At 61.8% G+C, this 113,970-nt stretch carries 101 protein-coding genes, 7 tRNA genes and 2 pseudogenes (2 of these 110 cut by a window edge); 74 read left to right on the top strand and 36 right to left on the bottom strand.

The features are described 5' to 3' along the window. The 5 genes from JVX98_RS14410 to JVX98_RS14390 form a co-directional block, all read left to right on the top strand. On the top strand, positions 1-694 hold the 3' portion of the coding sequence (locus tag JVX98_RS14410; RefSeq protein WP_205239037.1) for a ferric reductase-like transmembrane domain-containing protein. It extends 566 nt beyond the left edge of the window; the window shows 694 of its 1,260 coding nt (coding positions 567-1,260); its start codon lies off the left edge, out of view; it ends in the stop codon at positions 692-694. A gap of 110 nt (positions 695-804) precedes the next feature. After that, positions 805-3,969, top strand: a complete 3,165-nt coding sequence (locus JVX98_RS14405) for a c-type cytochrome (RefSeq protein WP_205239036.1) — start codon at positions 805-807, stop codon at positions 3,967-3,969. Positions 3,970-3,979: 10 nt separating this feature from the next. After that, complete coding sequence (locus tag JVX98_RS14400) at positions 3,980-4,879, top strand: OmpA family protein (RefSeq protein ID WP_205239035.1); 900 nt, start codon at positions 3,980-3,982, stop codon at positions 4,877-4,879. After that, the gene (locus JVX98_RS14395) at positions 4,876-6,429 is read left to right on the top strand and encodes a caspase family protein (protein WP_205239034.1); all 1,554 of its coding nucleotides are present in this window, start codon (positions 4,876-4,878) and stop codon (positions 6,427-6,429) included. Before JVX98_RS14400 ends, JVX98_RS14395 begins: the two co-directional genes overlap by 4 nt. Further along, the gene (locus tag JVX98_RS14390; protein WP_205239033.1) at positions 6,426-7,955 is read left to right on the top strand and encodes a caspase family protein; all 1,530 of its coding nucleotides are present in this window, start codon (positions 6,426-6,428) and stop codon (positions 7,953-7,955) included. Before JVX98_RS14395 ends, JVX98_RS14390 begins: the two co-directional genes overlap by 4 nt. Positions 7,956-8,027: 72 nt before the next feature. Here JVX98_RS14390 and JVX98_RS14385 read toward each other — a convergent pair whose 3' ends face one another. From JVX98_RS14385 to JVX98_RS14370, 4 genes are all read right to left on the bottom strand, one after another. After that, positions 8,028-8,804, bottom strand: coding sequence for an amino acid ABC transporter ATP-binding protein (locus JVX98_RS14385; protein ID WP_064816988.1), 777 nt, complete (start codon positions 8,802-8,804; stop codon positions 8,028-8,030). 17 nt (positions 8,805-8,821) lie between these two features. Next, positions 8,822-9,979 carry an amino acid ABC transporter permease gene (locus tag JVX98_RS14380; protein ID WP_034796753.1) on the bottom strand — a complete coding sequence of 386 codons (1,158 nt, stop codon included), beginning with the start codon at positions 9,977-9,979 and terminating at the stop codon, positions 8,822-8,824. Between the two features lie 4 nt (positions 9,980-9,983). Continuing rightward, positions 9,984-11,177 (bottom strand): amino acid ABC transporter permease, encoded by a 1,194-nt coding sequence (locus JVX98_RS14375; RefSeq protein WP_034796751.1) that lies wholly within the window; start codon positions 11,175-11,177, stop codon positions 9,984-9,986. Between the two features lie 92 nt (positions 11,178-11,269). Further along, positions 11,270-12,295 carry an amino acid ABC transporter substrate-binding protein gene (locus tag JVX98_RS14370; RefSeq protein WP_034796750.1) on the bottom strand — a complete coding sequence of 342 codons (1,026 nt, stop codon included), beginning with the start codon at positions 12,293-12,295 and terminating at the stop codon, positions 11,270-11,272. Positions 12,296-12,635: 340 nt separating this feature from the next. On the opposite strand from JVX98_RS14370, the gene JVX98_RS14365 reads away from it, so the two are divergent. Beyond that, entirely contained in the window at positions 12,636-13,826 is a 1,191-nt protein-coding gene (locus JVX98_RS14365; protein WP_192446029.1) for a cystathionine beta-lyase, read from the top strand. A gap of 99 nt (positions 13,827-13,925) precedes the next feature. Here JVX98_RS14365 and JVX98_RS14360 read toward each other — a convergent pair whose 3' ends face one another. Both JVX98_RS14360 and JVX98_RS14355 read right to left on the bottom strand, forming a co-directional pair. Continuing rightward, positions 13,926-15,092, bottom strand: coding sequence for an FAD-dependent monooxygenase (locus JVX98_RS14360; RefSeq protein ID WP_205239032.1), 1,167 nt, complete (start codon positions 15,090-15,092; stop codon positions 13,926-13,928). A gap of 9 nt (positions 15,093-15,101) precedes the next feature. Next, positions 15,102-15,347, bottom strand: coding sequence for a zinc-finger domain-containing protein (locus JVX98_RS14355; protein WP_205239031.1), 246 nt, complete (start codon positions 15,345-15,347; stop codon positions 15,102-15,104). Between the two features lie 174 nt (positions 15,348-15,521). Between JVX98_RS14355 and JVX98_RS14350 the strand changes: the two genes are divergently transcribed. The 8 genes from JVX98_RS14350 (at position 15,522) to JVX98_RS14315 (ending at position 22,549) form a co-directional block, all read left to right on the top strand. Continuing rightward, on the top strand, positions 15,522-16,307 hold the full coding sequence (locus tag JVX98_RS14350) for an alpha/beta fold hydrolase (protein ID WP_205239030.1): 786 nt from the start codon (positions 15,522-15,524) through the stop codon (positions 16,305-16,307). Between the two features lie 88 nt (positions 16,308-16,395). Next, entirely contained in the window at positions 16,396-17,223 is an 828-nt protein-coding gene (gene cysE / locus JVX98_RS14345) for a serine O-acetyltransferase (RefSeq protein ID WP_205239029.1), read from the top strand. A 99-nt stretch (positions 17,224-17,322) separates the two neighbouring features. Continuing rightward, positions 17,323-17,526, top strand: coding sequence for a DUF3126 family protein (locus JVX98_RS14340; protein ID WP_034796738.1), 204 nt, complete (start codon positions 17,323-17,325; stop codon positions 17,524-17,526). A gap of 279 nt (positions 17,527-17,805) precedes the next feature. Then, on the top strand, positions 17,806-18,162 hold the full coding sequence (locus tag JVX98_RS14335) for a phasin family protein (protein ID WP_034796735.1): 357 nt from the start codon (positions 17,806-17,808) through the stop codon (positions 18,160-18,162). Positions 18,163-18,400: 238 nt separating this feature from the next. After that, entirely contained in the window at positions 18,401-18,754 is a 354-nt protein-coding gene (clpS, locus tag JVX98_RS14330) for an ATP-dependent Clp protease adapter ClpS (protein WP_043622145.1), read from the top strand. A gap of 9 nt (positions 18,755-18,763) precedes the next feature. Next, a complete protein-coding gene (gene clpA, locus JVX98_RS14325) occupies positions 18,764-21,280 on the top strand; it encodes an ATP-dependent Clp protease ATP-binding subunit ClpA (protein ID WP_205239028.1) in 2,517 nt (838 codons plus the stop codon). A 190-nt stretch (positions 21,281-21,470) separates the two neighbouring features. Beyond that, the gene (locus tag JVX98_RS14320) at positions 21,471-22,208 is read left to right on the top strand and encodes an AzlC family ABC transporter permease (RefSeq protein ID WP_205239027.1); all 738 of its coding nucleotides are present in this window, start codon (positions 21,471-21,473) and stop codon (positions 22,206-22,208) included. Beyond that, the gene (locus tag JVX98_RS14315) at positions 22,205-22,549 is read left to right on the top strand and encodes an AzlD domain-containing protein (RefSeq protein ID WP_192446036.1); all 345 of its coding nucleotides are present in this window, start codon (positions 22,205-22,207) and stop codon (positions 22,547-22,549) included. The genes JVX98_RS14320 and JVX98_RS14315 overlap by 4 nt, the downstream gene beginning before the upstream one ends. Positions 22,550-22,635: 86 nt before the next feature. Here the strand turns inward: JVX98_RS14315 and JVX98_RS14310 are convergent, their stop codons facing one another. The 4 genes from JVX98_RS14310 to JVX98_RS14295 are packed head-to-tail and all read right to left on the bottom strand — an operon-like array spanning position 22,636 to position 25,494. Then, entirely contained in the window at positions 22,636-23,052 is a 417-nt protein-coding gene (locus JVX98_RS14310) for an HIT family protein (protein ID WP_043622157.1), read from the bottom strand. A 43-nt stretch (positions 23,053-23,095) separates the two neighbouring features. Further along, positions 23,096-24,283, bottom strand: a complete 1,188-nt coding sequence (locus JVX98_RS14305) for a GNAT family N-acetyltransferase (RefSeq protein ID WP_192447139.1) — start codon at positions 24,281-24,283, stop codon at positions 23,096-23,098. A 4-nt stretch (positions 24,284-24,287) separates the two neighbouring features. Beyond that, positions 24,288-25,013: a glycerophosphodiester phosphodiesterase gene (locus tag JVX98_RS14300; RefSeq protein ID WP_205239026.1), complete on the bottom strand. Its 726-nt coding sequence runs from the start codon at positions 25,011-25,013 to the stop codon at positions 24,288-24,290. Between the two features lie 13 nt (positions 25,014-25,026). Next, on the bottom strand, positions 25,027-25,494 hold the full coding sequence (locus tag JVX98_RS14295; RefSeq protein WP_205239025.1) for a RidA family protein: 468 nt from the start codon (positions 25,492-25,494) through the stop codon (positions 25,027-25,029). Positions 25,495-25,638: 144 nt separating this feature from the next. On the opposite strand from JVX98_RS14295, the gene JVX98_RS14290 reads away from it, so the two are divergent. The 8 genes from JVX98_RS14290 (at position 25,639) to rseP (ending at position 32,901) form a co-directional block, all read left to right on the top strand. Beyond that, complete coding sequence (locus JVX98_RS14290) at positions 25,639-26,466, top strand: cell envelope integrity EipB family protein (RefSeq protein WP_192446038.1); 828 nt, start codon at positions 25,639-25,641, stop codon at positions 26,464-26,466. 182 nt (positions 26,467-26,648) lie between these two features. Continuing rightward, positions 26,649-27,416, top strand: coding sequence for a 30S ribosomal protein S2 (rpsB, locus tag JVX98_RS14285; RefSeq protein ID WP_043622167.1), 768 nt, complete (start codon positions 26,649-26,651; stop codon positions 27,414-27,416). A gap of 253 nt (positions 27,417-27,669) precedes the next feature. Then, positions 27,670-28,593, top strand: coding sequence for a translation elongation factor Ts (gene tsf / locus JVX98_RS14280; RefSeq protein WP_205239024.1), 924 nt, complete (start codon positions 27,670-27,672; stop codon positions 28,591-28,593). A 192-nt stretch (positions 28,594-28,785) separates the two neighbouring features. Beyond that, a complete protein-coding gene (pyrH, locus tag JVX98_RS14275) occupies positions 28,786-29,508 on the top strand; it encodes a UMP kinase (RefSeq protein ID WP_043622205.1) in 723 nt (240 codons plus the stop codon). A gap of 53 nt (positions 29,509-29,561) precedes the next feature. Then, positions 29,562-30,122: a ribosome recycling factor gene (gene frr, locus JVX98_RS14270; RefSeq protein WP_034796704.1), complete on the top strand. Its 561-nt coding sequence runs from the start codon at positions 29,562-29,564 to the stop codon at positions 30,120-30,122. A gap of 37 nt (positions 30,123-30,159) precedes the next feature. Further along, positions 30,160-30,903, top strand: coding sequence for an isoprenyl transferase (locus JVX98_RS14265; protein WP_192446039.1), 744 nt, complete (start codon positions 30,160-30,162; stop codon positions 30,901-30,903). After that, a complete protein-coding gene (locus tag JVX98_RS14260; RefSeq protein WP_192446040.1) occupies positions 30,903-31,736 on the top strand; it encodes a phosphatidate cytidylyltransferase in 834 nt (277 codons plus the stop codon). Before JVX98_RS14265 ends, JVX98_RS14260 begins: the two co-directional genes overlap by 1 nt. Positions 31,737-31,767: 31 nt before the next feature. After that, the gene (rseP, locus tag JVX98_RS14255; protein WP_205239023.1) at positions 31,768-32,901 is read left to right on the top strand and encodes an RIP metalloprotease RseP; all 1,134 of its coding nucleotides are present in this window, start codon (positions 31,768-31,770) and stop codon (positions 32,899-32,901) included. Positions 32,902-32,985: 84 nt separating this feature from the next. Here the strand turns inward: rseP and JVX98_RS14250 are convergent, their stop codons facing one another. After that, positions 32,986-33,210 (bottom strand): hypothetical protein, encoded by a 225-nt coding sequence (locus tag JVX98_RS14250; protein ID WP_192447221.1) that lies wholly within the window; start codon positions 33,208-33,210, stop codon positions 32,986-32,988. On the opposite strand from JVX98_RS14250, the gene bamA reads away from it, so the two are divergent. Genes bamA through lpxB form a run of 6 tightly spaced genes read left to right on the top strand, consistent with a single transcriptional unit; the run spans position 33,152 to position 39,933 of the window. After that, positions 33,152-35,485, top strand: coding sequence for an outer membrane protein assembly factor BamA (gene bamA / locus JVX98_RS14245; RefSeq protein ID WP_205239022.1), 2,334 nt, complete (start codon positions 33,152-33,154; stop codon positions 35,483-35,485). The genes JVX98_RS14250 and bamA overlap by 59 nt on opposite strands. 46 nt (positions 35,486-35,531) lie before the next feature. After that, positions 35,532-36,599, top strand: a complete 1,068-nt coding sequence (gene lpxD / locus JVX98_RS14240) for a UDP-3-O-(3-hydroxymyristoyl)glucosamine N-acyltransferase (protein ID WP_205239021.1) — start codon at positions 35,532-35,534, stop codon at positions 36,597-36,599. Continuing rightward, a complete protein-coding gene (gene fabZ, locus JVX98_RS14235) occupies positions 36,592-37,056 on the top strand; it encodes a 3-hydroxyacyl-ACP dehydratase FabZ (RefSeq protein WP_034796695.1) in 465 nt (154 codons plus the stop codon). Before lpxD ends, fabZ begins: the two co-directional genes overlap by 8 nt. Beyond that, positions 37,053-37,868: an acyl-ACP--UDP-N-acetylglucosamine O-acyltransferase gene (gene lpxA / locus JVX98_RS14230; RefSeq protein WP_192447140.1), complete on the top strand. Its 816-nt coding sequence runs from the start codon at positions 37,053-37,055 to the stop codon at positions 37,866-37,868. The genes fabZ and lpxA overlap by 4 nt, the downstream gene beginning before the upstream one ends. 5 nt (positions 37,869-37,873) lie before the next feature. Next, the gene (locus JVX98_RS14225) at positions 37,874-38,761 is read left to right on the top strand and encodes an LpxI family protein (RefSeq protein ID WP_205239020.1); all 888 of its coding nucleotides are present in this window, start codon (positions 37,874-37,876) and stop codon (positions 38,759-38,761) included. Next, on the top strand, positions 38,758-39,933 hold the full coding sequence (lpxB, locus tag JVX98_RS14220) for a lipid-A-disaccharide synthase (protein WP_205239019.1): 1,176 nt from the start codon (positions 38,758-38,760) through the stop codon (positions 39,931-39,933). Before JVX98_RS14225 ends, lpxB begins: the two co-directional genes overlap by 4 nt. A gap of 200 nt (positions 39,934-40,133) precedes the next feature. Here lpxB and gltA read toward each other — a convergent pair whose 3' ends face one another. Further along, the gene (gltA, locus tag JVX98_RS14215; protein WP_034796688.1) at positions 40,134-41,423 is read right to left on the bottom strand and encodes a citrate synthase; all 1,290 of its coding nucleotides are present in this window, start codon (positions 41,421-41,423) and stop codon (positions 40,134-40,136) included. Between the two features lie 315 nt (positions 41,424-41,738). On the opposite strand from gltA, the gene JVX98_RS14210 reads away from it, so the two are divergent. The 9 genes from JVX98_RS14210 (at position 41,739) to exoR (ending at position 55,462) form a co-directional block, all read left to right on the top strand. Further along, the gene (locus JVX98_RS14210) at positions 41,739-44,213 is read left to right on the top strand and encodes a ComEC/Rec2 family competence protein (RefSeq protein ID WP_246765028.1); all 2,475 of its coding nucleotides are present in this window, start codon (positions 41,739-41,741) and stop codon (positions 44,211-44,213) included. A 183-nt stretch (positions 44,214-44,396) separates the two neighbouring features. Continuing rightward, positions 44,397-45,479, top strand: a complete 1,083-nt coding sequence (exbB, locus tag JVX98_RS14205; RefSeq protein ID WP_246765027.1) for a tonB-system energizer ExbB — start codon at positions 44,397-44,399, stop codon at positions 45,477-45,479. A gap of 3 nt (positions 45,480-45,482) precedes the next feature. Then, complete coding sequence (gene exbD / locus JVX98_RS14200) at positions 45,483-45,908, top strand: TonB system transport protein ExbD (protein ID WP_034796684.1); 426 nt, start codon at positions 45,483-45,485, stop codon at positions 45,906-45,908. Between the two features lie 205 nt (positions 45,909-46,113). Continuing rightward, complete coding sequence (locus JVX98_RS14195; RefSeq protein ID WP_043611551.1) at positions 46,114-46,779, top strand: protein-L-isoaspartate O-methyltransferase; 666 nt, start codon at positions 46,114-46,116, stop codon at positions 46,777-46,779. Positions 46,780-47,067: 288 nt separating this feature from the next. Next, entirely contained in the window at positions 47,068-48,435 is a 1,368-nt protein-coding gene (locus JVX98_RS14190; RefSeq protein WP_192446047.1) for a TolC family outer membrane protein, read from the top strand. A 208-nt stretch (positions 48,436-48,643) separates the two neighbouring features. Next, positions 48,644-49,453, top strand: coding sequence for a PopZ family protein (locus tag JVX98_RS14185; protein WP_205239018.1), 810 nt, complete (start codon positions 48,644-48,646; stop codon positions 49,451-49,453). A 121-nt stretch (positions 49,454-49,574) separates the two neighbouring features. Further along, a complete protein-coding gene (locus JVX98_RS14180) occupies positions 49,575-52,415 on the top strand; it encodes a valine--tRNA ligase (protein WP_205239017.1) in 2,841 nt (946 codons plus the stop codon). Positions 52,416-52,910: 495 nt separating this feature from the next. Further along, positions 52,911-54,188, top strand: coding sequence for an outer membrane protein transport protein (locus JVX98_RS14175; RefSeq protein ID WP_205239016.1), 1,278 nt, complete (start codon positions 52,911-52,913; stop codon positions 54,186-54,188). A gap of 467 nt (positions 54,189-54,655) precedes the next feature. Next, on the top strand, positions 54,656-55,462 hold the full coding sequence (gene exoR, locus JVX98_RS14170; protein ID WP_043611562.1) for an exopolysaccharide production regulator ExoR: 807 nt from the start codon (positions 54,656-54,658) through the stop codon (positions 55,460-55,462). Positions 55,463-55,538: 76 nt separating this feature from the next. Here the strand turns inward: exoR and xth are convergent, their stop codons facing one another. Next, entirely contained in the window at positions 55,539-56,336 is a 798-nt protein-coding gene (xth, locus tag JVX98_RS14165) for an exodeoxyribonuclease III (protein WP_205239015.1), read from the bottom strand. Positions 56,337-56,543: 207 nt separating this feature from the next. Here xth and JVX98_RS14160 point away from each other — a divergent pair, with 207 nt between their 5' ends. Then, positions 56,544-58,007, top strand: coding sequence for a phosphatidylserine/phosphatidylglycerophosphate/cardiolipin synthase family protein (locus tag JVX98_RS14160; protein WP_205239014.1), 1,464 nt, complete (start codon positions 56,544-56,546; stop codon positions 58,005-58,007). 59 nt (positions 58,008-58,066) lie between these two features. On the opposite strand, the gene erpA is transcribed toward JVX98_RS14160, so the two are convergent. Next, the gene (gene erpA / locus JVX98_RS14155) at positions 58,067-58,399 is read right to left on the bottom strand and encodes an iron-sulfur cluster insertion protein ErpA (protein ID WP_043611569.1); all 333 of its coding nucleotides are present in this window, start codon (positions 58,397-58,399) and stop codon (positions 58,067-58,069) included. A gap of 212 nt (positions 58,400-58,611) precedes the next feature. Between erpA and JVX98_RS14150 the strand changes: the two genes are divergently transcribed. After that, positions 58,612-59,829, top strand: coding sequence for a deoxyguanosinetriphosphate triphosphohydrolase (locus tag JVX98_RS14150; protein ID WP_192446053.1), 1,218 nt, complete (start codon positions 58,612-58,614; stop codon positions 59,827-59,829). A gap of 96 nt (positions 59,830-59,925) precedes the next feature. Next, positions 59,926-61,686, top strand: a complete 1,761-nt coding sequence (gene argS / locus JVX98_RS14145; protein WP_205239013.1) for an arginine--tRNA ligase — start codon at positions 59,926-59,928, stop codon at positions 61,684-61,686. Between the two features lie 6 nt (positions 61,687-61,692). Here argS and JVX98_RS32360 read toward each other — a convergent pair whose 3' ends face one another. Then, complete coding sequence (locus JVX98_RS32360) at positions 61,693-62,688, bottom strand: hypothetical protein (RefSeq protein WP_246765026.1); 996 nt, start codon at positions 62,686-62,688, stop codon at positions 61,693-61,695. Positions 62,689-62,718: 30 nt separating this feature from the next. Here JVX98_RS32360 and JVX98_RS14140 point away from each other — a divergent pair, with 30 nt between their 5' ends. From JVX98_RS14140 to JVX98_RS14080, 13 genes are all read left to right on the top strand, one after another. Then, positions 62,719-64,710: an SPOR domain-containing protein gene (locus tag JVX98_RS14140; protein WP_246765025.1), complete on the top strand. Its 1,992-nt coding sequence runs from the start codon at positions 62,719-62,721 to the stop codon at positions 64,708-64,710. A 155-nt stretch (positions 64,711-64,865) separates the two neighbouring features. Next, complete coding sequence (gene nagZ / locus JVX98_RS14135; protein WP_205239011.1) at positions 64,866-65,882, top strand: beta-N-acetylhexosaminidase; 1,017 nt, start codon at positions 64,866-64,868, stop codon at positions 65,880-65,882. 101 nt (positions 65,883-65,983) lie between these two features. Continuing rightward, complete coding sequence (locus JVX98_RS14130; protein ID WP_205239010.1) at positions 65,984-66,802, top strand: ScpA family protein; 819 nt, start codon at positions 65,984-65,986, stop codon at positions 66,800-66,802. Next, entirely contained in the window at positions 66,795-67,523 is a 729-nt protein-coding gene (gene scpB, locus JVX98_RS14125; protein WP_192446057.1) for an SMC-Scp complex subunit ScpB, read from the top strand. The genes JVX98_RS14130 and scpB overlap by 8 nt, the downstream gene beginning before the upstream one ends. An 82-nt stretch (positions 67,524-67,605) precedes the next feature. After that, entirely contained in the window at positions 67,606-68,718 is a 1,113-nt protein-coding gene (locus tag JVX98_RS14120) for an ABC transporter ATP-binding protein (RefSeq protein WP_205239009.1), read from the top strand. A gap of 91 nt (positions 68,719-68,809) precedes the next feature. Next, positions 68,810-69,016 (top strand): twin-arginine translocase TatA/TatE family subunit, encoded by a 207-nt coding sequence (locus JVX98_RS14115; RefSeq protein ID WP_192446059.1) that lies wholly within the window; start codon positions 68,810-68,812, stop codon positions 69,014-69,016. A gap of 74 nt (positions 69,017-69,090) precedes the next feature. Continuing rightward, complete coding sequence (gene tatB / locus JVX98_RS14110) at positions 69,091-69,813, top strand: Sec-independent protein translocase protein TatB (RefSeq protein ID WP_205239008.1); 723 nt, start codon at positions 69,091-69,093, stop codon at positions 69,811-69,813. Then, a complete protein-coding gene (gene tatC, locus JVX98_RS14105; RefSeq protein WP_205239007.1) occupies positions 69,810-70,652 on the top strand; it encodes a twin-arginine translocase subunit TatC in 843 nt (280 codons plus the stop codon). The genes tatB and tatC overlap by 4 nt, the downstream gene beginning before the upstream one ends. Before the next feature lie 46 nt (positions 70,653-70,698). Then, positions 70,699-71,982 (top strand): serine--tRNA ligase, encoded by a 1,284-nt coding sequence (gene serS, locus JVX98_RS14100; RefSeq protein ID WP_192446061.1) that lies wholly within the window; start codon positions 70,699-70,701, stop codon positions 71,980-71,982. 26 nt (positions 71,983-72,008) lie between these two features. Further along, positions 72,009-72,779: a 5'/3'-nucleotidase SurE gene (gene surE, locus JVX98_RS14095; protein ID WP_192446062.1), complete on the top strand. Its 771-nt coding sequence runs from the start codon at positions 72,009-72,011 to the stop codon at positions 72,777-72,779. After that, entirely contained in the window at positions 72,776-73,429 is a 654-nt protein-coding gene (locus JVX98_RS14090) for a protein-L-isoaspartate(D-aspartate) O-methyltransferase (RefSeq protein WP_205239006.1), read from the top strand. The genes surE and JVX98_RS14090 overlap by 4 nt, the downstream gene beginning before the upstream one ends. 194 nt (positions 73,430-73,623) lie before the next feature. After that, positions 73,624-74,268 (top strand): biotin biosynthesis protein BioC, encoded by a 645-nt coding sequence (locus JVX98_RS14085; RefSeq protein WP_192446064.1) that lies wholly within the window; start codon positions 73,624-73,626, stop codon positions 74,266-74,268. A 188-nt stretch (positions 74,269-74,456) separates the two neighbouring features. Continuing rightward, complete coding sequence (locus tag JVX98_RS14080; protein WP_205239005.1) at positions 74,457-76,010, top strand: peptidoglycan DD-metalloendopeptidase family protein; 1,554 nt, start codon at positions 74,457-74,459, stop codon at positions 76,008-76,010. 118 nt (positions 76,011-76,128) lie between these two features. On the opposite strand, the gene JVX98_RS14075 is transcribed toward JVX98_RS14080, so the two are convergent. Then, entirely contained in the window at positions 76,129-76,998 is an 870-nt protein-coding gene (locus tag JVX98_RS14075) for an ATP-binding protein (protein ID WP_192446066.1), read from the bottom strand. A gap of 302 nt (positions 76,999-77,300) precedes the next feature. Between JVX98_RS14075 and yajC the strand changes: the two genes are divergently transcribed. From yajC to JVX98_RS14050, 6 genes and pseudogenes are all read left to right on the top strand, one after another. Continuing rightward, positions 77,301-77,636 carry a preprotein translocase subunit YajC gene (gene yajC, locus JVX98_RS14070; protein ID WP_034796611.1) on the top strand — a complete coding sequence of 112 codons (336 nt, stop codon included), beginning with the start codon at positions 77,301-77,303 and terminating at the stop codon, positions 77,634-77,636. 45 nt (positions 77,637-77,681) lie between these two features. Beyond that, the gene (secD, locus tag JVX98_RS32695; protein ID WP_371826547.1) at positions 77,682-79,232 is read left to right on the top strand and encodes a protein translocase subunit SecD; all 1,551 of its coding nucleotides are present in this window, start codon (positions 77,682-77,684) and stop codon (positions 79,230-79,232) included. 354 nt (positions 79,233-79,586) lie between these two features. Beyond that, positions 79,587-80,276, top strand: a pseudogene (gene secF, locus JVX98_RS32690) (protein translocase subunit SecF); the annotation flags it as partial. A gap of 1 nt (position 80,277) precedes the next feature. Then, the gene (locus JVX98_RS14060; protein ID WP_205239450.1) at positions 80,278-80,664 is read left to right on the top strand and encodes an Mth938-like domain-containing protein; all 387 of its coding nucleotides are present in this window, start codon (positions 80,278-80,280) and stop codon (positions 80,662-80,664) included. Positions 80,665-80,684: 20 nt separating this feature from the next. Continuing rightward, positions 80,685-81,527, top strand: coding sequence for a phytoene/squalene synthase family protein (locus JVX98_RS14055; RefSeq protein WP_205239004.1), 843 nt, complete (start codon positions 80,685-80,687; stop codon positions 81,525-81,527). Positions 81,528-81,667: 140 nt separating this feature from the next. Further along, a complete protein-coding gene (locus JVX98_RS14050; protein WP_192446069.1) occupies positions 81,668-82,135 on the top strand; it encodes a hypothetical protein in 468 nt (155 codons plus the stop codon). A gap of 88 nt (positions 82,136-82,223) precedes the next feature. Here JVX98_RS14050 and trmFO read toward each other — a convergent pair whose 3' ends face one another. The 3 genes from trmFO to JVX98_RS14035 all read right to left on the bottom strand — a co-directional run bounded on the left by trmFO (position 82,224) and on the right by JVX98_RS14035 (position 84,460). Continuing rightward, a complete protein-coding gene (trmFO, locus tag JVX98_RS14045) occupies positions 82,224-83,642 on the bottom strand; it encodes a methylenetetrahydrofolate--tRNA-(uracil(54)-C(5))-methyltransferase (FADH(2)-oxidizing) TrmFO (protein WP_205239003.1) in 1,419 nt (472 codons plus the stop codon). A gap of 100 nt (positions 83,643-83,742) precedes the next feature. Continuing rightward, the gene (locus JVX98_RS14040) at positions 83,743-83,886 is read right to left on the bottom strand and encodes a DUF1127 domain-containing protein (protein ID WP_064816989.1); all 144 of its coding nucleotides are present in this window, start codon (positions 83,884-83,886) and stop codon (positions 83,743-83,745) included. A gap of 430 nt (positions 83,887-84,316) precedes the next feature. Continuing rightward, a complete protein-coding gene (locus JVX98_RS14035; RefSeq protein WP_065376908.1) occupies positions 84,317-84,460 on the bottom strand; it encodes a DUF1127 domain-containing protein in 144 nt (47 codons plus the stop codon). Between the two features lie 934 nt (positions 84,461-85,394). On the opposite strand from JVX98_RS14035, the gene JVX98_RS14030 reads away from it, so the two are divergent. From JVX98_RS14030 to tig, 4 genes are all read left to right on the top strand, one after another. Beyond that, positions 85,395-86,504, top strand: coding sequence for a DUF2157 domain-containing protein (locus tag JVX98_RS14030; protein WP_205239002.1), 1,110 nt, complete (start codon positions 85,395-85,397; stop codon positions 86,502-86,504). Then, positions 86,501-87,082, top strand: coding sequence for a GDYXXLXY domain-containing protein (locus tag JVX98_RS14025; protein ID WP_205239001.1), 582 nt, complete (start codon positions 86,501-86,503; stop codon positions 87,080-87,082). Before JVX98_RS14030 ends, JVX98_RS14025 begins: the two co-directional genes overlap by 4 nt. Positions 87,083-87,267: 185 nt before the next feature. Next, a tRNA-Leu gene (locus JVX98_RS14020) sits at positions 87,268-87,352 on the top strand. A 179-nt stretch (positions 87,353-87,531) separates the two neighbouring features. Further along, the gene (tig, locus tag JVX98_RS14015; RefSeq protein WP_205239000.1) at positions 87,532-89,010 is read left to right on the top strand and encodes a trigger factor; all 1,479 of its coding nucleotides are present in this window, start codon (positions 87,532-87,534) and stop codon (positions 89,008-89,010) included. 133 nt (positions 89,011-89,143) lie between these two features. On the opposite strand, the gene JVX98_RS14010 is transcribed toward tig, so the two are convergent. Together JVX98_RS14010 and sthA are read right to left on the bottom strand one after the other, a co-directional pair. Further along, on the bottom strand, positions 89,144-89,947 hold the full coding sequence (locus JVX98_RS14010) for an endonuclease/exonuclease/phosphatase family protein (RefSeq protein WP_205238999.1): 804 nt from the start codon (positions 89,945-89,947) through the stop codon (positions 89,144-89,146). 186 nt (positions 89,948-90,133) lie between these two features. Continuing rightward, positions 90,134-91,549, bottom strand: a complete 1,416-nt coding sequence (gene sthA, locus JVX98_RS14005) for a Si-specific NAD(P)(+) transhydrogenase (protein ID WP_205238998.1) — start codon at positions 91,547-91,549, stop codon at positions 90,134-90,136. Between the two features lie 257 nt (positions 91,550-91,806). Here sthA and JVX98_RS14000 point away from each other — a divergent pair, with 257 nt between their 5' ends. Both JVX98_RS14000 and JVX98_RS13995 read left to right on the top strand, forming a co-directional pair. After that, complete coding sequence (locus JVX98_RS14000) at positions 91,807-92,796, top strand: magnesium and cobalt transport protein CorA (protein WP_246765024.1); 990 nt, start codon at positions 91,807-91,809, stop codon at positions 92,794-92,796. 51 nt (positions 92,797-92,847) lie between these two features. Next, on the top strand, positions 92,848-94,026 hold the full coding sequence (locus tag JVX98_RS13995) for a putative zinc-binding metallopeptidase (protein WP_205238996.1): 1,179 nt from the start codon (positions 92,848-92,850) through the stop codon (positions 94,024-94,026). 84 nt (positions 94,027-94,110) lie between these two features. Here the strand turns inward: JVX98_RS13995 and radC are convergent, their stop codons facing one another. Genes radC through phaC form a run of 4 tightly spaced genes read right to left on the bottom strand, consistent with a single transcriptional unit; the run spans position 94,111 to position 98,345 of the window. Further along, a complete protein-coding gene (radC, locus tag JVX98_RS13990; RefSeq protein ID WP_205238995.1) occupies positions 94,111-94,899 on the bottom strand; it encodes a DNA repair protein RadC in 789 nt (262 codons plus the stop codon). Beyond that, positions 94,896-95,735: a type I methionyl aminopeptidase gene (gene map / locus JVX98_RS13985; RefSeq protein ID WP_192446079.1), complete on the bottom strand. Its 840-nt coding sequence runs from the start codon at positions 95,733-95,735 to the stop codon at positions 94,896-94,898. Before map ends, radC begins: the two co-directional genes overlap by 4 nt. Before the next feature lie 30 nt (positions 95,736-95,765). Beyond that, entirely contained in the window at positions 95,766-96,485 is a 720-nt protein-coding gene (gene sfsA / locus JVX98_RS13980) for a DNA/RNA nuclease SfsA (RefSeq protein WP_205238994.1), read from the bottom strand. A gap of 21 nt (positions 96,486-96,506) precedes the next feature. After that, positions 96,507-98,345, bottom strand: a complete 1,839-nt coding sequence (gene phaC / locus JVX98_RS13975) for a poly(3-hydroxyalkanoate) polymerase subunit PhaC (RefSeq protein WP_205238993.1) — start codon at positions 98,343-98,345, stop codon at positions 96,507-96,509. Between the two features lie 109 nt (positions 98,346-98,454). On the opposite strand from phaC, the gene JVX98_RS13970 reads away from it, so the two are divergent. From JVX98_RS13970 to recJ, 4 genes are all read left to right on the top strand, one after another. Then, positions 98,455-98,763, top strand: a complete 309-nt coding sequence (locus JVX98_RS13970) for a hypothetical protein (RefSeq protein WP_043611643.1) — start codon at positions 98,455-98,457, stop codon at positions 98,761-98,763. Between the two features lie 126 nt (positions 98,764-98,889). Beyond that, a complete protein-coding gene (locus JVX98_RS13965; RefSeq protein WP_034796568.1) occupies positions 98,890-100,107 on the top strand; it encodes an LL-diaminopimelate aminotransferase in 1,218 nt (405 codons plus the stop codon). Between the two features lie 88 nt (positions 100,108-100,195). Next, positions 100,196-101,518: a homoserine dehydrogenase gene (locus JVX98_RS13960; RefSeq protein ID WP_043611645.1), complete on the top strand. Its 1,323-nt coding sequence runs from the start codon at positions 100,196-100,198 to the stop codon at positions 101,516-101,518. Between the two features lie 237 nt (positions 101,519-101,755). Further along, complete coding sequence (gene recJ, locus JVX98_RS13955; RefSeq protein ID WP_205238992.1) at positions 101,756-103,558, top strand: single-stranded-DNA-specific exonuclease RecJ; 1,803 nt, start codon at positions 101,756-101,758, stop codon at positions 103,556-103,558. Between the two features lie 47 nt (positions 103,559-103,605). On the opposite strand, the pseudogene JVX98_RS13950 reads toward recJ, so the two are convergent. The 7 genes and pseudogenes from JVX98_RS13950 to JVX98_RS13920 form a co-directional block, all read right to left on the bottom strand. Further along, positions 103,606-103,935: pseudogene (locus JVX98_RS13950) on the bottom strand (GNAT family N-acetyltransferase); the annotation flags it as partial. A gap of 257 nt (positions 103,936-104,192) precedes the next feature. Further along, positions 104,193-104,267 (bottom strand) — tRNA-Glu (locus tag JVX98_RS13945). Positions 104,268-104,392: 125 nt separating this feature from the next. Further along, positions 104,393-104,467 (bottom strand) — tRNA-Glu (locus JVX98_RS13940). A 200-nt stretch (positions 104,468-104,667) separates the two neighbouring features. Continuing rightward, positions 104,668-104,742: transfer RNA gene (locus JVX98_RS13935), tRNA-Glu, on the bottom strand. Positions 104,743-104,940: 198 nt separating this feature from the next. Continuing rightward, a tRNA-Glu gene (locus JVX98_RS13930) sits at positions 104,941-105,015 on the bottom strand. A gap of 136 nt (positions 105,016-105,151) precedes the next feature. Next, positions 105,152-106,495 carry a YcbK family protein gene (locus tag JVX98_RS13925; protein ID WP_246765023.1) on the bottom strand — a complete coding sequence of 448 codons (1,344 nt, stop codon included), beginning with the start codon at positions 106,493-106,495 and terminating at the stop codon, positions 105,152-105,154. A 397-nt stretch (positions 106,496-106,892) separates the two neighbouring features. Continuing rightward, positions 106,893-107,333: a VOC family protein gene (locus JVX98_RS13920; protein WP_043623639.1), complete on the bottom strand. Its 441-nt coding sequence runs from the start codon at positions 107,331-107,333 to the stop codon at positions 106,893-106,895. A 196-nt stretch (positions 107,334-107,529) separates the two neighbouring features. On the opposite strand from JVX98_RS13920, the gene JVX98_RS13915 reads away from it, so the two are divergent. The 3 genes from JVX98_RS13915 (at position 107,530) to JVX98_RS13905 (ending at position 109,410) form a co-directional block, all read left to right on the top strand. Continuing rightward, positions 107,530-108,108 carry a cold-shock protein gene (locus JVX98_RS13915; RefSeq protein WP_043623636.1) on the top strand — a complete coding sequence of 193 codons (579 nt, stop codon included), beginning with the start codon at positions 107,530-107,532 and terminating at the stop codon, positions 108,106-108,108. Then, entirely contained in the window at positions 108,108-108,593 is a 486-nt protein-coding gene (locus JVX98_RS13910; RefSeq protein WP_205238990.1) for a DUF192 domain-containing protein, read from the top strand. Before JVX98_RS13915 ends, JVX98_RS13910 begins: the two co-directional genes overlap by 1 nt. A 163-nt stretch (positions 108,594-108,756) precedes the next feature. After that, entirely contained in the window at positions 108,757-109,410 is a 654-nt protein-coding gene (locus JVX98_RS13905; protein WP_192447145.1) for an outer membrane protein, read from the top strand. A gap of 62 nt (positions 109,411-109,472) precedes the next feature. Here JVX98_RS13905 and JVX98_RS13900 read toward each other — a convergent pair whose 3' ends face one another. The 3 genes from JVX98_RS13900 to JVX98_RS13890 form a co-directional block, all read right to left on the bottom strand. After that, positions 109,473-110,102 (bottom strand): DUF1062 domain-containing protein, encoded by a 630-nt coding sequence (locus JVX98_RS13900; protein WP_205238989.1) that lies wholly within the window; start codon positions 110,100-110,102, stop codon positions 109,473-109,475. A 490-nt stretch (positions 110,103-110,592) separates the two neighbouring features. After that, complete coding sequence (locus tag JVX98_RS13895) at positions 110,593-111,774, bottom strand: GGDEF domain-containing protein (protein WP_205238988.1); 1,182 nt, start codon at positions 111,772-111,774, stop codon at positions 110,593-110,595. Between the two features lie 233 nt (positions 111,775-112,007). Then, positions 112,008-112,084, bottom strand: a tRNA-Pro gene (locus JVX98_RS13890). 175 nt (positions 112,085-112,259) lie between these two features. On the opposite strand from JVX98_RS13890, the gene JVX98_RS13885 reads away from it, so the two are divergent. Both JVX98_RS13885 and JVX98_RS13880 read left to right on the top strand, forming a co-directional pair. Then, a complete protein-coding gene (locus JVX98_RS13885; RefSeq protein ID WP_205238987.1) occupies positions 112,260-112,616 on the top strand; it encodes an ETC complex I subunit in 357 nt (118 codons plus the stop codon). Between the two features lie 37 nt (positions 112,617-112,653). Beyond that, positions 112,654-112,730: transfer RNA gene (locus JVX98_RS13880), tRNA-Arg, on the top strand. 810 nt (positions 112,731-113,540) lie between these two features. Here the strand turns inward: JVX98_RS13880 and JVX98_RS13875 are convergent. After that, positions 113,541-113,970 carry the 3' end of an ImmA/IrrE family metallo-endopeptidase gene (locus JVX98_RS13875; RefSeq protein WP_205238986.1) on the bottom strand. 860 nt of this gene lie beyond the right edge of the window, so the window shows 430 of its 1,290 coding nt (coding positions 861-1,290); its start codon lies off the right edge, out of view; the stop codon is at positions 113,541-113,543.

The raw sequence follows: 113,970 nt of genomic DNA, 5'->3' as shown, positions 1-113,970 counted from the left end.
CCAGCTGCTGCCCTGGCTGCGAACCCGCCGCTACGAGGTCTTCGATGTCGCCCGCGAGGACGGGGCGACGGTGATTGCGGCGCGGCCGCTGCGGCGTGCCCTGCGCGCCAAGCCCGGGCAGTTCGGTTTTCTGCGGGTGCTGAAGCCAGGGCTGCGTGAGCCGCATCCGTTCACGATTGCCGGTATCGAACCTGACGGCATCGTGCGCTTCGCGATCAAGCCGCTTGGCGATTACACCCAGGCCCTGCGCGACAGTATCGCTGTCGGTGACCGGCTGAAGCTCGAGGGCGGTTATGGCCGCTTCAACCACCGCCGTGGCGGCAAGAAGCAGATCTGGCTCGCCGGCGGCATCGGCGTCACGCCGTTCCTGGCGATGGCGCGGCATCTGACGGGCCAAGAAGGGCAGGACATCCACATGGTCTATTGCGTGCGCGATCGGCGCGAGGCGATCGGCCTGGAAACCTTCGAGGGGCAGGCCGGAAAGCTCGGCAACTTCACGTTTGTCCTGCACGACAGCTCCGTGGACGGGCGCTTGGACGCGGCCAAGCTTGCGAGCGGCAGCGCGATCGATCCGGCGGACGCCGATCTCTGGTTCTGCGGTCCGCCACCCCTCAGGGAGGCGATCGTCAAGGGCCTGAAAGATCTCGGCAAGCGGCCGAAGCGGGTTGAATTCGAGCAATTTCAGTTTCGATAGTGCAGCAGATTTCAGTAGCGATTCTATTGTTTTAGGGAGTGGGTTTCATGCGCGGTCTGCAGAGAAAGCGAGAAGGCGCCTCGTTCTTGTCCGGGTTTATCCGTGGATCTTTGGCCGCTTCATTCGCGGCGCTGGTCGCCGTCTCGCTCTGTCCCGCTAGCGCCTCGGCGCGCGATGCCTTCGCGGAAGATGCCTTCTCCACCTACAAGGCCAATGTCGACAACGGCAAGTACATGTTCAACGCCGCAGGCTGCGGCGCCTGCCACGGCTCCGGCGACAACACCGAACTGCTATCGGGCGGCATGGAGATGAAGACGGCGATCGGCACCTTCTATGCGCCGAACATATCGCCACACGCCAATGGCATCGGCGGCTGGACCAACGCGCAGTTTTTGAACGCCGTGCTGGTCGGTCTCGACCGGGAGGGCAACAACCTCTATCCGGTCATGCCCTACACCTCCTATGGCGGCATGAAGCCGGAGGATGCGCTCGACATCAAGGCCTACATCGAGACGTTGCCCCAGGCGGATGCGGCGTCCAAGGAGCATGAGATAGCCTTCCCCTTCAGTCGCCAGACGACGATCACGCTCTGGAAGCGCAGTCACTTCACGGTGCCGGCCTACCAGCCGCGCGAGGAGACGCAAGCCGAGCGCGGTCGCTATCTGGTCGAGAATGTCGGCGGCTGCGGCGATTGCCACACGCCGCGCACCACGACCTACGGGCTCGACCTGGAGCGCGCCTATGAGGGGGAAAAGGATTTGAGCGGCGCGGTCGCGCCCGACATCAGCAAGGCGAAGATGGCCGGTCTTGCCTCGCCCGACGTTTTCACCAAGGGCTTGATCGAGGAAGGCAAGAAGCTCTCGGGCGCGCCGATCAGCGATCCGGTGATGCGGCGTATCGCCAAGGGGCTGGGCGTTCTTTCGGACGACGATCGCCGTGCGATCTATGCCTTCCTTGCCGATCGCGAGGTAAAGGCGCCGGCGCCGGTGGCGCAATCGGTCACGGCCGTCTGCAAGGAGAGCACGGCGACCGAAGCGCTGGGCGGCGGCAATGCGGCGCTTGCGCAACAGGCCGATGCCTTCATCGGCAGATATTGCCGCAATTGCCACGGACCGGGCGAGAGTTCGCAAGGGAGCTACCCGGCAGGCGACCTCGCTTCGATTGCCGCCGACGCAAACTTCGTGACCCCCGGTGACGCCTCGAAGTCACGGCTCTACGCGACTGTCGTCAGCGGCCGCATGCCGCTCGGCAAGCGGCCCTCTGCCGAGGAGATCAAGGTCCTGGAGGACTGGATCAACGCTCTGAACGAAAAGAGCCTGCCGCAGACGGTCGCCGCGAAACCGGCGCGCGCCCGTCCGATGTTGGGTTATGGCCAGTTCGTCGACGCGGCGCTGAAGGACATCGAGACGGTCAGCGCCCTCGACCGCCCTTACATGCGCTACTTCTCCTATCGCGACCAGTACAACGGCATGATGGGCTGCGAGGACGACCAGACATTCATGAAACGGATGGACGTGCTTGCCGGCGGCTTCAAGAAGCTTCTGAATTCGCTTTCCTACGGGCCGAAACTGGTGTTGCCGACAGAGGTCGACGGCACCAACGGCTTGCTGGTGCGCGTCGATCTGCGCGAACTGCAATGGGATACGGCGGACTATGACTTCCTGATCAAGCGCTACTTCTATGGGATCGATCCCGACAGCGACGCGTCGCTTTCGGCGCTCTCCAAGAAAACGGCGACGCAACTGCCGATCATGCGGGTCGACTGGTTCATGAGCAACGGCGCGCGGCCGGAGATCTACAACCGTCTGATGAAGTTGCCGACCCAGATCGCCGAACTCGAAAGGCGCTTCAAGATCGACGTCGCCGGCAACATTCGCAGGCACGACGTGCTGCGGGCCGGGTTTGCCGACGGATCGTCCGGGGTTTCCGACCACAACCGCATGCTCGAGCGGCACGACAGGCCGTTCGGCGGCTACTACTGGAAGTCCTATGATTTTGGCGGCGACGTCGGCAAGCAGGTGCTGAAGCGTTTCCCGCACGGGCCGAGGGAGTTGGCGCCGCTCGATGCGGGCCTCGTGCCGTTCGAGCATGACGGTGGCGAGATGATCTTCTCGTTGCCGAACGGCCTGCAGGGCTACTACCTCTCGACATCAGCTGGAAAGCAGCTCGACGTCGGGCCGACGACGATCGTGTCGTTCCGTAAGCGACCGATCGGCAAGGGTGTCGAGATCATCAATGCGCGGTCCTGCGTCGATTGCCACGCCGACGGTATCCTTTCGAAGCGTGATCAGTTGCGCGAGCAGATCGAGACATCGACGCTCTTCAGCAAGGACCAGCAGGATGTACTGCTTGCGATGTATGTGAAGCAGGAGGAACTGGACGAAACCTATCGCAGGGACCGGGAGCGCTTCGTCAACGCGCTGAAGGTGCTCGGCGTCACCGAGCCAACGCCCGATGGTGGCCTCCAGAGCAAGCACGCGCCGGGCGAGGCCGAGATCATCACCTACTTCGCCGACAAGTACGAGGACGAACTCGATTTCGATGCCCTGGCGGCCGAGTTCGACATGACGCCTAAGCAATTCTCCGAGGCGATCAAGCGGGTTACGAACACCGATGTCCTGCGCCTCGGGATCGACTGGGTGACGACGCTGGAAGCCGGCGGCACCATTCCGCGCAACGAGGTCGAGCAGCAATATGCGTTGCTGATGGCGCCGCTCACCCAGCGGCGTCCGCTCGACACGACGGCGATCAACGTTGCCGGTTCCGAGCCGATGGCGGACGCCAGGCCGCAGTCGATCGCCGCCGCCGTGCCGGACTATCGCAAGGACGATGCGGGGGCTGACCACAAGCTCGAACTGGCACTGAACGTGAAGTCGACGACAGCGAAGGTCGGCGACGAGCTTTCCTTCGAACTCACTGCCAACCAGGCCTGCGAACTGCAGATCCTCTATGTCGAGGAGAACGGCAATGTCGAGGTCATCCCCGACGTCATGATCGGCAACACCACGCTTAAGCCGGGCGAGCGGCGCCTGATCCCGCAGCCGGGCACAGGCACGCTCACCTTCGACACGCCGGCGCCGGCCGAAACGATGCTGGCCTTCTGTCGCGCCGGCGGCCTCGGAGACCAGAGGCTGACGGTGGAAAAGGCACGGCAGTATGTCGCGACGTCGCGGTTGCCGCCGACGCGGGGGCTGGCGATCAACCTGGCCAAGCGGGCGCAGGGCGATGCCGGTGCCAGCAGTGTTCAGATGGTGACGTTCGAGATCAAGGATTGATGGGCGAGCCATGGTTCAGCTACGGGCATTTCTCCTCGCTTCGGCCGCTTTGGCGGTCTTCACCGCGCCGGCCATGGCCTGCGACGGCCTTCGTCTGGCTTCGGAGGCGTTGAACCGCGCCGACGAGGCCGGCACCAAGGTGGCGGCCGATCCCATAAACATGAAGGGCTGCTCGGCGACCGAGATCGCGCTGACCCGGCGCGTCGTGGCGCTCGCAACCTTCAACCGCATTGCAGCGGCGGTGGGGTACGGCGCCAAGCTTGAGACCTTCGAAGCGGAGCTGACGGCCGCAAGCCGCGACGCCGGCGGCCCCTGGCAGATCCTCGACGCACTGGGCGACATCAAGCGCGAGCGCAAGGATTACGCCGCCGCGGCGACAGCCTATCAGCAGGCACTGGAGGATGCGGCAAGCGAGGAGCTGACGCCCGATTGGATGGCGCCGGACAAGGCCTATATCGAGCGGCTGGATCGCCTGGCCTCGGAAATGCGGCTCGCCGCAACCAAGCCGGTCAAGCTCGCCGCGCGCGGCGCCTGCAGGTTTTCCTATCGCGGCGTCTCGATCCGGAAGAAGGCGACGCCGGTGCGCTATGTCTTCGGCACGGCCGAGTTCACGCCTGAAGGTCTCGAGTCGGCCAAGGATCTGTTCGAATGCCTGAAGTCGGCAAAGCCGCCCGCAATCACCCTGATCGGTCACACCGACCCGGTCGGCACGCCAGAAGCGAACATGGTCTTGTCGATCGCCCGTGCCGAGGCCCTGGCGCATTACCTTGTCGATGCAGGCTATCCCGGCACCTGGACCGTTGTCGGCAAGGGCGAGGAGGAGCCGTTCAAGCCGGACGATCCGAGTGCCTATGACGAGATGATGCTGAACCAGCTCGACCGGCGGGTGGAAGTGGATGTGGGCAAGTGAAGGGGCTGCGCGAAATCCTGTTGGCGACAGGCTTGATCGCCTTGCCTGCATCCGTCGCCACCGCGGCGACCTCGGCGCTTGTTGTCGGCGTCGATGTCTATCCGCACGAAGTGAGCCTCGACGGCGCGGTCAAGGATGCGCTCGATGTGGCGCAGGCGCTGAAGGCGGCTGACGTCGGCCCGATCCGCCAGTTCGTCAATGAGCAGGCAACGAAGGCGGCCATACGCTCCGCCTGGATCGATTTGGTCGCGGGTGCGACGCGCGGCGATACGATCGTCTTCACCTATGCCGGGCACGGTGCGCAGATGCCGGAGCTGGTCGCCGGCAGCGAGGAAGACGGGCTCGACGAATTTCTGGAATTGCCGGGCTTCGACCGGGCACGTGCCGAGGAGACGGCGAGCGAAATCATCGTCGACAACGAACTCAGCGCCTGGTTCGCGGAGGCGGAAGCCAAGGGCATTCACGTGCTGTTCGTCTCCGACAGCTGCTATTCCGGCGGCATGAACCGCTCGATCTCCGGCAAGACGCGGCTGGCGCCGATGGTGCGCGCCAAGGTGCCGCCGCCGTCGAAGGAGGCGCTGTCCGGCGCCAAGGTGAGGGATGTGGAGCTGTCGCAGGTGACGATCCTCGCCGCATCGCTCGAAAGCCAGCCGACGCCGGAGGTGGTGATCGGCGGCGAGCCGCGCGGCGCCCTGAGCTGGAGCTTTGCCCGTGCATTGGAAGGCGCCGCCGATCGCGACGGTGACGGTCGGATTTCGCGGGTCGAACTCGAAGACTATGTGTTTTCCAACGTCAAGCTGCAATCGGAAGCCTTGCAGGTGCCGAACTTCACGCCACAGTTGGCGCGCTCCGACAAGGAGATCGTGCTGTCCCTGCCGCGCAGCGCCAAGTTCGGCGTGGCGCCAACAGCGAGTGGCACGAAGCAGACGCTGAAGTCGCCACGCGAAACCGGATGGACGGGTACGCTGCCATTGCGCGTCGTCGGTGAGATGCCTGATCTTGCCAATATCGGCGGCGATGGCATGCCCTATCGGTGGGAGGCAGCATCCGGGGTCTTCTATACGCCGAACGGAGACGTCGCCGCCGAACATGTCGCGCCCGAAAGGCTCCAGGGCGTGGTCGACAAATTCGTCCTGGTGGATTTTCTGAAGGCGCTGGCGGCGCAGAGCCCGGGGGCCGTTTCGCTAAAACCCGTCAAGGACATCTATTTTGCCGGCGACCGCCTGAATGTGGAGGCGCCGCAGGGCGGCTATGCCAACATGCTGGTCTTCAACCTCGCCAACACAGGTGAAGCGCAGCTGCTCGACGTGCAGATTGCCGGAAGCGAAAGCCATGCCTTCAAGCTGCGTGACCTGGAAGTGGTCAAACCCTTCGGCGCGGACCATCTGGTCGCCATCGCGACCAATGCGCCTGTCGATGCGATCGCGGCCGCCTTCGCCAATTCGAACCTCGATGCTGCGGCGTTGCTGCGCTTGCTCGAAACGCGCCTGGAGGGGAGCGAAAGTACGATTGCCGTTCAACCGCTTTACACGAGAGGTCAGGGCCAATGAGCGCGAGCCTGAGATCGTGGGTGTTGTTCTTCCATATCCTTGCGTGTTTCACGCTGCTCACCGCTCCTGCCGTCGCCGGCGATCGGGCATTGCTGATCGGGGTCGGCAACTATCAGAACCTGCCGGCGGAGTTTTCGCTGCCGGGGCCGGCAAACGACCTCATCGCGATGCAAAAGCTGCTTACGGAACGGCTCGGCTTCGACAGTACGTCGATCCGCGTGCTGAAGGACGGGCAGGCGACCAGAGCGGAAATCCTGTCATCCATGAACGGCTGGCTTGTCGATGCGACCAAGCCCGGCGATCGCGTCTATCTCTATTTTTCAGGCCACGGCCTGCAGGTGACGGATGCGGATGGCGATGAGGCGGATGGGCTGGATGAAGCGATTGCGCCTGCCGACATCGCTGCCGGCGAAACGGATTGGAAAGGCGCTGTCCTCGACGACGAGATCGATGCGGTGCTGGAGCGCCTGAAGGGGCGCGCGGTGACGGTCGTGATCGATGCCTGTCACTCCGGCACGATCTCCCGGTCGCTGTCCGAGGACATTGCGAAACCTATCGACGGCGCCCGCTTTCTCCCGCGTCCCGATGCCAAGCCGGTCGAGCAGGCGCTGACCCGCGGCCTTCGGATCGATCTTGCCCTCGTCGACAAGACGAAGCTCGTGGAAGCCGGGGTGACCGCCTGGAGCGCGGCGGCGCCCTATCAGGTCGCCTGGGACGATGCCCGGCTTCCGACTGCGGATCGGCATGGTGTTTTCACAGCAGCCTTCGTCGCCGGCCAGACCGGCAACGCTGCCGATGCCAATGGCAACGGATTGACGAGCAACGCCGAGCTTCTGGAGTATGTAAAGGCGCAATCTGCGTCCTACTGCGCCTCGCAGGAAGAATGCGGCAATCTCGACCCGCAACTGGACGGCAAGCCCGAGGCGCTCGGCGACAGCGCGATGGTGCCGGAAAAGCGCGATGCGGATGGCAACGGGCAGGGCGCGGACCAGAACGCGAACACCCCGGATGCGGCGGTGCCGGTCTATCAGGCGGTCAACGCCATCGATGCCATCGGTGATATCATCGGCAAGAGCGAAGCCGCCGATGTCATGCTCTCGATCGATAGGCCGACCACCATGAAGGCCGGTGAGGTCTTCAAACTGACGGTCAACAGCCGCACGGCCGGCAATCTCCTGCTTTTCGATGTCAGCGGCCAGGGCAAGGCAACACAGATATTTCCCAACGAGTTTGCGCAAAAGATCACGACGCTGGCGCCGGGCGTGCCGCTGACCTTGCCGGATGAATATTACGGCTTCGATTTCGAGGCATCGGGTGAGGGGGACGGCATTTTCGTTGCGCTTGTCGTCAGCGATGCGGTCGACCTGAGCGATCTTGCGCCAATGTCGCGGGGCCTCAAGGTGGAGGTCGATGCGCGCGAGACCTTGAGCGAGATCGTCGCGCGGCTGCAGAAGAACTGGACCGAGGATCTCGACACGCGCGGCATCCACTGGTCGGTTGGCACCCTGCGCTATCGCGTCGAGTAGGATCGAGAACGGCTAGGACGAAAAAACCCGCCTCGATGAGGCGGGCTTCTTTTCGTGTCGTCTCGGCCGATCCTAGTGCAGGATCTGGCTGAGGAAAAGCTTGGTGCGCTCGTGCTGCGGATTGTCGAAGAACTCGGCCGGCGAGTTCTGCTCGACGATCTGGCCCTGGTCCATGAAGATTACGCGGTTGGCCACCTGGCGTGCGAAGCCCATTTCGTGGGTCACGCACAGCATGGTCATGCCTTCTTCGGCGAGCGACACCATGGTGTCGAGCACTTCCTTGACCATTTCCGGGTCGAGCGCCGAGGTCGGCTCATCGAAGAGCAGGATCTTCGGCTTCATGCACAGCGAACGGGCGATCGCCACGCGCTGCTGCTGGCCGCCCGAAAGCTGGCCCGGATACTTGTTGGCCTGTTCGGGGATTTTGACGCGCTTCAGGAAGTGCATCGCGATTTCTTCGGCCTGCTTCTTCGGCATCTTGCGCACCCAGATCGGCGCAAGCGTGCAGTTTTCGAGGATCGTCAGGTGCGGGAAGAGGTTGAAGTGCTGGAATACCATGCCGACTTCGCGGCGCACTTCGTCGATCTTCTTCAGATCGTTGGTGAGCTCGATGCCGTCGACGACGATCTTGCCCTTCTGGTGCTCTTCGAGGCGATTGATGCAGCGGATCATCGTCGACTTGCCGGAGCCCGACGGGCCGGCAATGACGATGCGCTCGCCCTTCATAACCTTCAGGTTGATGTCACGAAGGACGTGGAAGTCCCCGTACCACTTGTTCATTCCAGTGATTTCGACCGCAACATCCGTTGCGGAAACAGTCATTTTGGAAGCAGTGGCTGCGTTTGCCATGCGATCCTCCCCTCATTTTATCGTTTATGGGCCGTGTCGAGCACGCGTTCCATGAAACCTGAATAGCGCGACATACCAAAGCAGAAAAGCCAGAATATGAAGCCAGCGAAAATTAGCCCTGAGATCGGCGTCACCGAAGAGGCCCAGTTGGCGTCCGTGAAGTTGAAGCGGACGATGCCGAGCAGGTCGAACATGCCGATGATCGACACCAGTGACGTGTCCTTGAAGAGGCCGATGAAGGTGTTGACGATGCCCGGAATCACGAGCTTCAGCGCCTGTGGCAGCACGATGAGGTTCATCTTCTGCCAGAAGCTGAGACCGAGGGAATCCGCGCCCTCATACTGCCCCTTCGGGATAGCCTGGAGGCCGCCGCGCACCACTTCGGCCATGTAGGCCGAGGCGAAGAACGACACGCCGATCAGTGCACGCAGGAACTTGTCGAAGGTGACGCCCTGCGGCAGGAACAGTGGCAGCATGACGCTCGCCATGAAGAGCACGGTGATCAGTGGGATGCCGCGCACCAGTTCGATGAAGGCGGTGCAGAGCATCTTGATCACAGGCATATGCGATCGCCGCCCCAGTGCCAGAAGAATGCCGAGTGGCAACGACACGGCAATACCGACGAACGAAAGGATGAGCGTCACCATCAGACCGCCCCAGAGCGGCGTCTCGACGTAGGTCAGTCCGAACCAGCCGCCGGGAAGCAGGATCAAGGAAATGATCGGCAGCACGGCGAAGAGCAGGATGGCGTTGATGCCCTTGAAGGGAGCCTTCGGGATCAACATCGGAATGAGGAAAAGCACGAAGAGGATGCCGACCAGCGTCGGTCTCCAACGCTCATCTAGCGGGTAGCGGCCGTAGGCGAATTGGTCGAGTTTTGCGTTGACGAAGGCCCAGCACGCACCGCTCCAGCCATCCGGCTGCGAGCCTCCTTGAGCAACCGTGGCGCAAACGCCACGGCCGCCGCCGGTCCAGGCGGCGTCGATGAAGAGCCACTGGATGGCCGGAGGCACGAGCCACGCAAGCGCAAGCAGGCTGACGATGGTGAGCACCGCATCCTTTGGCGTCGCGAACAGGTTTTCGCGCAGCCAATGGACGATGCCACCTTCGGCGACCGGCGGGGCGGACCCTTCGATCATTGAGGTACGGACAAAAGTTGCCTGGTGTGTGTTCATGATCTTATCTCTCCACCAGGGCCATGCGGGCATTGAACCAGTTCATGAACAGCGACGTCGCAAGGCTCAGCGACAAGTAGACGACGATCCAGATCGTGACGATCTCGATCGATTGTCCTGTCTGGTTGAGGATTGTGCCACCGACGGCGACAAGATCCGCGTAACCGATCGCAACGGCGAGCGACGAGTTCTTGGTAAGGTTCAAATACTGGCTGGTGAGCGGCGGAATGATGATCCGGAGCGCTTGCGGAACCACCACCAGTCGTGTCGTCAGGCCGGGGCGTACACCGAGCGCGTGCGCGGCTTCCGTCTGCCCCTTGGATACGCCGCGGATGCCGGCACGCACGATCTCGGCTATGAAGGCGGCCGTGTAGAACGAGAGCGCCAGGAACAGCGACAGGAACTCCGGTCCGATGACCGAGCCGCCGGTGAGGTTGAATTTGCCGGCGACGGGGACGTCGAAGGTGATAGGCGATCCCGTGGCAAGGAAGACCAACAACGGCAGACCGATGATCAGGCCGAGCGACGCCCAAAGAACCGGGAAACGCTGTCCGGTGGCCTCCTGCTTCTTGCGCGCATAGCGTGACAGGAGGAAGCTGGCGACGATCGCGAGGACAAAGGCTAGAACCGTGTACAGCGAACCGTCGCCAAAGATCGGCTTGGGAAAGGCAAGGCCGCGGTTGTTGAGGAACATGTTGAGCGGCAGTGCTGCCGATTCACGCGGCTGCGGCAGGATCGCCAGGACGCCGCTGTACCAGAAGAAGATGACCAGCAGCGGCGGGATGTTGCGGAAGATCTCGACATAGGCGAGCGACAGCTTGGCGATCAGCCAGTTGTGCGACAGGCGGCCGATCCCGACTGCAAAGCCGATGATGGTGGCGGTGAAAATACCGCAGACGGCGACCAGCAATGTGTTGAGCAGGCCGACGACAAGTGCGCGCTGATAGGTGGAATCGCTGGTATAGGCGATCAGTGACTGCCCGACGTCAAAACCGGCGCGTCCATTGAGGAAGCCGTAACCGGAAGCGATGTTCGCCCGTTTGAGATTCTCGATCGTGTTGTCGGCCACCCAATAGACGAAGGCCCCGAGTAGGACGACGGTAATAACCTGATAAAAGATGCCGCGGACCTGCGGGTCGTTGATGATCGACCCCGACGGTTTCGATTTTTCAGGCGTAGTTGTGACGCCAATCGCCATGCAATGCCTCTTTCCCCTTTTCACCCTTTTGGGTGTTTTTATCGTTGGGATGGGGAAGCAGTTGTCCGCTTCCCCGGTATTTTCGGTTCGCTTTAGCGGACCGGAGGAGCGTACTGGATGCCGCCCTTGTTCCACAGCGCGTTGAGGCCGCGCTCGATCTTGAGCGGGCTGCCGGCGCCGATGTTGCGGTCGAAGACTTCGCCGTAGTTTCCGACGGCCTTGATCACGTTCACGGCCCATTCGTTGGTGAGGCCGAGGTCGGTGCCGATCTTCGAGTCAGCTTCGACGCCGAGGAAGCGCTGAACGTCCGGGTTGGTGGACTTCTTCATTTCTTCGACGTTGGCCTGGGTGACGCCGAACTCTTCAGCCTGGATCAGCGCGTAGTGAACCCAGCTGACGATATCGAACCACTGGTCGTCACCCTGGCGCACGGCCGGGCCGAGCGGCTCCTTCGAGATGATTTCCGGCAGGATCATGTGATCGTCCGGCTTCGACAGCGTCAGACGCAGCGAATAAAGGCCGGACTGGTCGGTCGTGTAGACGTCGCAACGGCCGGCGTCATAGGCGGCGTTGACTTCTTCAAGCTTTTCGAAAACGACCGGATTGTACTGCAGGTTGTTCGACTTGAAGTAGTCGGCGAGATTGAGTTCGGTGGTGGTGCCCGTCTGCACGCAGACAGCGGCGCCCGAAAGCTCCAGCGCAGATTTGACGTTCAGGCCCTTGCGAACCATGAAGCCCTGGCCGTCATAGTAGTTGACCGGGCGGAAGTTGAAGCCGAGCGCGGTGTCGCGGTTGATCGTCCAGGTGGTGTTACGGGCAAGGACGTCGACTTCGCCCGACTGCAGCGCCGGGAAGCGTTCCTTGGCGGAGGTCGGGGTGTACTTCACCTTGCTGCCATCCGCGAAGATCGCGGCGGCGATTGCCTTGCAGTAGTCTACGTCGAAACCGCTCCAGTTGCCCGAAGCATCCGGCGCTGCGAAGCCGGCGAGACCGGTGTTCACGCCGCACTGGACAAAGCCCTTGGCTTTGACGTCATCAAGAGTAGCGCCCGAAGCCGCCTGTGTGCCAATCCCCATGACAGCAGCGCCAACGAGAGCTGTCAGAATTCTTTTTGCCATTTTTAGAACCTTTTTCTGTTGTCGTTAGTTCCCGTCTGCACCGTCGCGTCTCCTAGCGCGGTGAGCCTCCGCCACCCTCCTGGCGCGAGTGTCGGCTATCTCATGCTCAATTTCCATGAGGGTCAAGAGAGGCCGCCGATTTTCTGGTTTTGCATGTGAAAAACTCGAAACAAGCCAGAAAGTTAGGCAGATCTTGGGGGTGTGGAGCACGCTCTGGCGGAAAATTCGCCAGAAGTGGCCTCGCGACGGTCAAAACGACGCTTCATGATTTTTGCCACTTGACCGCGATTGTGGCTCGTTCGAAGAGTTTTGCATTCGAAATCTAGAAGCGGAATGAGCAATGGCAGACAGTGGCAATGTGAACGGCAAGGCAGGCATCAACACGCGTCTCGCCCATAGCGGCAACAACCCCTCCGATTACTTCGGCTTCGTCAATCCGCCGGTCGTGCACGCCTCCACGGTGCTGTTCCCGAACGCCAAGACCATGGAGACGCGGGCGCAGAAGTACACTTACGGCACGCGCGGGACGCCGACCACGGACGCGCTCTGCGACGCGATCAACGAACTCGAAGGGTCCGCCGGAACGATCCTCGTACCGTCGGGGCTGGCGGCGGTCACGGTGCCGTTCCTCGCCTATCTCTCGGCCGGCGACCACGCCTTGATCGTCGATTCGGTCTACTTCCCGACGCGCCATTTCTGCGACACGATGCTGAAGCGCCTTGGCGTCACAGTCGAATACTACGATCCGATGATCGGCGCTGCGATCGAGAGCATGATCCGCCCGAACACGCGCTTGGTACACACCGAAGCGCCGGGCTCGAACACCTTTGAAATGCAGGACATCCGCGCCATCGCCGATGCCGCCCATCGCCATGGCTGCATCGTCACCATGGACAATACCTGGGCGACGCCGGTCTACTTCAAGCCGCTCGACCATGGCGTCGACGTGTCGATCCATGCGGCGACCAAATATCCGTCCGGCCATTCGGACGTGCTCTTCGGTACCGTCTCGGCCAATGCCGAGCACTGGCCGGCCCTGACGGAGGCGATGGTGACGCTCGGCGTCTGCGTCTCGCCCGATGACAGCTACCAGATCCTGCGTGGCCTTCGCACCATGGGCATCCGCCTGGAGCGGCACCAGGAGAGCGCACTGACACTGGCGAAGTGGCTGGAAACACGCGACGAAGTGGCCCGCGTGCTGCATCCGGCGCTGCCGAGCTTCCCCGGCCACGAGCTCTGGAAGCGCGATTTCACCGGCGCGAGCGGCATCTTCTCCTTCGTGCTGAAGGCGGAGAGCCCGGACCGCTTCAAGGCCAAGGCGCACGCCTTCCTCGATGCGCTCAGGCTCTTCGGGCTTGGCTATTCCTGGGGCGGCTTCGAAAGCCTCGCAGTCCACGTCGGTCTCGGCGATCGCAAGGTTGCGCTGGCGCCGACGGAGGGACCGGTTCTCCGGCTGCAGATCGGCCTTGAGGATGTGCCGGACATCCGCCGCGACATCGAAGCGGGGCTGGCTGCGGCAAACGCAGTCTGACAAGCACAGGAACGGGCGCCGCGGTTATCCGCGGCGTTTTGCTTTTCTGGGGGAGGTTCGCCGGGTGAGCCGGGCCAAATTGCAGCGGGCTGCGGCTTCCTAGCGTTCCGGCGCCCCGTAGCCGTAGAGCCAGTCGAGGTCGGCTGCCAGCGCGTCGGGCCCCTTGAGCTTCAACACCATGTCGCGGCCGATACGCACCGGGCCGCGGGCGTGATAGGCGAAATGGTTGAAGGCCGCACGGCGGCGGACGCGCGCGATGCGTGGCCTGCGAAGCGCCTCGAATTTCCGCAAGGAATCCGCGACGCTGAGGTTTTCAGACAGGCAAGCCGCAAGCGCGGATGCGTCCTCGATGGCCATGGCCGCACCTTGCGCCGCAAAGGGCGTCATCGCATGGGCCGCGTCGCCGATCAGCGCGGTCCTTTGCCCATCCTGCCAGGCGCCGTCGTCGACGGTGCAGAGCGGCCAGTAGGTGGGCGCCACGGCCTTATCGAGAAGCGAGCGGATGCCTGGGCTCCAATCGGAAAAGGCGTTGAGGCAATCCTGGCGCCGCGCGTCCGAATCCTTGCCGACCCAGATCGCGTCGGTCTCCTTGCCCTCGATGATGGCGACGAGATTGAAACCGCCGACTTCCCGCAGAGGATAGGCAACGAGGTGGGCGCGCGGGCCGAGGAAGGCGGTGACCTCACCGCGGTTGAGCACGCCCGCGGCAACGTCGCCTGCAAGCGTCATGCGCCAGGCGATATTGCCCGAGAACCGGACACGGCCGGCGGCGGGCACGGTCTCGCGCAGCCGCGACCAGATGCCGTCGGCGCCGATGACGACGTCCGGCATGCGCCCCGTCACTGCCGCGATCGCCTGGTCCCCGGGCTTGTCGATCTGGCATCCGAGGTGGAGACGGCAGCGCAGTTCGGATTGAACAGCCTGAAACAGGATTCTCTGAAGGCTGGCGCGGTGGAGAACGGCATAGGGCGCATGCCAGCGGCGGCGCGCGAAGGTCCCGGCCGGTACGCTGGCAAGCGCGCGCAGAGAGCGGCCGTCAACGAGCCCGATGCGCTCGGGCTCCGTCCACACACTCTCAAGCTGCGCCAGCAGGCCGAGCTCGATGAGGATACGGGAGGCGTTCGGCGAGAGCTGCAGGCCGGCTCCGACCTCGGTCAGTGCCGTCGCCCGCTCGATGATATCGACGTAGAAGCCGCGCCGGGCAAGGCACAGGGCAGCCGTGAGGCCGCCGATGCCGGCACCGATGATCGCGACGGGGCGCGACATCGTCGCTTATCAGGCGGCTTTATGGGCGAAGAGGCAGCCGGGGGGATTGGTTTCGGTCCCCTTCAGCTTTGGATTGTAGCGATAGAGCGTAGAGCAGTAGGAGCAGACCTTCTCGTTGTCGTCACCCATGTCGATGAAGATGTGCGGGTGATCGTAGGGAATGGATGCGCCGGTGCACATGAATTCCTTGACGCCGATTTCGATTGCCTGATGTCCGCCGTCGTTCTGGAAATGCGGGATGCTGTGGCCGGCCATGTCATGCTCCGATGAATGCAAGTCTGAAGGTCAAATTTGGCGGCACCATAGTCAGCTTTGCCGGAAATGTGTAGCGGCAAAGCTGCCGCAGTTGTGGTTTTTGCCGGTGCGGGGTTTCGCCCGCCAAGGCGACGAACTAGGTTGCGCGGGATCGATATGCCCAAGGATGAATAGATGGATCTCACCCCGCCGCCGTTTTCCCGTTTCAATCATGACGGTCTGGAGATCGCCTTCTTCGACGAGGGCGACCCGTCCGGCGCGCCCGTTCTGCTCATTCACGGCTTTGCATCCAGCGCCAACGTCAACTGGGTTTTCCCGGGCTGGCTGAAGACGCTGGGTGACGCCGGCTACCGCGTCATCGCGCTCGACAATCGCGGTCATGGCAAGAGCAGCAAGCCCTACGACCCGGAACTCTACCAGCCTCAGCAGATGGCGGGTGACGCCGCCGCATTGCTTGGGCATCTCGGGATCGCCGAGGCCCATGTCATGGGCTATTCGATGGGCGCTCGCATCTCGGCTTTCCTGGCGCTCGCGCATCCCGACCGCGTGCGCTCGCTGGTCTTCGGCGGCCTCGGCATCGGCATGGTGTCGGGGGTAGGGGATTGGGATCCGATTGCCGACGCTTTGGTGGCGCCGTCGCTCGACGACGTGACCCATGCGCGCGGGCGCATGTTCCGCGCCTTTGCCGACCAGACCAAGAGTGACCGGCAGGCGCTTGCCGCCTGTATCTCGACCTCGCGGGATCTGCTGACGGCACAGGATATGGCGCGCATCGAGCAGCCGACGCTGATCGGCGTCGGGACGATCGATGACATCGCCGGATCGGCCGAAGAACTTGCCGCGTTGATGCCGCATGCGCGGGCGCTCGACATTCCCGGCCGCGACCATATGCTCGCCGTCGGCGATCGGGTTTTCAAGAAAGCGGTGCTCGAATTTCTGGCGGAGATCGATCGCATCTAGCGTATCGTTGTCGCCGCCAGACGCCATTTAAGTCACGCCTGATTTCCCCTATAGTAATGGCAGGCACGGACAAGGAAGGAGAGCGACGATGGTCGCCAAGACCGAACTTCGCCAGGCAGAAGCGCTGAAAGTTATAGACCCGATCTGGAATAGCCTGCGCGAAGAAGCCCGGGTCGCCGCCGAGCAAGACCCCATGCTCGCGGCCTTCCTCTATTCCACTGTGGTCAACCAGCATTCCCTCGAAGAAAGCGTGATCTACCGCATCTGCGAAAGGCTGGATCACCCGGATCTGCAGGCGAACCTTTTGCGCCAGACCTTTTCTGAAATGCTCGAGGACTGGCCGGAATGGGGCACCATCCTGCGTGTCGATATCCAGGCCGTCTACGACCGCGACCCCGCCTGCACCCGATTCCTCGAGCCAGTGCTCTATTTCAAGGGGTTCCACGCGATCCAGACGCATCGCCTGGCCCATTGGCTGTTGAAGCGCGGCCGCAAGGATTTCGCCTTCTACCTGCAGAGCCGCGCGTCCAGCGTGTTCCAGACGGACATCAACCCCGCTGCCCGCATCGGCCGCGGCATCTTCCTTGACCATGCGACCGGCCTCGTTGTCGGCGAGACGGCCGTCATCGGCGATAACGTCTCGATCCTGCACGGCGTGACGCTTGGCGGCACGGGCAAGGAGGGCAGCGATCGCCATCCGAAGATCGCAGATGGCGTCCTGATCGGCGCCGGAGCGAAAATCCTCGGCAATATCCATATCGGGCACTGCTCGCGCGTTGCTGCCGGTTCGGTCGTGCTGAAACCGGTGCCGCCGAAATCGACCGTGGCCGGCGTGCCGGCAAAGGTGGTGGGCGAGGCTGGTTGTTCCGAGCCGTCGCGCCAGATGGACCAGATCCTTGCCAGCTTCGATATCTGACATGCGGGAACCGGTGCGTAGCCTCCTTCGAGGGGTTTACACCCGCCAATGCAGCGTGCGAGAAGCGCCGCACAGTTTAAACGGCTACGGAGACGTGTTTTGAAGCCCGAAGAAATCCGCAAGCTTGAAGCCTATTTCAAGCGCACCTTCAATCAGCAGATGGTCGTCAAGGCTCGCCCGAAGAAGGACGAGTCCGCTGAAGTCTATCTCGGTGACGAGTTCCTCGGTGTGGTCTTCCGCGACGAGGAAGACGGCGAGCTTTCCTACAACTTCTCCATGGCGATCCTCGACATCGACCTCTAAGGTCCAGCGTCGGACGCTTTCAGTATAAACCCCGAAAATCCCTGGGATTTTTGGGGTTTATTGTTTTGTGCGGGAGGTTGACGTCTCTCTGGGCAATTGCTCGCTATTGCTCATCTTGGGGCTGTAGTGAACGCGGCAAGAAATTTCATGCCGGACGCCGATATTTCATCAAGTTGTTGCATCTGTTGTATTTTATTGCATCGCACACTCGTCTTGACTTTTTGTGCAGTGCACATAAACTGAAGCCTCCAGATCAGGCCGTCACCAAGGAGACACCGGATGTTCAACTTCGACGATGCAAACAAGAAGAGCAAGGAAGCCATTGACGTGGCTGTGAAGAGCTATTCCGCCTGGACCAAGGGTCTCCAGGCTATCGCGACCGAAGCCGCCGACTTTTCGAAGAAGTCGTTCGAGGACAGCGTCGCGCATGTCGAAAAGCTGACCAGCGTCAAGAGCGTCGAGGCTGCATTCGAACTGCAGACCAACTTCGTGAAGTCGAGCTACGAAGGCTTCGTCGCCGAAGCAACGAAGATCGGCGAAATGTATGCCGACCTCGCCAAGGACGCCTACAAGCCCTACGAAGCGCCGGTTGCCAAGGCAACGGCAGCAGTCAAGGCAGCCGCTGCAGCAGCCTGATCACCGGCTAGAACAATTTCCCAATAAAAGGCCGGTCGCAACGCTTGCGGCCGGCCTTTTTGTTTTCGCATAAGCTGTGCGCAGCCCAAAGAAAGTTGATCAATCTTGCCGGTCAACGTGCGATTATGATTGCAGTGTGTTGGTTCGGTCTTAAAATCTGAAAACGAACCATTAGATAAAGGGCAAGCAGGCTGCGGCCGAGTTCGATGGGTCGCTGCTGGACAAGGAACTGACAAGAATGATCGCCATGCCGGTCCGGATGCAGCAAGGTAGCGATGATGAGGGGAACGGCAACAACCGCAGCACGTCCGTCATCACGCGTACCAAGCCGAAGACCAAAAAGCCGAGTTTGTATCGTGTTCTGCTTTTGAATGACGATTACACGCCGATGGAATTTGTCATCCATATTCTGGAGCGCTTCTTTCAAAAGAACCCGGAAGAGGCGACCCGCATCATGCTTCACGTCCACAATCACGGCGTGGGAGAGTGCGGCGTCTTCACCTATGAGGTCGCCGAAACCAAGGTGACGCAAGTGATGGATTTCGCCCGGCAGCATCAGCATCCGTTGCAATGCGTCATGGAAAAGAAATGAGGAACTAACGTGCCAACATTTTCGCCCAGCCTCGAAAAGGCGCTGCACCAGGCACTGACTTTTGCCAACGAGCGCCACCACGAATACGCTACGCTCGAGCATCTGCTTCTGGCATTGATCGACGATGCCGACGCGGCGGCCGTGATGGGCGCCTGCAACGTCAATCTTGAGACGCTGCGCAAGACCGTAACCGATTACGTCGACAACGAACTGTCGAACCTGGTGACCGGCTACGACGAAGATTCCAAGCCGACGGCCGGGTTCCAGCGCGTGATCCAGCGGGCGGTCATTCACGTCCAATCGTCCGGCCGCGAGGAAGTGACCGGCGCCAACGTGCTGGTCGCGATCTTCGCCGAGCGCGAAAGCCACGCTGCCTATTTCCTGCAGGAGCAGGAGATGACCCGTTATGACGCGGTCAACTTCATCTCGCACGGCATCGGCAAGCGGCCCGGCAGCTCCGAAGCCCGCCCGGTGCGCGGCTCCGACGATCACGAGAGCGAGCAGAAGCCCGCGCGCGACAACGAAGAGGCAAGCGCCAAGAAGCAGCAGGACGCGCTGACCGCCTATTGCGTCAACCTCAATGAGAAGGCGAAGTCCGGCAAGATCGATCCGCTGATCGGCCGTCACGCCGAGGTGAACCGCACCATCCAGGTGCTGTGCCGCCGCTCGAAGAACAATCCGCTCTATGTCGGTGACCCCGGCGTCGGCAAGACGGCGATCGCCGAAGGCCTTGCCAAGCGCATCATCGAAAAGAAGGTGCCGGAAGCGTTGCAGGATGCGACGATCTTCTCGCTCGACATGGGCACGCTGCTTGCCGGTACGCGCTATCGTGGTGATTTCGAAGAGCGCCTGAAGCAGGTGGTCAAGGAACTCGAGGACTATCCGGGCGCCGTGCTGTTCATCGACGAGATCCATACGGTCATCGGCGCCGGTGCCACCTCCGGCGGCGCCATGGATGCGTCAAACCTGTTGAAGCCGGCACTGTCTTCCGGCGCGATCCGCTGCATCGGCTCGACGACCTACAAGGAATATCGTCAGTTCTTCGAGAAGGACCGGGCGCTTGTCCGCCGCTTCCAGAAGATCGACGTGAACGAGCCGACGATTGCCGACGCGATCGAGATCATGAAGGGCCTGAAACCTTACTTCGAAGAGTATCACCACCTGAAATACTCGAACGAGGCGATCAAGGCGGCCGTCGAACTGTCGGCCCGCTACATCAACGACCGCAAACTGCCGGACAAGGCGATCGACGTGATCGATGAATCCGGTGCCGCACAGATGCTGCTGCCCGCCAGCAAGCGTCGCAAGCTGATCACCGAGAAGGAGATCGAGGCGACGATCGCGACGATGGCGCGCATTCCGCCAAAGACGGTCTCCAAGGACGACGAGGCGGTGCTTGCCAACCTCGAGCGGGAACTGCGCTCGGTCGTCTATGGCCAGGACCTGGCGATCGAGGCGCTCGCGTCGTCGATCAAGCTGGCCCGTGCCGGCCTGCGCGAACCGAACAAGCCGATCGGCTGCTACGTCTTCTCCGGCCCAACCGGCGTCGGCAAGACGGAAGTCGCCAAGCAGCTTGCGACCTCTCTCGGGGTCGAGCTCCTGCGCTTCGACATGTCGGAATACATGGAGCGGCACACGGTTTCGCGTCTGCTCGGTGCACCTCCCGGCTATGTCGGCTTCGACCAGGGCGGCCTCCTGACCGATGGCGTCGACCAGCATCCGCATTGCGTGCTTCTGCTTGACGAAATCGAGAAGGCGCATCCGGACCTGTTCAACATTCTGTTGCAGGTCATGGACCATGGTTCGCTGACTGACCACAACGGCAAGAAGATCGACTTCCGCAACGTTATCCTGATCATGACGACCAATGCCGGCGCATCGGAAATGGCCCGGGCCGCCATCGGCTTCGGTTCTTCCAAGCGTACGGGCGAAGATGAAGAGGCGCTGAACCGCCTGTTCACGCCGGAATTCCGCAACCGTCTGGACGCGGTCATTCCGTTTGCTTCGCTGCCGACCCCGGTCATCCACCAGGTGGTGCAGAAGTTCGTCATGCAGTTGGAAACCCAGCTCGCCGAGCGCAACGTCACTTTCGACCTCGCGCCGGTGGCGATCGCCTGGCTGGCCGAGAAGGGCTACGACGAGAAGATGGGCGCGCGGCCGCTCGCCCGCGTTATCCAGGAAAACATCAAGAAGCCGCTCGCCGATGAAATCCTCTTTGGCAAGCTGAAGAAGGGCGGCGTCGTCAAGGTGACGATCGGTACCAAGGCCGATGGCACCAAGGGCCTGTTGCTCGATGCAGTTCCGGAGACAACGCCGATCAAGCCGAAGGCGGAAGTATCCCGCCCGGCAATGAAGGCGGCAAAGCCTAAGAAGGCCGAAGACAAGGAAGAGGTGGGCGCCGAGCCCGCGCCGAAGTCCAAGCCGAAGAAGGCTGCCGCCAAGGCGTCAACGGATGACGAATCCGGGGCAGGCGACGCGGCTCCCAGAAAGGGCCGCACGGTGCCGAAGGTGCCGCGCAAGAAGTAACCCCGCAAGACACGTTCGACGGCGCCGGATGCAAACCATCCGGCGCTGTTTTTCTTTGAGGACGAAATAGGAACCCCAGCGTGGTTTTCCGCCCGCGGGCCGGTCCGATAGCCTATATTCGGCTTTACTGATCCCGGACGATTCGATCCTGGGTCGTCGTGGTCGAGTTGGAAACAATCCGGAATCGCCGATGAAGAGAGAAGAAGACGAGCAATCTTCGCTCGCCTGGTTCGGGAAAGGCATGCGCGGCATCTTCAGCCTGCCGGCCTTCATTCTGATGCTGTCCTTTGTCGGCTTCTGTTCGCTGACGGCCCAGGCCGGCATCCAGGTCGAGCAAGTGGTCTTCATGGTCGGCATGGTCTGGGCGCTCCCGGCCAAGGTCATTCTCGTGAGCTCGATGATGAGTGGCGCGGGTCTCGCGACCGCCTTCCTCGCGGTCTCGCTGTCGTCCGTTCGATTGATGCCGATGGTCGCCGCGCTGATACCGGAATTGCGCGGGTCACGCACGCCGACTTGGCTTCTGCTCTTCCTGTCGCATTTTGTCGCGATCACCGCCTGGGTGTTCGCGATGGAGAAGGTGCCGCAGGTGCCGCGTGAGCGGCGCGTCGCCTTTTTCGCCGGCTTCGGCATCACTCTGGTGGCGGCAAATATGTTGCTCGTCGCCGTCGTCTACCACTTCGTCGCTGATTTTCCGCCAATCGTCGCCGGCTGCCTTTTCTTCCTGACGCCGGTCTACTTCCTCGCGTCGATCTGGCATTCGGCGCGCCATCCCGTCGTCTACGTGGCGTTGCTCTTCGGCCTTGCCGGCGGGCCGCTGTTCTACTGGCTGTTTCCGGAATTCGACATTCTGCTGGCCGGCCTTGTCGGCGGCACGCTCGCCTGGCTCATCGAGCGCTTCTGGCGCCGCCGCAAGGAGGTGGGAGCATGACCTGGCAGGATGGGTGGTGGGCCTATGTCTTCATCGCGATTGCCGGCTGGCTGGCGACCGACATCTGGCGCTGGCTGGGTGTCATTACCGGCAACAAGCTGCGCGATGATTCCGAGGCACTGAACTGGGTGAGGGCTGTCGCCACCGCGCTGGTCGCAGCGGTCATCGCAAAGCTCATTCTCTATCCGACCGGTGTACTCGAACAATCCCCGCTCTGGCTGCGCGCCGGTGCCGTCGGGTTTGGGGCTGCCGCCTTCTTCCTGTTTGGACGAAAGCCGGCAATCGGGATCGCGTCATCGATTGCCGCGTTGGCGCTGGGCCTGTGGTGGTTGGGTTTTTAGGCCGGGGCGAGGTCTTCCACCTGACCGTCTGTTAAAGAGCCGGCGCCGCCGGCTCCTGGTTCCCAGCGTGGATGACGTGAGCGCGATTAGAGCGCCTGCCGTACCTTTTCCGCGTTGGCCGCGAGGATGGCGCCGTCTTCCATCGTGCCGGAATGCGGCTTCAGCGGCACGCCTGCTTGCCGCGGAATGACGTGGAAATGCAGATGGAAGACCGACTGTCCGGCCGGCGCTTCGTTGAACTGCATGATCGTCACGCCATCGGCGTCGAAAGCTTCCTTGGCGGCAACGGCCAGTTTCTGCACGGTAGCAATCAGTGCCGGCAGCGTTGCGGCATCGGCGTCGAGCAGGTTGCGTGAGGGGGATTTCGGCACCACGAGCAGGTGGCCTTCGGCCTGCGGCATGACATCCATGAAGGCGATCGTCGCGTCGTCTTCATAGACGCGATGCGAGGGAATTTCGCCGCGCAGGATCTTGGCGAAGATGTTGTTGTCGTCGTAGCTCATTGTTCTTCCTCGTGTAATGAAGCCGGCTTTCACGAAAAGCGGTTCAGTCGTCCTGCCGTTCACCTTTGCGGAAAGGTCCATGTTCTGCAAGAATTTCGCCGGTTTCCTCCACATCCCTGCGCTCGCGCTGAAGATAGTCGCCGACGGCGCGGGCGAGCCCCGGATGCGTGATGAAATGGGCGGAATGGGTGGTAACGGGCATGTAGCCGCGCGCAAGCTTGTGCTCACCCTGGGCGCCGGCCTCGACTCGCTTCAGCCCCTTGGCGATCGCGAAATCGATCGCCTGGTGATAGCAGACCTCGAAATGCAGGAACGGGTGATCCTCGATGCAGCCCCAGTGGCGACCGTAGAGCGCATCGCCGCCGATGAAGTTGATCGCGCCGGCGATGTAGCGGCCGTTGCGGCGCGCCATCACCAGCAGGATATCGTCAGCCATGCGCTCGCCGATCAACGAATAGAACGCGCGCGTCAGATAGGGGCGGCCCCATTTACGTCCGCCGGTGTCCATGTAGAAGGCGAAAAACTCGTCCCAGATCGCTTCCGTCAGGTCGCTGCCGGTCAGCCAGTCGATCGAAATGCCGTTTTCGAGCGCAGCCCTGCGCTCCTTCTTCAGCGCCTTGCGCTTGCGTGAGGCAAGGGTCTCCAGAAAATCGGCGTGGGAGCCATAGCCTTCATTGGTGAAGTGGAATTGCTGGTCTGTGCGGTGCAGAAACCCGGCGCGCTCAAGCGCAGGGATCTCGGCTTCGGGCACGAAAGTCACATGGGCCGATGAGACATCGTGTCTGCGGGCAAGCTCCTTCAAGCCCGCCGCAAGCGCATCCTGAACGGCGCTCGTGTTTTCATCCGGTGCCGTAAGCAGCCGTGGTCCGGTCGCAGGCGTAAACGGGATGGAGCTTTGCAGTTTCGGGTAGTAGCGGCCGCCGGCGCGCTCAAAGGCGTCGGCCCAGCCGTGGTCGAAAACGTATTCGCCCTGGCTGTGGCTCTTCAGATAGCAGACGAGGCCGCCGCGCAATTGGCCATCGCCGCCTTCGAGCAACAGATGCTGGCCGAGCCAGCCGGTCTTGGCCGTCGCCGACCCGGACTCCTCGAGCGCCGAAAGATAGGCATGCGAGAGGAAGGGATTGTAGACGCCGCCGGGAAACGCCTTCGATGCACCGGACAGCACGTTCCAGCGTGCCGCCGGTAAATCGGTGAAGGATTGCGCGATGCGGAGGGTGACAGCGTCTGACATCACGTTAGGAAACCAGGGCCTCCCGCGGGTCGAAACCCTCGAAGGTCATCTGATCCGCATGGGCAAACGTGTAGGCTTCGGCCTGCCGGTCGCGCACGGTCCAGGTGATGATCGTCTTGCCGAGCGTCCGTTCCTTGGTGATGAACGAGTTCGGCAGGTGGCCGTAGTGATAGGAGATGAAATCGAGCCCGAGCTGCATGGCTTCTTCGTGCACGAAGAAGATCTCAGGATTGGCGCCTTCCGCGGTGAGGCCCAGCGGGTAGGGCGCGTCGAGCGCCTTCAGGTCCTTGAGCAGCCAATGGTCGAAGCTCATCAGGGCAACGTGACCCTTGTAGCCTTCGAGCGTTTCGAGCACGGCAGCGGCAAAGCCTTCATCGTCGCCCTTGCGGCCCTTGAGTTCGATGACGAGCGGCACCTTGCCGGCGACCAGGCGCAGCATCTGCGTCAACGTCGGCACTTTGTCCTTCGTGCCGCCGATCGCCATCAGGCCGAGTTCGCCGGCGGTGCGCGACCGAACGTCGCCCTTGATGCCGCAAAGGCGCTCTGTGTCGTCATCGTGGAAGACAACCGGAATACTGTCTGCGGTATATTGCAGGTCGCATTCGATCGCGAAGCCGGCGTCGACGGCGCGGGAGAAAGCCGAAAGCGTATTCTCCCACACCTGCTTGTTCATGTCGTGATAGCCGCGATGGGCAATCGGTTGGGCCTTCAGCCAGGAAATGTCAGCCATGTCGGGCACTCTGTCAGGCGATTTCGATGACGGCGTCGATCTCGACGGCGGCGTTGAAGGGCAGGGAAGCCATGCCGACGGCGGCACGCGCATGCTTGCCGGCTTCACCGAGCACGGTGGCGAGCAGGTTGGACGCGCCGTTGATAACGAGGTGCTGCTCGACGAATTCCGGGGTCGAGGCGACGAAGCCATTGATCTTCACCAGGCGGCGGATGCGCCCGAGATCGCCGCCGAGTGCTGCCTTGGCCTGGGCGAGGATGTTGATCGAGCAGAGTTCGGCGGCGCGCTGTGCGAGGGCAACGTCCACATCCTTGCCGACGATACCGGTCACGGCGACCTTGCCGTCTTCCATCGGAAGCTGTCCGGAGATGTAGAGCATCGAGCCGCTGATGACGTAGGGCACGTAGTTTGCAACCGGGGTCGCAGCCTGGGGAAGGGTCACTCCGAGGTCCTTGAGGCGCGCTTCGATCTCTGCCGACATGGAAAGCTCCATTGTTGTCTTTTGTGTTAAAATCCTGCATTCAGGCCGGATCGCGGCGGGCGCCGGCTTTTCCTGCGAACGCCGCCTCGCTTCTGCCGAACGCTTGTTTATAGCATTGCCGGCGAGTCCAACAGGAGGAAACGGATGTTTCATAAAGGCTTCGGTCTCGTCACTTTGGGCAGCGCCTGTTTCGCCGTCATGACACTATCGGGCGCCACGGCGGCGTACGCAAACGCCCTTGTGCCGCACCGTGCCGTCTATGATCTCGAACTCAAGGATGCGTCGGATCGTTCCGGTATCGCCGGCATGTATGGTCGCATGGTCTACGAGTTCAATGGCTCGGCCTGTGCCGGCTATACCGTCAGCTTCCGTTTCGTCACCCAGGTCGATACCGGCGAGGAAGTGCGTCTGACCGATCAGCAGACGACCACCTACGAGGACTTGAAGAACGGTAACTTCCGCTTCCTGACCCGCTCCTTCACCGACGAGAAGTTGGACAAGGAAGTGCGCGGGACGGCGCATGAGGATAAGGCGGGCGTCAAGGTCGAACTGACCGCGCCCGACAAGCGCGAAATAGAACTCGCGGCGAGCCGGTTTCCGACCGCGCACATGATGGAAGTGATCTCGCGGGCGAAGAAGGGCGAGAGCCTCTTTGAGGCACGCATCTTCGACGGCTCCGATTCGGGCGACAAGACCCTGATCACCTCGACCTTCGTCGGCAAGTCGCGCAAACCCTCGGCGGACGAGCCGGATGCCGGCAAGGCGGGCAAGCTCAGCGGCGACAACTACTGGCCGGTGACGATCTCATATTTCAACGACGACAAGAGCGGCGACGCGCTGCCGATCTACCGCATGTCGTTCAAGCTCTACGAGAACGGGATCACCCGCGACCTGACGATGGACTACGGCGATTTCGTCCTGAGCGGCAAGCTTGCGGACCTCGAAGTGTTCAAATCCGAGGACTGCAAATAGCCGATTGCGGTAAAAAGCGGCGTTTGCGGCTTGATTTATCGGGCGGTTGCCGTTAAGGGGCTGCCCATTCCACACGTGAAGCTTGGGATGTTCCGGGAGAAATCCGGATCGTTCCGCCGGTGGGCCGGTCGAAAGACATGCTCGACGCTTCGCGGAGGTTCAACCGGAAAAGGAGAAAAGGCATGGCATTGCCTGATTTTAGCATGCGTCAGCTTCTGGAAGCTGGCGTTCACTTCGGCCACCAGACGCACCGCTGGAACCCGAAGATGAAGCCGTACATTTTCGGCGATCGCAACAATGTTCACATCATCGACCTCGCGCAGACCGTGCCGATGCTGTCGCGCGCCCTGCAGATCGTCAGCGACACCGTTGCCAACGGCGGCCGCGTTCTGTTCGTCGGTACCAAGCGCCAGGCGTCCGAAATCATCGCTGACGCTGCCAAGCGTTCGGCCCAGTACTACGTCAACGCTCGCTGGCTCGGCGGCATGATGACCAACTGGAAGACGATTTCGAACTCGATCCAGCGCCTGCGCAAGCTCGACGAAATCCTCGCTTCGGAAGCTTCGGGCTTCACCAAGAAGGAACGCCTGAACCTCGAGCGCGAACGCGAAAAGCTGAACCGCGCTCTCGGCGGTATCCGCGACATGGGCGGCACGCCGGACCTGATGTTCATCATCGACACCAACAAGGAATCGATCGCGATCGACGAAGCCAAGCGCCTCGGCATCCCGGTTGTCGCAGTCATCGACTCGAACTGCGATCCGGACCAGATCGACTATCCGATCCCGGGCAACGACGACGCTTCGCGCGCCATCGCTCTCTACTGCGACCTCATCGCACGCGCTGCCATCGACGGCATCGCACGCCAGCAGGGCGCATCGGGCCGTGACCTCGGCGCATCCGCCGAAGCTCCGGTTGAGCCGGCGCTCGACGAGGCCTCCGACGCCTGATCGGGCCTTGGCGGCAGATAAACTCTGCCGCCCCCAATGAAATGTCGGGACAAGGCCGTTTGTGATGAAAGTCAAAACGGCCTTGTTCTTTTCAGCCAGGGGTGGCGCCGATCCGTTCGGATCCTTGGATCCGCACAATGCCCGCGATGATGCAGTCATCACGGTGTCACAATGAAAAGCCATTCCCTGCCACACCTCCTGGTACCGCGCCCTCAAGGGCAGCGCGCCAACCAACAGACAAAGAGGCAATAAGATGAGTGTAACTGCAGCAATGGTGAAGGAACTGCGCGAAAAGACCGGCGCAGGCATGATGGACTGCAAGAAGGCGCTCGCCGAAACCAACGGCGACATGGAAGCTGCGATCGACTGGCTGCGCGCCAAGGGCATCGCCAAGGCCGACAAGAAGTCGGGCCGCACGGCTGCTGAAGGCCTCATCGGTATTGTCAGCGGTGGCGTCAAGGCCGTCGTCGTCGAAATCAACTCCGAAACCGACTTCGTTGCCCGCAACGAAGCCTTCCAGGAGCTCGTCCGCGGCGTTGCCAATGTAGCGCTGACCACCGACGGCTCGGTTGAAGCCATCGCCGCTGCAAACTACCCGGCAACCGGCAAGTCGGTCGATGAGACCATCAAGGATGCGATTGCCACCATCGGCGAGAACATGACGCTGCGCCGCGCAGCTCTGCTCAAGGTCGAAGACGGCGTTGTTGCAACCTACATCCACAACGCTGCCGGCGACGGCATCGGCAAGCTCGGCGTTCTCGTCGCGCTGAAGTCGGTCGGCGACAAGGAAGTGCTGTACTCGATCGGCCGTCAGGTCGCCATGCACATCGCTGCGACCAACCCGCTCGCGATCCGCGCCGACGAAGTCGACGCCGCTGTTGCCGAGCGCGAGCGCAACGTCTTCATCGAACAGTCGCGCGCTTCGGGCAAGCCGGACAACATCATCGAAAAGATGGTCGAGGGCCGCATGCGCAAGTTCTTCGAAGAAGTCGCTCTGCTGTCGCAGGCCTTCGTCATGAACCCGGAAATCACTGTCGGTCAGGCCGTCAAGGACGCTGAAAAGCTCGCTGGCGCACCGATCGAAGTCACCGGCATGGCTCGCCTGCTGCTCGGCGAAGGCGTCGAGAAGGAAGAGTCCGACTTCGCTGCAGAAGTTGCAGCCGTCGCCAAGGGCTGATTTCTTCACCCATATTGGGAAAACCTTGGGGCATCGCGTGACAACGCGGTGCCCTTCGTGTATCCGGCTTCGTCAATGCGCTGGACCCGCCGGAAAATACGCCGTTGCGGTTGAAACCATGGAGCGCAATGTGTCCTTATGCGCTGTGCGCCGCCTTCGCGCGCACGCGCACCGATCTGTTCAGGAGCGATGATGCCGGCCGAGCCACTCTACAAACGCGTTCTACTCAAAGCCTCCGGCGAAGCCCTGATGGGCAGCCAGGGCTTCGGCATCGATGTCGCGGTCGCCGACCGGATCGCCGCAGATATCGCTGAGGCTCGCGCCATGGGCGTCGAAGTGGGCGTGGTTGTCGGTGGCGGCAACATCTTCCGCGGCGTGGCCGTCGCTTCCAAGGGTGGCGACCGGGTGACCGGCGACCACATGGGCATGCTGGCAACCGTGATCAACGCGTTGGCGCTCGCAACGTCGCTGCGCAAGCTCGACATCGACACGGTAGTGCTCTCGGCCATCGCGATGCCGGAAATCTGCGAGAGCTTCTCGCAGCGTGCAACGCTCTACCATCTTTCCCTCGGCCGCGTCGTGATCTTCGCCGGCGGCACCGGCAACCCCTTCTTCACGACCGATTCTGCCGCCGCCCTTCGCGCCGCCGAAATGGGCGCGCAGGCGATCTTCAAGGGCACGCAGGTCGATGGCATCTATTCCGCCGACCCGAAGAAGGATCCGACTGCGACCCGCTTCGACCGCCTGACGCATAGCGAGGTCCTCGAGAAGGGCCTTGCCGTCATGGATGTTGCCGCCGTGGCGCTCGCACGCGAAAATGCCATTCCGATCGTTGTCTTCTCCATTCACGAGAAGGGTGGCTTTGCGGAAATATTGACCGGCGGCGGTCGCGCGACCATCGTCACAGACAACTAAGAAGCTGCAGAACGGCCTTGCGGCCGGCGCATGATAGAACGGGAGTTTCCACCATGAGTGAAGGTGTTGACCTGAAGGAACTGAAGCGTCGCATGGATGGCGCCATTTCCGCATTCAAGAGCGATATCGCGTCGCTCCGTACCGGCCGCGCGTCGGCGAACGTTCTCGATCCGGTGACCGTCGAAGCCTATGGCTCGCGCGTGCCGCTCAACCAGGTGGCGAACATCACGGTTCCCGAGCCGCGCATGCTGTCCGTCTCGGTCTGGGACAAGCAGATGGTCGGCGCCGTCGATCGCGGCATTCGCGAATCGAACCTCGGCCTCAATCCGATCATCGACGGTCAGAACCTGCGCATTCCGCTGCCGGAGCTCAACGAAGAGCGCCGCAAGTCGCTCGTCAAAGTGGCACATGACTACGCCGAAAAAGCGAAGGTCGCCGTGCGTCACGTGCGCCGCGATGGCATGGACGACCTGAAAAAAGCCGAAAAGGATGGCGACATCGGCCAGGATATCAGCCGTTCTCAGTCCGAGCGCGTGCAAAAGATGACCGACGAAACGATTTCCGATATCGACCGCTTGCTCGTCGAGAAGGAAAAGGAAATCATGCAGGTCTGATCTGCTCGTGATCTGAGTCTCCTTTCGCGGACGCCTTATGCAAAACCTCACTTCCACGACCGTTCCGGAACATGTTGCCATCATCATGGATGGCAACGGACGTTGGGCGAACGCGCGTGGGCTGCCGCGCACGATGGGGCACCGCAAGGGTGTCGAGACCGTTCGCGCCGCCGTCAAGACGGCGGGCGAGCTGGGGATCCGCTACCTCACGCTTTTTGCCTTTTCCTCGGAAAACTGGAGCAGGCCGGCGGCGGAAGTCAGCGATCTCATGGGGTTGCTCAAGACCTTCATCCGCCGGGATCTTGCCGACCTTCACCGCGAGAATGTGCGCATCCGCGTCATCGGCGACCGCTCCAACCTCAGGGGTGACATTCTACCGTTGCTGGTGGAGGCGGAGGAGACGACGCGGGCAAATACCGGCATCACCCTTGTTATCGCCTTCAACTACGGCGCGCGGGACGAGATGACACGCGCCATGCGCCGTCTGGCGACGGAAGTCGCCGAAGGACGGTTGCGGCCCGAGGACATCACCGCTGAACGTATCTCGGCGACGCTCGACACATCGGACATCCCGGATCCGGACCTGATCATCCGGACCAGTGGCGAAGAGCGTCTCTCGAATTTCCTTCTGTGGCAGGGCGCCTACTCGGAATTGATCTTCGTTCCGGAACTGTGGCCGGACTTTACCCGAGAGACGTTCCTGGCGGCTCTTGAAAAATACGCCTGCCGCGAGCGCCGCTTCGGCGGCGTCACCGAGCCCACGCTGGCGGTTGGTTCCTGATGCAGACTGAACTCAAGCTTCGTATCGCTTCGGGCGTGGTCCTCGCAGCGGTGACACTGGCGGCGACCTGGTTCGGCGGCTTGGCATTCCAGCTTCTCTCGGCGCTGATTGCGCTGCTGGTGTATTATGAGTGGTCGACGATCACTGGCCTCCAGGAAGGGGATTTCCAGGGCAACGCCGTTGGTTGGCTGGCCATTGTCATCATCGCCGGCCTGATCGTGACCGGATACATCGGCTACAGCCTTCCGGTCCTGGCCGCCTTCGTCGCGCTCACCGTCCTTTGGGTAGCCCTGCAAAAGACCAGTTGGTGGCTTCCGGGCGGCATCGCCTATGCCGGACTGACCGGCATTTCGCTTGCCGCCCTTCGCGGCGCCGACGATCTCGGCCTGATGGCGACGCTGTTCGTCTTCGCCGTCGTCTGGGCGACCGACATCTTCGCCTATTTTACCGGCCGCGCGATTGGGGGACCGAAGCTTGCCCCGCGCATATCGCCCGGCAAGACGTGGTCGGGCGCCATCGGTGGCACAATTTGCGGCATCCTCGCCGGTGTTGCCGTCTTTATGGCTTATTTTTCGCTGCAAGATCTCCGAATTCCGATCATTGCGCTGGTGCTTTCCGTCGCCAGCCAAGTGGGAGACTTGTTCGAATCCTTCATCAAGCGCCGTTTTGGGGTAAAGGATTCCAGCCGTCTCATTCCGGGGCATGGCGGCGTTATGGATCGGGTCGATGGATTGATTTTCGCGTGCGTCGCGGCGTTGATTCTGGTCATGGTTCAGTATTTCGTCAGCGATGGGCGCCAGATCGCTTTCGGATCAGTCCTGTATAGCCTTTGAGCTTAGGCCCATGGGTGCTTGAGGAACGTTCATGACATATCTGTTTGATGCCCTTCAGATTCTGACCGGCTACGTCATCCCATTTCTTCTGGTGCTGACGTTGCTGGTCTTCGTACACGAGATGGGCCACTACCTCGTCGGCCGCTGGTCGGGTATCCGCATCCTCGCTTTTTCGATCGGCTTTGGCCCCGAACTCGTCGGCTGGACCGACCGGCACGGAACGCGGTGGAAACTGGCGGCGATTCCCCTTGGCGGTTACGTCAAGTTCTACGGCGACGAGGATGCGGCGAGCGTGCCGGACTACAAGCGCCTGGAGGCACTGGCGCCGGAAGAGCGCAGCCAGACCTTCCTCGGCGCCAAATTGTGGAAGCGCGCGGCAACGGTCGCTGCCGGTCCGATCGCAAACTTCATTCTCGCCATCGCCATCTTTGCCGTTCTGTTTTCCGTCTACGGGCGTCAGGTCGCCGATCCGGTGGTTGCGCGGGTGAACGAAAACAGTGCGGCTGCGCAGGCCGGCGTCGTGCCTGGAGACCGTCTGATTTCGATCGACAGCACGCCGGTCGTCACCTTCGACGACGTCCGCCGCTATGTCAGCGTCCGTCCGGAAATGCCGATTTCGATTCGTATCGAACGCAACGGCGCGATGCTCGATCTGTCCATGGTGCCGCAGCGCACCGAGCTCACGGACCAGTTCGGCAACAAGATGGAAATCGGCGTCATTGGTATCCTGACCGACCAGGAAGCCGGTAACTTCCGTACGGTCAGCTACGGTCCGATCGAGGCCGTCGGGCAGGGCGTCCTGCAAAGCTGGCATGTCGTCACCGGCACCTTCGACTATCTCTCCAATGTCGTGACCGGGCGGATGAAGGCCGATCAGATCGGTGGACCGATCCGCGTCGCCAAGGTTTCGGGGCAGATGGCGACGCTTGGAATTCCATTTTTGCTGAATATTGCCGCGATCCTGTCTGTTTCCATAGGATTGCTTAACCTCATGCCCGTTCCGGTGCTTGATGGCGGCCACTTGATGTTCTATGCGGTTGAGGCCTTGCGCGGAAGGCCGGTGGGCCCGGCCGCGCAGGATGTCGCCTATCGGATCGGCTTTGCCATGGTGCTGATGCTCATGGTCTTTGCCACCTGGAACGACATATCGATGTTCTTCGGCTAGCGTTCGGCCGGGGAAACGGCGAGGGGGATTTCGACGGATACTGTGAACGATTGGTTTTCAACGGCTTGCGACGAAAGGTTTTGTTTACGATAAATCGAGGCTGTAGTGGCCGTTAAGCCACGGTTCGAATTGAAGTAAACAGAAATTAACGAGCTGGCTTGCTTGTATGGGAAAAGCGGTTAAAACGGCAACCGTGACCGGAGTCGGCACGAAACTGCCGCGCGACGTTTGGAAAAGGTAAGATTTGAACATGAAAGCTGGTTCAAGGTTTTTGAACGCGGTGTCGGCGGCTGCGCTGTCAACAAGCATTGTTGTTTCCGGCGCTGGTGTTGGGTTGCTCGCAGGCACGTCCGTTGCAGAAGCTGCGGTCATCAATCGTGTCGAAGTTCGCGGCGCCACGCGCGTCAGCGCTGAGACGGTTCGTGCGAACATCACGATTGTCCCGGGCAAGAGTTTCAACAACACCGACATCGACGCTTCGGTGAAGCGCCTGTATGCGACCGGCTACTTCTCCGACGTCAGCATCAACGTTTCCGGCGGCACGCTGGTCGTCAGCGTCAGCGAGAATCAGCTCGTCAACCAGGTCGTCTTCAACGGCAACCGCAAGATCAAGGACGACAAGCTGCAGGGCGTCGTGCGCACGCAGCCGCTCGGTCCTTACAGCGAAGCGACGGTCGAGACGGACATCCAGTCGATCAAGGACGCCTATGCTGCGATCGGTCGTAGCGATATCACGGTGACGACGCAGGTCGTTCCGGTCGCCGAAGGTCGCGTCAACCTCGCATTCGTCATCAACGAAGGCGAGCGCACCAAGATTTCGCAGATCAACTTCGTCGGCAACGAAGCCTACAGCGACGGCCGTCTGCAGTCGGTCATTGCGACGAAGGAATCGGGCATTTTCTCCTTCATTACGCGGAAGGACGTCTACAATCCCGACAAGCTGCGTGCGGACGAAGAGTTGCTGCGTCAGTTCTACTACAACCGCGGTTACGCCGATTTCCAGGTCGTTTCCTCGGATGCGGCCCTGAATGAGGCGACCAACGAGTACACGGTGACGATCACCGTCGAAGAAGGCCCGCGCTACGACTTTGGTTCGGTTAACGTCGAATCGACCGTTGAGGGTGTCAATGCCGAAGAACTGAAGGGGCTCGTCGTGAGCCGTGAGGGTTCGGTCTACAAGGCCAAGGACGTCCAGGCGACGATGACCGAAATCTCGAAGCGCGTCGCTTCGGCCGGTTACCCGTTCGCTCGCGTCACGCCGCGCGGCAATCGCGATCTCGGCAACCACACGATCTCGGTCGACTACCTCGTCGATCAGGGCGAACGTGCTTATGTCGAGCGTATCGAAATCCGCGGCAATACCCGTACCCGCGATTACGTCATCCGTCGCGAGTTCGACATGGGTGAAGGCGACGCCTTCAACCAGGAAATGGTTGCGCGTGCCAAGCGTCGTCTCGAGGCTCTCGGCTACTTCTCGAGCGTCAACGTTTCGACCGCTCCGGGCAGCGCCGCTGACCGTGTTGTCGTGATCGTCGATGTGCAGGACCAGTCGACCGGTTCGTTCGGTATCGGTGCAGGTTACTCTGCCGGTAGTGGCGGTGGCTTCCTCGTCGAAGCTTCGATCGAAGAAAAGAACTTCCTGGGTCGTGGCCAGTACATCCGTGTTGCGGCGGGTCGTGGCGACGAAAGCCGCACGTACAACGTTTCGTTCACGGAGCCGTATTTCCTTGGCTATCGTCTGGCCGCAGGCTTCGACGTCTTCAAGAACGAAAACGACTTCGATGACGACAACTACAGCTACGAAGATCAGGGCTTCAGCCTGCGCGTGACCGCGCCGATCACCGAGAACCTGTCGACGACGCTGCGCTACAACTTCACGCAGTTCGACTACAGCGGTAACGTTGCGAAGCTGTCGTCGCCTTACGTTCGTGCGGTCGAGGGTGGCAACTGGGTCCGTTCGTCGGTTTCGCAGTCGATCACCTACAATACGCTCGACGATGCGCAGCTGCCGCATGACGGTATTCTTGCGACCTTCACGCATGAATTCGCTGGCCTCGGTGGCGACTCCGACTTCTACAAGATGACCGGTAAGGCCAAATGGTACTATACGGTCAACGACGAAGCCGACATCATCGCGTCGCTCGGCGGTAGCGCCGGACATATCTTCGAAACCGGCAGCGATCTCCAGGTTTTCGACCAGTTCCAGCTTGGCACCAGCGACATCCGCGGCTTCGAGCGTAACGGTATCGGTCCGCGGGACAAGGCAACGGGCGATGCGCTCGGCGGTACGACCTACTTCACGGCTTCGGCCGAGGCGACGTTCCCGCTTCCGGGTATCCCGCGTGACAGCGGCTTCCGTGGTGCGGTCTTCGCTGATGCGGGCACGCTCTACAGCAACCAGGTCAAGATGGCCCCGGGCGAGACTGTGCAGGGTAACAACTCGTCGCTGCGTGCATCGGTCGGTGTTGGTCTGATCTGGGCTTCGCCCTTCGGTCCGCTGCGTGTCGACTACGCATGGCCGATCGCCAAGGAAGATTTCGACAAGGTTCAGAACCTGAAGTTCGGCATTTCCTCGTCGTTCTGATAAAAAGCAGTCCAGAACTGCCAGAAAAGATCGTTCTGGAGTGTATATGGAACAGAACTGGTTTTTTCCGCCCCACGATGGGATCCGCCTGGGCGACCTGGCGGATCGAATTGGAGCGGAATTGGTGGATGTCGCGGTCGCTGACCGCGCTGTCCGCTCCGTGGCGCCGGTCTATCGGGCAAAGCCCGGTGACGTCTGTTATATGTTGTCTCGCAAGAGCCGCGCCGAGCTCGAGACCTGTGAGGCATCGGCGATCATTTGCGACAAGACGATTTCGTCTCTCGTCCCCGCCCATATTCCCGTCCTTTTGACAGCGCGGCCGCATACGGCCTTTGCGCTTGCCGGTACGTTGTTGCACGAGATTGCGATGCGTCCGGCACGCAATACGAGCCTGAGCGGGATTGCGCCCGGCGCGTTCGTGGACCCGACCGCGCGCCTTGAAGACGATGTCGAGGTTGAACCGACGGCAGTCATTGGGACCGGCGCCGAGATCGGCCGCGGCACGCGCATTGCAGCCGGCGCGGTCATCGGCCCGGGCGTGCGCATCGGCCGCGATTGCACGATTTCTGCGGGCGCCAGCGTGCTCTGCGCGCTCGTCGGCAACAGCGTCATCATCCATCCAGGTGCTCGCATTGGCCAGGATGGCTTCGGCTATGCGCCGGGTCCGAAAGGCGGGATGATCAAGATCGTCCAGGTCGGGCGGGTGATCATCCAGGATCACGTCGAGATCGGCGCGAATACGACGATCGACCGTGGCACGATGGACGACACGGTGATCGGCGAGGGCACCAAGATCGACAACCTCGTTCAGATCGGTCACAACGTCCGTATCGGTCGCTACTGCGGCATCGTCAGTGGGGTCGGCATTGCCGGTAGCACGAAGATCGGCGATGGCGTCATGATTGGCGGCGGTAGCGGCGTCAATGGCCACATCACGGTTGGTGACGGCGTCCAGATCGCCGCCATGAGCGGCGTGGCCGCCGATGTTCCTGCCGGTGAACGGTACGGTGGTATTCCGGCGCGCCCGATGCGTGATTTCCTGCGCGACGTCGCGGAAATGGCTATGCGGGCAGAGGAAAGACAGAAAAAGAAGAAGGGCGGCGCGAATGAGTGAAGCAGCAACGGTTCTCGGCACGGCGGATATTCAGGAAATCCTGAAACTGCTGCCCCATCGCTACCCATTCCTGCTCGTCGATCGCATCATCGAGATCGACGGCGACAATTCGGCGATCGGTATCAAGAATGTCTCGGCGAACGAGCCGCATTTCACCGGTCACTTCCCGGAGCAGCCGATCATGCCGGGCGTCCTGCTCGTCGAGGGCATGGCGCAGACGGCCGGCGCGATCTGTGCCCGCAAAGTCGGAACCGGCACGAACCTGGTCTATTTCATGACCATCGACAATGCCCGTTTCCGCAAGCCGGTCGTGCCTGGCGATCGCGTCGAATTCCATGTCGTGAAGCAGAAGCAGCGTGGCAATATCTGGAAATTTCACTGTGACGCAAAAGTTGACGGGCAACTTGTCGCAGAAGCTGATATCGGCGCGATGATAGTCAGCAAGGAAGACGCCTGAACATGATTGCAGCATCTGCGAAGATCCACCCGTCCTCGGTCGTCGAGAGCGGGGCTGTGATCGGCGAGAACGTCAAGATCGGCCCGTTTTGCTACATCGGGCCGAAAGTCGTTCTGGGCGACGATATCGAGATTCTCAGCCATGCCGTGGTGATCGGCCGGACGACTGTCGGCAAGGGAACGAAGATTTTCCCGAACGCCGTGGTCGGTGGCGATTCCCAGAGCGTTCATCACAGTGCTGTCGATACCGAACTTCTGATCGGTACCAATTGCACGATCCGCGAAGGCGTGACGATGAACACCGGAACCGTCGAACATGGCGGCAAGACGGTTGTCGGCGATAACAATCTCTTTCTCGCCAACTCGCACGTGGCGCATGATTGCCGCCTCGGCAACAACATTATCCTGTCCAACAATGTGATGCTGGCGGGCCATGTCACGGTCGAGGACCGCGTCATTCTCGGCGGCGGCTGCGCGGTGCACCAGTTCACCCGCGTCGGCCGTCAGGCCTTTGTCGGCGGTCTGTCGGCTGTCAGCTACGACGTCATTCCCTATGGCATGCTCAACGGCAATCCCGGCCTGCTCAGCGGCCTGAACGTTGTCGGCATGAGCCGGGCTGGCATCGATCGTGCAACGATCCATGTGGTTCGCCGCGCCTACAAGCAGATTTTCGAGGGGCCGGAATCGATCCGCGCCAATGCCGCAGCGATTCGCGAAGACTATATGGATTGCGCGCCGGTCATGGAAATCCTCGACTTCATCGGCGCCGAGAGCGACCGCGCACTGTCGTCGCCGCAACGCGGCAAGGCCTGACCGTGATGTCTTCTGCTGCGAGCCGCGCAGCGACTGGCGGCCGGCTCGCAATCATCGCTGGTGGCGGCGCGCTGCCCCACCATGTCGCCGAAGCAGTTCGTGCGCGCGGCGAAGATCCCTACATCATCGCACTCACGCGTGAAGCCGAAGAAGCCGATTGGATCGACTTCGACCACTCGGTTCTGGCGATCGGCGATTTCGCCAATATCAGCCGGACATTCAGGGAAGAGGGCATAGACCGCGTCGTCTTGTCCGGGTGGGTTCGGCGCCGGCCGGAATGGCGCGATATCCGCCCGACATTGCGGACCCTCGCAAAGATACCTTCAGTTCTAAAGACGCTGGTCTCGGGCGGGGACGATGCGGTCCTGCGCATGGCGATGCAGCTGATCGAGGCAAGCGGCGCGCATGTCATCGGCGTGCACGAGGTGGTTCCCAATCTCCTGGCCGACTCAGGCCCCATCGGTGCTGTGAACCCTGACGCTGACGACCAACGCGACATAGAAGCGGGTATTGCTGCGGCCAATGCGCTCGGCGCGCTCGACGTGGGGCAGGGGGCGGTTGCGGTCGGCGGGCGTGTCGTCGCGCTCGAGGGTGCCGAGGGCACGGACGCCATGCTGGAGCGTGTCGCCGTGTTGAAGGCGGAGGGGCGCGTTTCCTCCCGCCGGCGCGGCGTACTCGTCAAGCTTTGCAAGCCCGGACAGGACCTGCGTGCCGACCTCCCGTCGATCGGTCCATCCACCATCGCCCTTGCCGAGCGAGCTGGTCTTGCTGGCGTTGCTGTGGAAGCCGGGCGGGCGCTGGTACTGGAACGGAACGACGTGGTCAGTGTCGCCGATCGAGCGGGGCTGTTCGTCGCCGGAGTGGAGCGCGCATCCGGAGGCAACAGGCGATGATTGCGCCACGGTACAAGCTCGCTGTGATCGCCGGTGAAGTTTCCGGCGACCTTCTGGGCGCCGATCTCGTTCGCGCGCTTCGGGCGCAAAGCCATTCCGACGTCGAACTCGTCGGTGTCGGCGGCGAGGCCCTGGAGGCCGAGGGGCTGCGCTCGCTGTTCGACTATTCCGAACTGTCGATCATGGGTTTCACCCAGGTGCTCGCCCGTCTACCGAAGCTGATCATGCGCATCCGCGAGACGGCAAAGGCCATCATTGCAGCCCGACCCGACGCGCTTCTGATCATTGACAGCCCGGATTTCACCCACCGCGTGGCGCGAAAAGTCCGTGCTGCATTGCCGGATCTGCCCGTCATCAACTACGTCTGCCCGAGCGTCTGGGCCTGGAAGCCTGAGCGTGCGCCGCGCATGCGCAGCTACGTCGATCACGTGCTTGCCGTATTGCCCTTCGAGCCGGAGGCGATGGAGCGGTTGCAAGGGCCTCCGACCACCTATGTCGGCCATCGACTTGCAAGCGACGCCAATGTGCTTGCCGTTCGCGCAAGCCGCCAGCCGCGCCTTGCAGGAGCCAAGGACGGGCGTGTTTCGACCTGCCTTCTGCTGCCGGGCTCGCGCTCGAGCGAAGTCGGTCGCCTGCTGCCTATCTTCCGCGCGACGGTCGAGGAACTCGCTGCCCGCCATCCGGGCGTCCGCTTCGTGCTTCCGACCGTGCCGCGCCAGGAGAAACTGGTGCGGGAAATTACCGCATCCTGGACCATCCAGCCGGAGATTTCCGTCGGTGCGGCCGACAAATGGGCGGCGTTCGATCGGGCCGATGCCGCGATCGCAGCTTCGGGTACGGTCATTCTGGAACTCGCTTTGGCCGGCGTGCCCGTCGTTTCGACCTATGCGCCTGATTTCCTGGTAAAATTCCTGCACAAGCGCATCCGCATCTGGAGCGGCGCATTGCCCAACCTGATTGCAGATTTCCCGATCGTCCCGGAATATTTCGGCGAATCGATCCGTCCCGGTGCTTTGACGCGCTGGATGGAGCGGCTTTCCAGCGCAACGGCGCAGCGGGCCTCGATGCTCGACGGCTACGCGCTTGTGCAGCAGCGCATGGCGACCGACCATCCGCCGGGCGAGATGGCAGCCAAGATCGTTCTCGGCTATCTCGACAAGAGGAAGTCGTAAGATCTACCGCTGCCTGAGGGCGCAATCTTCATCGACGCTTTACTGACGATGACGCCCGGCGCACAGCGTGCGCTCGGGCAGTCTTGCGTTGCTGCTCATAGCGACTGATCACTACCGGCCGCAACCGTCGATCCAGCGCTGAAAAAACAAAGGCCCGGTCAGCGATGACCGGGCCTTTGTTGTCTGTGCTTTTGTCGGTCTCAGCGCTTGGAGACCGGCACATAGTCGCGCTGCGGAGCGCCGACATAGAGCTGGCGCGGGCGGCCGATGCGCTGTTCCGGATCTTCGATCATCTCGTTCCACTGCGCGATCCAGCCGACGGTGCGGGCGAGCGCGAAGAGAACGGTGAACATGGTGGTGGGGAAGCCCAGCGCCTTCAGCGTGATACCCGAGTAGAAGTCGATGTTCGGGTACAGCTTCTTCTCGATGAAGTACTCGTCGGTCAGCGCAATGCGCTCGAGTTCCATCGCCACTTCGAGGAGCGGATCGTCCTTGTGGCCGAGCTCGGCGAGCACTTCATGCGTGGTCTTCTGCATGATCTTGGCGCGCGGGTCGTAGTTCTTGTAGACGCGGTGACCGAAGCCCATCAGGCGGAACGGGTCGTTCTTGTCCTTGGCGCGGGCGATGAATTCCGGAATGCGGTCGGCCGTGCCGATTTCCGCAAGCATGTTGAGCGCCGCTTCGTTGGCGCCGCCGTGCGCCGGGCCCCAGAGGCAGGCGATGCCGGCCGCGATGCAGGCGAACGGGTTGGCGCCCGACGAGCCCGCGAGGCGAACGGTCGAGGTCGAAGCGTTCTGTTCGTGATCGGCGTGCAGGATGAAGATACGATCCATGGCGCGCGACAGAACCGGATTGACGACATATTCTTCGCACGGAACGGCAAAGCACATGCGCAGGAAGTTCGAGGCGTAGTCGAGGTCGTTCTTCGGGTAAACGAAGGGCTGGCCGATGTGGTACTTATAGGCCATGGCCGCGATCGTCGGCATCTTGGCGATCATGCGCAGCGAGGCAACCATGCGCTGGTGCGGATCGGTAATGTCGGTCGAGTCGTGGTAGAAGGCCGAGAGCGCGCCGACGCATCCGCACATGACGGCCATCGGGTGTGCGTCGCGGCGGAAGCCGGTGAAGAAGCGCGACATCTGCTCGTGCACCATGGTGTGGTGCGTGACGCGGTAGTCGAAATCAGCCTTCTGCGCCTTGGTCGGCAGTTCACCGTAGAGCAGCAGGTAGCAGACTTCGAGGAAGTCGCCGTGCTCGGCAAGCTGTTCGATCGGGTAGCCGCGGTGCAGCAGCACACCTTCGTCGCCGTCGATATAGGTGATCTTGGATTCGCACGACGCCGTCGACGTGAAGCCCGGGTCGTAAGTGAACATCTTCGTCTGCTTGTAGAGCGAGCCGATGTCCACGACGTCAGGGCCGATGGACCCAGATCGCACCGGAAGATCCGCCGACTTTCCATCGAGTGTTACAACCGCGGTTTTATCAGTCATCGGACCCTCCGTCTTATGGCAACGTGGCACACAGACGTGCCACGACAATGAACGTTGCGAATTTGCTATATGATTTATTTTCGACTGCCAAGCTGTACGAAAGGCAAATTGTGCGATGCGAAAATGTGCATATGGCGACGCAATAATGGCATGTTACGGCAATAAGTCCAAAGAGATCAATAAGCTCGTCCGATGATGGTGCGGTACCATTCTATATAGGTTTGCCGCTTTTTTCGGCAGATAGCGCCTCGGTTGCGGTTGCGAGACGTTGGTTGCATGATCGGCCGCGAAGTCAGGGGCTAAAGTGCGGGCGCAATGAGCGAAACGGAAATGCGGCAAGCGTCGCTCGACGTCGAACGCGGCAGCTTCGGGGTGCCCGGTTCCGATGCCGCCGTAATCGCGGCGACCGTGCCTGCAACAGGGCGACTACCCCCGTTTCTCCGGCCGTCGTGGCGGGCAATTGCGAGCCGCGCAGCCCGTTTCCGGCCTGCCGCCGTCAACCCGGCGTTCCTCGCAGCGATCGAAGAGGAAAGGGCATTCGGTCACGGTTTTGTGTTGATCCCGGTGTTCTTGATCTTCGGTGTACTCGCCTGGCTGGCGCTGCCCTTCGATATCCGGATTGCCAATCTTGCAGTGCTGCTGTGCATTTTTGGAATGGCAGCGTTGGTCTGTCGGTGGAAACTGGCGCCCGTGGGTCCTCCGCTGGTTGCCGTGACGCTGTTCATCGCTGGCATGCTGCTGGTCGCGATCGAGACATGGCGCACCGACACGGTTGTTCTCGACGCTCCGGTCACCACGAACCTGCGGGGCACGGTCTTTTCACGCGAGCAGGATGATCGCGGCCGGTGGCGTTACGGGCTGGAAATCGAGGAAACGAGCCGGCCAAAACTGCGCCGTCAGCCGCTGAAGGCGACGCTGGTGACGCGGGGCTCCGGAGAGCCGTTTCCGCTCGGCGCTCTGATCGAGGGCAGGGCGCGCCTGTCTCCGCCCTCAGGCCCGGCGCTGCCCGGCCTGAACGATTTCGCCTTCGACAGTTATTTCAAGGGAATTGGCGCCGTCGGGTTTTTCTACGGCGCGCCGAAGCTATCCGAGAAGGTCGCGAGCGAAGAGGGTGGCACTGTGGCCGCGCTGCTTTCGGCGACGAAAAAGACGATGGCCGCGATGCGGGAAACGGTCGGCGAGAGGATCCGCTCGTCGATCGGCGGCGACACTGGCGCGCTTGCGGCGGCACTGGTCACCGCAGAGGAAAGGGCAATCAGCCGAGAGACCGTCGAGGTGCTGCGACAGGCTGGGTTGGCGCACGTGCTGGCGATCTCCGGCCTCAACATGGCGCTGGCAGCCGGCACCTTTCTGATCGGCGCGCGCACCGCTCTCAGCATGGTGCCGGGGCTCGCGCACCGCGTGCCGATCAAGAAGGTCGCGGCGGCCGGCGCGCTGCTGATGGTCTGCTTCTACATTCTCATCTCGGGCGGCGCCGTATCGGCACTGCGCGCCTGGATCATGATCTCGATCATGCTGGTCGCGGTGTTCTTCGATCGCATGTCGATCAGCCTGCGCAACGTCGCGCTCGCTGCAATCGTCATCGTCGTGCTCATGCCCTCGGCCGTGGCCGGGCCAGGCTTCCAGATGTCCTTCGCCGCCACACTGGCGCTGGTTGCCGGCTACGGGCGCTGGCGCGAACGGCGCACGGGCAAGGCCGAAGCGCCCGGCAGCCGCAGCAAGGGGCGCCTCATCACCGGCGTCGCCGCGGGCATCCTGATCACCTCGCTTATCGGCGGTCTGGCAACGTCAGTCTATTCGATCGCCTACTTCCATAGGCTGCCGGCCTATGGCCTCATCGCAAACATTCTCACCATGCCGCTGATCAGCATCGTGATCATGCCGTTCGGGCTGTTCGCCATGCTGCTGATGCCGTTCGGGCTCGAGCATCTGCCTTTGATGGCGATGGCGTGGGGTCTCGATCGGATGCTCGACGTCGCGCGGTTCGTGACGTCGCTCGACGGCGAGGTCGTGACCGGCCGCATCGGCCCCATCGGCTTCGTGCTGATCGCGATCGGCGGTGTCTTTCTTTGCGTCCTGCGCAGTTGGCTCGCAATCTCTGGCATCGTGCTGATCTGCGCAGGCTTTCTCAGCCTGGTATTCGAAGGCGGCAGCCGGCCCGATATTGTGATCGCCGAGGACGGCCGTCTCGTCGGCTTGGTCACGGATGATGCCATCGCAACGAACCGGCCGCGTCCGCCGGACTTCATATTCTCGCAATGGCAACGGGCGCTCATCGTCGCGAAACATGAGCGGCCGGCCACGCTTCCGCCTGCGGCCGACGGTCTTTATCCGGCTATGGAACAGGCGGTCAGAAGAGCGCCGCCGATTGAGGGAGAGAAGGCTGCCGCGATCCGCGCCGATTTTTCATCGGCGATCGCGGCAAGCAAGGCAGGCAGTTTCGTCTGCCGCGACAAGCAATGGTGCGCCGCGCGCAGTGCGGTCGGCTGGACGATCGTCACTCTCGAAAATCCGCGCCTCTTTCCCGCCCTGTGTGATCAGGCGGACCTGATCGTGGTCGCCGCGCGGGTCGATGCCGAAGCGTGCGCCGTGCGCGGAGCCCGCATCGTCGATGTCGCTACGCTGCGCCGCACCGGCGCAATCGAAATCCGGGCGGAACAGCAGGAGGGGCTCAACTCACCCGCCATGCAATTCCAGTCGGCTTTCACGACGCTTGCCCGTCCCTGGGAGCGGCATCGCACCTATGATTGGCGCAGCGGCGCCTTCGTCGAAGACCAGCCGACGCCCTGAAAACGTCGGTCCAGCCTGGGCAATGGACGGTTGCGAAATTATTCTTGATTGATAAACTCCACAAATCCTTGTCATTCGGTTTTCCGTTGCGTAAACAGCCTCGGAAGCGCGCAAGGGTGGTGGCGGATGACGGCAAACCCTTCGCCCCGACACGACGAAATGGACCAGTACGTGAGGAACGAGATGCCGAGACGAGCCCGATCGACGATCAATTTTCTGGCAGCCGCAATGCTGGTCCTGTCCTCCGCAGCTTCTCCGACGGCCGCCCTGGCACAAGCGACAACGTCCGCACCCGTGGTCGACGGTACGCAGAGCGGCGCAACCGCGCCGTCCGCATCCGCGCCGGTGGCGGAAGGTCAGGGCACGGCCGCAACCTTTCCGTCGGTTGACCCGGCGACCCAGGCGCAGCCGGCACTGCAAACTCCAGCCGCTACGTCGGGCGAGGGGGCTCCGGTCGCGGTTGAAGGCACCACGACGACGGCTGAAAGCGCGCCTGCAACAAGTGAGGGCGCAGCAAGCCCGGTGCTGCCGCACGACCTTTCTCCAATCGGCATGTTCATGGCCGCCGACGTGGTGGTGAAGAGCGTGATGATTGGTCTTGCGCTGGCGTCCGTCGCCACCTGGGCGATCTTTGTGGTCAAGCTGCTGGAACTCTTTGGCGCCAAGGCGCGCCTGACGCGCGCGGTTCGCCTGCTGTCGGCCGCCAACGGCCTGGCAGACGTCAAGGGGTCCTTCGACGGCAAGTCGGGACCGGCGCCCGAAATGGTCGCCGCGGCGATCGACGAGATGGCCCGCTCGGAGGCGGTGATCGATCACGCGCCGACGGGCGGCCTTAAGGAGCGTGTTTCGTCGCTTCTGACCCGCATCGAGGTTCGCGCCGGCAAGCGCATGACAAGCGGCACCGGCATCCTGGCCTCGATCGGTTCCGTCGGCCCGTTCGTCGGTCTGTTCGGCACGGTCTGGGGGATCATGAATTCCTTCATCGGCATCAGCAAGGCGCAGACGACCAACCTGGCGATCGTGGCGCCGGGTATCGCGGAGGCGCTCCTGGCGACCGCCATCGGCCTGGTCGCGGCGATCCCGGCCGTCGTCATCTACAACTATTTTGCCCGCTCGGTCGGTGGCTACAAGGTGATTCTCGCCGATGCCGCTGCAGCCGTTGAGCGGCTCGTCAGCCGCGACCTCGACCATCGCCTGGCCCGCAAGGCGCAGCCGCGCCGCCAGGACTTCGGTCACGCCGAGACGACCATCGCACGGATCGGGTGACCCATGGCTGGAAAAATCAGCGACGGCGGCGGCGATCTCGACGAAAACGCCGAGATCAACGTTACTCCCTTCATCGACGTCATGCTGGTGCTGCTGATCATCTTCATGGTGGCGGCGCCGCTTGCCACCGTGGACATGAAGGTCGACCTGCCGCAATCGGCCGCCAAACCGGCCCCGCGGGACGACAAGCCGGTCTTCGTGACGCTGAAGGCCGATCTGGCACTGGCGATCGGCAACGATGAAACGGCACGCGAGAGCTTTGCCGACGAGTTGAAGCGCCTGACCGAAGGCAATACCGAGACACGCGTCCTGCTGCGGGCGGACAAGGCTGTCGACTACGGCGAGTTGATGACGGTGATGAACCTCATTCAGAATGCCGGCTACACCAAGATTGCCCTCGTCGGGCTGGAAGGCGCGCCGGGACGCTGATCCCGGCCGGCTATCGTGTCGCCTCCGCTGTTCGCGGTGCAATTCCCTCCCGTTTTTCCGGCGCAAATTGCCGCTGTCGCTTGAAACCGGCCGGTCGCCGATTTATGAGCTTACCTCAAAGGCTTTCCGACGGGAGCCAGTAGACGATCGTGCGTGCTTGCCCGAAACCGGGCGCCGCGCCTATCCGGACCACGAGGGCACTACCATGAATTTCGAAGCAGCGCGCACCAAGATGGTGGACAACCAGATCCGCACGACGGATGTCACGTCCCACTCGATCCTGTCCGCGTTCCTGAGCGTCCCGCGCGAGGAATTCGTGCCTGCCAAGATGAAAGAGCTCGCCTACATCGATACGGATATCGCGCTCGAGGTTGCCAACGGCAACGCGCCGCGCTTCCTGATGGAGCCGTCGCCGCTCGCCAAGCTTCTCCAGTTGGCCGAAATCGCCAAGTCCGATGTCGTTCTGGAGATCGGCTGCGGCACCGGCTATGCATCCGCACTGCTGTCGCAGGTTGCAGGTTCGGTCGTCGCGCTCGAAAGCGATGAAGGCCTCGCTGCCACCGCGACCGAAACGCTGTCCCGCCTCGGTTACGACAACATCGCCGTGGTAACCGGCGAACTCGAGAAGGGATACGCCGCCGAGGCACCCTACGACGTGATCTTCGTCCACGGCTCGGTCGAAGTCCTGCCGACCGCTTTGTTCGGGCAGCTGCGCGATGGCGGGCGGCTCGTGGTCGTTGAAGGATTTGGCAATGCTTCTCGCGCTAAACTCTACGTGCACGAGCACGGAAAGACGTCCGAGCGCCCCGATTTCAACACCGCGGTCAAGCCGCTCCCCGGCTTCCGTCGTGCACAGGAATTTGTTTTTTGAGGTCCCACTTATTGAGGGATATCAACAATTAAATGCGCTGCTAAAATAACAATGTTGCCAATTCGCAACGGGGTACTTGTTTCTTTTTGAAATGGCTGCGCAGAGTATGGCTGCCCAGTTGTCGGAATGCTGATTCCGGGTTTCAAAGAGTGCAGTGGTAGTGATTTGCTCACCAGTGGGCGGTGTGAGCGCTTCATCGCCGTGTCTAGTTGGGGTCGCTTTTTGCAAAAAGAGCGGCGCCGCGGAAATAGAGGGCAGGCTCTGCCGCCCCGATCGGAGAGAGAAGTAATGGTGTCGATTGTCCGCAAAGCGGCCCTCATGGCCGCCGTTTCGACAAGCTTGCTGCTTGCACCGCAAGCAGTACTGGCCGAGACGATCTTCGGCGCAATGGCCAAAGCCTACGCAAACAACCCTGACCTGAATGCCGCGCGGGCCGGCCTCAGGGCGACCGATGAGAGTGTGCCGATCGCCAAGTCCGGCTTTCGCCCCCAGGTGGCAGCCTTCGCGTCCGGAACGCTTTCGACCATCGACCGGGAAAAGACCCTGAGCGAAGACCTCCACCAGGGACAGGTCGGCATCACCGTAAACCAGATGGTGTTTGACGGCTTTCAGACGCTGAACAATGTTCGCGCCGCCGAATCGAACGTGTTTGCAACCCGCGAATCGCTGCGCGCCAACGAGATTTCCATTCTCCTTTCGGCCGCCACGATTTACTCCAACATCGCGCGCGATCAGCAGCTCGTATCGATCCGCAAGCAGAACATCGCGTTCCTTCAGGAGCAGGTGAACGCGGCCAAGGCCCGTCTGGACGTGGGTGAGGGTACCCGTACCGACGTAAGCCTTGCAGAAGCCTCGCTCGCCAACGCCCAGTCGCAGCTTATCGTCGCCGTCGCTCAGTTGAAGCAGAGCGAAGCGACCTATGTGCAGATCGTCGGCGACGTGCCGCGGGGCATCAAGCAGGCCTCGCCGGCTTCCAAGAGCCTGCCGCGCACGCTCGATCAGGCCGTCGCGACCGGTCTGCGGGAAAGCCCGATCATTCTGTCGGCACAGTACTCCGTTGATTCGGCCGGCTATCAGGTCAAGTCGGCGGAAGGCACGATGCTTCCCGGTGTGACGCTGCAGGGCCAGGTTGGCCGCACCACCGGCAATGCCAGCCAGTTCGATAGCAATGCATCGAGCATCACGGCTCGCCTTGAGGTTCCGATCTATCAGGGCGGTGCCGAGTACGGCCAGATCCGCCAGGCCAAGGAACGCCTCGGCCAGCAGCGCATCCTCGTCGATTCCGCCCGCGCTTCGGTGCAGCAGACAATCGTTTCGGCCTATGCTCAGCTGGAAGCCGCGATTGCGCGCATATCTGCCAACAAGGCGCAGATTTCCGCTGCCAAGCTGGCGCTCGATGGCGTGATCGAAGAGCGCAAGGTCGGCCAGCGCACGACCCTCGACGTACTCGATTCGCAGCAGGACGTGCTTCAGGCGCAGGAACTCCTCGCTCTGGCGCAACGCGATGCCGTCGTCGCCAGCTATTCGCTGCTTGCGGCCTCCGCGCGGCTGACGGTCAAGGACCAGGGGCTTCAGGTCGCGGAATATCGCTCCGAGGAGCACTACGAGGCGGTCAAGGACAAGTGGATCGGCTTGCGGACCGTGGACGGTCGCTAAGAGCGTCCTCTCGTCTTTCCAGATATTGCAGCAGCGCCCCGGTATCCCCGGGGCGTTTCTATTTTTTCCCCTGAAAACAAATCTGTGCAAGAATCCGGGCGACTGATTCGTGGCGTTTGTTTCGTCCGCGAACTCACTTAAGGTTTGTCGGAAATCGGCGCATGTCCAGTTTTGGAACACATGTCTGCCGCGTCAAACGAGGATGGAAATGGCACAGCTCAATGTCGCGCGTGAACCGTCGATGGATGAAATCCTGGCATCCATTCGCAAGATCATTGAGAGCAACGAACCCGGGCAAGCCGGGTTCGCGCCGCACGAGCAGTTCGAGGACGAGGCTAGCGACGAGATCGAATTGACCATCGACAGCGAGATCGAGACCATCGCCTTTGGCCGACGCGATGAGCGGGACGAGCCCCCGAAGTCGGCCTCCGTCGCGCCGGCCGTGGAAAGCCCGGCGGTACAGACTGAGCCGTCGTCGGCAGCACAGCCGCCGCTTTCGCTGGCCGATGTCGCGGCGCGGGTTCGGGCCGCCTCCGAGCGTCATGCCACGGGTTTTCCCGCACGGGAGGTTCAACCAGCGCCGCAGGTCGTCGCCATTCAGGACAGTCCTGTCGTCACCTCGCGCATGGCCGCGGTTTCTGCCCCGAAAGCGCCGGTGATCGAGCCGGTTGCCGAGGTTGAGGCGCTGGCCGAGCCAGAGGCCGCCGCGCCGCCGCCAGTCGAACTACCGGAAGTTTTAAGCGCGATTCCGCCCGTGGCAGCCGTCGCGCTGGATGCGCCCGCGCCGGAGACGGCACTTGCGGCGATCGTCTCCCCGGAGGTCGGCCGCAAGGTCGCTCAGTCCTTCGGCGATCTTGCCCACGCAGTGGATCAGGGATCGCGACGTTCCTTTGATGAAATTGCCGAGGCGATGCTGCGGCCGATGCTGCAGGAATGGCTCGACGACAATCTGCCGACGCTTGTCGAGCGGCTCGTCCGCGAGGAGATCGAGCGGGTCGCGCGCGGCCCTCGGCGCTAAAAGCCGAAGCCGAATACGAAAGAAGCCGCGCTGTCGTCGCGGCTTTTTGCGTTCGTGTTGACTTGCGCCGGCCGTTCCGGTTTACAAGACGCTGACATCAATCTCGTAAATTGGCTCCAAAATGCTTGATAAGACCTACGATTCCGCATCCGTCGACCCGCGTATCGCCAAGAAGTGGGACGAAGAAAACGCGTTTCGTGCAGGGGCGGGTGCCAAGCCCGGCGCCGACAGTTTCTGCATCGTGATCCCGCCGCCGAACGTGACGGGTTCGCTGCACATGGGCCACGCGCTCAACAACACGCTTCAGGACGTGCTGGTTCGCTTCGAACGCATGCGCGGCAAGGACGTGTTGTGGCAGCCGGGCATGGACCATGCCGGCATCGCGACCCAGATGGTCGTCGAGCGCAAGCTGATGGAGAGCCAGCAGCACCGCCGGCAGATGGGCCGCGAAGCCTTCATCGAGAAGGTCTGGGAATGGAAAGCCGAATCGGGCGGGCTCATCTTCAACCAGTTGAAGCGGCTCGGCGCGTCCTGCGACTGGTCGCGCGAACGCTTCACCATGGACGAAGGGCTGTCCGAAGCCGTTCTCGAGGTCTTCGTCTCGCTCTACAAGGAAGGCTTGATCTACAAGGACAAGCGCCTGGTCAACTGGGACCCGAAGCTCCTGACCGCGATTTCGGACCTGGAGGTCGAGCAGCACGAGATCAACGGCAATCTCTGGCACCTGCGCTACCCGCTGGAGCCCGGCGTCACCTTCGACTATCCGGTTGCCTTCGATGAAGACGGCAAGGCGACCGAGTGGGAAAAGCGCGATTATCTCGTCGTTGCCACCACCCGTCCGGAAACCATGCTCGGAGACAGCGGCATCGCCGTCAATCCCGAGGATGAGCGCTACAAGCCGCTGATCGGCAAGCACGTCATCCTGCCGATCGTCGGTCGCCGTATTCCGGTCGTTGCCGACGACTACGCGGACCCGACCGCCGGCACCGGCGCGGTGAAGATCACGCCTGCGCATGATTTCAACGACTTCGACGTCGGCAAGCGCGCCGGTCTGCGCGCGATCAGCATCATGACGATCGAAGGGCGCATCACCATCAAGGACAACGAGGATTTCCTCGAAGGGCTCAGCGATCCGGCTGCCCTGCATGGCGCCTGGGACGAACTCGAAGGCAAGGACCGCTTCGAAGCGCGCAAGATCATCGTTCGCATCTTCGAAGAGGCAGGCCTTCTCGACAAGATCGAGCCGCACAAGCACATGGTTCCCCATGGTGATCGCGGTGGCGTGCCGATCGAGCCGCGCCTGACGGAACAATGGTACGTTGACGCCAAGACGCTGGCGAAGCCGGCGATCGCCGCGGTCAAGGAAGGCCGGACCAACTTCGTTCCCAAGAACTGGGAGAAGACCTACTACGAGTGGATGGAGAACATCCAGCCCTGGTGCGTTTCGCGCCAGCTCTGGTGGGGGCATCAGATTCCGGCCTGGTATGGTCCGGACGGCCAGGTCTTCGTCGAAAAGACCGAGGAAGAGGCGCTGCACGCCGCGATCCAGCACTATCTGGCGCATGAAGGCCCGATGAAGGCCTATGTCGAGGACCTGCTCGAGAACTTCAAGCCGGGCGAAATCCTAACGCGTGACGAAGACGTTCTCGACACCTGGTTCTCCTCGGCGCTGTGGCCGTTCTCCACGCTCGGCTGGCCGAACGAGACGCCGGAACTGGAGAAGTATTACCAGACCGACGTGCTGGTCACCGGTTTCGACATCATCTTCTTCTGGGTCGCCCGGATGATGATGATGGGCCTGCATTTCATGAAGGATGCCGACGGCACCCCGGTCGAGCCGTTCCATACGGTCTATGTCCATGCGCTCGTTCGCGACAAGAACGGCCAGAAGATGTCGAAGTCGAAGGGCAACGTCATCGATCCGCTCGAACTGATCGACGAATACGGCGCCGACGCCCTGCGCTTCACGCTGGCGATCATGGCCGCCCAGGGGCGCGACGTGAAACTCGACCCGGCGCGCATCGCCGGCTATCGCAACTTCGGCACCAAGCTGTGGAACGCGACGCGCTTTGCCCAGATGAATGGCGTTACCAGCAGCGATGGCTTCATTCCCGAAGCCTCGTCGCTCACCGTCAACCGCTGGATCCTGACGGAACTGTCGCGCACCATCCGGGACGTTACCGAGGCGCTTGATGCCTATCGCTTCAACGACGCCGCCGGCAGCCTCTACCGGTTCGTCTGGAATCAGTTCTGCGACTGGTACCTCGAGCTGCTGAAGCCGATCTTCGGCGGCGATGACGAAGCGGCAAAGCGCGAGTCGCAAGCTTGCGTTGCTTATGTTCTCGACGAGATCTACAAGCTGCTGCACCCGTTCATGCCGTTCATGACGGAAGAACTCTGGGCGCAGACGGCGGGCGAGGGGCAGGAGCGCTCGACGTTGCTGTGCCACGCGGAATGGCCGGCGCCGTCCTATGCCGATGACACGGCGGCCGACGAGATCAACTGGCTGATCGATTTGGTCTCCGGCATTCGTTCGGTCCGTTCGGAGATGAACGTTCCGCCAGCGGCAACAGCACCATTGATCGTGGTCGGTGCCAACAACCTGACGCGCGAGCGCCTGCAGCAGCATGCCCAGGCGATCGGTCGCCTGGCGCGTGTCGAGCATATCGATCACGCCACTGTCGCCCCGCGCGGCAGCGCCCAGATCGTCGTTGGCGAGGCAACCGCCTGCCTGCCGCTCGGCAACCTGATTGACCTCTCGGCCGAGAAAGCGCGGCTTGAGAAGGCGATTGCCAAGGTGGAAGCAGAGCGCGAGCGTATCCTCGGCAAGCTGGCAAACGAGAAGTTTGTCGCCAACGCCAAGCCGGAGCTGGTCGAAGCGGAACGTGAGCGTCTCGTCGAACTCGATCTCCAGAAGGAATCGCTGAGCGTTGCGCTGACGCGCGTCGCCGAGGCCGGCTGAGGCGAGAAATTCGCTGGGAACGACGCGGACGTTCAAGAGGATGATCGACCGTAGAGAATCGAAATCCGCGGCAGAAATGCCGCGGATTTTTATTTTAGAAATTCAAGATAAACTTCCGCCGATCGAGATTTGGCATTGATTCGATCAGTTGAATCCGCTGGGCGAGCGATTAAGCGCGCGTGGTGTTTGAACGGAACTTCAACGGAGTTTTTCGTCGTTCTACCGCAAAAAGCGATAATGTTGTTCCGGTGACACAGGTTTTCGATGGTTTGGAAATCCATTCTAATTTAGTGGATTTAATCCATGATTTTAGAAAATGGTTCCAATCTGGCGCCATTGTGGCCAAATCATGAGAATCTTACGTAAATTCTGTGACCGATCGGGCGTGCTACCTGCTAGATCTCGCATTTGCGATTTCACGGGATCGTGAGAATACTTCGGCCCACACGACATGAGGTGGAATGTCGCAGTTTGCAGTGCAGGGGGAGGAGCTGGATGGCTCACATGAATTTTAAGCGGGGTGTTCTGTCGGTAGCAGCGGGTTTGCTGTTTGCCTCCGCCGCGCACGCGGGCGGCCTTGAACGCGGCGGTTACAACATCGATCTGCTGTTCGATCCGTCGGATTATGCGGGGGAAGCGTCGGCGACCTATGTCAATCCGCAGCGCGAATTGAAGAACGTCCGTGATACCGATACCGGGAACACCAACATTCTTACCGGGACTTTTGGTGGCGGCAATCTCAACAACAGACCGAATACTGCTGACGACACCGAGAGCTACTGGGTTCCGCGCGTCGGCGTTAAGGCGGCCTTTGGTGACAGCGTCGACTGTATGGCTGACTACTCCCAGCCCTGGGGTGCCCACACCAATCCGGGGCAGAACTGGGCCGGTGCCAACAGCAATATCGAAACGAAGGTAGAGAGCGACAACTACTCCGCGACCTGCTCCTACAAATGGGACATGGGGCCAGGCCAGTTCCGTGTGATCGGCGGCGTCTTCTATCAGGAAGTCAACGGCTTCAAGGAACGGCTGGTTCAGGATTATACAGGCACGCCGCTCGCTGGTGCCTTTACCGGCATTGGCAGGCTCGAGCTTGGAGGGCATGGCTGGGGCTGGCGCGCAGGTGCTGCCTACGAAATCCCCGAGTATGCCTTGCGAGCGAGCCTCGTGTACAACAGTGCTGTCGATCTGGATAACCTCTCGGGCTTCATCGACCTTCGCCAGCTGGGCTTCGTTGTACCGGGCGTGGGCCTTGTGACCGGTACGAAATACGACGTAAACGGTGCGGCTTCGATGCCGGACTCGCTGGAACTCAAGCTGCAGAGCGGCTTTGCACCCGGTTGGGCGGCATTTGGCTCGGTGAAGTGGACGGACTGGAGCCAGCTTCAGGTCCTGAAATTCTGCCCCGCCACGGTCTCCCGTACTACGCCATGCACGAGCCTTGATCTTCTCTACCGTGACGGCTGGACCATCACCGGCGGTGTCGGCCACAAGTTCAATGATCAATGGAGTGGCGCCGTCAGCCTGACCTGGGACCGCGGCACCAGCCACGGGTATGGAACGCAGACCGACACCTGGACGCTGGGAACCGGTGTTTCCTACACGCCGACCGAAAATCTTGAGTTCCGTCTTGCCGGTGCGGTCGGCATCATGACCGGCGGCAGTTCCGGCGCGGTCAAGTATGGCGACGACGTCATTGGTGACGACGTTTCCTACGATTTCGACGACGACTTTGTCGGTGCCATTTCGACATCGATCAAAGTGAAGTTCTGATCCTTCGTCATCTGATCCTGCAAGGCCCGGTTTTACCGGGCCTTTCTTATGTGTGGAGCCTCTTAACCACGCGTCCGCACTGTCCCGCAATGTGACGATTCAGCAACACTTTTAATGCTAGAGTTTGCTAGGATCAGACTCGTTCCGGCTATGTCCATTTCCCGCCACAAACAGGGAGCAGCGATATAGGAACAAGCCTGCAATGTGAGTGTGATACCTGCAGCGTTTGGGGTGAAATGAAACTTGGATCGACGACCGTCATGACAGATGTGACCTCTGGCACGCCAGTGCAAGTGGTCCATTAAAATGACGGCTTCGGGAACTATGTCTAAGTTTCATTGTGGAAAGGTTGCGTCGGCTCTGTCGGCGAAGTTGGTGAAGTTCGCGGCGGCGGGTCGTCCGGGCTTGTGTGTTTGCAGCGGTGATGGGTTCGGCGTGGCCGGCTGGAACGGAAGAATTAGACTGTGATGCTTGCGGGTGAACTAAAGTCACTAAAGGTTGCGATACTCGGCGTGTCGCTGGCGGTCTGTGGGACCCTCGCCATGCCGGCCTACGCTTTTGATCCCGGTGCGGGCGTCACCAAGGAATCGGGTCCTTTCGCCCTCTTCAAGTTCGGGTTTTCCGCCTACAAGAATGGCCGCAAGGACGAGGCCGTAGAAGCCTACAAATACGCGGCCGAGAAGGGCCATACCGGCTCCCGCTGGGCTCTCGCCAACATGTACGCCTATGGCGACGGTGTCGCCGAGAACGACCTCGAAGCCTTCAAGATCTACAGCGAAATCGCCCAGCAGGGCGTAGAGCCGGGCTCGGAAGACACCGGTTACTTCGTCAACGCGTTGATCTCCCTTGCCGGCTACTATCGCCGCGGCATTCCCGACAGCCCGATCAAATCCGACATGTCCCAGGCGCGCCAGCTCTATTTCCAGGCGGCATCGACCTTCGGCGTCGCCGAGGCGCAGTTCCAGCTCGCGCGCATGCTCTTGTCGGGCGAGGGCGGTAGTGTGAACGTTCAGCAGGCCAAGAAGTGGCTCAACCGTGCGCGCAAGAGCGGTCACGCCGGCGCCATGGGTGTCTTTGGCAATGTGATTTTCCAGGAAGGCCAGACCGTTCGTGGTCTCGCGTTCATGACCGCGGCGCTCGATCAGTGTTCGCCGAAGGATCGGCCCTGGATGCAGTCGATGCAGGAGCAGGCCTTCTCGCTTGCCAGCGAAGACGACCGGCGCACGGCCATCGCACTGTCGCAGAACCTGCATATGCAGGGCGACGACGACTGATTGTCTGGTCTTCGGACGATCCCCAAACCGGCCCGGCCCAGGGATCATTCTCCACATAGATCTGGAATAACGCGCCTTAGGCTGAAGCGGGCGCGAACGAAAACGTTCCGATCACGGGCACGTGGTCCGAGGGCTTCTCCCAGGCGCGGACATGTTTGTCGATTGATGTCGACACCAGGCGGTCGGTTGCCTCCGGCGACAGCATCAGATGGTCGATGCGGATGCCGAAATTCTTCGGCCAGCAGCCGGCCTGATAATCCCAGAACGTATAGAGCGGCACAGCGTCCGAGGTCGCGCGCACCGCGTCGGTGAAGCCGAGATTGCGCAGCCGGCGAAATGCCGCGCGCGTTTCCGGCAGGAAGAGGGCGTCGTTCTGCCAGACCCTGATGTCCCAGCAGTCGTGTTCCTCAGGGATGACGTTGTAGTCGCCGGCAAGGATGAAAGGTTCTTCGAGCAACAGGCGCTGCTTCGCATAGGCCTCAAGCCGGCGCATCCAGGCGAGCTTGTAGGGGTACTTCTCGCTGTCGACGGGATTTCCGTTCGGAAGGTAGAGCGAGCAGACGCGAATCACGCCGCCTTCGACCGAGAAGACACCTTCGATGAACCGTGACTGTTCGTCCGTATCGTCCCCAGGCAGGCCGCGATTGACCTCGTCCGGCCGCAGCTTGGAAAGCAGCGCGACGCCATTGAAGCCCTTCTGGCCGTGTGTTTCGACATGATAGCCGAGCGCTTCGATCTCGAGGCGCGGAAAGCCGTCGTCCACCGATTTGATTTCCTGCAGGCAGACGATATCCGGCCCGCTTTCCTTCAGCCAGGCCAACAGGCTGTCGATTCGCGCCTTGACGCCATTGATGTTCCAGGTGGCAATCTTCATGGCTCGAAACGCCCTTCCATGTCGGTTAAGTCCTTGGCGGGCTCATTTCTAGCCGCTCCGGATTCTTTTGACAAATCCGCTACCTGCGGGTTTTCAACAGCGCGCGCGAAGCGCGCCGGCGCTTCTTATCAGGGCAGCGGCGGTCGATACGGTATACGCTTCAGGCGCCGAATTGATTCCGCCCGATGGCCGGCTATAGTCCCGCCCATGATCGATCTCGTGCAGAATTATTGGCCGCATATCCTGGCGCTCCTGTCCTTCGCGCTTGGCATCCCCGCGGCCATTCATGCCGCGATGACGAAGGACGACGTGCGCGCCGCGGCCGGCTGGGTCGGTGTCGTCCTGCTTTCGCCGATCGTCGGCGCACTGATCTACGCCGTTGGCGGCGTAAACCGCATCAGGCGCTCCTCGATCGGCTCGCAGCGCGCGCTGTTGCGCGGGCAGGGGCCAGATCAGTTCGGCCGCTTCGACGTGTCGGACGCTGACATAACGGTGCGGTTCGGCGACCGGTTTGCGGCGATGAAGATCCTCGGCGACCGCGTTTCGCGCCATCGCATGTGCACGGGCAATCGCATATCGGTGCTCGCCGGCGGCGATGCCGCCTATGCCGCGATGTTGGAAGCGATCGCTGGCGCGCGGCGCTCGATCCTGCTCGAAAGCTATATATTCGATCGCGACGTCATCGGCCTGCGCTTTGCCGACGCCCTGATTGCGGCCGTGGCGCGCGGCGTCGAGGTGCGGGTGCTGATCGACGCCGTTGGCGCGCGTTACTCTGTGCCGAGCATTGTCGGTTACCTGGAGGCGGCAGGCGTTCCGACGGCGGTGTTCAACGGCAACATCATCATGGGGCTACGGCTGCCCTATGCCAACCTGCGCACGCACCGCAAGATCCTCGTGGTCGACGGTCAGGTTGCCTTTGCCGGCGGCATGAACATCCGGGTGGGCTTCACCAGTGAGATCGCCGGTCAGTCGCCGGCGCAGGACACGCATTTCCGCATGCTCGGGCCGGTGGTCGCCGATATCTTCCAGGTCTCGGCCGAAGATTGGCAATTCTCAAGCGGCGAGGTTCTGGCGGGCCCCGCCTGGGCGATCGAAGAGGCGCCACTGCAGGCGGATGCGCCGTCGGTGTTGATGCGCGCCGTGCCATCCGGGCCGGACGCCACCAACGAGACCAATCACAAGATGCTCATGGGGGCGTTTTCGGTCGCGCAGAAGAACATCCGGGTAATGTCGCCCTATTTCCTGCCGGACCGCGAGCTCATCAGCGCGCTCGTCACGGCCGCGCGCCGCGGCGTCGAGGTGGATGTCATCGTTCCCGCGGTCAACAATCTGCTGCTGGTCGACAGGGCGATGACTGCGCAGTTCGATCAGGTGCTGAAGGGCCATTGTCGTGTGTGGCGGGCGAAGGGCGCTTTCAACCACTCCAAGCTTTTGACCGTGGACGACCGCTGGGCCTATGTCGGGTCCACCAATCTCGACCCACGCTCCTTGCGGCTTAATTTCGAGTTCGACCTTGAGGTTCTAGACCACGGCTTCGCCGAGGCAATCAATGGCACGATCTCCGACATTCTCGCCTCAGCCGAAGCAGTCACGCTCGAAAGGCTGCGCAAGAAGTCGTTCGCGGATCGATTGGCGAACCGCATTCTCTGGCTGGGATCGCCCTATCTCTGACGCAAACGGCCCCGTTCGTGGTTCAAGCGGAGCCGGCTAGAAGGCGTGGGGCGCTGGCGTCAGATGGAGAAACTCGTTCCGCATCCGCAGCTTGCAACCGCATTCGGATTCTTGATCTGAAACGACTGGCCGAGCAGGTTGTCGACGAAGTCAATTTCCGAGCCGCCCATATAGACAAGCGACAGGCTGTCGATCAGCACCTTGGCCTCGTGCTTTTCCAGGACCAGGTCGTCGTCATTGCTGCTGTCGACCAGGTCGAACTTGTAGGAAAAGCCCGAGCAGCCGCCGCCCTCGACGGACACCCTCATGGCGTTGTTGTGGCTGTCGGAACGCAGGATCGTGGCGATCCGCTTCGCTGCAGCATCCGAGAGGGTCACGGTTTCATGCGTCATATCTGCCTCCTGCCGGGGTCAAGAACCGGAGAGAATTGCCCTATATTCAAGCACGCGATCTGGCCGGTTTCGGGGCTTTATTCAAGACCGGCGGCCAAGCCGTTGCTTCCGCTTGCGGAATCGGTCGATCTTGCATCACGCGTTTCCGTAGCTTTCACTATAGGTATGAAGGCTTGAATGCCCCGTCAATGGGACGACGAATTAGGTGGAAGATGACATTCGACAAAAATGCGCTCGGCTTCGGTTATGGTGAACATGCGCCGTTCGCGTCGAATCCCTGGATGACACGCGGCAGGCTCTTTCCCGAAGCGACGAGCGCGACGCGCTCCGATTTTCAGCGCGACCGCGACCGCATCGTGCACACCACGGCGTTTCGCCGCCTGAAGCACAAGACGCAGGTCTTCATTGCCGCCGACGGCGATCACTACCGCACCCGCCTGACGCACACGATCGAGGTGGCGCAGATCGCCCGGGCCCTGGCGCGCGCGCTCAAGCTCGACGAAGATCTGGCCGAAGGCGTCGCTCTCGTGCACGATTTCGGCCACACGCCCTTTGGCCATACGGGCGAGGATGCCCTTCACGACATGCTGAAGCCCTATGGCGGCTTCGATCACAATGCCCAGTCGCTGCGCATCGTCACCAAGCTCGAGCGGCGCTACGCCGAGTTCGATGGGCTGAACCTGACATGGGAAAGCCTGGAAGGCCTCGTCAAGCACAATGGGCCGTTGCTGAATGCAAACGGTGAGGGCGCCCGTGGGCCGGTACCGCAACCGATCCTTGATTATTGCGCGCTGCATGATCTGGAACTGGCGAGCTTTGCGAGCCTCGAGGCGCAAGTCGCGGCCATCGCCGACGATATCGCCTACAACACCCATGACATCGACGACGGCTTGCGGGCCGGCTATCTCACCTTTGAAATGCTCGAGGACGTGCCGTTTCTCGCGCGCCTGATGCGCGAGGTTCACGACCGTTATCCCGGTCTGGAAAGCAGCCGCTTCACGCATGAGATCATGCGCCGGCAGATCACGGCGATGGTCGAGGACGTGATCGGCATTGCGCAACAGCGCATCGGCGAGATACGCCCGCAGAGCGCCGCCGATGTGCGCCAGGCCGGCACCGTGATGGCGACCTTCTCCGAGGAGATGGGCGAGACGGACAAGCAGATCAAGCGCCTGCTGATGACCCGGATCTATCGGCACCCGGAAGTCATGCGTGTGCGGGAAAATGCCGCCTCGATCGTCTGCGATCTCTACCATGCCTTCATGGACGACCCGCAGCTGATGCGGGAGCACTATTGGATCGACCAGATTGCCGGCATGGCGGAGCCGGCGCGGGCGCGGCACGTCGGAGACTACCTCGCCGGCATGACTGACACATTTGCGATCAGCGTGCACAAGCGCTTGTTTGACCATACGCCCGATTTGCGCTAGGGACGCCCCGCCCGGAGGCTTACGGTTCGGCCGAACCGAGCCTCCTTTTTGAGTTTTGCGCCGGTCACTCGTGGCCGGGAAAAGCGGACGGATCAGATGAATCTCTTCACGGACTTCGAATCAAGAATTAAGGACATTCTCGAAACGCTTGAAAGCGTTCGAGAAAAGCGATCCGAGCTTGACTTCGGCCGTGTCAACGTCGAGCCGCCGCGCGATCCGAGCCATGGTGATGTTGCGACCAATGCTGCGATGGTGCTGGCAAAACCGCTCGGCATGAACCCGCGCGCGCTTGCCGAACTCATCGTCGAGAAGCTCAAGCAGGACCCGGAAGTCACCGACGTTTCCGTTGCCGGTCCGGGCTTCATCAACGTCCGCCTTTCGGTTTCCTACTGGCAGAAGCTGCTGTCGGACATGGCGCGTGCGGGCGTCGACTACGGCCGCAGCGCAGTCGGTGGTGGCCGCAAGGTCAACGTCGAATACGTATCGGCCAATCCGACCGGCCCGATGCATGTCGGCCATTGCCGTGGCGCCGTTGTCGGCGACGCGCTGGCCAACCTTCTGGCCTTCTCCGGCTATGAGGTCACGAAGGAATACTACATCAACGATGCGGGGTCGCAGATCGACGTTCTCGCACGGTCGGCATTCCTGCGCTATCGCCAGGCGCTGGGCGAAGAGATCGGCGAGATCCCGGCGGGCCTTTATCCGGGCGATTATCTCGTGCCGGTCGGCGAGGCGCTCGCCGACGAATACGGCACCAGCCTTCGGCTGATGCCCGAAGACAAGTGGATGCCGCTCGTCAAGGACCGGACGATCGACGCGATGATGGCAATGATCCGCGAGGATCTCGCGGCGCTGAACGTCAATCACGACGTTTTCTTCTCCGAGCGCACGCTGCACGCTAACGGCGCTGCCGCCATCCGCACCGCGATCAACGACCTGACCTTCAAGGGTCACGTCTACAAGGGCACGCTGCCGCCGCCGAAGGGGCAATTGCCGGAAGACTGGGAAGATCGCGAGCAGACGCTGTTCCGCTCGACCGAGGTTGGTGACGATATCGACCGGCCGCTGATCAAGTCGGACGGCAGCTATACCTACTTCGCCGCCGACGTTGCCTACTTCAAGGACAAGTTCGACCGTGGCTTCGACGAGATGATCTATGTGCTCGGGGCCGACCATGGCGGCTACGTCAAGCGCCTGGAAGCGCTGGCGCGCGCCGTCTCCGGCGGTTCGTCGAAGCTTACGGTTCTGTTGTGCCAGCTGGTCAAGCTCTTCCGCGACGGCGAGCCGGTGAAGATGTCGAAGCGCTCCGGCGACTTCGTCACGCTGCGCGATGTCGTCGATGAAGTCGGTCGCGATCCGGTGCGCTTCATGATGATCTATCGGAAGAACTCGGAGCCGCTCGACTTCGACTTTGCTAAAGTAACAGAACAGTCGAAGGATAACCCGGTCTTCTACGTGCAGTATGCGCATGCGCGCTGCCGCTCGGTCTTCCGCCAGGCTGCGGAAGCATTCCCGGACCTGAACCTCGAATCGGTCGATCTCGCCAGTGCCGTTCTGGGCCAGATCTCGGATCCGGCGGAGCTGCAGCTCGTTGCCAAGCTCGCAGAATATCCGCGAGTTATCGAGGCTGCGGCACAGGCTCAGGAGCCGCATCGCATCGCGTTTTACCTGTATGATCTTGCCGCCGCCTTCCACGGTCATTGGAACAAAGGTAAAGAGAATCCAGAATTACGTTTTGTTAACGATAAAAATAGAGAATTAAGTACTGCCAGACTCGGGCTGGTGCATGCTGTCGCTTCGGTATTGAAATCCGGCCTGTCTATTACAGGCACCTCCGCACCGGAGGAAATGCGATAAGTATTGTCACCATTTTCCCACAATGCACTGGCACAGCGATACAGGCAATTGTGAGTGGAGAGCATGGCAGACAAACAATTCGCACGAAGCGGGCCGGCTGAATTCGATGTATTGGCAGACGATGATCCGTTGGCCGAACTCGCCCGGATCGTCGGTTACGATGCCCGGCCGGCCGTCCAGCAGTTGCAGGAACTGCAGCGACACCAGGAGGCGGTGCGTCAAGACCCCGCCTTCGATCTCGAAGACGAACTGCTTCGCGCGTTCGACAGCTACGACGCGCCGCGATCCGTGCCGCAGCCGGCTGCAGTCCAGCCGGCTCCGATCGAAGAGCCCCGCTTCGAGGCTGTAGCCGAACAAGAAGGACCTCGGTTCGATCCGGTAGCAGAACACGTCGTCGTACACGAAGAGCCGGTGGGGGAGCCCGTTGCCGAGCTTGAAGAGCCGATGTTCCTCCAGCCCGAACGCGTCGAGGCGGCGCCAGCCCCCGTCGCTGACGAGGACTATGCCGAGGTTCATGCCTTCTCCGTCGCGCCGCAGGTTGCCGAAGCCGGCAACACTGAGGCCTACGTCGATGAGCCGTCGTTCGATCTTGAACGCGAACTCGAATTGTCGCTTGGCGAAGCCGATCTGCTGTCGGACGATGTTGCCGATGTTGCCGATGTTGCCGAGGTTGCTCCTCACGTCGAGCCGCAGGAAAGCGATGCACTTGACCAGATCGTCGATGCTTGGCAGCCGCCGGCCGTCGAAGCCGCTTCGGCCTGGGCCGAGCCGGCTCTGGTTGCAGAGGCGTTTTCGGCCTTTGAACAGCCGCGCTTCGATGTGGTGGAGCAAGAGCGCGAAATTGAGCGTTCCTATCAGATTGAGCCTTCCTATCAGGAAGACCTGATTGCAGCTCAACCAGTCGTCGAGCAGGATGTCGCTCGCGACGATCTCTTGGCCGACATCGAACGGTTCCCGGTTCCGCCGGTTGCCGCGACGGTTGCCGCCGCGGTCCAATCGCATCCCGCTCTTCATTCGGAAACGCAGCCTGTCGTGGCACCGGTGGTCACGCCAGCGGCTGCCACTGCCGCTCCGATAAAGAAGAGCCCTTATCCCTTTACGCCCACCTTCAGCCGGGCGACGCCGGTTGCATCCGCCTCGGGTGCCAGCCAGCAGCGTGCCTTTGCCGGCCCGCTGGTATCGTCGGTCGCAACGCCCGTTGCAGCTGTTGCTGCGCCGGTTGCTGCCGTCGCTGCTGCCCCAGTTCAGGTCGCGGAACCGGTGGTCGAGGCGACCAAGCCAGTTGCGCAGCCGGAGCACGAGCCGAGCTTCGACATCGAGAACTTCGAAATGGAGCTCTCCGACGAGGCGCTGAAGCTCGACTTTGCTGACGTTGTTGTCGATGAGCCGGTCGTTGCCGCCGTCGTACCGCAAGCACCGGTGCAGCCGGTCGTGCAGGCCGCCGTTCCGCAACGCGAGCCGGAGCGGTTCGTCGAACCTTACGTCGCCCCCGCGCCGGTCGAGCGCCAGGAAGCACAACCCGAGAGCACGCTGCCCTTCGATCCGTCGATGATTTCGGAAGCCGAGAACGGCGTCGCGCCGATCGCGGACATGGACGTGCCGCAGCTGCCGGTCATCGAGACGGAGAAGCCGGTCGCCTATCCGGCCGACTACGATCTCGATATCGATGCGGAAATGGCCCAGCTCTTCGGAACGCCCGCTCCGGTCAAGGAAACCCGTCCGGCTGCCGTCGAAAAGGTAGAACCGGCCCGTCCGGCGCCGGCTGTTGCCGCTGCTCCGGCCTTGGGTCAGGGCTCGCTTGACGATTTCGACGAATTTGAAAAGGCGATGGAAGAAGACTTCCGCCGCTCGATCGTCGAACGCCCTGCCGTTGCCCGCGATGCCGAACGGCTTTCCGCAGCGCAGGGCCAGCAGGATGCCGGCGAATACCGCGAATATGGCACCGGCCGTCGCTCGCAGCGCACGATGTTGCTGGCGGCAAGCGTTGCCGGCGTCATCATCCTTGGTGGCGCTGCTGTTTACGCCTGGATGGGCGGTAGCGGTGCGGTCAGCTCGGCCGAAGGCCCGAAGATCATTCTGGCGGACAAGGCCCCGGTCAAGGTCGTGCCCGAGGAGAAGGGCGGCAAGACCGTGCCGAACCAGGACAAGGCGGTTTATGACCGCGTTGCCGGTGCTCAGGCTGGCGCGCCGCAGCAGGAAGCTCTGGTCTCTTCGACCGAGGAGCCGATGGATGTCGTGCAAAGGACGCTGACGCCGGAGACCCTGCCGCTCGAAGGCAGCGACGAGGCCGAAACCCTTCAGACGGCTCTGCCGAACGAAGAGGACGGCGATCGCCTGCTGCCGGACGGTGGCAATAGCGAGACCGCGGCCCAGGAAGAAGACAAGACGCCGGCCGTCGCACCGAGGAAGGTGCGCACGATGATCGTCAAGCCGGATGGAACGCTGGTCGCTCGCGAAGAGCCGGTTGCAGCACCGGCGACCGATGTCGCCGGCACGACCCAGCCGCTGCCCGCAACGCCTTCGAACGACGTCGCGGCTGCAGGTCAGGCTTCGGCCAGCACCGACCAGGTCGCGCTCGCCGCAACGGGCAACGCCAACATCGAGCAGGTTCCGGTGCGCAGCGTTACGACGACGGCTTCCGCCGGTGGCGAAAAGGCTCCGACGCCGCAGACTCGCCCGGCCGCACAGCCGGTGGAAAACGCCCGCCCGGCGCAAGAGCAGGCCGCCCTCCCGGCTGAGACGCAGCCGGCACAGGAGGTTGCCACCGCATCGGTTCCGGCCGGTGGTTATTTCATCCAGGTCGCATCTCTGCCGTCCGAAGCCGAGGCGCAGAAGTCCTACAACAGCCTGTCGAACAAGTTCGGAAGCGTCATTGGCGGCCGCGGCGTCGACATCCGAAAGGCGGAAATCGCCGGCAAGGGGACCTACTACCGCGTCCGTATCCCGGCCGGTTCTAAGGACGAGGCCAATGCCCTTTGCTCCAAGTACAAGGGCGCCGGCGGAAGCTGCCTGGTTACCAAGTAAACGGGCATAGTGATCGAGTTAACGAAAGGCGCGGCCGAGGAGGCCGCGCCTTTCGCGTTTTCGGGCTTTCGATTGCCCCATGACCTTGTGAAATGAGTGGGGGTGCCCTGTCTTTGTGACTTCGCGCCGGGCAGCCCGCGCTCTATGCTTTTGGGATGAGCGAATCAAAAGCATTTATCTCCGGCTGCAAGGGCCTTTCCCTCACGAGCGACGAGCGCGATTTCTTCGCGGCAGAACGCCCCTGGGGCTTCATCCTGTTCGGGCGCAACATTGGCGAGGCGCAGCAGATCTCGGATCTGGTGGCAGCCCTTCGCGACAGCATCGGCAATCCGAATGCGCCCGTGCTCATCGACCAGGAAGGCGGGCGCGTTCAGCGCATCCGCCCACCGCTCGTTCAGCAATATCCGAATGGCGCGGCGATCGGTGAAATCTACCGCCGCGACGCGGAGCTCGGTCTGCGGGCCGCCTGGCTGATGGGGCGTCTGCACGCCTTTGACCTGATGCGCTTCGGCATCACCGTCGATTGCCTGCCGGTGCTCGACGTGCCGGTGCCCGGCAGCCACGACGTCATCGGCAACCGCGCCTACGGCCACGATCCGGAGAGCGTCACGGCGATCGGCCGTGCGATGGGCGAGGGGCTGAAGGCCGGCGGCATGCTGCCGGTGATGAAGCACATGCCGGGCCACGGCCGCACCTTCGTCGATTCGCACCACAATCTGCCCGTCGTCAGCGCCACCTTCGATGAGCTTGCCGCGAGCGACTTCCTGCCCTTCGTTGCGATGAAGGACGAGGTAATGGCGATGTCGGCGCACATGGTGTTCACAACGATCGATCCGGACAACCCGGCCACCACCTCCGCGAAGGTCGTGCGCGAGATCATTCGTGGCCATATCGGCTTCAACGGCCTGCTGATGTCGGATGACGTGTCGATGAACGCGCTTGCCGGCGACATGACCACCCGCGCGCGCAACATCATTGCCGCGGGACTTGATCTCGTCTTGCATTGTCATGGCATAATGGAGGAAATGAAGGCCGTCGCGGATGTCGTGCCGGTTCTGGCCGGTGAGAGCTTGCGCCGGGCGAGGGCCGCAGAAGCCGCGTTCCGGGCGTCCGACGATGCGAGCGAAGTCGATTTGCGGGCGGAGTTCAACGCCCTGTTTGCAACGGTCTGAGGCAAACGAAGACTGAAGGCAAACAGAGACTGAAGGAAAGGGTCGGGCTGCCAGTGAGCAATGCGGGCGAAAGACAAGGCAAGCCTGCGTCGAAGGCGCCGATGGACCCGCTGTGGCAGGACGAGACTGCCGAGCGCGGACTGCATGAGGAAGCGCTGGTTGTCGATATCGCCGGCTTCGAAGGGCCGCTCGACCTGCTGCTGCATCTCGCCCGAAGCCAACGCGTCGACCTTTCGCGCATTTCCGTCCTGGCGCTCGCCGAACAGTACATCGCCTTTATCGAACGCGCGCGCAGCATCCGCATCGAGCTTGCGGCCGATTACCTCGTCATGGCGGCGTGGCTCGCCTATCTGAAATCGCGACTGCTGATCCCGCAGCAGGCGAAGGATGATGGTCCTACCGGCGAGGAGATGGCCTCGGCGCTGGCCTTCCGGCTGAAGCGGCTGGAAGCGATGCGCGAGGCGGCGACGCGGCTCATCAACCGAAACCGGCTCGGCCGGGACGTTTTCGTCCGAGGCGCACCGGAGCATATCGTCACCGAGAGGAGATCCGGTTTCGACGCTTCGCTCTACGATCTGCTGAGCGCCTATGCGAGCCTGCGCCAGCGACAGGCGATAACCCAGGTGACGATCGAAAAGCGCCACGTCTGGTCGCTGTCCGATGCGCGGCTGATCCTGGCCCGTATGATCGGCGGTCTCGACGACTGGACGGCGCTCGATCATTTTCTGGTGCGCTACATGACGACGCCGAAGGAGAGGGCAACGGCAATCGCCAGCTCCTTTGCCGCGTCGCTCGAAATGGTTCGCGAGGGCCGCCTCGAAATTCGCCAGGAAGAAGCCTTCGCGCCGATCTATCTTCGACGCGGACCAAATCCGATCGATGCGGAGACCCTTGCCGAAATGGAGGCAGCCCGTGGCTGAAGCCCAGAAGTACCTGCCTGGCGTTCCCGACGAGGAGGACGAGATCGAAGCGGCATCCTTCGATCCACGGCTTGAGCAGGAAGCCGAGCGTATCGCCGAAGCCCTGGTGTTCGCTTCGGCGCAGCCGGTGTCCGAGGCCTATATCGAGAGCCGGCTTCCGGGGGGCGCCGATGTGCGCGCGATCATGCTGCGGCTGAAGGCCCTTTATGCGACGCGCGGCGTCAACCTCGTTCAGGTGGCCGACCATTGGGCCTTCCGCACGGCCGCCGACCTCTCCTTCGTCGTTCAGACCGACGAACAGGAGGTCCGCAAGCTTTCACGAGCCGCCCTCGAGGTTCTGTCGATCATCGCCTACCATCAGCCGGTGACCCGCGCCGAGATCGAGGATATCCGCGGCGTGCAGACCTCGAAGGGTACGCTCGACGTGTTGATGGAGGCGGGCTGGGTCCGGTTCCGCGGGCGCCGGCGCACACCGGGGCGTCCGGTGACCTTCGGCACGACGCGCGACTTCCTCGATCACTTCGGGCTTGAGGAACTGCGCGACCTGCCGGGCATCGAGGAATTGAAGGGCGCCGGGCTGCTCTCCGGCCGCGTGCCTTCGAACCTCAACATCCCCGTTCCGACCGGCGACGACGAACTGGCCGAGAACGAGGATCCGATCACCCAGCTCGACCTGGAGGAACTGGGGCTCTTGACACCGAAGGGCGAAGAAGCCGATTAGAAAAACCTGATTATAGATATCGGCTTTCCATGGCGTCGGGCTCTGCTGGCCCTGCGCCACTGGTGTCAAGGAATGCAAGAGCATGGTTTCAGATCCGCAGGACGCTCCCGTCATGACCACGCGACGGACAGCGGGTGTCTCGTTCGCGGCGAGCCTGACCTTCGAAGATATCCATCACAGCTATCACGCCAAGGAAACGATCAAGGGCGTCAGCCTGGCAGCAAAGGCCGGCGAGGTCCTGTGCCTGCTCGGGCCTTCGGGATCCGGCAAGACGACCCTGCTGCGCATCGCCGCGGGCATCGAGCGGCAGAGCGCCGGGCGTCTGATGCTCAACGGCCAGGAAATTTCCGGTCCCTCTGTTTTCCTGCCCCCGGAAAAGCGTGGCGTCGGGCTGATGTTTCAGGACTTTGCGCTTTTTCCGCACATGACGATCCGCGACAATGTCCGTTTCGGTCTGACGGCGATCCCCAAGAAGGAAGGCCTGATCCAGGCGGATGCGGCGCTCGAGCGTGTCGGCCTGTCGCACTATGCCGATCTGTATCCGCACGTGCTTTCCGGCGGCGAGCAGCAGCGCGTGGCGCTTGCCCGCGCGCTCGCGCCGCGTCCGGCGGTGCTGTTGATGGACGAACCCTTTTCCGGCCTCGACTCGCGCCTCAAGGATTCCATCCGTGCCGACACCCTCGCGATCCTCAGGGAGACCCGGGCTACGGCGATCGTCGTCACGCATGACGCTGAAGAGGCGATGCGCATGGCGGATCGCATCGCGCTCCTGAAGGACGGACGCCTCGTTCAGGTCGGGACGGCCGACGAGCTTTACCGCGAGCCGCGAGACCTTTTTGCCGCTGGTTTCTTCTCGGAGCTCAACGTCTTCGATGCCCAGGTTCGTGGCGGTCGCGTCGAGACGCCGGTCGGAAGCGTTGCAGCCGGCCCCCACCCGGAAGGCAAGCGCCTCTCGGTGGCCGTCAGGCTGTCCGGGGTGCGCGTCGGCGAAGAAGGTGGCGACATTCCCGCCCGCATTCTCTCCCGTCGCTTCATCGGCGTGGTCGAGCTTCTGGAGCTTGCCGTGCCGCGTTGTGAGGAGGTGGTCCGGGCGCGCATCAGGGCGGACCGATTGCCGCATGGATTGCGTGATGTAATGCTTTCAGTTAACGAGCGGGATATATTACTGTTTGAAAAAAGCAGTTCGGCATCTTAGGGTCTGTCACAACGAGACGCGTGCTTGAGGCACGCCTGAAAATTGACATGTGATAGAGCCTAAATCGGGGAAGGCTCAGAGGAGTAAGAGCATGGGTTCGTTAAGCATTTGGCACTGGCTGATCGTTCTGGTCGTGGTGCTGCTCTTGTTCGGTCGCGGTAAGATCCCCGAACTGATGGGTGACGTTGCTAAGGGCATCAAGAGTTTCAAGAAGGGCATGTCCGACGATGAGGCGGCTGCTACCGACAAGACGCTCGACGGCAAGACCGTTGACCACAAGTCTGACGAAGTTCGCTAACAGTCTGGTGTCGGTGAAGCCTGTCCGGTGTCCATACCGGGCTGGCGGCATCAAGGGTTTGCAGGACATATCGCATGCTTGATATCGGCTGGACCGAGCTCGTCGTCATCGCAATCGTTCTGATCGTGGTTGTCGGGCCGAAAGACCTTCCGCCAATGTTGCGGGCTTTCGGCCGCATGACCTCGAAGATGCGCGGCATGGCATCGGAATTCCGTCAGCAGTTCGATGAAGCGCTGCGCGAAGCGGACCTTGACGAGGTTCGAAAGACCATCAGCGACGCGCAAAGTCTCAATCCGGCCAATGCGTTGCGCGATGCAATCAATCCGCTGCGCCAGATGGGCAACGATATCAAGGCGGACCTGCAGAAGGCGGCCACACCCGACCAGCCTGCGACACCGAGCAGCGTCGATACGGTGACCGCCGTCGAACCGCCCCTTGCGCCGGCCGCGGTCGAAACCAAGCCTGCAGATGCGGTTGCCGCCGCGGCAATCGGTTCGGCCAATCGCCAGATCGAGCGCGCAGAGGTCGCCGCCGCGCCGGCAGAAAAGCCGAAACGTGCGGCCAAGGCGAAAGCCGATGCGGCCCCGGCCGTAACGAAGGCCGCGCCCAAGTCGGCAACGACAGCGCCCAAGGCCGCAGCACCCACGCCCAAGGCGGACACGGCCGCGGCGAAGTCTTCTGCCAAAGCGCCCGCGAAGCCGGCCGCTGAAAAGAAAAAAGTGACGCCGACAGTGGCAGAGCCTGCTGCCAAGACGTCAAAGCCGCGCACCAGCGCGCGCAAGAAAGGTGAAGCATGAGCGGCGATATCGAGGACCGGCCGCAGCCGCTGATCGAGCATCTGATCGAATTGCGCAGGCGCCTGATGTGGGCCATCGGCGCGTTCTTCGCTGCGTTCCTCGTCTGCTTCTACTTCGCCAAGGGCCTGTTCAACCTTCTGGTGCTGCCGTTCAAATGGGCCGTGAGCTGGGCGGGCCTCAACCATCGCAATGTCGAGCTCATCTACACGGCGCCGCAGGAGTTCTTCTTCACCCAGATTAAGGTGGCGATGTTCGGTGCGCTGGTCATCGCCTTTCCTGTAATCGCTGCACAGATCTACAAGTTCGTGGCACCTGGGCTCTATAAGAACGAGCGCGCAGCGTTTCTGCCGTTCCTGATTGCGTCACCGCTCCTGTTTCTGCTTGGCGGCGCGCTTGTCTATTTCTTCTTCACCCCGATGGTGATGTGGTTCTTCTTGGCCATGGAGCAGGGCGGTGGCGAAGGGCAGGTGGCCATTCAGCTCCTGCCGAAGGTCTCGGAGTATCTGAGCCTGATCATGTCGCTGGTCTTCGCCTTCGGCCTTGTCTTCCAGCTCCCGGTCATCACCACGCTTCTTGCCCGCGTCGGCTTCGTGAGCTCGCAGGGGCTTGCCGAGAAGCGCAAATACGCGATCGTGATCGCCTTCGTTGTCGCGGCCGTACTCACGCCGCCAGATCCGATTTCCCAGATCGGCCTTGCGCTGCCAGCCATCCTTCTCTACGAAATTTCGATCTATACGGCGCGACTCGTCGAAAGGCAGCGGGCAGCGGACGCGCTCAAGAGCGAGGCTGCCGAGTCGCAGGAAGGATCTTCCGGAGAGGTCGGCCCCGCCAAGGGCTGAGCATTCGAGATTTCGCGCCGTGATCTGACCAACGCGTGGAACGAAAATGCTTGATATCAAATGGATCCGTGAGAATGCCGAGATGCTGGACGCCGCCCTGGCGAAGCGGGGCGCGGAGCCTTTGTCGGCATCTCTGATCGCGCTCGACGAACGCCGCCGTACGAACCTTCAGGCGCTGCAGGACATGCAGTCGCGCCGCAATGCGGCCTCGAAGGATATCGGCGCGGCCATGGCGCAGAAGAATGCCGAGCTCGCCGATAAGCTGAAGGCCGAGGTTGCCGACCTGAAGAACGCCATGCCGGCACTCGAAGAGGACAGCCGCAAGATCGAGGCCGAGCTCAACGACGCCCTGTCGCGCATTCCGAACATCCCGCTGGACGATGTACCCGTCGGTGCGGACGAGACCGGAAACGTCGTCAAGAGCGTGGTTGGCAAGAAGCCCAGCTGGAACCACCAGCCACGCGAGCATTTCGAAGTCGGCGAAGCACTCGGCCTGATGGATTTCGAGGGCGCGGCCCGCATTTCCGGCTCGCGTTTCACGATCCTGAAGGGGCAATTGGCGCGGCTCGAGCGCGCGCTCGGCCAGTTCATGCTCGACCTGCACACCCAGGAACACGGTTACACTGAAGTGCAGCCGCCGCTTCTCGTGCGCGACGATGCGATGTACGGCACCGGCCAGTTGCCGAAGTTCGCCGAGGATCTTTTCCGCACCACCGACGGCCGCTGGCTGATCCCGACCGCGGAAGTGCCGCTGACCAACATCGTTCGCGAACAGATCCTCGAAGGCGAAAAGCTGCCGCTGCGCTTCACTGCGCTGACGCCGTCCTTCCGCTCGGAAGCAGGCTCTGCCGGTCGCGACACCCGCGGCATGCTACGCCAGCACCAGTTCAACAAGGTCGAACTGGTGTCGATCACCGATGCTGAATCGTCGATCGACGAACACGAGCGCATGACCGCCTGCGCCGAGGAGGTGCTGAAGCGCCTCGGCCTGCATTACCGCGTCATGACCCTTTGCACCGGCGACATGGGCTTCGGCGCCCGCAAGACCTATGACCTCGAGGTCTGGCTGCCGGGGCAGGACACGTTCCGCGAGATTTCGTCGTGCTCGGTCTGCGGCGATTTCCAGGCACGCCGCATGAATGCCCGCTATCGCACCAAGGAAGACAAGGGAACCCGCTTCGTTCACACGCTGAACGGCTCGGGCGTTGCTGTCGGCCGCGCGCTCATCGCCGTCATCGAGAATTATCTGAATGACGATGGTTCGATATCGGTGCCGGAGGTGCTGGTTCCCTACATGGGCGGCCAGACGCGCATCGAAAAGGTTGCCTGAGCGAACGTCGAGGGGAGTACGGCATCATGCGGATCCTGCTGACAAACGATGACGGTATTCACGCCGAGGGGCTGTCGGTGCTCGAACGGGTCGCCCGGACGATTTCGGATGACGTCTGGGTCGTCGCGCCGGAAGCGGACCAGAGCGGCCTTGCCCATTCGCTGACGTTGTCGGAGCCGTTGCGGCTGCGGCAGATCGCGGAAAAGCGCTTTGCGCTTCGCGGCACGCCGACCGATTGCGTCATCATGGCTGTCCGCAAGGTGCTCGATCGCAAGCCCGATCTCGTGCTGTCCGGCGTCAACATCGGTGCCAACATGGCCGACGACGTGACCTATTCCGGCACCGTCGCCGGCGCCATCGAGGGAACGCTGCAGGGCATCCGCTCGATCGCGCTGAGCCAGGCCTACAATCACACGGTCGGAAAGACGGTACCTTGGGATGTTGTTGAAACCCATGCGCCGGCCCTGATCCGCAAGCTGATGAAGGTGGACCTGCCTGACGGCACGCTGCTCAACGTCAACTTCCCGAACTGCTCGGCGGATACCGTCGCCGGCACGGAAGTGACGTCGCAAGGCAAGCTCGATTTCGGCCTGTCGATCGACGAGCGAACCGACGGTCGCGGCTTTCCCTATTTCTGGCTGCGTTTCGGCGAACGCTTCGGCGATTTCCGCGCCGGCACCGACATTCACGCCCTGCGTGAAAACATGATCTCGGTCACGCCGCTTAAACTCGACCTCACCGACTACAGTGTCCAGGATCGCCTGGCGCGGGCGCTCAACGAGGGAGCCGTTGATTGAGCGCGCGGGTGTCGGAACAGGAAGGCTTTGCCAAGATGGTGCTGCGGCTGCGCGCCGAAGGCATTACCAACCATGACTTGCTGAAGGCCGTCGAACAGACGCCGCGTAGCTACTTCGCGCCGCCGCAGTACCAGGCCGAAGCCCATTCGCAGCGAACGATCCCGCTCGATTGCGGTTCGTTCATGGAGGGGTACGACTTTGCGGTCCGTCTGTTGCACAGCCTCAATCTGAAATCCGGCCAGCGTGTTCTCGAAGTCGGCACCGGCAGCGGCTTCACCGCCGCGGTCATGGGACGCGTCGCCGAGCGCGTGCTGACGATCGACCGCTATCAGACGCTGGTCGGCATCGCCCAGAAGAACCTCGAAAAAACAGGTGTTCGCAATGTCATCGTCCGGCATGCCGACGGCAGTGCCGGCGTGCCGGGTGAGGGCACCTTCGACCGGATCCTGATCACGGCCGCCTTCAACAGTCTGCCCCGCATGTTTTCGGATCACCTCGTTTCGGGCGGCACCCTGCTGGTTCCGATCATGATGAGCGAGACCCATTGCCGGGTCGTGCGCGTCAGCCGCACGGGCAGCCGCTTCGATCGCGAGGATCTGTTCGACGCGCCTTACCTTCCGATCGTGCAGCAGCTGGCGTCGTTTCTCTAAATATTGAATTCCGGTCCGCGCGGGTGAGGAGCGCCGGTTGCGCCGGCGTCGACTATTAACGACCCCTTAACTTTCTCCAGTCTCGCGCAAGCTTCGCGCCATACGCCTGCCGTGCACGGACAGGGTTCCGCCTGCGAGTCGTCGCTTGCCTTGCGACGTCGGCGGACACCGGTCGCGAGGTACGGAGACGGCACATGCAGATCGCGAACAGGTTGACGGCGGCAGCATCCGGCGACGGGCTGAACAATCTTGCCGGGCGCAATGCCGGCCAGACGAATTCCGCGGGCAAGGATGAGCAGGCGGCACAGGCGCTCGCCGCGACTTTCTTTGATCCGACGCCACGCATCTCGCTTTCGGCCGATGCCCTGCTTTATCTCGGTCAGACCAAGAAGGCCTCCGACGGCCAGCCGGCGCTCACCCGCGAGGAATGGAACAATCGCCTGTCGCCGCAGCTGGCCTCGCGCGAGTACCAGGCCTTCGGCAAGTTTCTCGATTCGGGCGATCACCAGGCCTATTACAAGAGCTTCATCGACTACTACGACGGTCTTCGGCCGGAGGACCAGAACAGTCTGCGCTATTTCGGGACACGCGAAGCGGCCGTTGCCGGCCTGCGGTCGCTCGAATATGAAGAAGCAAGCGGCGCGGACGGAGATACCGCCTTCCAGACGCTGGTGAGCGTCCTGCTCGAGGAAGACAAGACGGCCCAGTCCGAAACCCTGGCGCAGCCGGCCGGTCGGCAGATTTTTGCCTGGGACCTGACGAGCATCAGCTACGAAGAGGACCAGACGGAACGCCGGTCCGTGTCCGAGATCGAGCGCCTCTATTCCGAACTGATCTAGCGTTACGCTTTTCCTGCCCGGGCGGCCGCTGCGGCGGCTGCTGCTAACATGCGCTTGATGGGCGGCGGTCGGCCTATGGTTAGCATTTGGTCAAATTAGTCCTTTGGTGGGGTCTACCTTAACCACGCGGTAACTCTAATACGCTTTAATCAATCCACATCGAGTTGCGTTCGGAGTGGGTAAGCGTCATGCGTAAGTTTGTATCTCCCGGGGTTGGAAAGTCGACGATCCGCCTTTGCGTGGCGGTCCTGCTGGCAGGCGTCGCAACAGGCTGCAGTTCGGATGCAAGCCGGTTTGACGGCCTGTTCTCCCGGTCCGACAACATCACCACAAATTCCATCCCCCGAGACGCAACGCCGGTTCCGCGCGGCGATGTGTCCGTCGGTCAGATGGCGGCAGCGCCGGTTGATAACCGTGGTTCAGCCCTCGGTCAGCCCTATCCCGCGGCAGCCGGGCAGGGTGCCTACGATCCGGTAAACACGGCCTCCACGCCCGTATCCAACGCCCGCGTCGCCTCGACCCCGATCTCCGTTCAGCGCACCACTCTGGCTGACCCGAGCGCTGCTGGAAACCAGCGCGCCGAAGCCCAGCCGTTCCCGGCAGCACGCCAGCAGGCCGCACTCGCCACGCAGCAGACGCTTCCCGCAACGGTCAAGGAAACCGCAAGCAAGAGCGGCTGGACGACGCAGAACGCTCCGACGATCATGGTTCGCCCGGGTGACAATGTCGCCGTTCTCTCCAAGCGTTTTGGTGTCCCGGAAAAGGAAATCCTGAAGGCCAACGGTCTGCAGTCCGCAGCGCAGGTCGAGACCGGTCAGCGTCTCGTCATCCCGACCTTCGGCGTTGCAGGCAGCGCTGCCAAGGCGGCTGCCACCAACTCGATCGCTGGTCTCGATGGCAGCAACCGCCAGCCGTCGCCGCTGCCGGTCAACCAGCGCGACGTCGCGATCCTGCCGGGTTCGGCCCAGTCCCGCGAAAAGGGCGAAGGCAAGTCCGACGTCGTTGCGGGCAAGCCGGCAACGAACGGCGAGGGTGCCGGCGGCGGATCCTACACCGTCAAGCCGGGCGACTCGCTCAACCGTATCGCCAAGACGACGGGTGTCTCTGTTGCCGCCCTCAAGCAGGCGAACGGCCTGACGGCCGAATCGATCCGTGTTGGCCAGACGCTGCAGCTGCCGGGTGCAAATGGTGCCGCTCCGGACCAGGTCAAGACGGCCTCCGTTCCGAAGAAGGCAGAGCAGCCGCAGGTCGCTTCGCTCGACAAGAACAAGCCGGCCGAATACCAGGCGCCGGTTGCCAAGCAGAGCGTCAGCGAAGTCGCCAGCAAGTCGACCGACATGGGCGAAGATTCGCCGAAGTCGACCGGCATCAGCAAGTACCGCTGGCCGGTGCGCGGCGCGGTCGTCGCAGGCTACGGCGCCAATGTCGACGGCAACCGCAACGACGGCATCAACATCTCTGTGCCGGAGGGCACGCCGATCAAGGCCGCCGAAAATGGTGTCGTCATCTATTCGGGCAGCAGCCTGAAGGAACTCGGTAACGCCGTCCTGGTCCGTCACGACGACGGCACGGTCACGGTCTACGGCAATGCGTCCGAACTCAAGGTTCAGCGCGGCCAGAAGGTTCAGCGCGGCCAGACGCTCGCGGCCTCCGGCATGACCGGCCGGGCAAGCCAGCCGCAGGTTCACTTCGAGGTGCGCAAGAATGCCACCGCGGTAAACCCGGCGACCTTCCTCGAATAGTCTCGATCGGTCGCAGAGCCGACCCGGATCCGATGTTATGGCACCGCCTGTCCTTTTGGGCAGGCGGTGCTTTCTGTTTCACGATATCGGTGGAGTGCGTCGCTCGCGACGCGCCCGGTTACCCGTCAATCCTGTGGCGCAGGCGCCCGGCGAGATCCTGGATGAACTGCCAGGCGACGCGGCCGGATCTCGCGCCACGGGTCGTTGCCCATTCCAGCGCCTCGGCATGCAGGGTTTCGCGATCGCGCTTGAAGCCATAGTGCTCGGCATAGCCGTCGATCATCGCCAAATAGTCGTCCTGGCTGCATTTGTGGAAGCCGAGCCACAGGCCGAAACGGTCGGACAGCGATACCTTCTCTTCGACCGCTTCCGACGGATTGATGGCCGTCGACTGCTCGTTCTCCATCATGTGCCGCGGCAGCAGGTGCCGCCGGTTCGAGGTGGCATAGAGCAGCACGTTGGAGGGCCGTCCTTCGACACCGCCGTCAAGCACGGCCTTCAGCGACTTGTAGGACGTATCGTCGTGATCGAAGGACAGGTCGTCGCAAAACACGATCACCGGGACCGGCGCGGTCTTCAGAATGTCCATCAGCGCCGGCAGGGTGGCGATATCTTCGCGATGGACCTCGACGAGCTTCACCGCAACGCCGGTGTCGCGCGCAACCTGCGCATGGACCGATTTCACCAGCGAGGATTTGCCCATGCCGCGCGCGCCCCAGAGGAGCACGTTGTTGGCCGTGAAACCCTCCGCAAAGCGAAGCGTGTTGTCGAGCAGGATGTCGCGGACGTGGTCGACCCCGGTGATCAGGGACAGTTCGATGCGGTTCGGCTTGGCGACCGGCTGCAGATGGTGCGTCGCCGGTGCCCAGACGAAGCACTCGGCAGCGGTCCAGTCGTTGGCTGCGGCGGCTGGCCCTGCCATGCGCTCGATCGCCGCGGAAAGCTTCTGCATTTCCCTGATGAGTACGTCGATCTTTGCTTCCGGCATATGTCTCTCTCCACTCGCTGAATCAGGTGTTTGGCCGTACCGTCCTGATTCGAGGCGGCGTGGCCCTGGTGTTTACCGTAACCGCGTCGCGGCCTGGTCCCACCAGAAACCCGGTAGCACGCAGGTTTACGCTGGAAAAGGTCACCAAGGCCCGCGCGAGGGGTTCTCCTCTTGTGTAAATTGTGTCAGAGGCACAGGAACGGGTACGGGTGCCCGCGGCTTTGCAGAGCGGCCGGGCGTCCCTATATTCCGGCCGATTTGGCGCGGAGGAACCGCCGATATTTGAACTCAAGGAGTGATCGATGTTCATTACCGAAGCTTTTGCGCAGACTGCCGGCGCCCCTTCCGCCGGCGGCGCGGACATTCTCATGTCCATCCTGCCGTTCCTGCTGATTTTCGTCGTTATGTATTTCCTGATCATCCGTCCGCAGCGCGCTCAGATGAAGCGCCGCGAGGAGCTCCTCAAGAACATCCGTCGCGGTGACCAGGTCGTGACCGGCGGCGGCATCGTCGGCAAGGTTACCAAGGTCGTCGACGACAGCGAACTCGAAGTCGAAATCGCCGATGGCGTGAAGATCCGTGTCGTCCGCAGCGGCGTGTCGGAAGTTCGCGTCAAGGGCGAGCCTGTCAAGGAATAAGGCAGGAACAGTCACCCCCAGCCAAGCAATTGGAGCGTTTGAGGCATGCGCAGATTACCGCCGTTGAAACGTATCCTCGTCTGGTTGGTGGCGCTTGCCGGCATCGCCTTTGCACTGCCGAATGTTCTGACCCGGGAAGAGGCAGCCGAGCTTCCGGCTTGGCTGCCGCACCGCCAGGTGGCGCTTGGGCTCGATCTCCAGGGCGGCTCCCATTTCATGCTGCGGGCCGCGCGTAGCGACATTGTCGCCGAACGGCTCGAGACGATCGCCAACGAGGTCGGCAAATCGCTGCGCGATGCCGACATCGCCTATATCGGCCTTTCCGGCGAAGGCCAGTCGATCACCTTCCGCGTTCGCGACCGGTCGCAACTTTCAGCCGCTCGCGAGCGGCTGAAGCCGCTGACGGCGCCTGTCGAGATCGGTGGCTTCGGCTCCGAGCCGATTTCCGAGGTTGTGTTCGACAGTGCGGAACCGGATGAGCTGGTTCGCCTGCGCCTGACGGACGAAGGCATCGACTACCGGCTCTCGCTGGCCGTGGCGCAGTCCATCGATGTCGTGCGCCGCCGCGTTGCCGAAGTCGGCGCCACCGATCCGCTGATCCAGCGCCGCGGCGACGACCGGCTGATCGTGCAGGTGCCCGGCCTCGGCGATCCGCAGCGGTTGAAGGACCTGCTAAGCCAGAGGGCCAATCTGGCTCTGCGGATGCTCGACACCTCCGTGCCCGTGCAACGGGCCGTCGAGGGGCAGCCGCCGTCCGGAACGGAAGTCCTCTATTCCTTCGACGACCCGCCGGTGCCCTATCTCGTCGAAAAGGCGCCGCTGCTTGCCGCGGCCAATTATGTTTCGGCCCAGCCGGAACCTGATGCTTCAGGCGAAAGCGCGTCGGTTGCCATCAAGATTGATGCCGCGTCGCAACAACGCGTTGCCGCCCTTGCGGCGCAGCAGCCGCCAAGGGACGCAGCGATCGTTCTCGACGGACAGGTCATCGCGACGCTCAAGCTGTCGGAGGCGGTCAACCGCGATACCTTGCGCATCTCTGCGGACCTGCCGACCGAAGGTGCGACCGACCTTGCCGCTCTCGTCCGCACGGGACCGCTACCCACGCCCCTGACCTTCGTCGAAGAGCGGACGGTTGGCCCCGGCGTCGGTGGCGACGCCATCGCCGATGGGCTGAAGGCCGGCCTGGTTGCTGCCATCGCGGTCGCCGCTTCCATGATTTTCTTCTACGGCGTCTTCGGCGTCTTTGCCGTCATTGCGCTTGCCCTGAACATTGTCCTGATCATCGCGGCGCTCTCCCTCTCGGGCGCGACGCTGACCCTTCCGGGCATTGCCGGCATCATTCTGACGATCGGCGTCGCGGTCGATTCGAACGTGCTGATCTACGAGCGCCTGCGGGAAGAGGTTCGCGGCGCCGAGCCTCTGCGGCGCACGATCAACGACGCCTTTTCGCGCGTGTTCAGCAGCATCTTCGACGCCAACCTGACGATGCTGATTGCGAGCGCAATTCTCTTCTATCTGGCGCGGAGCGGAAGCGGCTTAGCCGTGACGCGTCGCAATCGTAGCGGACGACGCTCTGCAACGCCTTCTACGGTGTAAACCGCGTGAGTCGTGCGAGGGAGCTGCGCACTGGAAAATGGTCGGAGGCTGAGGACTGAAGTTGGTATATCGTACTGGAAGCGCTTCATGCGTACTGGTACGATGCTGTCATGCGTTAAGATTTACGCAACCGGTCTTATCAGATGGAGGGAAAACAGCGCTGCACGAAATGGCAGCAGCGTAAGCTACGGGCTATTTATGACTCGGCGTCGATCAAGGGCGATCGAGCATCGAGTCTGATTGAATTGCGAGAGGGAGTCAGGTCGCGAGCTGCACGCGCGCACGACGAGACTAGATATGATCGTCGTTAGGCGATGGTGCATGCGATGATCGAGCGCGGGCGAAGACGTTCTCGTTCGGGTGCCGTCGCAGGAAGCGGGCGACAACGCCGAGCAGACGGCCGCTGGCGTCATCCGGTCGGAACTTTCGGACGAGTATGATTTCCGCCGTGTCGAGGTGGTCGGCCCCGTCGTGTCGGGCGAACTGACGCGTGCCGGCACCATCGGGCTTGCAGTTTCGTTCCTAGCGATCCTGCTCTATGTGTGGCTGCGTTTCGAATGGCGCTTCGCCGTCGGCGCGATCATCGCCACGACGCACGACGTGCTGCTGACGATCGGTTTCCTGGTGCTGACCGGCATCGAGTTCAATCTCGGCAGCATTGCCGCGGTTCTGACGATCGTCGGCTACTCGCTGAACGACACGGTCGTCATTTACGATCGCATCCGCGAAAACCTTGCACGCTACAAGCGCATGCCGTTGTCGGTGCTGATCGATACGTCGATCAACCAGACGCTGTCGCGCACCATCCTGACAGCGCTGACGACCGTTCTGGCACTGACAGCGCTTTATCTCTTCGGTGGCGGCCTCATCCGCGCCTTCAGTGTTACAATGCTGTTTGGCGTTATCGTCGGAACGATCTCGTCCATTTACATCGCCGGGCCGATCCTCATCCTCTTCAGAAAGCGCACCGACCACATTCCGGGGGACGAGAACGCCTCCGGCGCGGATACGGGTGCGGCGGGCGCGGCAAAGGGTGCTGTTTGAAATGCCTAAGGGAATTGAAATTCGCGAAGCCCATTTTCCGGGACGTGCGCCCATCGATGCCTACGGCAATGGTGGCTTTCGCTTCGCAGACATGTCGCATCGTGGCTCGATCCTGATGCTGCCCTCGGGCGTCTATGCATGGGACGTCGCGGAGGGCGATGCGCTGACTGTCGAGAAGTTCTACAAGGTCGTCGATGAGGCGAAGGACATTGAGGTGCTGCTGGTGGGCACCGGCAAGGACATTCGCCCGCTGCCGGCCGATGTGAAGGCGGCCTTACGCGCCGCCAACATATCGTCGGATCCCATGAGTACCGGGGCCGCTGTCCGCACCTACAATGTGATGCTGGCCGAATCGCGCGCAGTCGCCGTCGCACTGATCGCCGTCTGATCGGGCCTGGGGAAGACGACGTGCACGACAATTCTGCCCAGATTCTGGCTGACCTCAGGGACACCGACCGCGACCGCTATCTCGCCTGCCTGCTTGCGCCGGCCGACAAGCAGCCAGCCCTTGCCGCGCTCTATGCCTTCAACGCGGAGATTGCGCGTATCCGCGATCTCGTGCACGAGCCGATCCCGGGCGAGATCCGCATGCAATGGTGGCGAGACCTCATCGGCAACGACGCGTCGACCGGGGAAGGGCATCCGCTCGCTGAAGCGCTTCTTGGCTGCATTCGTACGCACCGACTGCCGGTCTCCGTGTTCGAGAACATGATCGATGCACGGATCTTCGATCTCTACGACGATCCGATGGAGGACCGCTCGGCGCTCGAGGGCTATGCCGGCGAGACCGCCTCGGCGCTGATCCAGCTCTCGTCCCTGGTGCTTGATCCTGACAATGCTGCGAAATCGGCCGAAGTCGCCGGGCATGGGGGTGTCGCGCAGACGGTCGCAGGCCTGCTCATGCTGCTGCCGCTGCATTTGCGCCGCGGCCAGGTCTACCTGCCGGCCGAGTTGCTGCGCGCCACCGGTCTCGATCGCGAAACGCTGATCGCCGGTGAAGACAGCGCCGCGATCGGCCAGGCGATCCGGGCTTTCGCGGGCTTTGGGCGGGATCATCTCGCTAAGGCGCGTGCGCAGATGGCAGCGATCGCGCCGTCGAATTTCCCCGCCTTCATACCGCTTGCGCTTGTCGAGCCTATCCTCAACCGCGCGGAGGCTGCGGGTGCCGGGCTTCTGCAGAAGCCCGTCCGCCCGGCCCAATGGCAGCGGCAATGGTGGATGTGGCGCGCCGCACGCCGCCGTCGCTTCTGATCGATCCGGACGATCGACCAGAGGTTCGGTCTGCTCAGGCATTCGCGGGCGCGTTTGCCGAGACGACAAATTGGCACAAGCCTCGCAGCGTATAGAAGCGCTTTATCGGCGTCATGCCGAGCGAAGGGGAGCGCCCGCGGATGCTTTGGTTATTGCTCATCGCCGTCATCGTCTTGGTCGGCGCATTCTACATGTGGATGAACGCCCGCGCCGAGCGGGACTGGGACAATCCCGATGCCGGCTCTGCGATGGTGGAGTTCGGCCGTGCCTTTCCGGACGAGGCGATCCGGGCGCTGCACTCGACGGCGGACCGCACGGCGATCTTCCTGCGGCTGCATGACGGCAAGGCGGGCTTCATCCAGTCGCACGGCACCCACTATGTCTGCCACGTGATCCAGCCCGGAAAGGTTCGGGTCAATAGCTCCGAGACCGGCCGAGGCCTGATCGTGCATTTCCCCGATTTTGCTTATCTCGACAACGACTTCGAATTTCAGAGTGCCGGCGAGGCCGCCGAGGTTTCGCTCTGGCTGCTCGGCAGCTTCAGCCCGAAATCGGAGTTCGAGCAGCCGGCGATCGAGCCGCCGCACACGGCGCAGGCGACCGAGTAAGCTCTCTCCGCGCACTGCTATAGGAAAAGGCCCGCTTGCATCGCTGCAAGCGGGCCTTTTGTCGTTTCCTTGATGCGTTTCCGAGCCGTCAGGCGGACTTGCCGAGCCAGGCGGCGCAATCGGCGAGTGCGCGCGACGCCGTCGCCTGCTTCTTGGCGACCGCCTTCTCCTTGCCGCGGAAGCGCTTGACGCCTTCCGGCTTGACGATCGCGCCCGGGTCGAGCGGCGGGAACAGCCCGAAGTTGACGTTCATCGGCTGGAACGAGCGCTTGCCCGGTTCATCGTCGGAGACGATATGCCCACCGGTGATGTGATTGAGCAGCGCGCCGAAGGCTGTGGTCGCCGGCGGTGGGGCCAAAGTCTCGCCCTTGCGCTCGGCGGCGGCGAAGCGGCCGGCGAGCAGGCCGATGCTCGCGCTTTCGACATAGCCTTCGCAGCCGGTGATCTGTCCGGCAAAGCGCAGGCCCGACCGCGACTTCAGCGTCAGCGTTCCATCGAGCAGTGTCGGCGAGTTGATGTAGGTGTTGCGGTGCAGGCCGCCGAGACGGGCGAATTCGGCATTCTCCAGGCCCGGGATCATGCGGAAGACTTCGGCCTGTGCGCCGTATTTCAGCTTCGTCTGGAAGCCGACCATGTTGTAGAGCGTGCCGAGCGCATTGTCCTGGCGCAACTGTACGACGGCGTAGGGCTTGATCGTGGGGTTATGGGCATTGGTGAGGCCCATCGGCTTCATCGGCCCGTGGCGCAGTGTCTCGCGGCCGCGTTCTGCCATCACCTCGATCGGCAGGCAGCCGTCGAAATAGGGCGTGCCTTCCCATTCCTTGAAGCCGGTCTTGTCGCCGGCGATCAACGCATCGACGAAGGCATTGTACTGCTCCTCGGTCATCGGGCAGTTGATGTAGTCCTTGCCGGTACCGCCGGGGCCGACCTTGTCGTAGCGCGACTGAAACCAGCAGACGTCCATGTCGATGGTCTCGGTGTAGACGATCGGTGCGATGGCGTCGAAGAAGGCGAGCGCATCGGCGCCCGTTTCCGCGCGGATCGCCTCGGCAAGGCCGGGTGCGGTCAGCGGACCGGTCGCGATGACGGTGAGATCCCAATCTTTCGGCGGCAGGCCGGTGACTTCCTCGCGCACCACCGTGATCAGCGGATGGGCAGCGATCGCCGCGCTGACCGCGTCGGAGAAGCCGTCGCGATCGACCGCGAGCGCACCACCGGCCGGCACCTGGTTGGCATCGGCCGATTTCATGATCAGCGAGCCGGCAAGGCGCATTTCCGCGTGCAGAACGCCGACCGCGTTGCTGGTGGCATCATCCGAACGGAAGGAGTTGGAACAGACAAGTTCGGCAAGGCCGTCGGTCTTGTGGGCGTCAGTGCCGCGCACGCCGCGCATCTCATGCAGAATGACCGGTACGCCGGCTTCGGCGATTTGCCAGGCGGCTTCCGATCCGGCAAGGCCGCCGCCGATGACGTGGATGGGGGAGTGGGAAGAAGTGTCTTTGCTCATGGCCGGCTTCCTATCACGGCTCGGCCTTTCGTTCCAACGCCTATAAACGAAAACGGCGCCCTGAAGGCGCCGTCTTGGAAGTCCTGGTCGTTCGTTCCGATTAACGGAAGGAGCGGGCCGCAATGTTGCGGATGTCGTAGCGGGTGATGCCGATGTCATTGAGAGCGTGGTTCGACAGGTTGCCGAGCTCGCTGACGGTGCGGCGGTAGTTGATCCAGCTTTTTGCGATACGAATCGGGTTCATGGTCTTTTCCTCAAAATCAGGTTGTCGCGACAGCCATCTGTCTGCGTCGTTGAGGTTCTTATACGCTTGTCTAATTAGAAGGTGGAGTGCAAAGAAAATGCAGCTGCTATGCATTTGTGCAGTGCATCGCCGCATAGATGGGCACCGCTTCAAAAGGCGGCATCGATTAAGGATTGATTAAAGTCTTAATTGTCCGCCGATAAGAGACTGTTTTCAAACGTATTTACGAGCTGATGGCGAGAGACGACGAAGCACCTCTCATAAGCCCGGTTCCGTTGCATGGGCAGTGGCAGATGGCGGAGCATCCGGTGTCTCTCGCAAGTGCGAAGGCGTCACCTGGATCGTACTGGCGGCGCCAAAAGAAAACGCCCCCCGGAATGAACCGGAGGGCGTCTACTGGAGGTCGGTTGCGCGTAAGGCGCAGCCTGAATTACTTGATCGCCTGGCGAGCAACGTACGGGATGTCGCCACGGCCGATGCCGAGGTCAGACAGTTCGCGGTCGCTCATGCGGCCGAGTTCGTTGCAGGTCTGACGATACTTGCGCCAATTGTTGAAAGAGCGTGCGAGGTTCATGATCCTATCCTTTCTAGGGTCGTGTGCCAGCGCTTAATCTCTCTTGCTGGCCGTCATCTGATGCTCTGGAATATAATCGTTTTGAGCAGAAGTTACAGAGACAATGCTGCATCGCACCCATGCAGGCCGTGCAAGCCTCTGTGCGATGGCGCGTTCGCGGCAGGCGTCTAAAACGCGCGGCACAATCGACTTGTCGTGGCTGGAAGCTGCCCGAAATGTGAGGGGCCAGAAACAAACAACGCCCGCTGGGGGAGGAGATCCAGCGAGCGTCGCTTTGTTCTGATCGGCAACCGGGAGGAGGAGTGTCGCCGATCCAAATCGAGGGGCGCTGGGAGGAGGAGTGCGCCGCCCCGATCGATGAGTTGAAGATAGTACGCAGGCGGGTGGAAGGGTAGCGCTGTTCCAGAATGGCACCTATGCATCCAATGCATGGCGTGGGGCGAGCGCAGCGAAATTATGCACGAATATTGTGCAGCTGCGCAGACGCAGGCTTCTTTGTGGAGAGGAGGGCTGAAAAGAATAACGCCCGCTGGGGGAGGAGGTCCAGCGAGCGTCATTAGGAGTGATTGGCAACTGGGAGGAGGAGTGTTGCCAATCTGATCGGAAGAGCGCTGGGAGGAGGAGTGCGCTCGTCCGAATTCCGTCGGTTTTACCCGGGCCTTTCTCAGTAAACTGAGGCGGTTGGCCATTTCCGCTGGCGACCGTCTGGCTTCATGCCTTCGTTCGCCTTTGATGATTTGAATATAGGACCTTTCAATCGATTTGTGCAGTGCAATATCCGCATGGAAGATATGCGCATTGCGCAAGCCGTTCATTCGTCCCTATCGGTTTGGTGCGCAACTGCCGCAGGGCGATTGTGTTTCCGCGCCGATACGTGGTTAGTTGGGGACTGAACGGAACCAATTCAAGCATCGGATTCTAGGCTGGGGGCAGGATGTACCGCGCGCGTCTCGAACGAGACTTCAAGCATTGGGTCGACAAGGGGCTGCTGCAGGAGAATGCGGCGCGTGCCATGCTCGCCGAATATGACGGTCGCGAGTCGACGTTCCGGGCCGGGCGCGTCCTGCTCATTCTCGCCGCACTCCTGTTGTCCGCCTCAATCCTGCTGCTTGTTGCCGCCAACTGGGAGGCGCTGCCGCGTCTTGCCCGCGTGGCCGGCATCGTCGCCTTGGTCTGGGGCTTTCACTTTGCCGCCGCCTGGCTGATCCGCACCGGACGCCCAACGCTCGCCGCTGCCGCGCTCGTTCTGGGGGCGGCTGCCTTTGGCGGTGGCATCGCCCTGATCGGGCAGATGTATCATCTGTCCGGCGATGCGGCCGACGCCGCGCTGCTGTGGTTTGCTGGCGCCGTGCTCTCTGCCGTGGCATTTCGCTCCGCAGCCATGGCCGCGGTTACCGGCGGGCTCGCCTGGTTCTATTTCGCAACGGTGCTGAAAGACGATGGGTTCAGTGCGACGCCGGACTGGCGCATGTGGTCCGTTCCGACGCTTGCCGTGATCGTCGTGCTGCTGGTGCGTTTCACGGCCGCCGACAGGGTTCGTCATCTCGCCTATCTGCTCGTCCTGTCGTGGCTCGCCTGGCTTTATCTCGATAATGCATCGCTCGCCTTTGCCGGTGGCCTCGCTGCGTGCGGGCTCGTGGCCTTTCTCGCGGCGACGCTGCCCGGCTCGCCGCTTCGCGCGCTTGCGGTCGATGCCGGTTCGGCACCCACCTTCTATTCCTTCGCGCTCGCCTTGCTCGGTTTTACCGCTCTTCAATTTGAAGCCGTCGGCGTGACATCGGAGGTCGCGACCGGGGCGGGCACGCTGCTGGTGGCCCTCCTCGGGATCGCGCTTGCCGGGGCGCAGAACGGCGCCGTGCGCTATCTCGGCTACGTCGCCTTTGCCGGCGAGCTTCTCTACCTCGCCTTCGAGACCCTTGGCTCGATGCTCGGCACCTCGGGCTTCTTCCTGATTTCGGGGCTGGTGGTTGCCGGCATCGCCTGGCTCGTCATCCGCATCGAGGGGCACTTGGCAAATGCGCGCGGGACGGAGGCGCCACAATGACCGCTGCAAAGACCCGTTGGCTGAACCCATTGCTGGCGGCCCTGCTGGTTGCGGGCGTACAGACGGCGGCCCTTGGCTATATGATCGAGAGCAGGGCATCGATCCTCAGAAGCGGCCGTGACGTGCTGTTGAAGACCGTGCCCGTCGATCCCCGCGATTTGCTTCGGGGTGACTACGTGATCCTGAGCTACGACATTTCCAGGCTCCAGCCGGAACTGTTCAAGGGCGATACGCCGAAGCAGTCGGAAGAGGCGCAGATCTACGTTCGGCTGGAAAAGCAACTCGACGGTTTCTGGGCGGCGACCGAAGCGTCCTTCCAGCCGCTTGGCCTCGCCGGCGACAGCGTCGTCCTTCGCTCGCTGCCCTTTATCTACTATCCTTCGTCCGCGCTCTCGTCCGTCAGTGTGGAATACGGGATCGAGCGCTTCTATGTGCCGGAAGGCGAGGGGCGGACGCTGGAGGAGGCGCGCAACGCCGAGGCGCTCTCCGTCAATATCCGCGTAGACGCCAAGGGAAAGGCCCAGATCCGCGAGATCGCAGTCAATGGCAGCCCGGTCTATGAAGAGCCTCTCTATTGAGCTGCGCCGTCCCCTGCCGGATCGGTGGTGGAATTCCCGCATTTTCCCTTTGATCCCGCGAGAACGAGTGATATAGAGACGCCGCGCTCGGGAAAGCCCTGAACTTTTCAGCATGCCCTTTGTATCCGCGGTATTCCGCTGGTTGGACTTGCGGGAATACGAACAGGCGGTGCGATTGTCTGAACGCGGGTATGGTGAAATTGGTAGACACGCCAGATTTAGGTTCTGGTGCCGCAAGGCGTGGGAGTTCAAGTCTCTCTACCCGCACCAGAACAGCGATCGCGCCCGAAGTCCGGATTCTGCAGGGATGAAGGGGGCTGGAGTGCCATTTTGCTTGCAAAACGGTTGCAGAACTGCGTAAAGCCACTCCCGGCAAATGGATCGGCTCACGTGCTCGCCAGACCTTTCGAAGGGGAAGAGCACAGTCAACGTGAAATGAAGGTTTGAACATGCAGGTTATCGAAACGCTCGCTGAAGGGCTGAAGCGCGAACTCAAGGTCGTTATCCCGGCCAAGGACATGGAAGCTCGTATGAACGAGCGCCTGGCCGAAGTGAAGGACCGTGTGAAGATCAACGGCTTCCGTCCGGGCAAGGTACCGGCCGCGCATCTGAAGAAGATCTACGGCAAGTCGATCATGGCTGATCTCGTCAACGAGATCGTCCGCGACAAGCCGACCGAGATCCTGTCGGGCCGTGGCGAAAAGTCGGCGACCCAGCCGGAAATCGCGATGACCGAGGACGAGGCAGAAGCCGACAAGATCCTCAACGCAGAAGCCGACCTCGAGTTCACTGTTGCCTACGAAATCATCCCGGCGATCGAGCTCAAGGACGTTAGCGGCATCAAGGTGACCCGCGAAGTCGTCGAGATCGCTGAAGACGAAGTCAACGAGCAGATCCTCAAGATCGCCGAAAGCGCCCGCAGCTACGAATCGAAGAAGGGCAAGGCCGCCAACGGCGACCGCGTCACCATCGATTACCTCGGCAAGGTCGACGGCGTCGCTTTCGACGGCGGCAAGGACGAAGACGCTGAGCTGGTTCTCGGTTCCAACCGTTTCATCCCGGGCTTCGAAGAGCAGCTCGTTGGCCTGAAGGCTGGCGACGAGAAGGTCATCACCGTGACTTTCCCGGCTGAATACCCGGCTGCAAACCTTGCTGGCAAGGAAGCCACCTTCGACATCACCGTCAAGGACGTGGCTGGCGCCCAGGACATCGAAATCAACGACGAACTGGCCACCAAGCTCGGCCTCGAATCGGCTGACAAGCTGAAGGAAATCGTCCGCGGCCAGATCGAAAGCCAGTACGGCAACCTGACCCGTCAGAAGGTCAAGCGTCAGATCCTCGACCAGCTCGACGAACTCTACCAGTTCGAAACGCCGCAGCGTCTCGTCGAAGCCGAATTCGAAAACATCTGGCGCCAGATCAACACCGACCTCCAGCAGGCCGGCAAGACCTTCGCTGACGAAGAAACCACCGAAGAAGAAGCCCGCGCTGAATACCGCAAGCTCGCTGAGCGTCGTGTTCGCCTCGGCCTCGTTCTCTCGGAAATCGGCGAAAAGGCCGGCGTTCAGGTCAGCGACGACGAACTGCAGCGTTCGCTGTTCGAACAGCTGCGCCAGTTCCCGGGCCAGGAAAAGCAGATCCTCGACTACTTCAAGAACACCCCGGGCGCCGCTGCTTCGCTGCGCGCTCCGCTGTTCGAAGAAAAGGTCGTCGACCACCTGCTCGGCGAAATCTCGGTAACCGACAAGACGGTTTCCAAGGAAGAGCTGACGGCTGACGACGAAGAGACCGAAGGCAAGGCTGCCAAGAAGGCTCCGGCCAAGAAGAAGGCCGCCGCCAAGGCTGAAGCCGCCGAAGGCGAAGAAGCTGCCGCTCCGAAGAAGAAGGCTCCGGCCAAGAAGAAGGCCGCTGACGACAGCGCCGAGTAATCGGATCGAAGCTTAGGAATCGAAAGGCCCTGCCGCTTGCGGCAGGGCCTTTTTCGTTGCGGGAGGCGAGCTCTTCGTCCTGTGGAAGCGCTCACCGGGAGCCGATTTTTGGCCCGGCCGAACGCGCGACGGACTAAGCGATGTCGAGGAGGAGGGCGCGGTGGTCGGAGACTTCGGGCGCTGCGACGACATCGAAGCGAGCGACGGTGACTGCGCCATTCGCCAGCATGTAGTCGGCAAAGCGGCCGCTCTTTCGATAGTGCGAGGTGCGCGTGTCCGTGTGGCCGCGGGAAACGACGAGGTCGACGAGGCCCAGTTGCCCGAGCGTCTGAAACGTTTGGCTGTCCGGGAGCACGTTGAAGTCACCGCAGACGACCAGCCGCTCGTCGCCGGGCCAGACCTGGTGGATGAGACCCACCAGCGCGTCGGCCTGCGCGCGGCGTTCCGGACTGTCGTTCTTGCCTCGAACCTCCCGTAGCCCGTGCATCTGCGCGATAGTGATGGGAGTGCCAGCGTCGTGATCGAACAGTCGGATGCAATGGGCGTTGCGCGCACGCGGATGCGGCCCCCAACCGTCGGGCGAAAAGCCGCCATGCACGAAGCCGAGTGCCTGGCCAATGACGGAATAGCCCCGCCGAACGAAGGTCGCCAGGCCGAATTCCGATGCCACGGGCGCGTCACCGGCAAAGAGAATCCCACGCGCCGTCGGGCAGAAGAATCCGTCATGTCCTGGAAGCACGGCGGCGATCTCGTCGAAGAGGTTGGCGCGTTGCGGCAGTTCTACGTCCGCATCGCGATAGCTCAGCCATTCGGCCTCTGTCGTCGGTGATCGCGCGATCTCCTGCAGGCACAGGACGTCGGCGTCGACATCGACGAGATACTTCATCAAAGGCGAATGGAGCTTGCCGCCCCAGGCATTGAGCGAAAGGATGCGCATGGTGTTCGGCTCTCTTGATCGGCAGAGGTGAAGCTAGCCGATTCGCCAGCGTCCCGCGCATTTCAGATGCCGGTTTTGAGGGACGGGCGGGAGAGGGCGGCCGTAGCGCGGAGCCACCATCGGTGCCCTTCGGGCGTTTGGCCGCCGCCGTCATCGTTGACGGCGGTCGGCTCTGTCGCTGGAAGCTTACGCTTTCGGTGCTTCCTGCTTGATCTCGCCCATGCGGTTCCAGGCGTCGAGGCCAGCAATCTTGTAGGCTTCGGCCAGCGTCGGGTAGTTGAAGGTGTTTTCGACGAAGTACTCGACCGTGCCCTTGAGATTCAGCACCGCCTGGCCGATATGCACCAGCTCCGTCGCGCCTTCGCCGATGATATGCACGCCGAGCAGGCGGCGGGTCTTCAGCGAGAAGATCATTTTCAACAGGCCGGAATCGAGCCCCATGATGTGGCCGCGCGAGGTCTCGCGGAAGCGGGCGATGCCGCATTCGTAGGGTATGCCGCGTTCCTTGACCTCTTCTTCCGAGAGACCGCAGGTGGAGATCTCAGGCACGGCATAGATACCGTAGGGGAAGTACTTTTGCGGCTCCATCGCGATCGCGCCGATGGCGACGCGGGCAGCGATGCGGCCCTGTTCCATCGAAGTCGAGGCGAGGCTCGGGAAGCCGACGACGTCGCCGGCGGCATAGATGTTGGGCACGGAGGTCTGGAAGGTCTCGGGATTGACCTTGAGGCGCCCGCGGCTGTCGGCTTCAAGCCCGGCGGACGGAAGGTTGAGCGTATCGGTCGCGCCCATGCGGCCCGCGGCAAAGAGCACCATGTCGGTCGTGATCTTGCGGCCGTTGTCGAGCGTCAGCAGCACCTTACCATCTTCGAGTCTTTCGACCGTTTCGGCCTTCTGCCCGAGATGCAGTTTCATGTTGCGGTCGCGCAGCTGGTAGATGAAGTCTTCGACGATTTCCTTGTCGATGAAATCGAGCATCGTTGTCTTCGGGTCGATCACCGTTACCTGGGTGTCGAGCGCGCTGAAGATCGTGGCGTATTCGATGCCGACGACGCCGGCGCCGATCACCACCAGCGAGCGCGGCAGGGTCTCGATATCGAGCAGTTCGTCGCTGTCGAGCACGGTCTTGCCGTCGAACGGCATGTAATCCGGGCGGAAGGGCTTGGTGCCGACGGCAAGCATGATGCTGGTGCCGGACACGAGCATGGTCTCGCCGTCGTCCTTGACGACCTCCAGCGTGGTCTGATTGACGAAGCTCGCCTTGCCGCGCATCTGCTGCACGCGGTTGCGCGCAAACTGGTGTTCGAGAACCTCGACCTCATGATTGAGGGTGATGATCAGGCGCTGCCGGAGGTCATCGGCGCTGATCTCCTGCTTGACGCGATAGGACCGTCCGTAAAAACCGCGCTCGCGCCAGCCCGAAAGATTGAGCGCCGTTTCGCGCAGCGTCTTGGAGGGAATCGTGCCGGTATGAACCGAAACGCCGCCGACGCGTTTTCCCTGTTCGATGACGAGGACCTTCTTGCCGAGCTTGGCTGCCTGGATGGCGCCGCGGCGGCCGGCAGGTCCGCTTCCGACAACGATGAGATCGAACTGGTTCATAGGCGTGTCCGTTAGAAGGTGGAATCGTTGTGCGTTGCGAAAACTCTCGCTCGCAAGCCTCTATACCGTCAATGGCACGGTTTGATGAAGTGGTTTTCATAGCCGAAACAGCCGGATGAGAATATATAAGGGAGTGCGCGTATGCTTGGTTCCGTTAAGACATCCGGAGCCCGTCGGTGTCGTATTTGCCTGGGAGGCTGACGATGGGATTGGAGCTGACGAACAGGGTTTTGCCACAGTCTGACGGTGAAGCCGTCATGCCGAATTCACAGCCGCGCGCCGGCGTCGTTGCGGCCGCGGTCTACGAGAACGGCGTGCGCGTCCGCGATATCCGCATCGAAGACGCAGGCAAGTGGCGCGATCGTCCAGGTGCGGTGGTCTGGATTGGCCTGCATGAGCCCGATGCCGAACTGTTGCGGCAGATCCAGCAGGAATTCGATCTGCATGACCTGGCGATCGAGGACGCCTGCAAGGCGCACCAACGGCCGAAACTGGAGATCTATGGCGATTCGATCTTTGTTGTCGCCCGCACCGCGCACATGGTCGGCGACGAGATCGCCTTCGGCGAGACGCATCTGTTCGTGGGGCGCGGTTATGTCATCTCGGTCCGGCACGGCGCGTCGACCTCTTACATGGCCGTGCGTCAGCGCTGCGAAGCCTCGCCGGCAGCCCTTGCCCATGGCGAGAACTACATCCTCTATTCGATCCTCGATTTCATCGTCGACAACTACATGCCGGTGATCGAGGCGATCCACGAGGAAGTCGAGGAACTGGAGGACCGGCTGCTGCGCGAGCGGCTGGTCAAGGGCGACATCGAACGCCTGTATCTGCTGCGGCGCAATCTCTTGCGCCTGCGAAACGCGGTCGTGCCGCTGGTCGACGTCTGCCGACGGCATGAGCACATCGATCTGCCGGGCATGGATGCAGCACTGCAGCCGCTCTTCCGTGACGTGACCGACCACGTGCGGCGCGTTCAGGAGGATATCGACGCTTTGCGTGAAGTGCTCGCCTTCACCTTCGAGGCGAGCCTGATGGTCGGGCAATCCGAGCAGACGGAGATTTCGCGCAAGCTCGCGTCCTGGGCGGCGATCCTCGCGGTGCCGACGGCGATTGCCGGCATTTACGGAATGAACTTCGACGACATGCCGGAGCTCAAGTTCCGCTATGGCTACTTCGTCGTGCTGGCTGTCATCATCGGACTGTGCGGCACGCTCTACCGCTTCTTCCGCCGCGCGAAATGGCTTTAGGCCCGAGCGCCAATCAGGCCGACTTTGCCAGTTTCGAACTTGGAGGACGTCGTGGCAAGCCTTCTGGAAACGCTTGGGGACCTGATCGGTACGAACTGGAAGCGCCGCGACGTGGCCAAGCGGTATTCGCGCACCTATGTCTGCCGCTGTGGCAGTCACATCTTCTTCGGCAATACCCTTTGCAACAGCTGCCAGGCGCCGCTCGGATATCTGCCGGGTGAAGGCGTCCTGATACTGCTTGAGCCGGGTCCGCAGCCGGACACGTGGGACGCGGGTGGCGGGCGGCCGTTGCTGAAGTATTGCAGCAATCGTGACACTGCCGCGTTGTGCAACTGGATGCTGACGGCGAGCGAGCCGAGGTCCCTTTGCATCGCCTGCCGTCTGAACAGGACCATTCCGAATCTCGATTGTGAGGACAATGCCCGTCACTGGGGGCTGATCGAGGCTGCGAAGCGACGACTCGTTTCGCAGCTGCTGTCGCTCGGATTGCCGGTGAAGTCAAAGGTCGACGAGGACGAGAAGCACGGTCTGATGTTCGATTTCCTGCGTTCGCCGGAGAGCGGGCCGCGCGTGCTGACCGGGCACGTTGACGGTTTGATTACGGTCAACATCGAGGAAGCGGATTCTGTTCAGCGAGAGAAGATGCGGCTCGAACTGCATGAACCCTATCGCACGCTGCTCGGTCACTTGCGACACGAGGTCGGTCACTACTATTGGAATAGGCTTATTCTCAACGGCCCTTGGCTGGAGCCCTTTCGTTCGCTTTTCGGAGATGAGCGCGCCGACTATGCGGCGGCATTGAAGGCGAACTATGAGAATGGCCCTCCCGTAGACTGGGCCGACCGATACATCAGCGCCTATGCTTCCACACATCCCTGGGAAGACTGGGCGGAAACCTGGGCACACTATCTGCATATGATCGATAGCCTTGGCACAGCGCTCGGGTTTGGGCTCGATGCAGAAGATCTTGAAGCGATTATCGAGCCGTTTGAGCACGACGCCTTGTATGCGCCCGAAGACACCGGCGCCGACGGGTTTCTGTCGCTATTGAACTCCTGGATTGAAATGACGATGGTGCTCAACGAACTGGCGCGCAGCATGGGCCAGCCGGACTTCTACCCCTTCGTGATGTCGAAGCCGTCAGTGGCGAAACTGCAGTTCGTGCATATGGTCGTCGAGGCTTCTCGCTCGGCGGGGACGGAGTCTGTCGAATCCGGCCTTTCGGGGTGACCGCCTTCGCCACTGTTTGCGGCAGAGTGGCGCCACTACCGGGCTGGTGCCTCCGCCGTGCGAAACGGCTGGGTGCCGGCGTGATCAGAACAGTCGCAGGCCCTTCAGGCTAACGTGTCCGTCTTTTCCGATGATGATGTGATCGTGCACGGCGATGCCGAGCGGTTTGGCCGTCTCGACGATCAGCTTGGTCATGTCGATATCGGCGCGCGACGGGGTCGGGTCGCCGGATGGATGGTTGTGGACGAGGATGATCGCCGTTGCCGAGAGTTCGAGTGCTCGTTTGACGACTTCACGCGGGTAGACCGGTGTGTGGTCGATCGTGCCTTTCTGCTGCACTTCGTCGGCAATCAGTGTGTTGCGTTTGTCGAGGAACAGGATGCGGAACTGTTCCTTCGTCTCGTAGGCCATCGCCGCGTGGCAATAGTCGATGACGGCGCTCCAGGACGAGAGAAGCTGCTTCTGGCGAAGTTCGCTCTTGAGTGTTCGGTGACCGATCGTGGAGATCAGCTTGAGGTCGAGGGCAACCGCTTCGCCGATACCGCTCACTTCCTGCAACAGCGCGATCGGGGCGCCGAAGACACCGGCGAGCGTGCCGAAGCGGGCGAGCAGGGCCTTGGCGATCGGCTTGGTATCCTTGCGCGGGATCAGCCGAAAGAGCAGCAATTCCAGGATTTCGTAATCTGCAAGCGCCGAGTCGCCCTGTTCCCGGTAGCGCGTCCGCAACCGGTTGCGATGACCGTGGTAATGGGCCTCGGGTTCCGGCGCCTTCTTCGTCGCCGGTTTCCCGTCCAGCTGCAATTGCGGAAAAAACGTCCTCTCGTCCGCCGATGGCGCCAAGTCGCCGTCAGGGGAGATCGGACGTTTCGTCATGCGGCGCCGATCGTGCTGACGCCGGGCTTGAACAGGCCCGCCGGCGAAAGCGTGAAGATCTCGCAGCCGTCGGCGGTGACGCCGACCGTGTGCTCGTATTGCGCCGACAGCGACCGGTCACGGGTGACCGCGGTCCAGCCGTCCGAGAGCACCTTCACATGCGGGCGGCCGAGATTGATCATCGGCTCGATGGTGAAGATCATGCCCTCGCGCAGCTCCGGGCCTTCATTGGCGCGGCCATAGTGGAGGATGTTCGGCGCATCGTGGAAAAGCTTGCCGACGCCGTGGCCGCAGAAATCGCGCACCACGGAGCAGCGCTCCGCTTCGGCATAGACCTGGATCGCTTCGCCGATGGCGCCAGTGCGGGCGCCGGGGCGCACGGCGGCAATGCCGCGCATCAGGCTTTCATGGGTGACGTCGAGCAGTCGCTCGGCGGCACGCTTGATCTCGCCGACCGGATACATCCGGCTCGAATCGCCGTGCCAGCCATCGACGACATAGGTGACGTCGATGTTGACGATATCGCCTTCGCGCAGCGGCTTGTCGTTCGGTATGCCGTGGCAGACGACGTGATTGATCGAGGTACACGACGATTTCGTGTAGCCGCGATAGTTGAGCGTCGCCGGTAGCGCGCCATTGTCCATGCCGAACTCGAAGACGAACCGGTCGATCTCGTCGGTGGTGACGCCCGGCTGCACCCGCGAGACGAGCTCGTCCAGACAACGCGCGGTCACCTGGCAGGCTTTTCGCATGCCCTCGAAACCTTCCGGTCCGTAGAGCCGGATAACGCCGGTATTCTTGTAGGGCGCAGACCCTGCCTCGATGTAAGTCACCATTCCAAAGCTTTCAGTTGTTCCAGTCGGATTTCATAGAGCAGCGAGGGCCGCTTCGTCCACTGCCATCAATCCGGTCGGGCGGATTTGCGTTGGCGAAACCTGACATTTGACCGCGTAGGCCTCGATACCACGTGACATCGCGCGGTCGAACGCGTGTGCATAGGCGGGATCGAACTCGCGGCAGATCCTCAACCGGTCACAGTCATCACGCTGCACGAGATAGATCATCACCGCACGGTGACCAGCCTCGACCATATCACCGAGCTCGTCGAGATGTTTCGCACCGCGCGTTGTCGGACTGTCAGGAAATTCGGAAAGACCGGGCGTGCGGCTGAAATGCACGTTCTTGACTTCGACATAGGCACGGCCGCGCTCGGGATCGCTGAGGAGAATGTCGATGCGCGAGTTGCGCCCGTATTTCTGCTCGCGCGCGCTGTGCTCATAGGTATGCAGGTCGGAAACGAGCCCCAGCCTGATGGCTTCTTCCGCAAGCCGGTTGGGTAGGCCGGTGTTTATGCCGACCATAGTTCCGTCGGCTTCGACGATTTCCAGCATATGGCGGTATTTCCGCGTCGGGCTGTCGTGTTCCGACATCCAGATGCGCGAACCGGGCGTCGTCAGCCCGCGCATCGAACCGGTATTGGGGCAGGATCCGGTCATGGCTGTGCCATCGGGCAACAGGGCGTCGAAGAGAAAGCGCTTGTAGCGCTGCACGAGGATCGCGGTCGTCAGCGGGGGATCGAAGATCAAGGCAGGTCCTGCAAAAATGGTTCAGGCGCGGGCGCGCACGTAGGAGCCCGGCGCTTCCTCAAGCGAGTTCAGCGGACCGCCCGGCTTGCGGGGCGCAACGCGTCGCTTGTCGAGTTTCTCGATCCATTGGTGCCAGTGCGGCCACCAGGATCCCGGTGTTTCCTTGGCCGCCTTTAACCAATCGTCGAAGTCACCCTTGGGCGCGCCGCCGGTCCAGAACTGATACTTGCCCTTGTCCGGCGGGTTGACGACGCCGGCTATGTGGCCCGAGCCCGAGAGAACATAGGTGACCTTGCCGCCGAACGAAGCGCTGCCGAGAAACACAGAGCGTGGCGGCGCGATGTGATCTTCCTTGGTCGCGAGATTGTAGATCGGGATCTTCACGTCGCCGAGCGACACCTGCTTTCCGGCAAGCACCATCTCGCCCTTCGAAAGCTTGTTATCGAGGTAGCAGTTGCGCAGGTAGAAGGAATGATTGGCCGCCGGCATCCGCGTCGAATCGGAGTTCCAGTAAAGCAGGTCGAAGGGCAGGGGCTCCTGGCCCTTCAGGTAGTTGTTGACGAAGTAGGGCCAGATCAGCTCCGAAGCGCGCAGCATGTTGAAGGCGGTCGCCATCTTCGAGCCGTCGAGATAGCCGGTCACGCTCATGTTCTGTTCGATCTGGCTGATCTGGTCCTCGTCGACGAAGACCTTGAGGTCTCCGGCATGGGTGAAATCGACCTGCGTCGTGAACAGTGTCGCCGAGCGGATGCGGTCGTCGCCCTCGGCAGCGTGCAATGCCAGCGTTGCGGCAAGCAGGGTGCCGCCGACGCAATAACCGATGGCGTTGACTTCGCGCTCGCCGGTCGCCTGCTCGACGATATCGAGCGCAAAGCCGATGCCTTCGCGGGCGTAGGCTTCCCAATCCTTGGTCGCGTGCCGCTCGTCCGGGTTCACCCAGGAGATGACGAAGACCGTGTGCCCCTGGTCGACCGCCCATTTGATGAAGGATTTCTGCGGGTTGAGATCGAGCACGTAGAACTTGTTGATCCAGGGCGGGCAGATCAGCAGCGGCCGCTTCAGTACGGTCTCCGTCGTCGCCTCGTATTGCAGCACCTGGCAAACGTCGCTCTGGGCAATGACTTTGCCCGGTGTCATCGCGATATTCTCGCCGATCGCAAACTTGCTGGTGTCCGTCTGCCGGAGCTTGAGGTCGCCACGGCCGGCGGCGATGTCCTCGGCAAACATCTGCATGCCCTTGACCAGGTTGGCGCCGCTCGAGGCAACGGTCTCACGGTAGAGCTGCGGGTTGGTGGTGACGAAGTTCGTCGGAGACAACGCGCTCGAAACCTGCCTTACGTAGAAGGCAGCCTTGTGTTTCGTGTGGTCGTCGAGCCCCTCGGCGTCCTCGACCATGCGTTCGGCCCAGTCCGACGTTACGAAATAGGCCTGGCGAATGAAGTCGAAGAACGGGTTCTTCACCCAGTCCTCGTCGGCAAATCTCTTGTCGTTGCGCTCGAGGGCGGCAGGCGCGGACGTCTCTTCGCCGGACATACGGTGCAGCGTGCGCGACCAGATCTCGAAGAAGCTGCCCATCAGGTGAGTCTGCGCTTCGAGCGTGCGGCGAGGGTCGGAAAGCCAGTACTCCGAGACCTTGGACAGCGTCTTGACCATGTCGGTGACGGGCTCGGCGAAGGTATCGGACTTCTGGCCCGATTCCCGCGGCGCCAGCCAGGCGGAGGCCGCCTTGCCAAGCTGTTCCATGGCGCGGGCGAGGTTGACGGCGAGGCTTTCCGGATCCTTGACGATATAAGGTTCGACGGATTTGGGATCGAAGCCTGCGTAGCCGTCCTTGCCTTCCGCATTCCTCTCTGCTGTCACCCGGCGTCCTCCACAGCATCTTGTTTGTTTTGTATTTTTACATTCTGCCCGAAAATGATTACAAGGGCTAGCGCATCGTCGCGCCATCAAAATAGAGGTCGTCTCCAGTATGCTTGCCGTCGGAAAACAGCGTTCCATCACCTGGGTTGCCGGGATCGTTCTGCTAGGCACGCTTGCTGGCTGCAACAGCCAGGGGACAAACTTCGAGAATTATCCGTCGGTCTATGGCCAGAAGCCGGCCGCAACGGCGCAGATGACCAACGAAGAAGCGACCAATATGCAGGCGCGCCTGAGCTCGCTCGGCGCTGCGCGCAAGTCCGGCGCGATCTCCGAAGCGGAGTACCAGCGGCGCCTGAAGGAGATGCGCGCGCTCGCCGAACAGCACGGCACGGACACGCTGAAAGAGATCCAGAATTAGCGCTTGCCTTTCCGGTGATTTGGACGCAAAGCGTTCAATGGCCGCATGGACGGCCGTTCACCACAGCGCACGGTTTCGCAAAGGCTTGAGCCGCTGGCGGGAGCGTGCGCCAAACGAGGTTTGGAGATGGAAGAGTTTCACAAAGTCCGGCGTTTGCCGCCCTATGTTTTCGAACAGGTCAACCGTTTGAAAGCAAGCGCGCGAGCGGCCGGTGCTGACATCATCGACCTCGGCATGGGCAATCCGGATCTACCCACACCACAGTCGATTGTCGACAAGCTCTGCGAGGCCGTTCAGGACCCGCGCACGCATCGTTATTCGTCGTCGAAGGGCATTCCCGGGCTGCGTCGTGCCCAGGCCGCCTATTACGCCCGCCGCTTCGGCGTCAAGCTCAACCCGGATACCCAGGTCGTCGCTACCCTTGGCTCGAAGGAAGGCTTCGCCAACATGGCGCAGGCGATCACCGCACCTGGCGACGTCATCCTGTGCCCGAACCCCACCTATCCGATCCACGCCTTCGGCTTCCTGATGGCAGGCGGCGTCATCCGCTCGATCTCGGTCGAGCCGGACGAAACCTTCTTCGGGCCGCTGGAACGCGCCGTTCGCCATTCGATCCCGAAGCCACTGGCGCTGATCCTCAACTATCCGTCGAACCCGACGGCGCAGGTAGCGACGTTGGACTTCTACAAGGACGTGATCGCCTTTGCGAAGAAGCACGACATCATCGTGCTGTCCGATCTCGCCTACTCGGAAATCTACTTCAACGACGCGCCGCCGCCGTCGGTGCTGGAAGTTCCGGGCGCGATCGACTGCACGGTCGAGTTCACCTCGATGTCGAAGACATTCTCAATGCCGGGCTGGCGCATGGGCTTTGCCGTCGGCAACGAGCGGCTGATCGCGGCACTGACGCGCGTGAAATCCTACCTCGACTACGGCGCATTCACGCCGATCCAGGTGGCCGCCACCCAGGCGCTGAACGGCGACGGCAGCGACATCGCCGAAGTGCGCAACATCTACAAGCGCCGCCGCGACGTGATGGTCGACAGCTTCGGTAAGGCCGGCTTCGAAGTGCCGCCGCCGGCAGCGACGATGTTCGCCTGGGCGAAGATCCCGGAGAAGTTCCGTCATCTCGGTTCGCTCGAATTCTCAAAACTCCTCGTCGAGAAGGCTGATGTCGCGGTCGCTCCCGGTATCGGCTTCGGCGAGCAGGGCGACGACTACGTTCGTCTCGCTCTCGTCGAAAACGAGCACCGCATCCGTCAGGCGGCGCGCAACATCAAGAAGTTCCTGTCGACCGCCGACGAGACGATGCACAACGTCATCTCGCTGAACGCTCATAGGTAAGAAGTCGGGAGGCGTGTTTGACGCGCGCCTCCTTCCACACTGGCCCCGCTGTTCTCGCGGTGCGCCCTCTACATGTTAGGAAATGGCTATGGCAGATGCCCTCAAAATCGGCATTGCGGGCTTGGGTACCGTCGGTGCCTCGCTCGTGCGAATCCTCCAGGATCGTCACGAGATGCTTGCGACAACGTGCGGACGGGCAATCGAGACCACGGCCGTAACGGCGCGCGACCGCAACAGGGATCGCGGCGTTGATCTTTCGAAGACCGCCTGGTTCGACGACGCCATCTCGCTTGCGCGTGACGCCGATATCGACGTTTTCGTCGAGCTGATGGGCGGCTCCGGCGATCCGGCCTATTCGGCCGTCAAGGCGGCGCTGCAGCGCGGCATTCACGTGGTCACCGCCAACAAGGCGCTGCTGGCTGCCCATGGCATCGAACTTGCCAAGATCGCCGAAGAGAAAGGCGCGCTGCTCAACTACGAAGCGGCTGTTGCCGGCGGCATCCCCGTCATCAAGGCGTTGCGCGAATCCATGACCGGCAACACGATCTCGCGCGTCTACGGGATCATGAACGGCACCTGCAATTACATCCTGACGAAGATGGAGAAGGAACAGCTGTCCTTCGAAGCCTGCCTCAAGGAAGCCCAGCGACTCGGTTACGCCGAAGCCGACCCGGCCTTCGACATCGAGGGCAATGACACGGCGCACAAGCTGTCGATCCTGACGAGCCTTGCCTTCGGAACGGCGATCGCGGCCGACGATATCTACCTCGAAGGCATCACCAACATCTCGATCGACGATATCCATGCGGCCGCCGATCTCGGCTACCGCATCAAGCTTCTCGGCGTCGCCCAGCGCACTGAAAGCGGCATCGAGCAGCGCGTCCATCCGACGATGGTGCCTTATGATTCCGTCATCGCTCAGGTCGATGGCGTGACCAATGCGGTTGCGATTGAATCCGATATTCTCGGCGAACTCCTGATGGTTGGCCCCGGTGCCGGCGGCAACGCGACGGCTTCGGCCGTGCTCGGCGATATCGCCGACATCGCCAAGAGCCGCCCGGGCGCCCAGCACGTTCCGGCCTTCGGCCGTCCGACCAATGCGCTGCTTCCCTACAAGCGTGCGCAGATCCAGAGCCACGAGGGCGGCTATTTCATCCGCCTGAAGGTCGTCGACCGCACCGGCGTCTTCGCCAGCATTGCGACCCGCATGGCCGACAACGGCATCTCGCTGGAATCGATCATGCAGCATTCCAAGCAGCTGATGGACACGGGCGAGCCGCAGACGATCATCCTGGTCACGCATGCGACATCGGAGCACTCCGTTCGCGATGCGATCAAGGCGATCAAGGGCGAGGGCTACCTCGTCGGCGAACCGCAGGTCATCCGCATCGAACGTCCGAAGGCAAACTGAGGGCGACAGGTGCCTTCAAGCCGTTCGGCATGGCAGTGCCCAGCGCTGCTTGCCGCCGATAGATTGGAAGCCTCGCCGTGCAAGCAAGCCGGCGAGGCTTCTTTCTTTATGCCTTGGGCGCCGATAGCAGCGCAGATCCCCGCGAAACGTGGATCTCTGTGTATGCCGTTCTGAAAACGGTCACGATTTCCAGGGTTATGCGCTAAGAGGAATCAAGCGCCAAGCGGGTGGACGAGCATGGAAGAATTGGTGGATCCGGTACAGCGGGCCTTTCTGAACGTCGAGCGGTCGGTCAGCGGCCAGCGATGGGTGTCGCGCCTCGACCAGGCGGGTCAGAACCGGGCGCTCGCCATCAGCCAGGTCCACGGCTACTCCGACCTGCTTGGGCGCGTGCTTGCCGGCCGTGGCGTCGTCCTCGACGATGCCGCAAGTTTTCTTGATCCGACGCTTCGCTCGCTGATGCCGGACCCGGACAAACTGACAGATTGCCGCAAGGCTGCAGAGCGTCTGGCAACGGCCATCAAGCGCCGGGAAAAGACGGTGGTCTTCGGTGATTATGATGTCGACGGTGCTGCGTCTTCGGCGTTGATGGCGCGTTTCCTGCGCCATTTCGGCATCGATGCGGAAATCTACATTCCTGACCGGATTTTTGAGGGCTATGGCCCGAACCCGACGGCGATCGAGCAATTGATCGACAACGGCGCCGATCTCATCGTCACCGTTGACTGTGGCTCGACCAGCCATGAGTCGCTTGCCGTTGCCGAGAAACGCGGCGTCGATGTCGTGGTCATCGACCACCATCAGGTCGGCGCGTCGCTGCCGCCCTGCCATGCGCTCGTCAATCCCAACCGTGAGGACGATCTCTCGGGGCAGGGGCACCTTTGTGCCGCCGGCGTCGTCTATCTGGTTCTCGTCAATACCTTGCGTGTGTTGCGCAACGCCGGCGACAGCCGCGTCGCTTCGTTCGACCTGCTGGCCCAGCTCGATCTCGTGGCGCTCGCGACCATCTGTGACGTCGTGCCGCTCAAGGGGCTGAACCGCGCCTACGTCGTCAAGGGACTGATCGCAGCGCGCCATATGGGCAATGTCGGGCTTTCGGCCTTGCTAAGGAAGGCTGCGATCGGTGGCCCGGTCACGCCCTATCACCTGGGCTTTCTCGTCGGCCCGAGAATCAATGCCGGCGGACGCATTGGCGATGCGGCACTCGGCAGCCGGCTGCTGGCGATGGAAGACGCCGCCGAGGCGGAGAAGATCGCAGCCCAGCTCGATGAACTCAACCGCGAGCGGCAGGCGATGGAAGCCGTCATGCTGGCCGAGGCGGAGGCTGAGGTTCTGGCCGAATACGGCACGGGCGAGGGCGCTTCGGTGATCGTCACCGCGCGCGAAAACTGGCACCCGGGCATCGTCGGGCTGCTCGCAGCCCGCATCAAGGAAAAATTCCGCCGGCCGACCTTTGCCATCGCCTTCGATCCCAATGGCAGAGGAACCGGCTCGGGTCGCTCGATCAACGGCTTCGACATGGGCAAGATGGTCCGCGCTGCCGTCGACGGTGGTCTGCTGGTAAAGGGCGGTGGCCATGCCATGGCTGCCGGCCTCACCGTCGAGCGCGCGAAACTCGGAAAGCTCCGGCAATTCTTCGAGGAACGTGCCGAAGCCGCCGTGCGTGAGCTTGTCGCCATCCAGACGCTGAAGGTCGATGGCGCGCTTGCAGCATCCGGTGCCACGCTGGAACTCATCGACCTCCTGGAGCAGGCAGGCCCCTATGGCTCAGCCCACCCGCAGCCCGTCTTTGCCTTCCCGCAGCATCGCCTGCGCGACAGCCGCCAGGTCGGCGCCAACCACGTCAAGGTGACGCTGGAGGGCCAGGACGGCAGCCGTCTCGACGGGATAGCCTTCCGGGCGACCGAGACGCCGCTCGGCGACTTCTTGCTGTCGAGCCGGGGCACGTCCATTCACGTCGCAGGCTCCGTTTCGGCGGATCTCTGGCAAGGCCAGCGTCGCGTGCAGCTTCGCGTAACGGATGCCGCCAAGGCGTTTTGATCGGCTGGTTTCGACGTTGTAACCCGCGGAATCCGTAACGGGACTGATCAAGTGATGATCGCGTCCGCCGAACTGATCGAAAAGACGTTCAGGCCGGATACGTCGCTCTCGATTTTCTTGAAGCCACGGGCAAGATAATAGGGCGAGTTTTCAGGGCTCGCGCACAGAAAGCAGGTCTCGCGCCCCAGAGATGAAGCCTGCTTGAGGGCGGCTGCCATCAGCTTGGCGGCAATTCCGTGCCGGCGGGCTTCAGGTTCGACCCAAAGAGCCGCAACCCACGGGGCATAGTGTGGGCGTTCATCAAGGTCGTTCTCGATGATGAAGACCGATCCGAGGTATGCCCCCGCCGGTGTGCCACCAAGGCAAACGGGATGCCACGTCCGTCGATCATCGGATCGAGATGTGCGCGATAGGCCGCCAGGGACACGTCTGTATCAGTCCACCAGGCATTCCAGGCCCGATCAGCAATCGTATCTGCCCAGCGCGGGCAGGTTCTCGTTTTGGAAATTTGGATCATCAAAACTCCGAGCCGCAGTGCAGCGATGCGATGGATGGTAGCGGAACCGCATAGCGGTGCAATCGTGTGAAAGTACACGTTTGGATTGTCGCCGGTGTGTGTTGGGTTGTCGGAGCTTGGCACGCCCAACGGGAATCGAACCCGTGTTACCGCCGTGAGAGGGCGGCGTCCTGACCGCTAGACGATGGGCGCACATGCGTTGCAGTTCGCTGCCAGATATTACGCTCGTTCAGCGCAAATCACGACAGGAAGATGAGCTGCAGCCCTGCGGAGAGCATTGCTTAATATTAGGAATGTGCGGGAGAAATTCAACACAGTGGCACGCCCTAGGGGAGTCGAACCCCTCTTCCCAGAATGAAAATCTGGTGTCCTAACCGATAGACGAAGGGCGCACTCGCTGTGTGGGCGCCTTATAACCAGCGACTCTGGATGCCGCAAGCGCTAATCTCAGGATTCTTGTGATTTTCCTGTTCAAAATACCAGGAAAGATTCACGCCGGCACAAGGCGGAAAGGCGGGTGTCGAAACGCGCGTTAAATAGCTGTTTCAACGACAGAAAATCGATTTCGAATTGGGGGAGGAGTTCAACACAGTGGCACGCCCTAGGGGAGTCGAACCCCTCTTCCCAGAATGAAAATCTGGTGTCCTAACCGATAGACGAAGGGCGCACTCGCTGTGTGGGCGCCTTATAGCCAGCGACTCTGGATACCGCAAGCGCCAATCGCACGATTTTTGTGCTTTTCCTGTTAAAATCGCCGAGAAAAATTCGGCGACTGAACGGCCGGAATCGGAGATGCGTTCGACGCAGCGAACGGCTGATCAATTGCTGAGATCGTTGATTTTTTGGAGGGAGGAGTTCAACACAGTGGCACGCCCTAGGGGAGTCGAACCCCTCTTCCCAGAATGAAAATCTGGTGTCCTAACCGATAGACGAAGGGCGCACTCGCTGTGTGGGCGCCTTATAGCCAGAGGATTTCAGAACCGCAAGCGGCAATTTTCATATTTCTGTAAAAATTCCACAGGCCTGAAAGATTGGAGGCTTCTCGTCGAATCCTCCATGGAAACAAATGGTTGCCTTTAGCCCTTGGCGCGTCGGCAGCGCCAGTTCCAATCCCGCTGTGCACCGATATCGATATGGACCGACTCCGTGTGGCAATAGGTGCCGACGCCGCCGCGGCCGGGAACGCTGCGCAGGAATTCGGCGAGATCCCACTTGCTGACGCCCTGCACCTGAATGTCAGCCGCCTCGCAACGGGTGTGCAGCGACTGCTTGGCGCGGTTGACCTTGATCGGCCTCAAGCCCGAGGTCACCATGACCTGCTTGCCGTAATGCGTTTCCACCTTCTTCAGCATCTGCATGAGCTCTGGCTTGAAGCAGCCGGCATCGACCTTTTCGGTTTGCAGAATCAACCCGCTCGGCGCCAGTCGGGCGAGGCCCGAGAGCGAAGCGACCTGAACCGGCGCACCGTCGTCGTCATCGCCGAGATGCTCTTCGTGCTCGTAGTTGTAGAGCGAGTTTAGTTTGACGCCCGGAAGCGTGTAGGCGAGGGAGGCCGTTTTCGGCTGGCTCGCATTGCTGGTGGTAATCGTCTTCTTTTCCGCCGGCGGAGCCGAGCGAAGTGCCACCTGCTGCGGCTTCTCCTTACGCTTGCCGGCAAAAAGGGCCGCGAGCGTCCATGTTTTCGACGTGTCCTTGTTATCGTCCGCTGGTGTTGCTTCGGCTGCCGCCTGCTGCACGGCTGCGACCTCGGTCGCTACCGGCGCGGCTTCGGCATTGGCAACCGCCTGCGGCGTCGAAGAGGTCTGGCCGCCGGCGGCAGCCTCGGCGCTCAGCGGCACCGGAACGGCAACGGGGAGGGTGGCGTCCTGCGCCGCGGACGGAGCATAGGCTGCGACGGCGGTGTCCGTCACGACGTCGGTGGCCATGTTGGCGGCCCCCTGTTGCGGCGCGATAACTGGTAGCGGCTGTCGCTGGGTGCCGCTGAAAAGACTGTTGTTGGTTGCGTTCATGCCGGGCTGCCCGGCGGGGAGCGGAACAGTTCCCGTCGCCTGCGCCTGGCCGGTCGTCGCTGCCTGCGCGGCAGGCGCCTGACCATAGATGCTCGACGAGGCGGCGCGCAGGCCGGTTCCCTGCATCGTCAGCGATTGCGGCTGTCCGGCATCCTGGGGAACCATGGCATTGCCCGCTGCCTGTTGCGCCTGCGCATCGCTGCCGAGCGCGACCACCTGTCCGTCCTGGACCGTGGCCTCCGATTCTGCGGCTTGCGCCGGGGCTGCCTGCCCCTCTGCTTTCAGCGCGGTCGCGGCATCGTTTTCCCCGACCGCCGACATGCAGCCGCTCAAGGCCAGCAGCGAAACGGATAAAGCTGCAGCCCGCGCAATGGTGACGAGCACCGCGCTCTTCGTTTCCGGATGTTGCAACGTCCTATCCCCGCTCTCCGTGCATGACGGGCGAAGCCTCGCCTTGTCATGCATTAAGTCTCAGCTCCGAAACATCGCTCAGAACAAACAAACTCATGCTTCTCGCGGCGACCGGAATGAGCGCCACGGGAAAAGATCAGGCCAAGTACAAAGGGGGTCGCCGCCACGAGACATCGCGGATAGGACCCGGCATCAACGTTTCGCGCGAAAAAGTACTCAACGATACGCGATTTGTAAACCGGCGCTAACCTTGAGCCCGCATGTTTCCAACATGCAAAGGCCCGGATAGACCGGGCCCTGGATCATTCATAGCTGCTGCTGATCGACGGCTCGGCCATGCCCGCCGGATTTCACCGACAGCACGGGGCCATCTTCGTTCGCGAGAATTGTGCGGAGCTTACCAGACGCCCGTATTGGCCATCGATGCCCAAGGTTCCTGCGGCGGACGGTTTTCGCCTTTCTGCAGGATCTCGATCGAAATGCCGTCGGGAGAGCGAACGAACGCCATGTGGCCATCGCGCGGCGGCCGGTTGATGGTCACGCCGTTTTCCATCAGGTGCTGGCAGAAGCCGTAGATGTCGTCGACTTCGTAGGCGAGGTGGCCAAAATTCCGTCCCCCGGTATAGTCTTCCGTATCCCAATTGTAGGTGAGTTCGAGACAGGGCGAGAGTTCGGCGCGGGCGCGATCGATGTCGCCGGGAGCGGCCAGAAACACCAGCGTGAACCGGCCCTTTTCGTTTTCGTAACGGCGGATTTCCGTCAGGCCGAAAATCTTGCCGTAGAAGTTCAAGGCCTCGTCCAGATTCTTGACGCGAACCATCGTGTGCAGATAGCGCATTGCAATGTCCCTGTTTTGCAGAAGATGGCGTATAGTGGTCCGTCAGCAAGCCAGAGGCAAGGCTGCGTCCCCATATTAGTTCTCGGCCAAAATATGCCGAGGGTCTTGCGTATCCGCGGCGGGACGATGTTATTCTGGTCAATAAGAATCAGTTAACCGTATCGGTAGTCGCGCGTAAACGAGGGGCTGGGAGAGAATGGCGGATAGGACATCTTCGAAAGACGTCATGCATGGTGACGACTTTGGCAGCGATGCTCTCGACCTCATCGAAATCACCGGCGTGATCAAGTGGTTCGACGTCGCCAAGGGGTTCGGTTTCATCGTTCCGGACAACGGTATGCAGGATGTGCTGGTGCACGTGACCTGCCTGCGCCGCGATGGCTACCAGACGGTTCTTGAGGGCGCGCGGGTCGTTGCGCTCATCCAGAAGCGGGACCGCGGTTATCAGGCGTTCCGTATCCTCTCGATGGACCAGTCGACGGCGGTGCATCCGTCGCAGCTGCCGCCGGTCCGCACCCACGTCCAGGTGACGCCGACGAGCGGCCTAGAGCGCGTCCTCGTCAAGTGGTTCAACCGCACCAAGGGTTTTGGCTTCCTGACCCGCGGCGAGGGAACGGAAGACATCTTCGTGCACATGGAAACGCTCAGGCGTTTCGGTCTGACAGAGCTGCGGCCGGGCCAGGTGGTGCTCGTCCGGTTCGGCGATGGCGAAAAGGGCCTGATGGCCGCAGAGATCCATCCCGACGGTCCGTCGCCGACGAGCCGGTCGCACTGATGGTCGCGGTTCGAGACCTTTTCGGAAAAAGCGCCTTCCTGGCGCTTTTTTTGTTGCTTGCACTGACGGTATCGTCGTTTGCCGACGTCCAGTTCACCAAGGACAAGATGCGCCTGGTCAATGCCGACAAGGCGGTGCACGAGCTGACGGTCGAACTCGCCGTCGATCCGGCCCAGCGAGAGCAGGGCCTGATGTTTCGCACATCCATGGCGCCGGATCACGGCATGCTGTTCGATTTTGGCGAGACACGCCGCGTGATGATGTGGATGAAGAACACCCATCTGTCGCTCGACATGCTGTTCATCGACAACAAGGGTGTCGTTCGCACGATCCATGAAGGTGCCGTGCCTTTTTCCGAAGCGATCATCGATTCGAAAGAACCAGTTGCTTTCGTGCTTGAACTCAATGCCGGCGCGGTGAAGCGGCTGAACATCCGCCCTGGAGACCGGCTGGAAGGCGCCCGAATTCCGCCTTCGCAGCCGTAGGCGCCGGGGCCACGTCGCGGCCGTCCTTGTCCTTCCCCGATCATTTCCTAAATTATGTCTCTGAACCCCACGGGTTTCATGGTTGAGATCGTGAAGCCTTTCGGGCAGACTGCGTGTTAACGAGTTATTAATATTCTTCTGGCGACAACAGGAGGCATCCGTGATGTTCCGGAGTGTGCTTGTTGCAATCGTAGCGACCTGCGCCGTTGCGCAAACCGCGATGGCAGCGGACCTGGCGGCCGATCTGAGCCAGCCGCCGGCACCGGTCGTGCAGCCAACGCCGGGGTTCGTCTGGACCGGCGGCTATGTCGGCCTACAGGGCGGCGGCGGATGGCTCAACGGAGATTTCAGTGCGCCTGGCGGCAGCGCTTCGGAAGATTTCAATGGTGGGTTGCTCGGCGCCTTTGCCGGTTTCAACTTTCAGCAGGGCGACTGGGTTTACGGCATCGAGGGTGACGTCAACTACAATTGGAACGACAAGACGTTCGATGTCGGTGGAACCTCGACGGAAGTTGGTACCGACGTTTCGGGCGCAATACGCGGCCGCGTCGGCTATCTGTTGAACGACAAGGCGCTGCTCTATGGCGCCGGCGGCTGGGCGGTGACCCGCGGTTTCGTCGATGTGCCCGGCGCATCGAAGGAAAAGGAAACCTTCAACGGTTGGACGATCGGTGCCGGTGTCGACTATTCGTTCACCGACAGCCTCTTCGGCCGCGCCGAGTACCGCTACAACGACTATGGCGACAAGGACTTCGGCGGCGTCAATGTCGATCTCGACCAGCACCAGTTCACCGTCGGTGTCGGCGTAAAGTTCTGACCAGCAACCATTGGCATCATGGAGCGCCGGCGCTGTGCCGGGCGCTCCATGATGCCCTTCGACTACGGGCCCCCGCGGGCACGCTGGGCAATCTCGGCCCGGTCGTCTTCCGCAGTGAGATCGAGGACAATGCGGCAGCCGTCTCTGATCGGGCGTTGAAGGGCCTTTCGCGATTCGGGCAGAAGGGTGACTCGCCCCGCGGCTTCGAGCTTTGTCAGTCTTGCGCGTGAGAGCGCGAGTTCCGCCGATAGCAGGCGGTCGACGCGCGGGCTGCTCGCGTGGCGCGCGACAACGACTATCTCAAGCCGTGCGCTATCTACGGTCCCGCCCAACACGCGCCGTTCCACGCTGGAATCGGCCAGATCTTCGATCCGGTCCGTGCATTGGCGAAGACCCTCGATGTCGAAGGCCACTTGGCGGATCCAGGCGGGATCGTTGCTTTGTAGCGCTGCGAGCGCGTCCGGCGCGACGCTTGTGACAGTCCGCCGTTCGAAGATCGGGCGGTTCCAGGTGTCTTCGCAAACGGCGCAGCGATAGATCAGCCAGGCGTCGAGCCGCCGTCCGTTGGCGTTCAGCCGCGTCTTGCCGCTGCAGACGAAGGCGCGTTGGCCGCCGCAGCGGCTGCAGGCAAGCCAGGGGCGGGGTGCGGTTTGGGGTTCGATGGTCCACTGGACCGTCAATGTATGAGACATGTCGTCTGGTTCTTCCAATTGGAAGTCCATCGAGACGACGGTTTGAGTACCCGTTCCGGGGACGCGGTCTGGCAGCTGTTGGGCGTGATGGTTCCGCCTGACGAAGGTACGTCGGGCTTGAGATCGGCAATGCCATTCCGGTCTCGAACCGCCACCTCAACGAACGCATGAAAATTCAATCCGACAGCGGGAGCGCTATCGGGCGTACTGGGTGAAACTAGCGAGACCGGATTTTACAAAGGCAAAGCGAAACTCCAGGAGAGACAGCGCGATGGTGGCTGCTTGTGCGTCCTACACGCTTGCACGCATGCCGAAAAGTGCAACGAAGACACAGCTTCGCGCCAAGGTGGCGCGCTAGGCAAAATTTGGCCACAAGCGAATTCGGCGCATTGCGCTAGAATAAGCCTTATACCTCCAATCTGAAGCGGATCGGAAATGCTTGGATCCGCTTCTCTTTTTTGAAGGTGGCTTGCGTCGAAGCCCCGCCTGATTAGCTGGCGCGGTGAAGGATCACAGCAGGCGGTTCCGAAACCGCAGGTTCCGCATCGGACGCGACGCGGTTGCGCCCGTCTCGCTTGGCAGCATAGAGCGCGGCATCCGCCCTGTTGAACAATGCCTCCCAGGAACGCTCCGCGCCGCTGGCGGTAGCAAGCCCGATGCTGATGCTGACCGCAACGGTTTGCCCGCTGCTTGCGACCCGCAGTTCCTCCACGGCGCGGAGCAACCTCTCGGCGATTGCAAATGCCTGTGTCTCGCTTGTCCGCGGGAGATAGAGCCCGAATTCCTCACCCCCGAGACGCGCGAAGCTGTCGCCTCTACGCAGATTTTTCCGGACCAGATCGGCGAAGGCGACGAGCACCTGATCGCCCGTATGGTGGCCGTAGCGGTCGTTGATGCGCTTGAAATGGTCGAGGTCCATCACGATCAGGCAATCGCCCTGCCAGCTATCCTGAGGCAGTTGCGCCAGAAACCATCGCCGGTTACCGACGCCGGTCAGCGCATCGGTATGCGCAGATCGGCGCAACTCCGCTTCCGCCCGCTCCTTGACGAGCACGAGCGCGAAGAGCGCGATGGCGAAGTGGCAGATGATCGAGAGAAAGAAGGCGTACGTTGTGGTGATCGGCACGATGCCGGGCTTGAGGAGGCCAATGACCACCGCAAGACAAAGGCTTGCCCCGACGGCCATGGCGGCCGCCAGCATGGAGCGCGCCGGCAGCGGCTCCTTCGAGCGGTCGGCGATGACGGCAGCAGCCGAAGCCGCGAGGAAAAGAAAGGCGGCGGCGTTGAAGACGCTGGCCCTGACGACGTTGATCATGTGGAAATGCGTGGCGAGACCGGTGAGCGCGCCGGCAAGCGGCACAAGAAGCGCCAGCCAGTCCGCCAGCCGGCGCCGGCCGCCGCTGAGGCGCCGCACGCCGATCCAGAATAGGGCGTATCCGCCGATCCCGAGCGTGAAGCTGGAAAGCCTCCACAGAGTGGGCGGTAACAGCTTTTGCTCGCCATAGCCCGCGAGCGTCGAGGCGAGCGCCAGGAAGAGGAAGCCGCTCGCCAGGATACCAAGCCCTTCGTCCCGCGGCGATTGCCAGCGCGCATAGAGGAAGCAGAAGGCGCCGATCAGGAACGACGACTTGTGAAGCAACAGAACGGTGGCAAGGTCGAGTTGGGCAGTCATTGGATCGCTCGGGCGGGCTTGGGAGGCGGGCAGAGCTGGAAAGCCCGCCGGTCCGCTCTATCCACAATGGATTGAGCGATTCCTAAATTCGTATGACAAATAGGCATTCTTGTCCCAATTCGGGACAACTCGATCGATTGCCAATGCAAACGAGCGATCTTATGGCGATGTTTAGCCTGCAGATCACGAACGGATTGAAAAAAAAGGGAAAGTGACGCTTCCGTCTCGATGAATGGTCGGAGTGGAGAGATTCGAACTCCCGACCCTCTGGTCCCAAACCAGATGCGCTACCAGACTGCGCTACACTCCGTGCCAACGGCGCCGGAGATACACGCTTCGTAGCAGGGCTGCAACAGCAAAGTTTCCCAAAGCCACATCTACGATTGGGACAAACGCACAAGTTCGCTCATCTCCTAACGGAAAGCCAAATTTATCCGGCCAAAAGTCATTCCGTTTTAAATCATTCTGCGTTATGGGAAGACGGAATGCTGGAGCCCGTGAATGTTGCCAGCGAAAGTATGGAGCCGCTCGAAACCATGTCCGCAAAGATCTATCGTCCAGCAAAGACCGCCATGCAGTCTGGCAAGGCCAAGACGAATCTGTGGGTGCTGGAGTTCGATCAGGAAAAGCCGCGCACCATCGACCCGATCATGGGCTACACCAGCTCCGGTGACATGAAGCAGCAGCTGCGACTGACGTTCGAAAACGCCGAGCAGGCAATCGCATACGCCGAGCGCAACGGCATCGAATACCGCGTGATCGCGCCGAAGGAAGCGACACGCAAGAGCGTGTCCTATCCGGACAACTTCCGTTTCAACCGGATGCAGCCCTGGACCCACTAAGGTCCTTCAGCCGCATTCGACGGGCAAAGCCCGGGACGGCCCCTTAGCTCAGTTGGATAGAGCACCTGCCTTCTAAGCAGGTTGTCGCAGGTTCGAATCCTGCAGGGGTCGCCATCTAACACTTTGTTAATGCTGCGAAATAACTAAAAAAAGCGAAACGGCTCCTGCGTTCCTGCAGGAGCCGTTATCCGACAAAATCCCTTTGGCAGAGCGCAGATTCCCGAAAAATTCCCGAACATGGCCGGTTCGTTCGCTGGAAATTTTTAGTGCGTGCCGATGAGTCGATACCTTCCGCTTTGCCAACTTCATTTCGAAGACCGGCCTCCGCTTTTTTGAAGGCGGGCAGTCTCGTTGCTAGTGTGATACTCCGACCACCCCACGCTCAAGATATTTGAGGCTACAGTAAACCGCCCAGCCCAACTGCAACATCACAATTCCCGATTCGCCCACCTGAGAAGTCGACTCTTTCTTCGAAATCTTTGAAAACACGCTAAAGCCCTCGTTGATCGTTCTGACGCTGATCGGTGGTAGTGGCGCATTTTCTGACCGTCTAGGCGAAAGCCTGTGTGCGCGTGCCATCGCCTTCCGTGGGCGGCGCGTGATCAACTGATCCTGACACCATCAGCCCTTCATGCTCTTTCAGGAGAACGCTTATGCTTGCCCAAATGCAGCCTTCAGCCGACGAGTTCGATCCCATCGATGCAGCCTTGGCGTATCACGACGGCGACGTCCGGGCGACCATAGCTACTTTACTGGCTGACTGCGGGCATCTCCGAGAGCAGCTTGGGATAGCGAAAGGTTGCATTAGCAGAGGGCTGACGCGTGGATGGACGCCAGTGCTTGAGCGGCAAGATTGATCGAGTAGGCTTGCGCGCCGTTCCGTTCACCCTGTTTTGGCTGCGTTAGGCACCTAAAAATGCGGGCTCATTTCCGGTCGAGATGTAGTGCGTCCAAAAATTGGGTCATCGACGATTCTTGGTTCTTCTTTCGCTCGTCGGTAAGCATTCCCAGGCTCTTGAGCTTAATCTGTATCGCTTGCTTTGAGACCTCAAAGTAATTTGATAAGGACAACAGTAGCTGATCATAAACAGTGTAATTATACGGCTGATCGTCAACAAATATGTATCCGTGGCCCCTGTTCGTTATTCCTAAATAATGACGAAACTCGGCAGTTTTCTTTATAAACCATTCATCCGGTAGGATCAGGTTGGAAGAAAACGTGTTGGCCTGATATTCAAGGCGTTCATAGTTTAAGCTACTGTCGGTCTCCTTAATAAGCAAATCTCTTTCTATAATCGTTTCGGAACTGAGATATGCGCCGTGCCGTAATTGGAAGTGACCTATCTCATGGCCA

The organism is Ensifer sp. PDNC004 (assembly GCF_016919405.1).
In the GTDB taxonomy this organism is placed as follows: Bacteria; Pseudomonadota; Alphaproteobacteria; order Rhizobiales; family Rhizobiaceae; genus Ensifer.
Note: the sequence above shows the minus strand (reverse complement) of the source record. Positions and strands in the feature narration are given on the sequence as shown.

Excerpts from the sequence above, each read along its gene's own strand:
- JVX98_RS14160 (WP_205239014.1), top strand. The coding sequence starts at position 56,544 with ATGATCGATCTCGTGCAGAATTATTGGCCGCATATCCTGGCGCTCCTG.
- recJ (WP_205238992.1), top strand. The coding sequence starts at position 101,756 with ATGGAAGAATTGGTGGATCCGGTACAGCGGGCCTTTCTGAACGTCGAG.
- JVX98_RS14085 (WP_192446064.1), top strand. The coding sequence starts at position 73,624 with ATGCAGATCGCGAACAGGTTGACGGCGGCAGCATCCGGCGACGGGCTG.
- JVX98_RS14030 (WP_205239002.1), top strand. The coding sequence starts at position 85,395 with ATGTACCGCGCGCGTCTCGAACGAGACTTCAAGCATTGGGTCGACAAG.
- JVX98_RS14080 (WP_205239005.1), top strand. The coding sequence starts at position 74,457 with ATGCGTAAGTTTGTATCTCCCGGGGTTGGAAAGTCGACGATCCGCCTT.
- tsf (WP_205239024.1), top strand. The coding sequence starts at position 27,670 with ATGAGTGTAACTGCAGCAATGGTGAAGGAACTGCGCGAAAAGACCGGC.
- JVX98_RS14390 (WP_205239033.1), top strand. The coding sequence starts at position 6,426 with ATGAGCGCGAGCCTGAGATCGTGGGTGTTGTTCTTCCATATCCTTGCG.
- tig (WP_205239000.1), top strand. The coding sequence starts at position 87,532 with ATGCAGGTTATCGAAACGCTCGCTGAAGGGCTGAAGCGCGAACTCAAG.
- map (WP_192446079.1), bottom strand. The coding sequence starts at position 95,735 with ATGGTGACTTACATCGAGGCAGGGTCTGCGCCCTACAAGAATACCGGC.
- exoR (WP_043611562.1), top strand. The coding sequence starts at position 54,656 with ATGCTTGCGGGTGAACTAAAGTCACTAAAGGTTGCGATACTCGGCGTG.
- bamA (WP_205239022.1), top strand. The coding sequence starts at position 33,152 with ATGAAAGCTGGTTCAAGGTTTTTGAACGCGGTGTCGGCGGCTGCGCTG.
- JVX98_RS14250 (WP_192447221.1), bottom strand. The coding sequence starts at position 33,210 with ATGCTTGTTGACAGCGCAGCCGCCGACACCGCGTTCAAAAACCTTGAA.
- JVX98_RS14115 (WP_192446059.1), top strand. The coding sequence starts at position 68,810 with ATGGGTTCGTTAAGCATTTGGCACTGGCTGATCGTTCTGGTCGTGGTG.
- JVX98_RS13965 (WP_034796568.1), top strand. The coding sequence starts at position 98,890 with ATGGAAGAGTTTCACAAAGTCCGGCGTTTGCCGCCCTATGTTTTCGAA.
- rseP (WP_205239023.1), top strand. The coding sequence starts at position 31,768 with ATGACATATCTGTTTGATGCCCTTCAGATTCTGACCGGCTACGTCATC.
- JVX98_RS14225 (WP_205239020.1), top strand. The coding sequence starts at position 37,874 with ATGTCTTCTGCTGCGAGCCGCGCAGCGACTGGCGGCCGGCTCGCAATC.
- nagZ (WP_205239011.1), top strand. The coding sequence starts at position 64,866 with ATGAGCGAATCAAAAGCATTTATCTCCGGCTGCAAGGGCCTTTCCCTC.
- tatB (WP_205239008.1), top strand. The coding sequence starts at position 69,091 with ATGCTTGATATCGGCTGGACCGAGCTCGTCGTCATCGCAATCGTTCTG.
- exbD (WP_034796684.1), top strand. The coding sequence starts at position 45,483 with ATGGCTGGAAAAATCAGCGACGGCGGCGGCGATCTCGACGAAAACGCC.
- JVX98_RS13960 (WP_043611645.1), top strand. The coding sequence starts at position 100,196 with ATGGCAGATGCCCTCAAAATCGGCATTGCGGGCTTGGGTACCGTCGGT.
- JVX98_RS14175 (WP_205239016.1), top strand. The coding sequence starts at position 52,911 with ATGGCTCACATGAATTTTAAGCGGGGTGTTCTGTCGGTAGCAGCGGGT.
- frr (WP_034796704.1), top strand. The coding sequence starts at position 29,562 with ATGAGTGAAGGTGTTGACCTGAAGGAACTGAAGCGTCGCATGGATGGC.
- JVX98_RS14310 (WP_043622157.1), bottom strand. The coding sequence starts at position 23,052 with ATGAGCTACGACGACAACAACATCTTCGCCAAGATCCTGCGCGGCGAA.
- JVX98_RS14050 (WP_192446069.1), top strand. The coding sequence starts at position 81,668 with ATGCTTTGGTTATTGCTCATCGCCGTCATCGTCTTGGTCGGCGCATTC.
- JVX98_RS14300 (WP_205239026.1), bottom strand. The coding sequence starts at position 25,013 with ATGGCTGACATTTCCTGGCTGAAGGCCCAACCGATTGCCCATCGCGGC.
- JVX98_RS14360 (WP_205239032.1), bottom strand. The coding sequence starts at position 15,092 with ATGTCGCGCCCCGTCGCGATCATCGGTGCCGGCATCGGCGGCCTCACG.
- JVX98_RS14295 (WP_205239025.1), bottom strand. The coding sequence starts at position 25,494 with ATGTCGGCAGAGATCGAAGCGCGCCTCAAGGACCTCGGAGTGACCCTT.
- JVX98_RS14320 (WP_205239027.1), top strand. The coding sequence starts at position 21,471 with ATGAAGAGAGAAGAAGACGAGCAATCTTCGCTCGCCTGGTTCGGGAAA.
- JVX98_RS14315 (WP_192446036.1), top strand. The coding sequence starts at position 22,205 with ATGACCTGGCAGGATGGGTGGTGGGCCTATGTCTTCATCGCGATTGCC.
- JVX98_RS14075 (WP_192446066.1), bottom strand. The coding sequence starts at position 76,998 with ATGCCGGAAGCAAAGATCGACGTACTCATCAGGGAAATGCAGAAGCTT.
- JVX98_RS14355 (WP_205239031.1), bottom strand. The coding sequence starts at position 15,347 with ATGGCCGGCCACAGCATCCCGCATTTCCAGAACGACGGCGGACATCAG.
- serS (WP_192446061.1), top strand. The coding sequence starts at position 70,699 with ATGCTTGATATCAAATGGATCCGTGAGAATGCCGAGATGCTGGACGCC.
- JVX98_RS14185 (WP_205239018.1), top strand. The coding sequence starts at position 48,644 with ATGGCACAGCTCAATGTCGCGCGTGAACCGTCGATGGATGAAATCCTG.
- JVX98_RS14000 (WP_246765024.1), top strand. The coding sequence starts at position 91,807 with ATGCCGAATTCACAGCCGCGCGCCGGCGTCGTTGCGGCCGCGGTCTAC.
- cysE (WP_205239029.1), top strand. The coding sequence starts at position 16,396 with ATGGTCGCCAAGACCGAACTTCGCCAGGCAGAAGCGCTGAAAGTTATA.
- secD (WP_371826547.1), top strand. The coding sequence starts at position 77,682 with ATGCGCAGATTACCGCCGTTGAAACGTATCCTCGTCTGGTTGGTGGCG.
- rpsB (WP_043622167.1), top strand. The coding sequence starts at position 26,649 with ATGGCATTGCCTGATTTTAGCATGCGTCAGCTTCTGGAAGCTGGCGTT.
- JVX98_RS13920 (WP_043623639.1), bottom strand. The coding sequence starts at position 107,333 with ATGCGCTATCTGCACACGATGGTTCGCGTCAAGAATCTGGACGAGGCC.
- JVX98_RS14400 (WP_205239035.1), top strand. The coding sequence starts at position 3,980 with ATGGTTCAGCTACGGGCATTTCTCCTCGCTTCGGCCGCTTTGGCGGTC.
- argS (WP_205239013.1), top strand. The coding sequence starts at position 59,926 with ATGAATCTCTTCACGGACTTCGAATCAAGAATTAAGGACATTCTCGAA.
- JVX98_RS14040 (WP_064816989.1), bottom strand. The coding sequence starts at position 83,886 with ATGAACCCGATTCGTATCGCAAAAAGCTGGATCAACTACCGCCGCACC.
- sthA (WP_205238998.1), bottom strand. The coding sequence starts at position 91,549 with ATGAACCAGTTCGATCTCATCGTTGTCGGAAGCGGACCTGCCGGCCGC.
- radC (WP_205238995.1), bottom strand. The coding sequence starts at position 94,899 with ATGACGAAACGTCCGATCTCCCCTGACGGCGACTTGGCGCCATCGGCG.
- JVX98_RS14060 (WP_205239450.1), top strand. The coding sequence starts at position 80,278 with ATGCCTAAGGGAATTGAAATTCGCGAAGCCCATTTTCCGGGACGTGCG.
- JVX98_RS13885 (WP_205238987.1), top strand. The coding sequence starts at position 112,260 with ATGCTGGAGCCCGTGAATGTTGCCAGCGAAAGTATGGAGCCGCTCGAA.
- xth (WP_205239015.1), bottom strand. The coding sequence starts at position 56,336 with ATGAAGATTGCCACCTGGAACATCAATGGCGTCAAGGCGCGAATCGAC.
- JVX98_RS14305 (WP_192447139.1), bottom strand. The coding sequence starts at position 24,283 with ATGTCAGACGCTGTCACCCTCCGCATCGCGCAATCCTTCACCGATTTA.
- JVX98_RS13900 (WP_205238989.1), bottom strand. The coding sequence starts at position 110,102 with ATGTCTCATACATTGACGGTCCAGTGGACCATCGAACCCCAAACCGCA.
- JVX98_RS14010 (WP_205238999.1), bottom strand. The coding sequence starts at position 89,947 with ATGCGCATCCTTTCGCTCAATGCCTGGGGCGGCAAGCTCCATTCGCCT.
- JVX98_RS13915 (WP_043623636.1), top strand. The coding sequence starts at position 107,530 with ATGGCGGATAGGACATCTTCGAAAGACGTCATGCATGGTGACGACTTT.
- JVX98_RS14335 (WP_034796735.1), top strand. The coding sequence starts at position 17,806 with ATGTTCAACTTCGACGATGCAAACAAGAAGAGCAAGGAAGCCATTGAC.
- gltA (WP_034796688.1), bottom strand. The coding sequence starts at position 41,423 with ATGACTGATAAAACCGCGGTTGTAACACTCGATGGAAAGTCGGCGGAT.
- clpS (WP_043622145.1), top strand. The coding sequence starts at position 18,401 with ATGATCGCCATGCCGGTCCGGATGCAGCAAGGTAGCGATGATGAGGGG.
- trmFO (WP_205239003.1), bottom strand. The coding sequence starts at position 83,642 with ATGAGCAAAGACACTTCTTCCCACTCCCCCATCCACGTCATCGGCGGC.
- JVX98_RS13905 (WP_192447145.1), top strand. The coding sequence starts at position 108,757 with ATGTTCCGGAGTGTGCTTGTTGCAATCGTAGCGACCTGCGCCGTTGCG.
- JVX98_RS14025 (WP_205239001.1), top strand. The coding sequence starts at position 86,501 with ATGACCGCTGCAAAGACCCGTTGGCTGAACCCATTGCTGGCGGCCCTG.
- JVX98_RS14375 (WP_034796751.1), bottom strand. The coding sequence starts at position 11,177 with ATGGCGATTGGCGTCACAACTACGCCTGAAAAATCGAAACCGTCGGGG.
- lpxB (WP_205239019.1), top strand. The coding sequence starts at position 38,758 with ATGATTGCGCCACGGTACAAGCTCGCTGTGATCGCCGGTGAAGTTTCC.
- JVX98_RS14370 (WP_034796750.1), bottom strand. The coding sequence starts at position 12,295 with ATGGCAAAAAGAATTCTGACAGCTCTCGTTGGCGCTGCTGTCATGGGG.
- JVX98_RS14365 (WP_192446029.1), top strand. The coding sequence starts at position 12,636 with ATGGCAGACAGTGGCAATGTGAACGGCAAGGCAGGCATCAACACGCGT.
- JVX98_RS13910 (WP_205238990.1), top strand. The coding sequence starts at position 108,108 with ATGGTCGCGGTTCGAGACCTTTTCGGAAAAAGCGCCTTCCTGGCGCTT.
- JVX98_RS32360 (WP_246765026.1), bottom strand. The coding sequence starts at position 62,688 with ATGCGATTGGACCGCGGCGGCAACCGTCGCGGCAACCGGCGGAACCGG.
- JVX98_RS14035 (WP_065376908.1), bottom strand. The coding sequence starts at position 84,460 with ATGAACCTCGCACGCTCTTTCAACAATTGGCGCAAGTATCGTCAGACC.
- JVX98_RS14150 (WP_192446053.1), top strand. The coding sequence starts at position 58,612 with ATGACATTCGACAAAAATGCGCTCGGCTTCGGTTATGGTGAACATGCG.
- JVX98_RS14385 (WP_064816988.1), bottom strand. The coding sequence starts at position 8,804 with ATGGCAAACGCAGCCACTGCTTCCAAAATGACTGTTTCCGCAACGGAT.
- fabZ (WP_034796695.1), top strand. The coding sequence starts at position 36,592 with ATGAGTGAAGCAGCAACGGTTCTCGGCACGGCGGATATTCAGGAAATC.
- JVX98_RS14290 (WP_192446038.1), top strand. The coding sequence starts at position 25,639 with ATGTTTCATAAAGGCTTCGGTCTCGTCACTTTGGGCAGCGCCTGTTTC.
- lpxD (WP_205239021.1), top strand. The coding sequence starts at position 35,532 with ATGGAACAGAACTGGTTTTTTCCGCCCCACGATGGGATCCGCCTGGGC.
- JVX98_RS14260 (WP_192446040.1), top strand. The coding sequence starts at position 30,903 with ATGCAGACTGAACTCAAGCTTCGTATCGCTTCGGGCGTGGTCCTCGCA.
- JVX98_RS14380 (WP_034796753.1), bottom strand. The coding sequence starts at position 9,979 with ATGAACACACACCAGGCAACTTTTGTCCGTACCTCAATGATCGAAGGG.
- erpA (WP_043611569.1), bottom strand. The coding sequence starts at position 58,399 with ATGACGCATGAAACCGTGACCCTCTCGGATGCTGCAGCGAAGCGGATC.
- JVX98_RS13970 (WP_043611643.1), top strand. The coding sequence starts at position 98,455 with ATGCTTGCCGTCGGAAAACAGCGTTCCATCACCTGGGTTGCCGGGATC.
- JVX98_RS14195 (WP_043611551.1), top strand. The coding sequence starts at position 46,114 with ATGAATTTCGAAGCAGCGCGCACCAAGATGGTGGACAACCAGATCCGC.
- JVX98_RS14265 (WP_192446039.1), top strand. The coding sequence starts at position 30,160 with ATGCAAAACCTCACTTCCACGACCGTTCCGGAACATGTTGCCATCATC.
- JVX98_RS14120 (WP_205239009.1), top strand. The coding sequence starts at position 67,606 with ATGGTTTCAGATCCGCAGGACGCTCCCGTCATGACCACGCGACGGACA.
- surE (WP_192446062.1), top strand. The coding sequence starts at position 72,009 with ATGCGGATCCTGCTGACAAACGATGACGGTATTCACGCCGAGGGGCTG.
- JVX98_RS14190 (WP_192446047.1), top strand. The coding sequence starts at position 47,068 with ATGGTGTCGATTGTCCGCAAAGCGGCCCTCATGGCCGCCGTTTCGACA.
- JVX98_RS14130 (WP_205239010.1), top strand. The coding sequence starts at position 65,984 with ATGGACCCGCTGTGGCAGGACGAGACTGCCGAGCGCGGACTGCATGAG.
- JVX98_RS13895 (WP_205238988.1), bottom strand. The coding sequence starts at position 111,774 with ATGACTGCCCAACTCGACCTTGCCACCGTTCTGTTGCTTCACAAGTCG.
- JVX98_RS14350 (WP_205239030.1), top strand. The coding sequence starts at position 15,522 with ATGGATCTCACCCCGCCGCCGTTTTCCCGTTTCAATCATGACGGTCTG.
- exbB (WP_246765027.1), top strand. The coding sequence starts at position 44,397 with ATGCCGAGACGAGCCCGATCGACGATCAATTTTCTGGCAGCCGCAATG.
- tatC (WP_205239007.1), top strand. The coding sequence starts at position 69,810 with ATGAGCGGCGATATCGAGGACCGGCCGCAGCCGCTGATCGAGCATCTG.
- yajC (WP_034796611.1), top strand. The coding sequence starts at position 77,301 with ATGTTCATTACCGAAGCTTTTGCGCAGACTGCCGGCGCCCCTTCCGCC.
- pyrH (WP_043622205.1), top strand. The coding sequence starts at position 28,786 with ATGCCGGCCGAGCCACTCTACAAACGCGTTCTACTCAAAGCCTCCGGC.
- JVX98_RS14210 (WP_246765028.1), top strand. The coding sequence starts at position 41,739 with ATGAGCGAAACGGAAATGCGGCAAGCGTCGCTCGACGTCGAACGCGGC.
- JVX98_RS14180 (WP_205239017.1), top strand. The coding sequence starts at position 49,575 with ATGCTTGATAAGACCTACGATTCCGCATCCGTCGACCCGCGTATCGCC.